94 protein-coding genes, 2 tRNA genes, 1 other RNA gene and 1 pseudogene (2 of these 98 only partly in view) are annotated in these 115,343 nt (G+C 59.0%); 38 read left to right on the top strand and 60 right to left on the bottom strand.

Annotated elements, in window-relative coordinates; all coding sequences use genetic code 11:
- On the top strand, positions 1-2,425 hold the 3' portion of the coding sequence (locus tag BLQ09_RS19735; protein ID WP_092358290.1) for a DUF748 domain-containing protein. 509 nt of this gene lie to the left of the window's left edge; the window shows 2,425 of its 2,934 coding nt (coding positions 510-2,934); the start codon falls outside the window, past its left edge; the stop codon is at positions 2,423-2,425.
- Between the two features lie 169 nt (positions 2,426-2,594).
- Here the strand turns inward: BLQ09_RS19735 and BLQ09_RS19730 are convergent, their stop codons facing one another.
- From BLQ09_RS19730 to rlmE, 16 genes are all read right to left on the bottom strand, one after another.
- Entirely contained in the window at positions 2,595-3,215 is a 621-nt protein-coding gene (locus BLQ09_RS19730) for a BON domain-containing protein (protein ID WP_027605372.1), read from the bottom strand.
- Between the two features lie 294 nt (positions 3,216-3,509).
- Positions 3,510-5,615 carry a polyribonucleotide nucleotidyltransferase gene (pnp, locus tag BLQ09_RS19725; protein WP_027605371.1) on the bottom strand — a complete coding sequence of 702 codons (2,106 nt, stop codon included), beginning with the start codon at positions 5,613-5,615 and terminating at the stop codon, positions 3,510-3,512.
- Between the two features lie 195 nt (positions 5,616-5,810).
- Positions 5,811-6,080, bottom strand: coding sequence for a 30S ribosomal protein S15 (gene rpsO, locus BLQ09_RS19720; RefSeq protein ID WP_003176135.1), 270 nt, complete (start codon positions 6,078-6,080; stop codon positions 5,811-5,813).
- A gap of 115 nt (positions 6,081-6,195) precedes the next feature.
- Positions 6,196-7,113, bottom strand: coding sequence for a tRNA pseudouridine(55) synthase TruB (gene truB, locus BLQ09_RS19715; RefSeq protein ID WP_027605370.1), 918 nt, complete (start codon positions 7,111-7,113; stop codon positions 6,196-6,198).
- A gap of 3 nt (positions 7,114-7,116) precedes the next feature.
- Positions 7,117-7,512, bottom strand: a complete 396-nt coding sequence (rbfA, locus tag BLQ09_RS19710) for a 30S ribosome-binding factor RbfA (protein WP_003176137.1) — start codon at positions 7,510-7,512, stop codon at positions 7,117-7,119.
- A 159-nt stretch (positions 7,513-7,671) separates the two neighbouring features.
- Entirely contained in the window at positions 7,672-10,197 is a 2,526-nt protein-coding gene (infB, locus tag BLQ09_RS19705) for a translation initiation factor IF-2 (RefSeq protein ID WP_027605369.1), read from the bottom strand.
- A gap of 27 nt (positions 10,198-10,224) precedes the next feature.
- Entirely contained in the window at positions 10,225-11,706 is a 1,482-nt protein-coding gene (nusA, locus tag BLQ09_RS19700) for a transcription termination factor NusA (protein WP_003212187.1), read from the bottom strand.
- Positions 11,707-11,753: 47 nt separating this feature from the next.
- Complete coding sequence (gene rimP, locus BLQ09_RS19695; RefSeq protein ID WP_003235029.1) at positions 11,754-12,212, bottom strand: ribosome maturation factor RimP; 459 nt, start codon at positions 12,210-12,212, stop codon at positions 11,754-11,756.
- 140 nt (positions 12,213-12,352) lie between these two features.
- A tRNA-Met gene (locus BLQ09_RS19690) sits at positions 12,353-12,429 on the bottom strand.
- A 96-nt stretch (positions 12,430-12,525) separates the two neighbouring features.
- Positions 12,526-12,611 (bottom strand) — tRNA-Leu (locus BLQ09_RS19685).
- A gap of 22 nt (positions 12,612-12,633) precedes the next feature.
- On the bottom strand, positions 12,634-13,017 hold the full coding sequence (gene secG, locus BLQ09_RS19680; protein WP_010206600.1) for a preprotein translocase subunit SecG: 384 nt from the start codon (positions 13,015-13,017) through the stop codon (positions 12,634-12,636).
- Between the two features lie 4 nt (positions 13,018-13,021).
- A complete protein-coding gene (tpiA, locus tag BLQ09_RS19675; RefSeq protein ID WP_015885920.1) occupies positions 13,022-13,777 on the bottom strand; it encodes a triose-phosphate isomerase in 756 nt (251 codons plus the stop codon).
- Positions 13,778-13,843: 66 nt separating this feature from the next.
- On the bottom strand, positions 13,844-15,181 hold the full coding sequence (glmM, locus tag BLQ09_RS19670) for a phosphoglucosamine mutase (protein ID WP_027605367.1): 1,338 nt from the start codon (positions 15,179-15,181) through the stop codon (positions 13,844-13,846).
- A 16-nt stretch (positions 15,182-15,197) separates the two neighbouring features.
- Complete coding sequence (folP, locus tag BLQ09_RS19665) at positions 15,198-16,049, bottom strand: dihydropteroate synthase (RefSeq protein WP_027605366.1); 852 nt, start codon at positions 16,047-16,049, stop codon at positions 15,198-15,200.
- 8 nt (positions 16,050-16,057) lie between these two features.
- Entirely contained in the window at positions 16,058-17,968 is a 1,911-nt protein-coding gene (ftsH, locus tag BLQ09_RS19660) for an ATP-dependent zinc metalloprotease FtsH (protein ID WP_027605365.1), read from the bottom strand.
- Positions 17,969-18,168: 200 nt separating this feature from the next.
- Positions 18,169-18,819 (bottom strand): 23S rRNA (uridine(2552)-2'-O)-methyltransferase RlmE, encoded by a 651-nt coding sequence (rlmE, locus tag BLQ09_RS19655; RefSeq protein WP_015885924.1) that lies wholly within the window; start codon positions 18,817-18,819, stop codon positions 18,169-18,171.
- Positions 18,820-18,924: 105 nt separating this feature from the next.
- Between rlmE and BLQ09_RS19650 the strand changes: the two genes are divergently transcribed.
- Positions 18,925-19,233: a YhbY family RNA-binding protein gene (locus BLQ09_RS19650; protein ID WP_092358288.1), complete on the top strand. Its 309-nt coding sequence runs from the start codon at positions 18,925-18,927 to the stop codon at positions 19,231-19,233.
- Between the two features lie 9 nt (positions 19,234-19,242).
- Here the strand turns inward: BLQ09_RS19650 and BLQ09_RS19645 are convergent, their stop codons facing one another.
- The 8 genes from BLQ09_RS19645 to grpE all read right to left on the bottom strand — a co-directional run bounded on the left by BLQ09_RS19645 (position 19,243) and on the right by grpE (position 29,704).
- Positions 19,243-19,647, bottom strand: coding sequence for a hypothetical protein (locus tag BLQ09_RS19645; protein WP_027605364.1), 405 nt, complete (start codon positions 19,645-19,647; stop codon positions 19,243-19,245).
- A 28-nt stretch (positions 19,648-19,675) separates the two neighbouring features.
- A complete protein-coding gene (gene greA, locus BLQ09_RS19640; protein WP_027605363.1) occupies positions 19,676-20,152 on the bottom strand; it encodes a transcription elongation factor GreA in 477 nt (158 codons plus the stop codon).
- A complete protein-coding gene (gene carB, locus BLQ09_RS19635) occupies positions 20,149-23,370 on the bottom strand; it encodes a carbamoyl-phosphate synthase large subunit (protein ID WP_027605362.1) in 3,222 nt (1,073 codons plus the stop codon). Before carB ends, greA begins: the two co-directional genes overlap by 4 nt.
- Positions 23,371-23,474: 104 nt before the next feature.
- Complete coding sequence (gene carA / locus BLQ09_RS19630; protein WP_027605361.1) at positions 23,475-24,611, bottom strand: glutamine-hydrolyzing carbamoyl-phosphate synthase small subunit; 1,137 nt, start codon at positions 24,609-24,611, stop codon at positions 23,475-23,477.
- Positions 24,612-24,870: 259 nt separating this feature from the next.
- Entirely contained in the window at positions 24,871-25,677 is an 807-nt protein-coding gene (gene dapB, locus BLQ09_RS19625; protein WP_027605360.1) for a 4-hydroxy-tetrahydrodipicolinate reductase, read from the bottom strand.
- Between the two features lie 10 nt (positions 25,678-25,687).
- On the bottom strand, positions 25,688-26,809 hold the full coding sequence (gene dnaJ / locus BLQ09_RS19620; RefSeq protein ID WP_027605359.1) for a molecular chaperone DnaJ: 1,122 nt from the start codon (positions 26,807-26,809) through the stop codon (positions 25,688-25,690).
- 318 nt (positions 26,810-27,127) lie between these two features.
- Complete coding sequence (gene dnaK / locus BLQ09_RS19615) at positions 27,128-29,041, bottom strand: molecular chaperone DnaK (RefSeq protein WP_027605358.1); 1,914 nt, start codon at positions 29,039-29,041, stop codon at positions 27,128-27,130.
- Between the two features lie 102 nt (positions 29,042-29,143).
- Positions 29,144-29,704, bottom strand: a complete 561-nt coding sequence (gene grpE, locus BLQ09_RS19610; protein WP_027605357.1) for a nucleotide exchange factor GrpE — start codon at positions 29,702-29,704, stop codon at positions 29,144-29,146.
- Between the two features lie 254 nt (positions 29,705-29,958).
- Here grpE and recN point away from each other — a divergent pair, with 254 nt between their 5' ends.
- A complete protein-coding gene (gene recN / locus BLQ09_RS19605; protein WP_027605356.1) occupies positions 29,959-31,632 on the top strand; it encodes a DNA repair protein RecN in 1,674 nt (557 codons plus the stop codon).
- 85 nt (positions 31,633-31,717) lie between these two features.
- On the opposite strand, the gene fur is transcribed toward recN, so the two are convergent.
- Positions 31,718-32,122 carry a ferric iron uptake transcriptional regulator gene (fur, locus tag BLQ09_RS19600; protein ID WP_010562662.1) on the bottom strand — a complete coding sequence of 135 codons (405 nt, stop codon included), beginning with the start codon at positions 32,120-32,122 and terminating at the stop codon, positions 31,718-31,720.
- Between the two features lie 98 nt (positions 32,123-32,220).
- Here fur and BLQ09_RS19595 point away from each other — a divergent pair, with 98 nt between their 5' ends.
- Complete coding sequence (locus BLQ09_RS19595; protein WP_027605355.1) at positions 32,221-32,748, top strand: outer membrane protein assembly factor BamE; 528 nt, start codon at positions 32,221-32,223, stop codon at positions 32,746-32,748.
- Between the two features lie 62 nt (positions 32,749-32,810).
- On the opposite strand, the gene BLQ09_RS19590 is transcribed toward BLQ09_RS19595, so the two are convergent.
- Positions 32,811-33,113: an RnfH family protein gene (locus BLQ09_RS19590; protein ID WP_027605354.1), complete on the bottom strand. Its 303-nt coding sequence runs from the start codon at positions 33,111-33,113 to the stop codon at positions 32,811-32,813.
- Positions 33,106-33,540, bottom strand: a complete 435-nt coding sequence (locus BLQ09_RS19585; protein WP_027605353.1) for a type II toxin-antitoxin system RatA family toxin — start codon at positions 33,538-33,540, stop codon at positions 33,106-33,108. Before BLQ09_RS19585 ends, BLQ09_RS19590 begins: the two co-directional genes overlap by 8 nt.
- 168 nt (positions 33,541-33,708) lie before the next feature.
- Between BLQ09_RS19585 and smpB the strand changes: the two genes are divergently transcribed.
- Positions 33,709-34,191, top strand: coding sequence for an SsrA-binding protein SmpB (gene smpB / locus BLQ09_RS19580; protein WP_014719962.1), 483 nt, complete (start codon positions 33,709-33,711; stop codon positions 34,189-34,191).
- Between the two features lie 35 nt (positions 34,192-34,226).
- Here smpB and BLQ09_RS19575 read toward each other — a convergent pair whose 3' ends face one another.
- Complete coding sequence (locus BLQ09_RS19575; RefSeq protein WP_027605352.1) at positions 34,227-34,994, bottom strand: FCD domain-containing protein; 768 nt, start codon at positions 34,992-34,994, stop codon at positions 34,227-34,229.
- A 261-nt stretch (positions 34,995-35,255) separates the two neighbouring features.
- Here BLQ09_RS19575 and BLQ09_RS19570 point away from each other — a divergent pair, with 261 nt between their 5' ends.
- The 11 genes from BLQ09_RS19570 to BLQ09_RS19525 all read left to right on the top strand — a co-directional run bounded on the left by BLQ09_RS19570 (position 35,256) and on the right by BLQ09_RS19525 (position 49,796).
- On the top strand, positions 35,256-36,950 hold the full coding sequence (locus BLQ09_RS19570) for a lactate permease LctP family transporter (protein WP_027605351.1): 1,695 nt from the start codon (positions 35,256-35,258) through the stop codon (positions 36,948-36,950).
- Positions 36,951-37,055: 105 nt separating this feature from the next.
- Positions 37,056-39,866 (top strand): FAD-binding and (Fe-S)-binding domain-containing protein, encoded by a 2,811-nt coding sequence (locus BLQ09_RS19565; protein ID WP_092358286.1) that lies wholly within the window; start codon positions 37,056-37,058, stop codon positions 39,864-39,866.
- Between the two features lie 138 nt (positions 39,867-40,004).
- The gene (locus tag BLQ09_RS19560; protein WP_027605349.1) at positions 40,005-40,283 is read left to right on the top strand and encodes a hypothetical protein; all 279 of its coding nucleotides are present in this window, start codon (positions 40,005-40,007) and stop codon (positions 40,281-40,283) included.
- A gap of 94 nt (positions 40,284-40,377) precedes the next feature.
- Positions 40,378-40,774: a transfer-messenger RNA gene (gene ssrA / locus BLQ09_RS19555) on the top strand.
- A gap of 187 nt (positions 40,775-40,961) precedes the next feature.
- A complete protein-coding gene (locus BLQ09_RS19550; protein WP_092358284.1) occupies positions 40,962-42,218 on the top strand; it encodes an integrase domain-containing protein in 1,257 nt (418 codons plus the stop codon).
- A gap of 906 nt (positions 42,219-43,124) precedes the next feature.
- Positions 43,125-44,492 (top strand): YfjI family protein, encoded by a 1,368-nt coding sequence (locus tag BLQ09_RS19545; RefSeq protein WP_092358282.1) that lies wholly within the window; start codon positions 43,125-43,127, stop codon positions 44,490-44,492.
- 196 nt (positions 44,493-44,688) lie between these two features.
- Entirely contained in the window at positions 44,689-44,835 is a 147-nt protein-coding gene (locus BLQ09_RS31335; RefSeq protein ID WP_175472324.1) for a hypothetical protein, read from the top strand.
- Entirely contained in the window at positions 44,813-45,793 is a 981-nt protein-coding gene (locus tag BLQ09_RS19540; protein WP_092358280.1) for an integrase domain-containing protein, read from the top strand. Before BLQ09_RS31335 ends, BLQ09_RS19540 begins: the two co-directional genes overlap by 23 nt.
- Entirely contained in the window at positions 45,790-46,065 is a 276-nt protein-coding gene (locus BLQ09_RS19535) for a hypothetical protein (protein WP_092358278.1), read from the top strand. Before BLQ09_RS19540 ends, BLQ09_RS19535 begins: the two co-directional genes overlap by 4 nt.
- Before the next feature lie 650 nt (positions 46,066-46,715).
- A complete protein-coding gene (locus BLQ09_RS19530) occupies positions 46,716-48,584 on the top strand; it encodes a DNA cytosine methyltransferase (protein WP_092358276.1) in 1,869 nt (622 codons plus the stop codon).
- A gap of 219 nt (positions 48,585-48,803) precedes the next feature.
- Positions 48,804-49,796, top strand: a complete 993-nt coding sequence (locus BLQ09_RS19525; protein ID WP_139202128.1) for an HNH endonuclease — start codon at positions 48,804-48,806, stop codon at positions 49,794-49,796.
- Between the two features lie 884 nt (positions 49,797-50,680).
- On the opposite strand, the gene BLQ09_RS19520 is transcribed toward BLQ09_RS19525, so the two are convergent.
- Positions 50,681-51,850, bottom strand: a complete 1,170-nt coding sequence (locus tag BLQ09_RS19520) for an MFS transporter (RefSeq protein WP_027605335.1) — start codon at positions 51,848-51,850, stop codon at positions 50,681-50,683.
- Positions 51,851-52,060: 210 nt separating this feature from the next.
- Between BLQ09_RS19520 and BLQ09_RS31950 the strand changes: the two are divergent.
- The 5 genes and pseudogenes from BLQ09_RS31950 to BLQ09_RS19495 form a co-directional block, all read left to right on the top strand.
- Positions 52,061-52,186 (top strand): annotated as a pseudogene (locus BLQ09_RS31950) (DUF6124 family protein); the annotation flags it as partial.
- A 352-nt stretch (positions 52,187-52,538) separates the two neighbouring features.
- Positions 52,539-53,471, top strand: a complete 933-nt coding sequence (locus tag BLQ09_RS19510) for a chemotaxis protein CheV (protein WP_027605334.1) — start codon at positions 52,539-52,541, stop codon at positions 53,469-53,471.
- Positions 53,472-53,546: 75 nt separating this feature from the next.
- A complete protein-coding gene (locus BLQ09_RS19505) occupies positions 53,547-54,662 on the top strand; it encodes a cyclic di-GMP phosphodiesterase (RefSeq protein WP_081744421.1) in 1,116 nt (371 codons plus the stop codon).
- A 132-nt stretch (positions 54,663-54,794) separates the two neighbouring features.
- Positions 54,795-56,957 carry a methyl-accepting chemotaxis protein gene (locus BLQ09_RS19500; RefSeq protein ID WP_027605332.1) on the top strand — a complete coding sequence of 721 codons (2,163 nt, stop codon included), beginning with the start codon at positions 54,795-54,797 and terminating at the stop codon, positions 56,955-56,957.
- Between the two features lie 150 nt (positions 56,958-57,107).
- Positions 57,108-58,547 carry an ArnT family glycosyltransferase gene (locus BLQ09_RS19495; protein WP_027605331.1) on the top strand — a complete coding sequence of 480 codons (1,440 nt, stop codon included), beginning with the start codon at positions 57,108-57,110 and terminating at the stop codon, positions 58,545-58,547.
- Positions 58,548-58,562: 15 nt separating this feature from the next.
- Here the strand turns inward: BLQ09_RS19495 and BLQ09_RS19490 are convergent, their stop codons facing one another.
- The gene (locus BLQ09_RS19490) at positions 58,563-59,051 is read right to left on the bottom strand and encodes a TIGR00645 family protein (protein WP_017253710.1); all 489 of its coding nucleotides are present in this window, start codon (positions 59,049-59,051) and stop codon (positions 58,563-58,565) included.
- 164 nt (positions 59,052-59,215) lie between these two features.
- Between BLQ09_RS19490 and BLQ09_RS19485 the strand changes: the two genes are divergently transcribed.
- Entirely contained in the window at positions 59,216-61,039 is a 1,824-nt protein-coding gene (locus BLQ09_RS19485) for a hypothetical protein (RefSeq protein WP_081744420.1), read from the top strand.
- A gap of 6 nt (positions 61,040-61,045) precedes the next feature.
- On the opposite strand, the gene BLQ09_RS19480 is transcribed toward BLQ09_RS19485, so the two are convergent.
- Together BLQ09_RS19480 and BLQ09_RS19475 are read right to left on the bottom strand one after the other, a co-directional pair.
- Positions 61,046-61,363, bottom strand: a complete 318-nt coding sequence (locus tag BLQ09_RS19480) for a PA4575 family protein (protein WP_027605329.1) — start codon at positions 61,361-61,363, stop codon at positions 61,046-61,048.
- Positions 61,364-61,661: 298 nt separating this feature from the next.
- On the bottom strand, positions 61,662-64,100 hold the full coding sequence (locus BLQ09_RS19475; RefSeq protein WP_027605328.1) for a Lon protease family protein: 2,439 nt from the start codon (positions 64,098-64,100) through the stop codon (positions 61,662-61,664).
- Positions 64,101-64,368: 268 nt separating this feature from the next.
- Between BLQ09_RS19475 and BLQ09_RS19470 the strand changes: the two genes are divergently transcribed.
- From BLQ09_RS19470 to BLQ09_RS19450, 5 genes are all read left to right on the top strand, one after another.
- Entirely contained in the window at positions 64,369-64,857 is a 489-nt protein-coding gene (locus BLQ09_RS19470) for a DUF3015 domain-containing protein (protein ID WP_027605327.1), read from the top strand.
- 91 nt (positions 64,858-64,948) lie between these two features.
- Positions 64,949-66,802: an Lnb N-terminal periplasmic domain-containing protein gene (locus BLQ09_RS19465; protein ID WP_027605326.1), complete on the top strand. Its 1,854-nt coding sequence runs from the start codon at positions 64,949-64,951 to the stop codon at positions 66,800-66,802.
- 48 nt (positions 66,803-66,850) lie between these two features.
- Entirely contained in the window at positions 66,851-67,156 is a 306-nt protein-coding gene (locus BLQ09_RS19460; RefSeq protein WP_092358274.1) for a chorismate mutase, read from the top strand.
- A 147-nt stretch (positions 67,157-67,303) separates the two neighbouring features.
- Positions 67,304-67,660 carry a hypothetical protein gene (locus BLQ09_RS19455; protein ID WP_065938304.1) on the top strand — a complete coding sequence of 119 codons (357 nt, stop codon included), beginning with the start codon at positions 67,304-67,306 and terminating at the stop codon, positions 67,658-67,660.
- Positions 67,661-67,730: 70 nt separating this feature from the next.
- Entirely contained in the window at positions 67,731-68,228 is a 498-nt protein-coding gene (locus BLQ09_RS19450; RefSeq protein WP_092358272.1) for a GreA/GreB family elongation factor, read from the top strand.
- Here the strand turns inward: BLQ09_RS19450 and gdhA are convergent.
- Positions 68,225-69,562, bottom strand: coding sequence for an NADP-specific glutamate dehydrogenase (gene gdhA, locus BLQ09_RS19445; RefSeq protein ID WP_092358270.1), 1,338 nt, complete (start codon positions 69,560-69,562; stop codon positions 68,225-68,227). The genes BLQ09_RS19450 and gdhA overlap by 4 nt on opposite strands.
- A gap of 298 nt (positions 69,563-69,860) precedes the next feature.
- Positions 69,861-71,525 carry an energy-dependent translational throttle protein EttA gene (gene ettA, locus BLQ09_RS19440; RefSeq protein ID WP_027605320.1) on the bottom strand — a complete coding sequence of 555 codons (1,665 nt, stop codon included), beginning with the start codon at positions 71,523-71,525 and terminating at the stop codon, positions 69,861-69,863.
- Between the two features lie 285 nt (positions 71,526-71,810).
- On the opposite strand from ettA, the gene BLQ09_RS19435 reads away from it, so the two are divergent.
- Both BLQ09_RS19435 and glyA read left to right on the top strand, forming a co-directional pair.
- Positions 71,811-75,662 (top strand): bifunctional diguanylate cyclase/phosphodiesterase, encoded by a 3,852-nt coding sequence (locus tag BLQ09_RS19435; protein WP_027605319.1) that lies wholly within the window; start codon positions 71,811-71,813, stop codon positions 75,660-75,662.
- A gap of 142 nt (positions 75,663-75,804) precedes the next feature.
- The gene (gene glyA / locus BLQ09_RS19430) at positions 75,805-77,058 is read left to right on the top strand and encodes a serine hydroxymethyltransferase (RefSeq protein ID WP_027605318.1); all 1,254 of its coding nucleotides are present in this window, start codon (positions 75,805-75,807) and stop codon (positions 77,056-77,058) included.
- Positions 77,059-77,243: 185 nt separating this feature from the next.
- Here glyA and yjiA read toward each other — a convergent pair whose 3' ends face one another.
- From yjiA to BLQ09_RS19415, 3 genes are all read right to left on the bottom strand, one after another.
- Positions 77,244-78,203, bottom strand: coding sequence for a GTPase (yjiA, locus tag BLQ09_RS19425; protein WP_027605317.1), 960 nt, complete (start codon positions 78,201-78,203; stop codon positions 77,244-77,246).
- Between the two features lie 136 nt (positions 78,204-78,339).
- Positions 78,340-78,537, bottom strand: coding sequence for a YbdD/YjiX family protein (locus tag BLQ09_RS19420; RefSeq protein ID WP_003176208.1), 198 nt, complete (start codon positions 78,535-78,537; stop codon positions 78,340-78,342).
- 15 nt (positions 78,538-78,552) lie between these two features.
- A complete protein-coding gene (locus BLQ09_RS19415) occupies positions 78,553-80,619 on the bottom strand; it encodes a carbon starvation CstA family protein (protein WP_027605316.1) in 2,067 nt (688 codons plus the stop codon).
- A 174-nt stretch (positions 80,620-80,793) separates the two neighbouring features.
- On the opposite strand from BLQ09_RS19415, the gene BLQ09_RS19410 reads away from it, so the two are divergent.
- Positions 80,794-81,162 (top strand): PilZ domain-containing protein, encoded by a 369-nt coding sequence (locus BLQ09_RS19410; protein WP_027605315.1) that lies wholly within the window; start codon positions 80,794-80,796, stop codon positions 81,160-81,162.
- A gap of 4 nt (positions 81,163-81,166) precedes the next feature.
- Here BLQ09_RS19410 and BLQ09_RS19405 read toward each other — a convergent pair whose 3' ends face one another.
- The 4 genes from BLQ09_RS19405 to katB are packed head-to-tail and all read right to left on the bottom strand — an operon-like array spanning position 81,167 to position 85,448.
- Positions 81,167-81,892, bottom strand: coding sequence for a hypothetical protein (locus tag BLQ09_RS19405; protein ID WP_027605314.1), 726 nt, complete (start codon positions 81,890-81,892; stop codon positions 81,167-81,169).
- 16 nt (positions 81,893-81,908) lie between these two features.
- Positions 81,909-83,276: a DNA repair protein RadA gene (gene radA, locus BLQ09_RS19400; RefSeq protein ID WP_024077502.1), complete on the bottom strand. Its 1,368-nt coding sequence runs from the start codon at positions 83,274-83,276 to the stop codon at positions 81,909-81,911.
- 35 nt (positions 83,277-83,311) lie between these two features.
- Positions 83,312-83,851: an ankyrin repeat domain-containing protein gene (locus tag BLQ09_RS19395; RefSeq protein WP_027605313.1), complete on the bottom strand. Its 540-nt coding sequence runs from the start codon at positions 83,849-83,851 to the stop codon at positions 83,312-83,314.
- 55 nt (positions 83,852-83,906) lie between these two features.
- A complete protein-coding gene (katB, locus tag BLQ09_RS19390; RefSeq protein WP_027605312.1) occupies positions 83,907-85,448 on the bottom strand; it encodes a catalase KatB in 1,542 nt (513 codons plus the stop codon).
- Between the two features lie 287 nt (positions 85,449-85,735).
- On the opposite strand from katB, the gene mscL reads away from it, so the two are divergent.
- Entirely contained in the window at positions 85,736-86,152 is a 417-nt protein-coding gene (mscL, locus tag BLQ09_RS19385) for a large-conductance mechanosensitive channel protein MscL (protein ID WP_053137928.1), read from the top strand.
- A gap of 46 nt (positions 86,153-86,198) precedes the next feature.
- Here the strand turns inward: mscL and BLQ09_RS19380 are convergent, their stop codons facing one another.
- Complete coding sequence (locus BLQ09_RS19380) at positions 86,199-86,975, bottom strand: ferredoxin--NADP reductase (RefSeq protein WP_027605310.1); 777 nt, start codon at positions 86,973-86,975, stop codon at positions 86,199-86,201.
- A gap of 379 nt (positions 86,976-87,354) precedes the next feature.
- Between BLQ09_RS19380 and BLQ09_RS19375 the strand changes: the two genes are divergently transcribed.
- Positions 87,355-88,065: a helix-turn-helix transcriptional regulator gene (locus BLQ09_RS19375; RefSeq protein WP_027605309.1), complete on the top strand. Its 711-nt coding sequence runs from the start codon at positions 87,355-87,357 to the stop codon at positions 88,063-88,065.
- Between the two features lie 161 nt (positions 88,066-88,226).
- Complete coding sequence (locus tag BLQ09_RS19370) at positions 88,227-89,351, top strand: methyltransferase (RefSeq protein ID WP_092358268.1); 1,125 nt, start codon at positions 88,227-88,229, stop codon at positions 89,349-89,351.
- A gap of 66 nt (positions 89,352-89,417) precedes the next feature.
- On the opposite strand, the gene BLQ09_RS19365 is transcribed toward BLQ09_RS19370, so the two are convergent.
- Genes BLQ09_RS19365 through BLQ09_RS19355 form a run of 3 tightly spaced genes read right to left on the bottom strand, consistent with a single transcriptional unit; the run spans position 89,418 to position 92,046 of the window.
- Complete coding sequence (locus tag BLQ09_RS19365) at positions 89,418-89,585, bottom strand: DUF2474 domain-containing protein (protein WP_010562540.1); 168 nt, start codon at positions 89,583-89,585, stop codon at positions 89,418-89,420.
- Positions 89,586-89,597: 12 nt separating this feature from the next.
- Positions 89,598-90,605, bottom strand: coding sequence for a cytochrome d ubiquinol oxidase subunit II (gene cydB, locus BLQ09_RS19360; protein ID WP_027605307.1), 1,008 nt, complete (start codon positions 90,603-90,605; stop codon positions 89,598-89,600).
- Position 90,606: 1 nt separating this feature from the next.
- Positions 90,607-92,046, bottom strand: a complete 1,440-nt coding sequence (locus BLQ09_RS19355) for a cytochrome ubiquinol oxidase subunit I (protein WP_027605306.1) — start codon at positions 92,044-92,046, stop codon at positions 90,607-90,609.
- A gap of 318 nt (positions 92,047-92,364) precedes the next feature.
- On the opposite strand from BLQ09_RS19355, the gene BLQ09_RS19350 reads away from it, so the two are divergent.
- Positions 92,365-93,612 (top strand): MFS transporter, encoded by a 1,248-nt coding sequence (locus BLQ09_RS19350; RefSeq protein ID WP_027605305.1) that lies wholly within the window; start codon positions 92,365-92,367, stop codon positions 93,610-93,612.
- Between the two features lie 62 nt (positions 93,613-93,674).
- Here the strand turns inward: BLQ09_RS19350 and BLQ09_RS19345 are convergent, their stop codons facing one another.
- From BLQ09_RS19345 to BLQ09_RS19330, 4 genes are all read right to left on the bottom strand, one after another.
- The gene (locus BLQ09_RS19345) at positions 93,675-95,858 is read right to left on the bottom strand and encodes a xanthine dehydrogenase family protein molybdopterin-binding subunit (RefSeq protein ID WP_027605304.1); all 2,184 of its coding nucleotides are present in this window, start codon (positions 95,856-95,858) and stop codon (positions 93,675-93,677) included.
- Entirely contained in the window at positions 95,855-96,844 is a 990-nt protein-coding gene (locus BLQ09_RS19340; RefSeq protein WP_092358266.1) for an FAD binding domain-containing protein, read from the bottom strand. The genes BLQ09_RS19345 and BLQ09_RS19340 overlap by 4 nt, the downstream gene beginning before the upstream one ends.
- A complete protein-coding gene (locus tag BLQ09_RS19335) occupies positions 96,841-97,365 on the bottom strand; it encodes a (2Fe-2S)-binding protein (protein WP_027605302.1) in 525 nt (174 codons plus the stop codon). The genes BLQ09_RS19340 and BLQ09_RS19335 overlap by 4 nt, the downstream gene beginning before the upstream one ends.
- Positions 97,366-97,461: 96 nt before the next feature.
- Positions 97,462-97,908: a DUF4879 domain-containing protein gene (locus tag BLQ09_RS19330; protein WP_027605301.1), complete on the bottom strand. Its 447-nt coding sequence runs from the start codon at positions 97,906-97,908 to the stop codon at positions 97,462-97,464.
- A gap of 188 nt (positions 97,909-98,096) precedes the next feature.
- Between BLQ09_RS19330 and BLQ09_RS19325 the strand changes: the two genes are divergently transcribed.
- Together BLQ09_RS19325 and trmA are read left to right on the top strand one after the other, a co-directional pair.
- Positions 98,097-99,392 carry an NCS2 family permease gene (locus BLQ09_RS19325; protein ID WP_027605300.1) on the top strand — a complete coding sequence of 432 codons (1,296 nt, stop codon included), beginning with the start codon at positions 98,097-98,099 and terminating at the stop codon, positions 99,390-99,392.
- On the top strand, positions 99,389-100,468 hold the full coding sequence (gene trmA / locus BLQ09_RS19320; RefSeq protein ID WP_027605299.1) for a tRNA (uridine(54)-C5)-methyltransferase TrmA: 1,080 nt from the start codon (positions 99,389-99,391) through the stop codon (positions 100,466-100,468). Before BLQ09_RS19325 ends, trmA begins: the two co-directional genes overlap by 4 nt.
- On the opposite strand, the gene BLQ09_RS19315 is transcribed toward trmA, so the two are convergent.
- From BLQ09_RS19315 to BLQ09_RS19275, 9 genes are all read right to left on the bottom strand, one after another.
- Positions 100,451-100,918, bottom strand: coding sequence for a DUF2442 domain-containing protein (locus BLQ09_RS19315; RefSeq protein WP_027605298.1), 468 nt, complete (start codon positions 100,916-100,918; stop codon positions 100,451-100,453). The genes trmA and BLQ09_RS19315 overlap by 18 nt on opposite strands.
- Positions 100,915-101,343, bottom strand: a complete 429-nt coding sequence (locus BLQ09_RS19310) for a DUF4160 domain-containing protein (protein WP_092358264.1) — start codon at positions 101,341-101,343, stop codon at positions 100,915-100,917. Before BLQ09_RS19310 ends, BLQ09_RS19315 begins: the two co-directional genes overlap by 4 nt.
- Positions 101,344-101,478: 135 nt before the next feature.
- On the bottom strand, positions 101,479-102,807 hold the full coding sequence (locus BLQ09_RS19305) for a TolC family outer membrane protein (RefSeq protein WP_027605297.1): 1,329 nt from the start codon (positions 102,805-102,807) through the stop codon (positions 101,479-101,481).
- Positions 102,804-104,129 (bottom strand): HlyD family type I secretion periplasmic adaptor subunit, encoded by a 1,326-nt coding sequence (locus BLQ09_RS19300; RefSeq protein ID WP_092358262.1) that lies wholly within the window; start codon positions 104,127-104,129, stop codon positions 102,804-102,806. Before BLQ09_RS19300 ends, BLQ09_RS19305 begins: the two co-directional genes overlap by 4 nt.
- Complete coding sequence (locus BLQ09_RS19295) at positions 104,126-105,862, bottom strand: type I secretion system permease/ATPase (protein WP_092358260.1); 1,737 nt, start codon at positions 105,860-105,862, stop codon at positions 104,126-104,128. The genes BLQ09_RS19300 and BLQ09_RS19295 overlap by 4 nt, the downstream gene beginning before the upstream one ends.
- 174 nt (positions 105,863-106,036) lie before the next feature.
- Entirely contained in the window at positions 106,037-106,657 is a 621-nt protein-coding gene (locus BLQ09_RS19290; RefSeq protein ID WP_027605294.1) for a heme acquisition protein HasA, read from the bottom strand.
- 103 nt (positions 106,658-106,760) lie between these two features.
- Positions 106,761-109,511, bottom strand: a complete 2,751-nt coding sequence (locus tag BLQ09_RS19285; RefSeq protein WP_092358258.1) for a TonB-dependent receptor — start codon at positions 109,509-109,511, stop codon at positions 106,761-106,763.
- A gap of 151 nt (positions 109,512-109,662) precedes the next feature.
- Positions 109,663-110,661, bottom strand: coding sequence for a FecR family protein (locus tag BLQ09_RS19280; RefSeq protein ID WP_027605292.1), 999 nt, complete (start codon positions 110,659-110,661; stop codon positions 109,663-109,665).
- A 63-nt stretch (positions 110,662-110,724) separates the two neighbouring features.
- On the bottom strand, positions 110,725-111,246 hold the full coding sequence (locus tag BLQ09_RS19275) for an RNA polymerase sigma factor (RefSeq protein WP_065925006.1): 522 nt from the start codon (positions 111,244-111,246) through the stop codon (positions 110,725-110,727).
- Between the two features lie 207 nt (positions 111,247-111,453).
- Between BLQ09_RS19275 and aroQ the strand changes: the two genes are divergently transcribed.
- Both aroQ and BLQ09_RS19265 read left to right on the top strand, forming a co-directional pair.
- Positions 111,454-111,903 carry a type II 3-dehydroquinate dehydratase gene (aroQ, locus tag BLQ09_RS19270; protein ID WP_010206717.1) on the top strand — a complete coding sequence of 150 codons (450 nt, stop codon included), beginning with the start codon at positions 111,454-111,456 and terminating at the stop codon, positions 111,901-111,903.
- Positions 111,900-112,748 (top strand): shikimate dehydrogenase, encoded by an 849-nt coding sequence (locus BLQ09_RS19265; protein WP_092358256.1) that lies wholly within the window; start codon positions 111,900-111,902, stop codon positions 112,746-112,748. Before aroQ ends, BLQ09_RS19265 begins: the two co-directional genes overlap by 4 nt.
- Positions 112,749-112,797: 49 nt before the next feature.
- Here the strand turns inward: BLQ09_RS19265 and BLQ09_RS19260 are convergent, their stop codons facing one another.
- Together BLQ09_RS19260 and quiC are read right to left on the bottom strand one after the other, a co-directional pair.
- Positions 112,798-113,463, bottom strand: coding sequence for a TetR/AcrR family transcriptional regulator (locus BLQ09_RS19260; protein ID WP_027605289.1), 666 nt, complete (start codon positions 113,461-113,463; stop codon positions 112,798-112,800).
- Between the two features lie 80 nt (positions 113,464-113,543).
- On the bottom strand, positions 113,544-115,343 hold the 3' portion of the coding sequence (gene quiC, locus BLQ09_RS19255) for a 3-dehydroshikimate dehydratase QuiC (RefSeq protein WP_027605288.1). It continues 102 nt past the right edge of the window; only the last 1,800 of its 1,902 coding nucleotides appear in the window; its start codon lies beyond the right edge, outside the window; its stop codon occupies positions 113,544-113,546.

Here is a 115,343-nt window from a genome sequence, read left to right as displayed (position 1 = left end):
TACCCTCGACTTCGAGCTGAAGAACCTCAGCACCCTGCCGGAAGACAATGCGGACATGACCTTGGTCGCCGCCGGCCCTGAAGGCGGACAGATCGACTGGAAAGGCAACTTCAGCCTGGTGCCGATCACGTCCGAAGGTACGCTCAAAGTCACCGGCGGCAAGATGAAAGCCTGGTGGCCGTATGTGCGTGACGCCTTACCCCTGGTACTTGAAGACGGCGTGCTCAACTTCAGTACCGAATACAGGTTCAGTCTGGCCAAAGAAACCGAGCTGAACCTGACCAATACCGCCGCCAGCATCGCACCGTTCGCCATCAAGGCCCCGGATGGCCGGCCGTTGGTGCGCCTGGAGCGTTTGGACGTCAGTGAGACCACGGTGGACCTGGCCAAACAGCAGGTGGTGGTGGGCAAGATCCGCAGCAATAAACTCGAGACCTGGGCGGCTCGTGAAGCGGATGGGCAACTGGACTGGCAAAAACTGTTCGCCGGCCAGCCAGGCAAACCGGCCAAGGCGCCGGAGCCTGCGACTGCACCCGCCACGGCCGACTCGCCAAAGCCTGCGCCCGTCGCCCCAAGCAAGCCCTGGCAAGTGCTGCTCAAGGATGTACAGCTGCGCAACTACCAGGTGCACTTGGCCGACCGCCAGGCCAAACCTGCGGTGGCGCTGGAGCTCGGCCCGTTGAACGTCGACGTGCAGAACTTCGACAGCCTCAACCAGAGCCCCTTCACCCTGAAGGTCGACACCGGCCTGGGCAAGCAGGGCAAGATCCAGGCAACCGGCACGGTCAACCTCAACCCGGTCAGCGCCAAGTTGAAGGTCAATACCAAGGACATCGACCTGCGGGTCGCCCAGTCCTATATCAGCCCGTTTATCCGCCTGGAACTGCGCAGTGGCATGCTTGGCAGCGACCTCGACGTGAACCTGAAAAGCACCGATCCCCTGGCGCTGCAGATCACCGGCCGCGCGCAGGTTGACCAATTGCATACCCTCGACACCCTCAAGACCCGCGACTTCCTCAAATGGCAGCGCCTGGTGCTCGAAGGCGTGAACTACCAACACGGCGACAGCCTGTCGATCGACAAGGTCAACCTGCTGCAGCCCTATGCGCGGTTCATGATCAACGATGACCGCACCACCAACGTCGACGACCTGCTGATCCCGCAGCCGGCCGACAGTGGCGCCAAATCGTCAGCCAAACCTGCCGCGAGCAAAGAAAAATCCCTGGGCATCCATATCGGGCAGATTGCGATCAACGACGGTTCGGCCAACTTCGCCGACTTCAGCCTCACCCCCAACTTCGCCACTGCGATCCAACAGCTCAACGGGCAGATCGGCACCATCGACAGTCGCCAGGCCAAACCGGCGAGCGTTGACATCAAGGGCAAGGTCGACCGTTATGCACCGGTGACCATCAAAGGCAGCGTGAACCCGTTTGACCCGATGGCGGCGCTGGACATCGCCACCAGCTTCAAACGTGTCGAGCTGACCACCCTGACGCCTTACTCGGGCAAGTTCGCCGGTTTCCGCATCCGCAAGGGCCGCCTCAACCTTGACCTGCATTACGTGATCACCAAGGGCCAGTTGAAGGCTGAGAACAAAGTGGTGGTCGAGCAATTGCAACTGGGCGAAAAAGTCGACAGCGCCGATGCCGTGGACTTGCCGATTCGTCTGGCAATCGCCTTGCTCAAGGACAGCGACGGCAAGATCTCCATCGAACTGCCCGTATCCGGTGACCTGAATAACCCGCAATTCAGCGTGATGCCCATTGTGTGGCAAACCCTGCGCAATCTGGTGGTGCGGGCGGCCACTGCGCCGTTCAAGTTTATTGGCGGATTGGTCACCGGAGGCGGAGCGGAGGACTTGGGTAGTGTGTCGTTCGCTGCAGGCTCCAGCGAGTTGAACAAAGACGCCGAAGGCGCTCTCAACACCTTGGCCAAAGCCTTGAAAGAACGCCCTGCCCTACGCCTGGAAATCGAAGGCACGGCCGCAGCCAGCAGCGACGGCCCATTCCTGGCGGCCCAGCGACTGGAGCGGGAATACCAATACAACTACTACAAAATGCTGCAGCGCCGTGGCGAGAAAGTCCCGGCCCAGGCGTCCTTGCTGGAAGTCCCTGAGAGCGAAAAAGCCCCCTTGCTCGAAGGTATTTACCGCACCCGCTTGAAACAGCAGCCTCCGGCTGAATGGAAGGACCTGAGCAGCAGTGACCGCACCGCCAGGTTGAAAGAGGGCGTGATCAAGTTCTGGAGTGGCAGTGACGTGCTGCTGCGCCAGTTGGGCCAGGACCGTGCGAGCACGATCAAGGACTACCTGGTGGATAAAGCCCAGCTGGAGGACGACCGGGTCTACTTCATTGACGCGCAACTGGGCCAGGCAGAAAAAGACGGTCGAGTGATAACGCCGATGCACTTGGACGCCGAGTAGGCGCCGCTGGCGCATTACTTTCCCGCCCCAATAGAACAGGCCCCGACACAGAAGTGCCGGGGCCTGTAATGACCACATCCGTGTGGTCGGTCGCATGAAACTTAGAGGTGCATTGAGTGGATATCTAACTCACGCGCCGCCGCCGCTAGTTCAGACGAATTCTTGAGCGTTACTCTGCTTTCAGGCCATCGGCCGATACAGCTTTAACGCCTTTGATTTTCTTGGTGATGTTCACCGCGGTCGTTTTCTGTGCCTCGGTCACAGCGACCGAAGAGGACAGGGAAACTACACCCTTGTTGGTTTCGACTTTGATGTCGGTGCCAGGAATGCCTTTCTCGGTGACCAGGTCAGCTTTGACTTTGGTGGTGATCCAGGTGTCGGAGGTTGCGCCTTTGGCGTCAGCCGCTGCACCTTTGGTTTTGTCGATGTTGTCTGCCTTGGTAGCGCCGCCAGCCAACAGGCCGTCAGCCGAAACTGCGGTTACACCTTTGATTTTCTTGGTGATCGCTACGGCAGTTTCTTTCTGCGCGTCCGAAATGGCTACGGTCGAAGACAGGGAAACCACACCTTTGTTGGTCTCAACCTTGATGTCCGAACCAGGGATGCCTTTTTCGGTCAGCAGATCGGATTTAACTTTGGTGGTGATCCAAGTATCCGAAACGCTTTCTTTTGCCTTGGTGGCTTCACCGGCCGCCAGGGTCATTGGAGCTTGGGAAGTCTGGGCAAAGGCCACGTTAGCACCCATGGCCAGGGTCAGAGCGGTAGCAGTAGCGAGAGCGAACTTCTTCATACGAGTAACTCCTGTTTTATTAAAAGTCTGCAGTGTGTGAACCTTGATGCTGCAGCGTTAACAGGGTTATTGCAGGCAGTGTGCCAAGTCGCCACAGAAGATTAAATCGTTAAAAATCATATACTTATAAAAACACTCGAATTTCGGAATCGTGCAACTTGCATGAACGCCATCATGCCTGCGTGCAAGTTGCGGCTTTTGCGATTTACTAAGCGTCTGATTTTTCGGCATTTTCCTTCAGGCGTAAAAAAAGGACTCCGAAGAGTCCTTTTTTTCAGCGTTAGCCTGGGGTAATTAAACGCCCGAAGCCTTGGCTGCTGCTACGTCCTTAATGGACAGCTTGATACGGCCGCGGTTGTCCACGTCCAGTACCAGCACTTCCACTTCCTGGCCTTCTTTCAGAATGTCGGTCACTTTCTCAACGCGAGCGTCGCTCAGCATGGAGATGTGAACCAGACCATCTTTGCCTGGCAGGATGTTGACGAATGCGCCGAAGTCGACGATGCGCTCAACCTTACCGACGTAGATCTTGCCGATCTCGGCTTCAGCGGTGATGCCGAGGACGCGTTGACGCGCAGCTTCTGCAGCTTCCTTGGTTTCGCCGAAGATCTTGATCGAGCCGTCGTCTTCGATGTCGATCGAAGCCTTGGTCTCTTCACAGATCGCACGAATGGTCGCGCCGCCTTTACCGATAACATCACGGATTTTGTCGGTGTCGATTTTCATCGCGATCATGGTCGGAGCATTTTCCGACAGTTCGGTACGGGACTGACCAATGATCTGGTTCATCTGACCGAGGATGTTCAGGCGCGCTTCCAGGGCTTGGCCCAGGGCGATTTCCATGATCTCTTCGGTGATGCCCTTGATCTTGATGTCCATCTGCAGCGCGGTAACACCTTTGGCGGTACCGGCTACTTTGAAGTCCATATCGCCCAGGTGGTCTTCGTCACCCAGGATGTCGGTCAGGATGGCGAACTTCTCGCCTTCTTTAACCAGGCCCATGGCGATACCGGCAACCGGCGCCTTCATCGGCACACCCGCGTCCATCAGCGCCAGGGAAGCACCGCAGACCGAAGCCATGGAGCTGGAGCCGTTGGACTCGGTGATTTCCGACACCACACGGATGGTGTACGGGAACACGTCAGCAGCAGGCAGCATGGCCTGGACCGAACGACGGGCCAGACGGCCGTGACCGATTTCGCGACGACCAGCACCGCCCATGCGACCACACTCGCCCACCGAGAACGGCGGGAAGTTGTAGTGCAGCATGAAGGGGTCTTTTTTCTCGCCTTCCAGGGTGTCCAGCAGCTGTGCGTCACGGGCAGTACCCAGGGTCGCAACGACCAGTGCCTGGGTTTCACCACGGGTGAACAGTGCCGAACCGTGAGTCTTCGGCAGAACACCGACTTCGATGTTCAGCGGACGAACGGTGCGGGTGTCGCGGCCGTCGATACGTGGCTTGCCGTTAACGATGTTTTCGCGAACGGTGCGGTATTCGATTTCACCAAAGGCTGCTTTGACTTCGCTGGAAGAAGGCTGGCCTTCTTCGCCGGACAGCTTTGCAACAACCTGGTCCTTCAGCTCACCCAGGCGAGCGTAACGGTCGGCCTTGACGGTGATGGTGTAGGCGTCGGAGATCGCAGTGCCGAACTCGGAGCGGATAGCGCCCAGCAGTTCGGTTGCTTCGGCTTGCGGAGCCCAGGCCCAGGTCGGCTTGGCAGCTTCGGCAGCCAGTTCTTTAACAGCGTTGATCACAACCTGGAACTCGTCGTGGGCAAATAGTACTGCGCCCAGCATCTGGTCTTCGGTCAGCTCTTTGGCTTCCGATTCAACCATCAATACGGCTTCCGACGTACCGGCAACGACCATGTCCAGGCTCGATGCTTTCAGTTGCTCGTAAGTCGGGTTCAGCAGGTAACCGGTGCTTTCGTGGAAAGCAACGCGGGCTGCGCCGATCGGGCCATCGAAAGGAATACCGGAGATGGCCAGGGCAGCCGAAGTACCGATCATCGCCGCGACGTCAGGATCGGTTTTCTTGCTGGTGGAAACGACGGTGCAGACAACCTGCACTTCGTTCATGAAGCCTTCTGGGAACAGCGGACGGATCGGACGGTCGATCAGTCGGGAAGTCAGGGTTTCTTTCTCGGAAGGACGGCCTTCGCGCTTGAAGAAACCGCCAGGGATCTTACCGGCAGCGTAAGTCTTTTCCTGGTAGTGAACGGAAAGAGGGAAGAAGCCTTTGCTTGGGTCGGCGTGCTTGGCGCCAACAACGGTCACCAATACGGTAACGTCGTCGTCAACGGTAACCAGCACTGCGCCGGAGGCTTGACGGGCGATACGGCCTGTCTCGAGGGTAACGGTCGACTGACCGAACTGGAATTTTTTGATAACCGGGTTCACGGTGTCCTACCTTCTTTGTGGCTCTTGGGGAACTTGTCTTCTTGCGAAATTCTTGGGCAATGTCGGGAATCGGCCCAACCCTTGTCCAGGGGTAAAACGTGTATCCAGATAAAACTTGAGGCTGGGAGCCTACCATGGGCCAGCGGGAATCCCACTGACACACGGCAGACAACCAACCTCTAGCGCAATCGCTGATTAGCGACGCAGACCCAGGCGACCGATCAGAGCCTGATAACGACCCAGATCCTTGCCTTTCAGGTAGTCCAGCAGCTTACGGCGCTGGTTTACCATGCGGATCAGACCACGACGGGAGTGGTGATCTTTACCGTTGGCCTTGAAGTGACCCTGCAGCTTGTTGATGTTGTGGGTCAGCAGTGCAACTTGCACTTCTGGCGAACCAGTGTCACCAACAGCTTGCTGGTAGTCAGCTACGATTTGTGCTTTTTCTTGAACGTCGAGAGCCATGAGGCAATCCTTTTTTCAGGAAACCACCCAAAGGGCAGTTTCAACAGGCCAGGGACAAATCCCTGTATCTAAAAATGAGTGTTGACCGTGCCTGTTAACAGCCACACTCGTTCGGTCATTCTGACCGAATCAGTCGACGTGGCGCGATGCGCCCGTCTTCGCTCACTTCACCGATACCGATAAAGCGACCGTTATGATCCTGTACCCGCACCATGCCGAACTTCGGGGCATCCGGGGCGCGTACCGGCTGGCCGTTAAGCCAGTAGAACGCGCTGTGTTCCGAAAAGTGCAGTAATGGCCAATCCAGCAAGCCACTGTCCGACGGCATCAGGAAGCGATCAACCGCTTCGTTGCCACCTTCGGCGTGTACCGCCTCCAACTCTTCCAGTGTGACCGTCTGGGCCAGGCTGAAAGGTCCGGCCTGGGTGCGTCGCAGTTCAGCTACATACGCGCCGCAACCGAGCTGCTCACCAATATCTTCCACCAGAGTACGGATATAAGTGCCTTTGCTGCAGTCCACGGCCAAGCGTGCGGTGTCACCTTCACAGGCGAGCAATTCCAAGCGCGCAATAGTAACAGAACGCGGTTCGCGCTCCACTACTTCGCCCGCACGTGCCAGCTTGTAAAGGGGCTGCCCATCACGCTTGAGCGCCGAGTACATCGGCGGTATCTGACTGATTTGCCCACGAAAAGCAGGTAAAGCAGCTTCGATATCAGCACGACCAACGGTCACGTCGCGAACCTGCAAAACATCACCTTCGGCGTCTGCCGTGGTGGTGGTCTTGCCCAGTTGCATCAGGGTTTCGTAACCCTTGTCGGAATCGAGCAGGTATTGCGAGAACTTGGTGGCCTCGCCAAAGCACAACGGCAGTACACCGGTGGCCAGGGGATCGAGGCTGCCGGTGTGTCCGGCCTTCTCGGCATTGAGCAACCAGCGGACCTTCTGCAACGCGGCATTGGAGGTAAAGCCAATCGGCTTGTCGAGCAGAATGATGCCGCTGACGTTGCGACGGATACGTTTGACCTGAGCCACCGCTTACTCCTTGGCGTCTTCAGGTGTGGATGGGTGCTGGCTGTCTTCAGCCACGGCGCGCTCGATCAGTGCCGACAGGTGCGCGCCACGCACAACGCTTTCGTCGTAGTGGAAGTGCAACTGGGGCACGCTGCGCAGCTTCATTTCACGGGCCAACTGCATGCGCAGGAAACCTGCGGCCGAGTTGAGTACCTTGATGCTTTGCGCGATTTCTTCGCTGTTGTCCTGCCCCATCACGGTGATGAAGATCTTCGCGTGACCCACGTCACGGCTCACTTCAACAGCGGTGATGGTGACCAGGCCAACGCGGGGGTCTTTGACTTCGCGACGGATCAGTTGGGCCAGCTCACGCTGCATCTGATCGCCGATACGCTGGGTACGGCTGTATTCTTTTGCCATGTCTTGTTACCTGTTACTGCCACACGGTGAAACCCATGGGGTCTGAAAGCGGCAAACGCCCGGCCTGACAAAAGCCAGACCGGGCGTTGCGTTTAGAGTCCTCACGCTGCGCGGGGCATTTGCATGCCCACACGCGGCGTGGCTCCTGAAGTGCGCGAGTTAGAGGCTGCGAGCAACCTGAACCTTCTCGTAGACTTCGATCTTGTCGCCAGCCTTGACGTCGTTGTAGCTCTTGACGCCGATACCGCATTCCATGCCGGCACGCACTTCGGAAGCGTCATCCTTGAAGCGGCGCAGGGATTCCAGCTCGCCTTCGAAGATAACGATGTCTTCACGCAGTACACGGATTGGACGATTACGGTACACGGTACCTTCGATAACCATGCAGCCGGCGATCGCACCGAATTTCGGCGAGCGGAACACGTCACGTACTTCGGCGACACCCAGGATGTTCTCCCGGACGTCACTGCCAAGCATACCGGTGAGGGCTTTCTTGACGTCTTCGATGATGTCGTAGATGACGTTGTAGTAACGCATGTCCAGGCCTTCCTGCTCGACGATCTTGCGAGCGCCAGCATCGGCACGCACGTTGAAGCCGAACAGTACAGCGTTGGAAGCCAGTGCCAGGTTGGCGTCGGACTCGGTAATACCACCGACACCGCCACCCACAACACGCACTTGCACTTCGTCGTTACCCAGGCCATTCAAGGCGCCGTTCAACGCTTCGAGGGAACCACGAACGTCAGACTTGAGGACGATGTTAAGCGTCTTCTTCTCGGCCTGGCCCATGTTCTCGAAGATGTTTTCCAGCTTGCCGGCATGCGCGCGAGCCAGTTTGACTTCACGGAACTTGCCTTGACGGAACAGAGCCACTTCACGGGCTTTCTTCTCGTCAGACAGCACGCTCATCTCGTCGCCAGCGTCCGGGGTACCGTCCAGGCCGAGGATCTCGACAGGGATGGAAGGACCGGCTTCCTTGATTGGCTTGCCGTTCTCGTCGAGCATGGCACGTACACGGCCATAGTTCGAACCGACCAGTACCATGTCGCCTTGACGCAGGGTACCGTCTTGAACCAGTACGGTTGCAACCGGGCCACGACCCTTGTCGAGACGCGACTCAACCACAACACCACGACCTGGGGCCGATGGGGTTGCTTTCAGTTCAAGTACTTCAGCTTGCAGCAGGACAGCTTCGAGCAGTTCGTCCACGCCAGTACCGACTTTCGCCGAAACCGAAACGAATGGCGTATCACCGCCCCACTCTTCAGACGTCACGCCATGAACCGACAGTTCGCTACGGATGCGATCGAGATCGGCGCCCGGCTTGTCGATCTTGTTCACGGCAACAACCAGAGGAACACCAGCGGCTTTAGCGTGCTGGACAGCTTCAATGGTCTGCGGCATCACGCCGTCGTCCGCTGCAACGACCAGGATCACGATGTCAGTCGCCTTGGCACCACGGGCACGCATTGCGGTAAACGCGGCGTGACCTGGGGTGTCGAGGAAGGTGACCATGCCGCGCTCGGTTTCAACGTGGTACGCACCGATGTGCTGGGTGATACCGCCGGCTTCGCCAGCAGCTACCTTGGCACGACGGATGTAGTCGAGCAGCGAAGTCTTACCATGGTCAACGTGGCCCATTACGGTCACGACTGGCGCACGGGAGAATGTCTCGCCTTCAAACTTCAGGGACTCAGCCAGGGAATCTTCCAGGGCGGTGTCGCTGACCAGGGTCACTTTGTGGCCCAGTTCTTCGGCTACCAGTTGAGCAGTTTCCTGATCAAGCACCTGGTTGATGGTCGCTGGAGTACCCAGTTTGAACATGAACTTGATGATTTCAGCAGCCTTGACCGACATCTGGTTGGCAAGATCGCCAACCGTGATGGTCTCGCCGATCTGCACATCACGCACGACAGGGCCGGTTGGGCTCTGGAAACCGTGGGCGTTGCGTTTCTTCAGCTTGGCCTTGCCGCGACCACCACGACGGAAGCCATCGCTTTCTTCGTCGGTAGTCCGTGGAGCAACGCGTGGAGCAGGCGCTTTCTCTTTGACCGAAGCACGATGCGGAGCGTTTTTGCGCTCGCCATCGCCACCACCACCGCGACGATTGTTATCGTCGGCACGTGGTTTATCCGGACGACGAGGTTCTTCGCGCTTGCGGGCATCGGCAGCAGGTGCTGGTGCAGCGGCAACCGGAGCGGCCTCACGCACAGCGTCTGCAGGAGCGCCAGGCGCGGCTACCGCTTCAGTGGAAGCCGTTTGCGCAGCAGCAGGCTGACGACGCGCTTCTTCTTCGGCGCGACGCTTGGCTTCTTCTTCAGCCTTCTGACGTGCAGCATTTTCTACTGCGCGACGTTCTTCCAGTTCGCGTTTGCGCTCGGCTTCGATTTCTTCCGGGCTGCGCTGTACGAAGACTTTCTTCTTGCGTACTTCAACGCTGATGCTCTTGCTACCCGCAACCCGCAGGGTGCTGGTGGTTTTGCGCTGCAATGTAATCTTGCGCGGTTCTTCCACTTTCGCCTTGTGGCTGCTCTTCAAGTGAGTCAGCAAAGACTGCTTCTCACTATCGCTCACACCTTCATCGGCGGCGGTGTGCGGCAGACCTGCCTCACGCATCTGCTGCAACAGGCGCTCTACCGGTGTTTTGACCTCATCGGCCAGTTGTTTCACCGTGACTTGCGTCATGCACTTCTCTCCTCAGGCCGCGCCTAATTACTCGAACCAATGGGCTCGGGCGGCCATGATCAACTTGCCGGCACGATCATCGTCAATGCCGTCGATGTCGAGCAGATCGTCAATAGACTGCTCGGCCAGGTCTTCGCGGGTAATTACGCCGCGCACCGCCAGTTCCATCGCCAAATCCTTGTCCATACCCTCAAGCGAGAGCAGGTCTTCGGCCGGATGGGCGTCTGCCAGCTTTTCCTCAGTAGCGATGGCTTTAGTCAACAAACGATCCTTGGCCCGAGCGCGAAGCTCGTTGACGGTGTCTTCGTCAAAGCCGTCGATGTTGAGCATTTCTTCCAACGGTACGTAGGCAATCTCTTCCAGGCTGGTGAAGCCTTCATCTACCAGCACCTGCGCCAGGTCTTCGTCGACTTCCAACTCGTCGATGAAGTTGCGCAGGATGTCACCGGTTTCAGCTTGCTGCTTAGCCTGGATGTCCGATTCGGTCATTACGTTCAGGGTCCAGCCGGTCAACTGGCTGGCCAGACGCACGTTCTGACCACCACGACCAATGGCCTGGGCCAGATTGTCTGCGCCAACGGCGATGTCCATTGCATGGGCATCTTCGTCAACGATAATTGCCGCCACTTCAGCCGGCGACATGGCATTGATCACGAACTGCGCCGGGTTATCGTCCCAGAGGACGATGTCCACACGCTCACCACCCAATTCGCCCGACACTGCCTGGACGCGCGAACCGCGCATACCGATGCAAGCGCCTTGCGGGTCGATGCGTTTGTCCTTGGAGCGGACCGCGATCTTGGCACGCGAACCCGGGTCGCGGGACGCAGCCATGACTTCGATCAGGCCTTCGGCAATTTCCGGCACCTCGATACGGAACAACTCAATCAGCATTTCCGGCGCAGTACGCGACAGAATCAACTGAGGGCCACGGTTCTCGGTGCGGATTTCCTTGAGCAGCGCACGCAAACGCACGCCAACACGGAAGGTTTCGCGAGAGATGATGTCTTCGCGGGCCAGCAACGCTTCAGCGTTGTTGCCCAGGTCGACGATCACATTGTCGCGGGTCACTTTTTTCACGGTGCCGGAGATGATTTCCCCCAGGCGCTCGCGATAGGCATCAACGACTTGAGCGCGCTCGGCTTCGCGAACCTTCTGCACGATGACCTGCTTGGCGGTCTGTGCAGCAATGCGGCCGAACTCGATGGACTCGATCTTTTCTTCAACGACATCACCGACCTGGGCGCCTGGGTGCGTTTCAGCAACCTTGCTTGGCCAGGTTTCGATGGCCGGATCATCAAGATCGGCCTCTTCGACGACCGTCCAGCGACGGAAAGTCTCATAGGCACCGGTGTGGCGGTTGATTTCCACACGCAGATCAACTTCGTCTTCAAAACGCTTTTTGGTAGCAGTGGCCAGGGCCAGCTCCAGCGCTTCAAAAATCACGTTTGCCGGTACGCCCTTTTCATTGGATACCGACTCAACAACCAGCAGTACTTCTTTGCTCATCGTACGCCTCGCCTTTCGCAAGCCATTGGATCCGCGGGATCCGCGTCTCAGTCAAAACTGGGAATAATGTTGGCCTTGTCGATCATATCGATCGGCAACAGGAACTCATGGTCTTCTACCTGCACCACGACATCCTGTTCTTCTACACCGCGCAGAAGGCCCTGAAAGTTGCGACGCCCTTCAAACGGGGATCGCAGCTTGATCTTCACTTGTTCACCGGCAAATTTTGCAAACTGATCAATAGTGAACAGTGGGCGTTCCATGCCTGGCGAGGAAACTTCGAGGGTGTACTCAACGGAGATAGGATCTTCAACATCCAGAACACCGCTGATCTGACGGCTGACAATGGCACAATCGTCCACCAGCACGCCGCCCTCTTTATCGATATAAACGCGCAACATTGAGTGGCGACCTTGAGCCGAAAACTCAATACCCCAGCATTCATAGCCTAGGGCCACGACCACCGGGGCCAACAAGGCCTGCAACTCTTCTAGCTTGCTCGACACCTGAACCCCCTCGTGCATGTATGTGCATGCTGTGCAAAATAAAAAAATGGGCGAAACGCCCATCCTTGAAACGCCGTCGAACAGCGGCGTTGAAAGTGTCCAGCTAACAAAAAGCCCCTTAAAAGGGGCTCCGCTAAAACTGGTTGCGGGGGCCGGATTTGAACCGACGACCTTCGGGTTATGAGCCCGACGAGCTACCAGACTGCTCCACCCCGCGACAAAGCTGGGGCGGAAGTATACGACCGATCCCTTACAGGGTCAATGTAACCTTCCACCTACAAGAAAGCCCGCAACAGCGGGCTCTCCTGATAATTGGTACCGAGAAGGGGACTCGAACCCCTACACCCTATGGGCACAACCACCTCAAGGTTGCGTGTCTACCAATTCCACCACCTCGGCAATACAGCGTTTACAACCCTTCTTACTTCTGCTCTTGAGCTGGAGGTACGTCAGTCGCTGGAGTAGCCGACTTTTGCTCTTGAAGCACCGGGACATCATCAGAAGCCGGTTTTGCTTTTGGAACTTCCAACACTGCTGGGTTTGGCAAACCTACCTGAGTCAGCACATGAGCCTTCTCTTTAGCAAAGTAACCTAACCCCAAGCTGGTTATGAAGAAACCGGCGGCAAGTATAGCAGTAAACTTACTAAGAAAGGTAGAGGAACCTTGGCTTCCGAACACAGTATTTGAAGCACCTGCACCGAAAGACGCACCAGCATCCGCACCTTTACCCTGTTGCAACAAAACCAGGGCAACTACGCCCAGGGCAGCCAACAGATGAAAAACGACTACGACTGTTTCCAGCATTTTTTCAGTTTCCCGCGGCGCGACAAATCGCACCGAACTCATCTGCATTCAGGGAAGCTCCACCAATGAGCCCCCCATCGATATCCGGCATGCCGAACAGTTCGACCGCATTGGCCGCCTTCACGCTGCCGCCGTATAGAAGCCGCACACCTTGTGCGACTTCAGAATTCTCTGCCGCCAACTGCGCGCGGATGGCTGCGTGCACATCCTGCGCCTGTTGCGGTGTAGCAGTCAGCCCGGTACCAATGGCCCAGACCGGCTCGTAAGCAATTACCGCCTTTGCGAACGCACCAACACCCAGCTCCTCGATGATGCTGCCAAGCTGACGCGAGACAACTTCAAGAGTCTTGCCCGATTCCCGCTGCTCAAGGGTCTCCCCAATACACAACACCGGAATCAAGCCACAAGCCTGCGCTGCTGCGAACTTGCGATTGAGTGTCCCATCACGCTCGCCCATCATCTGACGGCGCTCGGAGTGCCCGACAAGCACATAGGAACAACCCGCATCAACCAGCTGACTCGGTGCAATCTCACCGGTCAACGCACCTTGCATGGCTTCCACCGCAGAGTTCTGCGCGCCGACCTGAATCGACTTACCTTTCAAGCCATCCACCACTTGGGTGATATGCAAGCAAGGCGGGAACACCGCGATATCAACACCGCTAGGCAAGGCCAGGTGACGAAGGCCATTGATCAGCTCAGCGACACTGGCGCGGGTACCGTGCATCTTCCAGTTACCAGCTACCATAGTGCGACGCATGCTGTACCTCGTCGGTCAAAGTGGGCGCAGATGTTACCCAACCACATCATCACTGGCAAGCCGAATTCAGGCGCAAACTTCAGTTACCAGTTTTGCCAGGTCTTCGGCATGGCCGCGAACCTGTATTTCGTCGTCACCTTCGACCATGACGCGTACCAAAGGCTCTGTGCCGGACTTGCGTAGCAATACCCGTCCACGACCAGCCATTGCCAGGGTCGCGCGCTCACAAGCCTCTTTGACAGCAGGGTGCTCGATCGGGTTTTCCCCACCTGCGAAACGCACGTTCAGCAATACTTGCGGGCATTTGCGCAAAGCCTGACGCGCCTGGGCCAGGCTCTCTTCGCGGCGACGCAAAGCCAATAGCACCTGCAACGCCGCAATAATCGCGTCACCGGTGGTGGTGTGCTGGAAGCACACCACGTGCCCGGAGTTCTCACCACCTACCTGCCAGTTACGCTCCAGCAGCTCGGCGATCACATACCGGTCACCGACGTTGGCGCGAACAAAAGGAATACCCAGGTCTGCCAACGCCAACTCAAGCCCCAGGTTGCTCATCAGCGTACCGACGACACCGCCTTGCAGCTTGTTACGCTCATGCAGGTCGCGGGCAATGATGAACAACAGATCATCGCCGTCCACCACGGCACCCGTGTGGTCAACCATCAGCACGCGGTCGCCGTCACCGTCGAAGGCAATCCCGAGGTCGGCGTGCTCGGCCAGGACAGCGGCCTGCAACTGCTCCATATGGGTGGAGCCGCAGTTTTCGTTGATGTTCAATCCGTTGGGCTGAGCCGACAGCACTGTCACGTCTGCGCCAAGCTCCCTGAATACGCTTGGCGCGACTTTGTAGGTCGCACCATGGGCGCAGTCGACAACAACCTTCAGGCCGGCAAAATTGGTACTGGTAGGCACACTGCTCTTGCAGAACTCGATATAACGACCGGACGCGTCATTGATGCGCGACACCTTGCCCAGCTTGCTGGACTCGACCACGGTCATCGGCGCATCCAACAGTTCCTCGATCATAAGCTCAATCTCATCCGGCAACTTGGTGCCCTGACCGGAGAAGAACTTGATGCCGTTGTCGTCATGTGGATTGTGCGAAGCACTTATCACAATACCGGCCTCAGCGTGAAAGGTACGCGTCAGGTATGCAATCGCGGGCGTCGGCATTGGCCCCAGCAACATCACATCGGCGCCTGCGGCGGATAAGCCGGCCTCAAGCGCTGATTCAAACATGTATCCCGAAATCCGGGTGTCCTTGCCCACCAGGATGCGGCACGCCCCCATGCTGCGGAAAGCCATACCAGCCGCCCATCCAAGCTTGAGCATGAAATCAGGAGTAATCGGAAACTCGCCGACCCGACCACGGATACCGTCGGTGCCAAAGTATTTTTTAGTCATAAGTGCTCCATCATTCTTATTCGGCTGATTCCACAGCTGCAATCATGCGTACCACATCCACGGTCTCAGCAACGTCATGCACACGCAAGATGCGCGCACCCTTGGTCACCGCGAGCGCCGCCAGTGCAAGACCGCCGTACAACCGCTCACCCACCGGACGGCTCAATGCCAGCCCTATCATGCTCTTGCGCGAAACACCGACCAACAGGGGCCGACCAAGGGCATGCAAGGACTCCATGTGTTTGAACAAACTCAAATTGTGTTGCAGGGTCTTGGCGAAACCAAACCCCGGATCAAGGATGATCCTTTCCGGCGCAATACCTACCGCGACGCACTGGGCAACGCGCTCGGAGAGAAAACCACTCACTTCACCAACCAGGTCATCATAGTGCGGGCTGTCCTGCATATTGCCGGGCTCACCCAGCATATGCATCAAACACACCGGCAAACCGGTAGCTGCGGCTGCATCCAGGGCACCGTCGCGCCGCAGGGACCGCACATCGTTGATCAAGCCGGCACCTAATCGCGCAGTCTCACGCATCACGGCCGGGGTGGAGGTATCAACCGAAATGATCACATCCAACTCTCGAGCGATGCGCTCGACAATCGGCGCCACGCGCTCCAACTCCTCCAGAGGAGAAACTGCGCGAGCACCAGGCCGAGTCGATTCACCGCCCACATCAATCAAGGTCGCGCCGGCCGCCACCATGGCTTCTGCGTGACGCAATGCAGCATCAAGCTGGCTGAAGCGGCCACCATCGGAAAAGGAGTCAGGGGTTACATTAAGAATGCCCATGACATGCGTATGGGCCAAATCAAGAACCCGGTTGCCGCAAGGCAACCGGGGGGAGGACGGAGCAAAAGTCATTTCAAACCTTAATGATCAGCTGCCGGGCCACCGATTGGGGTTTCAGGGCGTTCGTTCTGAACCACAGGCGGGGTGCCCGAAGTACCCGAACCACCTTCCCAATCACGAGGCTCACGAGGTGCCCGACCGGCCATAATGTCGTCGATCTGGTCTGCGTCGATGGTCTCGTACTTCATCAGTGCATCAGCCATTGCATCAAGTTTGTCGCGATTATCCGTCAGGATCTGCTTGGCAGTGCCGTAGCACTGGTCAATGATACTGCGCACCTCAGAATCGATCAGCTTGGCTGTCTCACCGGAGAAACTGGCGTTTTGACCACCGCCGCCACGCCCCAGGAATACTTCACCTTCTTCTTCGGCATACATCAAAGGACCGAGTTTTTCCGACAAGCCCCACTTGGTCACCATGTTCCGCGCAATCTGGCTGGCGCGCATGATGTCGTTGGAAGCCCCAGTGGTCACGCCGTCGAAGCCCAAGGTCATTTCTTCAGCAATTCGACCGCCGTACAGCGAGCAGATCTGACTGATCAGCGCACGCTTGGAGAGGCTATAACGATCCTCCTCCGGCAGGAACATGGTGACACCCAACGCACGACCACGAGGAATAATCGACACTTTGTAGACCGGGTCATGCTCAGGCACGACGCGCCCCACAATGGCGTGGCCGGCTTCGTGATAAGCAGTGTTCTGCTTCTCTTTTTCGGACATGACCATGGATTTGCGCTCAGCGCCCATCATGATCTTGTCTTTCGCCAACTCGAACTCTTTCATTTCAACGATGCGCTTGCCGGTACGGGCTGCAAACAGCGAAGCCTCGTTCACCAGGTTGGCCAGGTCAGCACCCGAGAACCCCGGGGTACCACGGGCAATCACAGCCGGTGCAACGTCGTCGCCCATTGGCACTTTGCGCATGTGCACTTTCAGGATTTGTTCGCGCCCACGGATGTCCGGCAGGCCAACCACCACCTGGCGGTCAAAGCGGCCTGGACGCAGCAGCGCAGGATCCAACACGTCCGGACGGTTGGTTGCCGCGATGACGATGATGCCGTCATTCATCTCGAAACCATCCATCTCGACCAGCAACTGGTTGAGGGTTTGCTCACGCTCATCATGACCACCGCCCATGCCAGCACCACGATGGCGACCAACGGCGTCGATTTCATCGATGAAGATGATGCATGGCGCATGCTTCTTGGCCTGTTCGAACATGTCGCGAACGCGGCTCGCACCGACACCGACGAACATTTCAACGAAGTCAGAACCGGAAATGGTGAAGAACGGTACCTTGGCTTCGCCGGCAATGGCCTTGGCCAGCAAGGTTTTACCGGTACCTGGAGGGCCGACCATCAGCACGCCGCGAGGAATACGGCCACCCAGGCGCTGGAATTTGCCTGGATCGCGCAAGAACTCAACCAACTCGCCGACTTCTTCCTTGGCTTCGTCGCAACCCGCTACGTCCGCCAGGGTAGTCTTTACCTGATCTTCAGAGAGCAGGCGCGCCTTGCTCTTGCCGAAGCTCATCGGCCCGCCCTTGCCTCCCGCACCGCCTTGCATCTGGCGCATGAAGAACATGAACACGGCAATGATCACCAGGATCGGGAAGCTTGCCACCAGGAGTTGAGTCCAGATGCTCTGCTGCTCAGGCTGCTTGCCTTCGACAACCACGTGGTTATCCACCAGGTCGCCGATCAGACCGTTGTCCTGAATTGCCGGACGAATGGTCTTGAAGCTGTCGCCATCGTTGCGTTTGCCGGTGATCACGTAGCCATCAACCGCTACGCGCTCGACCTTGCCATCCTTAACTTGCTGGATGAAGTCGGAATAGTTGAGGGTCTGCGGCTCGTTAGGGCTGGAGAAGTTGTTCATCACCGTCACGAGGACAGCCGCGATGATCAACCACAGGATCAGATTCTTTGCCATATCGTTCAATTAACTACCCTCTGAAGCAAGCTCCGCTACTGGCGCGCGCTTCGCATGATATTCACCGGCCTAACTTACTACATTACCTACAACTCTGGCAGGCGCCGTCTGTAACCCTTTGTGAAACTTTGACTACACAATATTCGTAAAGCTTCGTGACGAAAGCGATATAAAAAAACCTATCGCCCTCCTCGAATTCCTCAAAAACGCTCTTCACTCGCCGCGCCTTCGACGCCACGGAAGCCGCGGCACAGCAGGTATTGCTCCCTGGACCGGTCCCGGGAAGAGTCTGGTTTACGCGTCTGCACCTTGTCGAACAATTTGCGGATGTTCTTGTGGTACTCGTCGAAACCCTCTCCCTGGAACACCTTCACCAGGAAATCGCCACCGGGACGCAACACCCGACCCGCCAAATCCAGCGCCAATTCGCAAAGGAACATGGCCCGCGGCATATCAACGGCCGGTAATCCACTCATATTGGGGGCCATGTCGGAAATCACAAGGTCTACCTGCGAATTTCCCACAGCCTCAAGGATCTGGGCGAGCACTGTGTCCTGGGTAAAGTCTCCATGAACAAAGGTCACATCCGGGATGCTGTCCATTTCCAGGATGTCGGAAGCAATCAGGCGACCTTGACCACCAATCAGACGACTGGTCACCTGGGACCAGCCACCGGGAGCCGCGCCAAGATCGATGACGCTCATGCCTGGACGAATCAACTTGTCCTTGTCCTGGATCTCCAACAGCTTGTAGCTGGCCCGGGAACGATAGCCATCCTTTTGCGCCTTTTTGACGTAAGGATCGTTGAAATGCTCTTGCAGCCACTTAAGGCTAGTTTTGGAACGGGCCACGGGCCACCTCGAAAATAAAACGGGTCGTGATTAACTGGGCGGTCCCGGACTCGCTCGGGTAAACTGGCCGCCGCTTTTTACAAGATCAGACGCAGGGGTCAGATTATGCCGCTCACTCAAGAGCAGAAGAAACAGTACAAATCCATTGGCCACCATCTGAAACCAGTTCTGATTGTGGCAGACAACGGTTTGACTGAAGGTGTGTTAGCCGAACTTGAACGCGCATTGGGCGATCACGAACTGATCAAGATCAAGGTCAACATCCTTGACCGCGAGGCGCGCCTGGCCGCCATTGCAGAACTGTGCAAGTTTGGCAAGGCGGACCTGGTTCAGGTCATCGGCAAGATGGCGCTGCTGTATCGCAAGAACTTCAGCGTCAACAAGCAACTGTCGAACGTACACCGCTTCAAGTAATACAAAGGGTCACGGGCGTGCTTCGCGCGCCCCGCCACTCCATCCCGGAGCAGGCTGTATAACCAGCACCAGGCCGGAGAACCCTAGCACAAGATAGCTGAATAGCTGCCAGCGCAACGCTTCCGGCAGCCAGACATGCACAATGCAATACATTGCACACGCATACAGCGCCATCAACAGCAGTTGGCCGCGAATATCCCGCCACAGACTCTCCAAGCCTTCAGCCTTGACCAGCACCAACGCCTGAAGCGCTACGCACGCCGCCGCGAAACCCACCAGCAGCGCACTCAGTAATCCATCGATTTCATCGATCAGCAACGGAGCCAGGCCAATCACGCCCAGCACCGGCAATACACCAAGATGTAACAACCATAGGCCGCCCACCCAAAGCATCTGGGCAAGCTGCCAAAGCATGGCGCCCGCACGAAGCGGGCGCCGCCTTTCAGATGTGACGAACTTCAACAATCTCGTACTCGATCACACCGCCTGGCGTTTTGACAGACACCACATCACCCTCTTCCTTGGCGATCAAGGCACGGGCCAGTGGTGAGCCGACGGAGATCTTGCCGAGCTTGAAGTCAGCCTCGTCCTCTCCCACGATGTGGTAGACCACGCTCTCGTCAGTCTCAACGTTGGCGATCTCCACGGTGGTACCGAAAATCACCTTGCCAGTGTGGGGAATAGTCGTGACGTCGATGATCACCGCATTCTGCAAACGGCCTTCGATATCACGGATCCGCGCTTCGACCATACCCTGCTGCTCACGAGCAGCGTGGTATTCGGCGTTTTCCTTCAGGTCACCCAGCTCGCGGGCCGTACCAATGTCCTGACTCAGCTTTGGACGTACGACCTTGGTCAGATGGGCGTGCTCCTCTTCCAGGGCCTTGGCACCCTGGACGGTCATTGGGTATTTGATCATGCCTTCAATCCTGCATGTAGATCCTGCAAGCGACGCACGGTCTTTTCCGGACCGAACTTGAGCGCTTCGCAGATAGCTTCGCCAGCAGCAATAGTGGTGGTGCAGTAGATCTTGTGCTGCAAGGCATTACGGCGAATGGAGTAGGAATCCGCGATCGACTGGCGACCTTCGGTGGTGTTGATGATCAGCGTGACTTCATCATTCTTGATCATGTCGACCACATGCGGACGGCCTTCCGTCACCTTGTTCACGCGGCGCACTTTCAAGCCGGCCGCTTCGATCAGCTTGGCGGTCCCGGCAGTTGCCACGATTTCAAAGCCCAAGTTGATCAGATCACGGGCCACGCCTGCAACCAGCGGCTTGTCATCATCACGCACGCTGATAAACGCAGTACCGCCGGTCGGCAGCACTTCGCTGGCGCCCATCTGGGCCTTGGCGAATGCTTCACCGAAGGTGTCGCCCACGCCCATCACTTCACCGGTGGACTTCATCTCCGGACCGAGGATCGGGTCCACACCAGGGAATTTGGCAAATGGGAACACTGCCTCTTTCACACTGTAGAAGTTCGGAATGATTTCCTTGGTGAAGCCAATTTCCTTCAGGGTCTTACCCGCCATCACACGCGCAGCGATCATGGCCAGGGACACGCCGATGCACTTGGAAACGAACGGCACGGTACGCGAAGCACGCGGGTTGACTTCAATGACGTAGATGTCTTCGCCCTGCAGCGCCAACTGTACGTTCATCAGGCCGACAACACCCAACTCCAAGGCCATTTTCTTGACCTGCTCGCGCATCTCGTCCTGGATATGTGCAGGCAACGAATACGGCGGCAGCGAGCACGCGGAGTCACCGGAGTGAACGCCCGCCTGCTCGATGTGCTGCATGATCGCGCCGATGACCACGTCGGTACCGTCGCAAACTGCATCCACGTCCATTTCGATGGCGCAGTTGAGGAAGTGGTCCAGCAGCACCGGGCTGTCGTTGGACACTTTTACCGCATCACGCAGGTAACGCTTGAGCTCTTCTTCTTCGTAGACGATTTCCATCGCCCGGCCGCCCAGCACGTAGGATGGACGCACCACCAGCGGGTAGCCGATCTTGCTGGCTGCACGGATGGCCTCGTCTTCGCTGCGCACGGTAGCGTTTGGCGGCTGGCGCAGGTTCAGGCGCTCAACCATTTGCTGGAAGCGCTCACGATCTTCGGCACGGTCGATGGCGTCAGGGCTCGTGCCGATGATTGGCACGCCGGCGGCCTCAAGGGCACGCGCCAGTTTCAGCGGGGTTTGGCCGCCGTACTGGACGATCACGCCTTTGGGCTTCTCGACGCGACAGATTTCCAACACGTCTTCCAACGTTACCGGCTCGAAGTACAGGCGGTCGGAAGTGTCGTAGTCAGTGGAAACAGTTTCCGGGTTGCAGTTGACCATGATGGTCTCGTACCCGTCTTCGCGCAGCGCGAGGGCGGCATGTACGCAGCAATAGTCGAATTCGATGCCTTGGCCGATACGGTTCGGACCACCACCCAGGATGATAATCTTGTCGCGGCCCGACGGCGCGGCCTCGCACTCTTCCTCGTAGGTGGAGTACAGGTACGCAGTGTCGGTGGCGAACTCGGCAGCACAGGTGTCAACGCGCTTGTAGACCGGGAAGATCTCCAGCTTGTGGCGATGCGTGCGCAGGTTTTTCTCGGTCACACCCAGCAGCTTGGCCAGGCGCTGGTCGGAGAAGCCTTTGCGCTTGAGGCGGAACATCATGTCGCGATCGATGCTGGCCAGACCCAGGGTCTTGACCTTCTCCTCTTCCTTGATCAGATCTTCGATCTGCACCAGGAACCACGGATCGATCATGTTCATGCCGAAGATGTCTTCGACAGTCATGCCGGCGCGGAAGGCGTCAGCCACATACCAGATACGCTCGGCGCCCGGCACGGTCAGCTCGCGCTTGAGGATGCTCATGCTTTCCGGATTGCTCAGGTCGAGCTTCTCGTCCAGGCCGCAAACGCCCACTTCCAGGCCACGCAGGGCTTTCTGCAGGGACTCCTGGAAGGTTCGGCCGATGGCCATGACTTCACCCACCGACTTCATCTGGGTGGTCAGGCGCGCGTCGGCTTTGGCGAACTTCTCGAAGGCAAAGCGTGGCAGCTTGGTCACGACATAGTCGATGGACGGTTCGAAGGACGCCGGCGTAGCGCCGCCCGTGATTTCGTTTTGCAGTTCGTCCAGGGTGTAACCGATAGCCAGCTTGGCGGCGATACGCGCAATCGGGAAGCCGGTCGCTTTCGATGCCAGCGCCGAAGAACGCGATACACGCGGGTTCATCTCGATCACGACCATGCGGCCGGTGTCCGGGCAGATACCGAACTGAACGTTGGAGCCACCGGTTTCAACGCCGATCTCACGCAATACCGCCAACGAGGCGTTACGCATGATCTGGTATTCCTTGTCCGTCAGGGTCTGCGCCGGAGCAACGGTGATCGAGTCACCGGTGTGCACACCCATCGGGTCGAAGTTTTCGATGGAGCAGACGATGATGCAATTGTCCTTTTTGTCACGGACAACCTCCATCTCATACTCTTTCCAGCCAATCAGGGATTCGTCGATCAGCAGCTCTTTGGTCGGAGACAGGTCCAGGCCACGGGCGCAGATTTCTTCGAACTCTTCACGGTTGTAGGCAATGCCACCACCGGTGCCGCCCATGGTGAAGGACGGACGGATAATGCACGGGAAGCCGAGCTTTTCGAGAACTGCGTTAGCCTCCTCCATGCTGTGGGCGATACCGGAGCGCGGGCAGTCAAGGCCGATGGACTTCATGGCCTTGTCGAAGCGCGAACGGTCTTCAGCCTTGTCGATGGTGTCGGCATTGGCGCCGATCATCTCTACGCCGAATTTTTCCAGGACGCCTTCGCGCTCCAGATCCAGGGCGCAGTTCAATGCAGTCTGGCCGCCCATGGTCGGCAGCAGTGCGTCCGGACGCTCTTTCTCGATGATCTTGGCAACCGTCTGCCACTTGATCGGCTCGATGTAGGTAGCGTCGGCCATGTCCGGATCGGTCATGATGGTGGCCGGGTTGGAGTTCACCAGGATGACGCGGTAACCCTCTTCGCGCAGGGCTTTGCAGGCCTGGGCGCCGGAGTAGTCGAATTCGCAGGCCTGGCCGATAACGATCGGGCCAGCGCCGAGAATCAGGATGCTTTTTATGTCTGTACGTTTTGGCATGGGTTTGTCACTCAAATCCGCAGGTCAGTCGGCAAGCCGTCTTGAACAATCTTCGAAGAGCCTGCAGGGGCCGCCAAGGTAGGGGCCGCCCGCAGGCCGCTCAGTCAGCGTCGCTTGGCCATCTCATTGATGAAACGGTCGAACAGCGGTGCTACGTCGTTCGGGCCCGGGCTTGCTTCAGGGTGGCCCTGGAAGCTGAACGCGCTCTTGTCAGTACGCTCGATACCCTGCAGGGAACCGTCGAACAACGACTTGTGAATCGCGCGGACATTGCTCGGCAAGGTCGCTTCATCCACCGCAAAACCGTGGTTCTGGCTGGTGATCATCACAACGCCGGTGTCCAGGTCCTGCACAGGGTGGTTGGCGCCGTGATGGCCATGACCCATTTTCAGGGTCTTGGCGCCGGAGGCCAGCGCCAGCAGTTGGTGACCGAGGCAGATACCAAATACCGGAATCTCGGTTTCCAGCACTTCCTTGATGGCCTGGATGGCGTAGTCACAAGGCTCAGGATCACCCGGGCCGTTGGACAGGAACACGCCGTCAGGTTGCAGGGCCAGCACGTCGCTGGCAGGCGTTTGCGCCGGCACCACGGTCACGCGGCACCCACGCTCGACCAGCATACGCAGGATGTTGTACTTGACGCCGTAGTCGTATGCGACCACGTGATACGGCAGGTCAGCCGCTTCGATAGTCTCGTGGCTGTCGGTCTTCAAGTCCCAGACAGTGGAGCGCCACTCGTACTGCTCCTTGGTGCTGACGACTTTCGCCAGGTCCATGCCTTTCAGGCCTGGGAAGCCTTGCGCTGCAGCAATCGCCGCTGCTTCGGAAATATTGTCACCGACCATGATGCAGCCATTCTGCGAGCCCTTTTCACGCAGGATGCGCGTCAGGCGGCGCGTATCGATACCGGCGATCGCCACAACGTTGTTGGCTTTCAGGTAATCGGACAGCGACATCGTGTTACGCCAGTTGCTCGCAACCAGTGGCAGATCACGAATGACCAGACCTGCCGACCAGACACGATCAGACTCAACGTCTTCCGGCGTAGTACCGGTGTTGCCGATGTGCGGATAGGTCAGGGTAACGATCTGTTGGGCGTAGGAAGGATCGGTAAGGATTTCCTGATAGCCGGTCATGGCGGTGTTAAACACCACCTCTCCAACGGTTTGACCGTCGGCTCCAATGGCTTCGCCGCGAAAAATGCTGCCATCAGCAAGGGCGAGTATGGCTGGCTTAGTCAAGAAGACCTCCCGTAAATAAAGCCTGAAAGGGCGATCGCAGGTTGTAAAAAAGCGGAGTGACGTATGGACACGTCACCCCGCTTCTTCACTGAATTATTCTGCGCGCTTTTAGTGGACACACTAAAGCTGTAGCTTACAGAAAAAGGCTTTTTTGGTCCACCGCTAATGAGCCTTAAAGGCAGGAGAATGCGACAGGACGTCGCTTAGCGGGTAAAAACGGGGCCTTAGGATAATCCCGAGGCCCGGTTTTAGCTACTGCTTAGTGCAGATCCAACACATCGCGCATGTCGTACAGACCAGCCTCGCGACCTTCCAACCAGAGCGCGGCACGCACCGCGCCCTTGGCGAATGTCATGCGGCTCGAAGCCTTGTGGGTAATTTCCAGGCGCTCACCCTCGGTAGCAAACAAGACCGTGTGGTCGCCTACGACATCACCGCCACGGACGGTCGCAAAACCAATGGTGTCACGCGCACGCGCACCGGTATGCCCTTCGCGACCGTAAACCGCCACTTTGGACAGATCACGCCCCAGCGCATCGGCAATAGCCTCCCCCATGCGCAGCGCGGTACCCGACGGCGCATCGATCTTGTGACGGTGATGCGTCTCGATAATCTCGATATCCGCCTCATCCCCCAGCACCCGCGCCGCCATGTCCAGCAACTTGAGCGACAGATTCACGCCGACACTGAAGTTGGCTGCGAAGACGACGGGAATATCCTTACCCGCCTCCTCCAACAACTGCTTCTGCTGCGCAGTCAAACCCGTGGTACCAATCACCATCGCCTTGCCCGCCTTGCGGCAGAACGCGAGGTTTTTCAGCATCACTTCCGGCAGGGTGAAGTCGATCAGCACATCGAATTCGTCAGCCACCTGCTCCAGGCTGCCTGACAATGAGACACCGATACGCCCCAGCGAAGCCAACTCACCCGCATCCGCACCGATCAACGTGCTACCGGGACGAACAATCGCCGCGGTCAGCCCAGAGGCCGGGGAGCGCTGCTGCACCGCCTCGACCAGCGTCTTGCCCATGCGCCCGGCAGCGCCCATTACGGCTATACGTCGCATACTCACTTCCTTACAGGTCGCCGAAGAAGCGCTTCACGCCTTCGAAAAAGCCAGTGGTTTTCGGCGAATGCGTGTCATCGCCCTCCAGCGAACTGCGGAATTCCTCAAGCAATTCACGCTGACGGCGCCCCAGATTGACCGGAGTCTCCACGGCCACACGACACATCAAGTCGCCAGCACCGCCACCGCGCACCGGCGCTACGCCCTTGCCACGAATACGGAACTGCTTGCCGGTCTGCGTACCTTCAGGGATCTTGAGCTTGACCCGACCGTCCAGGGTCGGGATCTCCAATTCGCCACCCAGGGCTGCATCGACAAAGCTGATCGGCACTTCACAGAACAAGTGCTTGCCGTCGCGCTGGAAGATCGAGTGCTCGCGCACATTGATCACCACGTACAGGTCGCCCGTAGGACCGCCCTGGGTACCGGCCTCACCCTCACCCGACAGACGAATACGGTCTCCGGTATCGACTCCCGCCGGCACTTTCACCGCCAGGGTCTTGTACTCTTCGACGCGGCCTTCGCCGTGGCAGGAATCGCACGGATCGGAAATGATCTTGCCCTGCCCATGGCAACGCGGACAGGTCTGCTGCACCGAGAAGAAACCCTGCTGCATACGCACCTGGCCGATACCGCCGCATGTCGGGCAAGTAATCGGCGCGGAACCTTTCTTGGCACCCGAACCATCACACGGCTTGCAGTTAACCAGCGTCGGTACGCGAATATTGACGCTGGTGCCGCGTACAGCTTCTTCCAGGTTCAGCTCCAGGGTGTAACGCAAGTCGCTGCCACGCTGGGCACCGCCACGCTGACCACCCCGGCCACCACCAAAGAAGTCACTGAATACATCACCGAAAATATCGGAGAAGTTCTGACCGCCAAAACCGGCACCGCCGCCCATGCTCGGGTCGACACCGGCATGTCCATACTGGTCGTAGGCCGCACGCTTGTTGGGATCAGACAAACATTCGTAAGCCTCGTTGGCCTCTTTGAACATGTCTTCGGATTCTTTGCTATCCGGATTACGGTCCGGGTGGTGCTTCATTGCCAGGCGACGGTAAGCCTTTTTCAGGTCCGCCTCGCTGGAGCCGCGCTCCACACCCAACACTTCGTAATAGTCACGCTTTGCCATAAGTCTTTGCACTCTTAAGGACGTCCAGCCAGACCCTCCTGAGCCTGGCTAAACTCGTTGAGCCCCAATACAGGCCCGGACCCAACTCACGTCAATTCAACGATCCTGGTCGTTACTACTTTTTAGCCAGGGACCCGGCCAAAAACGCGGTATTCATTGCTCGGAAAGCAGGAGCATCCCCGATCACACCGCCAACATCCGAACACAGTCGCATGCTGTAAAAATTCGCATACCCCAGACACGCCAACGCGGGAGCAAGCTCCCGCGCGGCGACATCCTACCAGTCACCGCTTGATAGCGGTCAACCGGACGACCAACTTACTTCTTGTCGGTAACTTCTTCGAACTCGGCATCGACAACATCGTCTTTAGCTTCTGGCTCTGCCTGTTGAGCAGCACCGTCAGCCGGCTGAGCCTGTTCGGCGTACATTTTCTGAGCCACTGGCGCGGAAACTTTCGACAACTCTTCAACCTTGGCTTCAATGGCAGCCTTGTCGTCGCCTTTGACAGCGGCTTCCAGGGCAACTACAGCAGCTTCGATCGCGGCCTTCTCTTCAGCGGTCACTTTCTCGCCAGCATCAGCGATCATTTTGCGTGTCGAGTGAACCAGTGCGTCGCCCTGGTTACGGGCACCTGCCAACTCTTCGAACTTCTTGTCAGCTTCAGCATTGGTTTCAGCATCACGGATCATCTGTTGAATTTCTTCATCAGAAAGACCGGAGTTGGCCTTGATGGTGATCTTCTGCTCTTTGCCGGTAGCCTTGTCTTTCGCACCTACGTGCAGAATGCCGTTGGCGTCGATGTCGAAGGTCACTTCGATCTGTGGCACGCCACGTGGTGCTGGTGGAATCTCAGCCAGGTCGAACTTGCCCAGGGACTTGTTCTGAGCAGCCTGCTTACGCTCACCTTGCAGCACGTGAATGGTCACAGCACCCTGGTTGTCATCAGCCGTCGAGAACACCTGGGATTTCTTGGTAGGAATCGTGGTGTTTTTCTCGATCAGCGCAGTCATCACGCCACCCATGGTTTCGATACCCAGGGTCAGCGGGCTTACGTCCAGCAGCAACACGTCTTTCACGTCACCGGCCAATACCGCGCCCTGGATGGCAGCACCCATGGCAACCGCTTCGTCCGGGTTCACATCTTTACGTGCTTCTTTGCCGAAGAACTCGGTAACCAACTTCTGAACCAGTGGCATACGGGTCTGACCGCCTACCAGGATCACGTCGTTGATCGCACCAACATCAATACCGGAGTCTTTCAGCGCAATGCGGCATGGCTCGATAGTGCGTTGAACCAGGTCTTCGACCAGCGCTTCCAACTTGGCGCGAGAAATCTTCACGTTCAAGTGCTTAGGACCGGTGGCGTCTGCGGTGATGTACGGCAGGTTAACGTCGGTCGACTGAGCAGAAGACAGCTCGATCTTGGCTTTTTCAGCAGCCTCTTTCAGGCGCTGCATCGCCAGCGGGTCACCCTTGAGGTTCATGCCGCTTTCTTTCTTGAATTCGTCAACGAGGTAGTCGATCAGACGAATGTCAAAGTCCTCACCACCCAGGAAGGTGTCGCCGTTGGTGGCCAACACTTCGAACTGGTGCTCGCCGTCTACTTCAGCGATCTCGATCACGGAAACGTCGAACGTACCGCCACCCAGGTCATAAACGATCACGGTGTGATCGCCCTTGGCCTTGTCCATACCGTAAGCCAGAGCAGCTGCGGTCGGTTCGTTGATGATACGTTTTACATCCAGGCCCGCGATGCGGCCGGCGTCTTTGGTCGCCTGGCGCTGGCTGTCGTTGAAATAGGCTGGAACGGTGATCACCGCCTCAGTCACTGTCTCACCCAAGTAATCTTCGGCAGTCTTCTTCATCTTCTTCAAGATTTCAGCCGAGATTTGCGGTGGCGACATTTTCTGGCCATTTACTTCAACCCAGGCGTCACCGTTGTCAGCCTTGGCGATCTTGTAAGGGACCATTTTGATGTCTTTTTGTACGACTTCTTCGTCGAACTTACGACCGATCAGGCGCTTCACCGCGTACAGGGTGTTATGCGGGTTGGTCACAGCCTGGCGCTTGGCCGACTGGCCAACGAGGATTTCACCATCGTTGGCGTAAGCGATGATCGACGGCGTGGTACGCGCGCCTTCGGCGTTTTCGATTACTTTTGCAACGCCGTTTTCCAACACGGAGACGCAGGAGTTGGTGGTCCCCAGGTCAATACCGATAATTTTGCCCATGATTTACTCTCCCGAAACTTGAATTTGGTTGCCGCAGCAGTGGTGGCTAACTGCGGTAGCACTTAAACGCTTGACTTATAAATGGGGGCCTTGCGGCGGATTTCAAGCCTGCTCATCAATAGAAGGTGCAACGGGTGCAGGAGCCTTGCTCACCACCACCATTGCAGGGCGCAACAGGCGACCGTTGAGCTGATAGCCCTTCTGGAACACTTTCAACACACTATTGGGCTCGAGGTCGTGGCTTTCTTGCATGGCCATGGCCTGGTGAAGCTCAGCGCTGAACGGTTCGCCGCCTTGCGGATCAATGGCTTCCAGCTGATAACGCTTCAGGGTGTCCTGAAACATTTTCAGGGTCAGTTCGATCCCTTCGCGCATCGGGCGGATGTTTTCGTCATCCGGGTTGGACAACTCGAGGCCACGCTCCAGACTGTCAATAATTGGCAGCAAGTCGCCCGCGAACTTCTCCAGCCCGAACTTGTGAGCTTTTTCTACGTCCTGCTCGGCACGGCGGCGGACGTTCTGCAGATCGGCGGCAACACGCAAAGACTGATCCTGCGCAGCGGCCAACTGCTCTTCGAGCACTTGCACACGAGTTGCCAGTTCATCACCGACAGCCGAATTGGCGTCCGGAGTTTGCGTATCCTGCGTCTGTTCGTCAGCCATAGATTTCTCCTTTCAAAATCATGCGCGAACTCAACTCGCGCTTCTGTTCCGGTATATGGGGCCACAATTTCCAGGTTCAAGGGTGCAGGCTCTACCAAAAGTCTTTCGCCTGCCCCAGATCAACTTCGGCCCGATCATTCTCCTTTGCACTAAAAAAGCTGAACGACCGAGCAAATTGAGCTAAGCATCAGGATTGTCAGCCCAGAACAAAACACTGTATAAATAACCAGACCTAAAGCCTGGGAGCGGCCGTCATGCTCGTGCACCTGTCTGTACACAACTACGCCATCGTTGAACATCTGGATCTCGAACTGGATCGCGGGATGAGCGTAATCACAGGCGAAACCGGCGCCGGCAAGTCGATCATGCTCGACGCCCTGGGCCTGACCCTGGGCGACCGCGCCGACAGTGGCGTGGTGCGCCCGGGCGCGGACAAGGCCGACATTCTGGCCACCTTCGACCTCGCGGACATCCCCGAAGCCGAAGCCTGGCTGGTCGAGCGCGACCTTAATAACGACGGCCCGTGCATCCTGCGCCGAGTCATCACCGCCGAGGGGCGCTCGCGCGGCTACATCAATGGAACCCCCTGCCCCCTTGGCGACCTGAAGGCCCTGGGTGAACTGCTGATTGACATCCATAGCCAGCATGAACACCAATCCCTGCTCAAAACCGACACCCATCGCCGCCTGCTTGACGAGTACGCTGGCGCCACCGACCTTGCCCGGCAGGTACAACTGGCTGCCCAGCGCTGGCGCCAGACCCGACAGGAGCTGGAGCGACTGTCCAATTCCGGTGACGAGCAACGCGCTCGCCATCAATTGCTCAGCTATCAGCTTGAAGAGCTGGAAAGCCTGGGTCTGGGCGAAACCGAGCTGGAACAACTGGAACAGGAACACAAGAACCTCACCAACGCCGAAACCCTGCTGTCTATCTGCCGCCAGGTGGTGGAGCAATGCAGCGAGAGCGATTCCGGCAATGTGCTCAACGCACTCACCGCCAGCCTCAACCGACTGTCCAGCGTTAACAGCGCTTCGGGCTCACTGAGTGAAGCCACCACCCTGCTGACCAGTGCGCAAATCCAGGTAGAAGAAGCCGTCGGCGAACTCAATCGCTTTCTCGATCATTTCGACGCCGACCCGGCGCGACTGCAGGAAATAGAAGAGCGCCTGGACACCATCTATACGCTGGCGCGCAAACATCGAATCCAGCCCACCGAAGTGGCAACCATGCAGCAGAAACTGCTGGATGAAATCGAGACCCTGAACGCGAATGACGAATCCATTGAGCGACTGGGCGAAGAGCTCGGCTCTTTTGCCCGCCACTATCAGGAGAAAGCCCGCGAACTGAGCGATCTGCGCAAACAGGCTGCGACCAGCCTCGCTGGCGCCGTCGAGCAGGAAATTCAGCGCCTGGGCATGCCGGGCGGGCGCTTTACCATCGAGTTGCGCACCAACGCCAGCAATGAGCTGCAGCCCTACGGCCTGGAGCAGGTAGAACTACTGGTCAGCGCCAACCCGGGGCAACCGCTCAAGGCACTGGCAAAAGTGGCGTCTGGTGGCGAGCTCTCGCGAATCAGCCTGGCGATCCAAGTGATTACCGCGCAAACCTCACGGGTACCGACACTGGTGTTCGATGAAGTAGACGTAGGTATCGGTGGCCCCACGGCGGAAATTGTGGGTCAGTTACTGCGCCGCCTGGGGGATCGCGGCCAGGTGCTGACCGTCACTCACTTGCCGCAAGTCGCGGCCCAAGGGCATCAACACTTGTTTGTGCACAAGGTCAGAGGCAGCGAAGCGACACACACGGCAGTATCCAAACTGAACAAGTCGGAGCGCGTGGAAGAAGTGGCACGGATGCTCGGCGGGATCGACCTGACCAAAGAGTCTTTGGCACACGCGAAGAAAATGGTCGTAGCCACCAAGGCCTGAGCCGAGCTTTTCCTTATTATAGAAAGCACGAAGGCGACCCTAGGGTCGCCTTCGATCGTTTCGCAGAGCAATTCTGCGTCGCTTTTTACTTTTTCTTACGGATGTACAACACAAGATTGTGGTCGACCAAATCGAAACCATGCTCCTCAGCAATTTCGTGCTGGAGCTTTTCGATTGCCGGGCTGGTGAACTCGATAACCTCATTGGTATCCAGGTCAACCATGTGGTCGTGATGACCACCGTCAGCCAATTCGAACACAGCATGACCGCCGTCGAAATTATGACGAACCACCAGCCCTGCGGCTTCAAACTGGGTCAGTACACGGTAAACCGTGGCCAGGCCGACGTCCTCGTTAGACTCCATCAGCGCCTTGTAAACATCCTCGGCACTCATGTGGCGCTGCTCAGCAGAATCGAGCATTTGTAGAATCTTGACTCGTGGCAGAGTCACTTTAAGACCGGCTTTGCGTAGTTCGCTATTTTCAACCATGGTTAGCTTTCTCGCGGATGCTGCTTCGCAGCTTCTCTTAATACGGGTATGATCGGCGTTTACGTTGTCCCAGCCAAGATAGTGGAAGTCGCCCACCGATGCAAAACACCAAGCTCTTGCTAACCAGTTTCACCTTTGTGGGACTGCTCGCACTCGCCGGTTGTTCATTCCCCGGGGTTTACAAAATCGACATCCAGCAGGGCAATGTCGTCACGCAGGACATGATAGACCAGTTACGCCCGGGAATGACCCGACGGCAAGTACGGTTTATCATGGGCAACCCCCTGCTGACCGACACTTTCCACGCCGATCGCTGGGATTATCTCTACAGCCTGCAGCCTGGTGGCGGTGAACGCCAACAGGAGCGTGTCAGCGTCATTTTCAATGGCAATGACCAGCTTGTCAGCCTGTCGGGTGACTTCATGCCAGGCGTAAGCCGTGATCAAGCGCTGCTCGGCAACGATAACGGCACAAACGTGACTGCACCTGTGCAGGAAAGCGAGAAGCCGAAGTCCGAAGTACCGGCCAAGCCAGGCTCCTTGCTCGACAAGATCCAGAAAGACGTCGACGGGGTCGAAACGGTCCCGGTCCCGACGCCTCAGCCTCTGGACACCAGCCCGCAGTAACATTGCGGCGCATATAAAAAGCCCGGCATGCCGGGCTTTTTGCTGCCTGTCATTCAGCCAGCCTATGGATGCTGCCGCTTCGCCAACGCCGCCTTGGCAGCACGCAGCCTGCGCACTTCTTTAGGGTCCACAAGCAAGGGCCGATAGATTTCAATGCGATCGCCCGATTGTGCGGGGCGCACCTCCGCATCCGTGACGACCTTACCGAATACCCCCAAGGGGCAAGCAGCCAGATCCAGCTCAGGAAACTGCATAGCCATCCCTGACAATTGCACGGCTGCACGCAGACTGGTTCCCGAAGCCACCGTCAGCGCCAGCAGAACCTGGCGATCCTCGGCGGCATAAACCACCTCGACCTCAACCATGCAATTGCTTGGCTCGCTGACAGAATGCATCCACCAGGGTATTGGCCGCCTGATTGAACAACGGCCCCAATGTGGCCCGCACAATCGGCCCAGCGTAATCAAACGACAAATCCAGGCTGATCTTGCAGGCCTTGTCGGTAAGCGCCTTGAAAACCCATACACCATGCAGCTGGGTAAACGGCCCTTCCTGCAAATTCATTTCAATGGACTTGCCCGGCACCAGCGCATTCCGCGTAACAAAGTGCTGACTGAGCCCGCCTTTCGCCACCCCAACACTGGCAACCATATGTTCATCACTGCTTTCCAGCACCTCGGCAGTTGAGCACCAAGGCAGGAATTCCGGGTAACGCGCCACGTCGTTGACCAGGTCATAGAGCGCCTGCGCCGGATAGGGCAACAGGGCCGAACGTTGAATATGCGTCGTCATGTGTGCGTGATTTCCACAGCTGAGCGGCAAACATCGCGAAACAACAGTCCGATCCGCGAAAGAAAAAAACCAAAGAACTGCCGGTATTGTCCGGGATTCGACCAACACGCTCAAGCACGCAGGTTGACCGTAGCCGACACGCTCGCAACTCCCTATAATGCCGCCCCTATGGCTAAACAAAAGAAACACCCCACAGGGACCATCGCGCAAAATAAAAAAGCGCGACACGATTACTTCATCGAACATCGGTTCGAGGCTGGTCTGGTCCTGGCCGGCTGGGAAGTAAAGAGTCTGCGTGCCAGCAAGTTGCAACTGGTCGACAGCTACGTATTGCTCAAGGATGGCGAGGCATGGCTGCTTGGCAGTCATATCACCCCGCTGACAACCGCGAGCACCCACGTGATTGCCGACCCGGTGCGCACGCGCAAACTATTGCTCAATGCCCGCGAACTGGAAAAGCTCGCCGCAGCCGTACAGCAGAAAGGCTATGCCTGTGTCTGCCTGTCCTGGTATTGGAGCAAGCACCTGGTCAAGTGCGAGATCGCACTGGGCAAGGGCAAGAAGGAATACGATAAGCGTGATACTGAGCGCGAACGCGATTCCAACCGCGAACTGCATCGCGCGGTGCGCAACAAAGGCAAGGAAGAATAATCCTTGTAACGATGTAGCCTCGGGACTTCCCCCGGCTACATCCCCTTGCGCCGCTCCGCCCGCGCCACGCGCTGAACCTCCTGACGTACTTCCTCCAACACTTCCTGCACGTACTCCAGGTGACGTGTCGAGACTTCTCGCGCGTGTTCTGCCCGGCCCTCGATAATCGCCATGTACAGCTCTCGGTGCTGACTGATCAGCATGTCGCGCGTCTCCGTACGTTGCTGATACATGCCGCCAATATTGGTCACCACGTTACGCTTGAGCAGGTCGAACAAGCCGCGAATGGTGTGCAGCAACACCGCGTTATGGCTGGCCTCCGCAATGGCCAGGTGAAACTGTGCATCCGCAGCCCCCTCCTCGACCCGGCTCACGTCATCAACGCGGGCATAGCAATCCTGCAACGTCTCGAATGCAGCGGTCAGCCGCTCACGGTCGACCTCAGTCGCTCGCAATGCTGCGTAATAAGCACAGGACGCTTCAAGGGTCTGGCGAAACTCCAGCAGGTCACGCTGGGCCTCAGGATTGTTTTCCAGCAGATGCAGCAGCGGATCGCTGAACGTCGAGCCCAGTGACTCGGCAACATAATTGCCCCCTCCCTGACGGCTCACCAACAAGCCCTTGGCCGCCAGCTTCTGAATCGCCTCCCGCAACGACGGACGCGACACACCAAACTGTTCAGCCAAAGCGCGCTCGGCCGGCAAGCGTTCACCCGACTTCAACGTGCCCTCAAGGATCATCCCCTCAAGCTGCTCGACAATATCGTCAGACAAACGGCGCTGACGCACCTGATCAAACCCCATAACTCACTCTCCACCATCCCGACCACTCGCCGGGCCCTCTATTCTGGCCTATCGCCGCCCTTCCAGCACCTATCAGAACCGCTTCGATTCACCCGATCAAACCACCTCGCCTGCCGGGCTACGACCAAAGTTTCGCAAGCGGCAAATTGACACATACCCCGAAGACTTTTAACCTAGCCTCCGGCGATTGTAAATTGGTATTACCAATTATCCAAATCGACTATGAAGTGCCTGACCAACAACAATTAGGGGCCACCCCATATGCAAACCTGGCAACAGCTCTACAGCCCGCTCGGCAGCCTCGGCCTGTCCGCACTGGCCGCCGTTATTCCGATCGTGTTCTTCTTCCTGGCTCTGGCCGTGTTTCGCCTCAAAGGCCACGTGGCCGGCAGCATCACGCTGGCGTTGTCGATACTGGTAGCGATCTTTGCCTTCCACATGCCAGTGGACATGGCGCTGGCCGCCGCCGGTTACGGTTTTGCCTATGGCCTGTGGCCTATTGCCTGGATCATTGTCGCGGCGGTGTTTCTCTACAAACTCACCGTCAAGAGCGGCCAATTCGAGATCATCCGCAGCTCTGTCCTGTCGATCACCGATGACCAGCGTCTGCAGGTGCTGTTGATCGGCTTCTGCTTCGGCGCATTCCTGGAAGGTGCTGCCGGTTTCGGCGCCCCCGTGGCGATTACCGCCGCACTGCTGGTAGGCCTGGGCTTCAACCCTCTGTACGCGGCCGGCCTGTGCCTGATTGCCAACACCGCACCCGTCGCCTTTGGCGCCCTGGGAATTCCGATCATCGTTGCCGGGCAAGTGACCGGAATCGATGCATTCAAGATCGGCGCCATGACTGGCCGCCAACTGCCGCTGCTGTCGCTGTTCGTGCCGTTCTGGCTGGTCTTCATGATGGATGGCCTGCGCGGCGTTCGCGAAACCTGGCCAGCTGCGCTGGTCGCGGGCCTGAGCTTTGCCATTACGCAGTACTTCACGTCCAACTTCATCGGCCCGGAACTGCCGGACATCACCTCGGCCCTGGCCAGCCTGATCTCTCTGACCCTGTTCCTGAAAGTCTGGCAACCCAAACGCACTGCGGGCGCGCAGATTGCCGGCGCCACTTCCGACGCAGCGATTACCGCCAGCGCCGGCGGCTTCGGCCTGCCGCGCAGCACCGTCGCCTCACCTTACAGCCTGGGGCAGATCTTCAAGGCCTGGTCACCTTTCCTGATCCTCACCGTGCTGGTCACCATCTGGACCCTCAAACCGTTCAAGGCGATGTTCGCCGCAGGCGGTTCGATGTACAGCTGGGTATTCAACTTCGCGATCCCGCACCTGGATCAAATGGTGGTCAAGGTCGCACCCATCGTGACCAACCCGACTGCGATCCCAGCGATATTCAAGCTGGACCCGATTTCAGCGACCGGTACCGCGATTTTCTTCTCCGCACTGATCTCGATGCTGGTTCTGAAGATCAACATCAAGATTGGTCTTACCACTTTAAAAGAGACGTTCTACGAGTTGCGTTGGCCGATCCTGTCTATCGGCATGGTGCTGGCCTTCGCCTTTGTCACCAATTACTCCGGCATGTCTTCGACCATGGCGCTGGTATTGGCCGGCACCGGCGCAGCCTTCCCGTTCTTCTCGCCTTTCCTAGGCTGGCTGGGGGTTTTCCTGACAGGCTCCGACACATCGTCCAACGCCCTGTTCAGCTCGTTGCAAGCCACCACGGCGCACCAGATCGGCGTCAACGACACGCTTCTGGTCGCTGCCAACACCAGCGGCGGCGTGACCGGCAAAATGATTTCGCCGCAATCGATCGCCGTGGCCTGCGCCGCTACCGGACTGGTGGGTAAAGAATCCGACCTGTTCCGCTTCACCCTCAAGCACAGCCTGTTCTTCGCCACGATCGTCGGGCTGATCACCCTGGCCCAGGCTTACTGGTTTACCGGCATGCTGGTGCACTAAAGCCGTAGCAATAGGGTCATAACCGACGCCGGGCTATAACTTCGGCGTCGGCTTTGCGCAATCGTGTCAATACGGCGCCCAGGGGGTGCTGATCCTGGAGGACCAATGAGTCTGCCTGCCGCTTTCCTTGCTGACGTCGCACAGCTGATCCCACAAGATCGACGTTTCGACGATCCACTTTCCACCCTCGCATTCGGCACCGACGCCAGTTTTTACCGATTGATCCCACAACTGGTGATCCGCGTCGAATCGGAAGACGAAGTGGTGGCGCTGCTGCAACTGGCCCAGTGTGAACGTGTGCCGGTAACCTTCCGCGCAGCCGGCACCAGCCTGTCCGGACAAGCGATAAGCGACTCGGTACTGATCGTACTGGGGGACAATTGGAACGGCCGTGAGATTCGTGGGCAAGGCACTCAGATCCGCCTGCAACCCGGCGTCATCGGCGCACAGGCCAACGCCTGGCTGGCGCCATTCGGGCGCAAGATCGGCCCAGACCCGGCGTCGATCAATGCCTGCAAGATCGGCGGAATCGTCGCCAACAACGCCAGTGGCATGTGCTGCGGTACGGCGCAGAACACCTATCACACCCTGGCCGGAATTCGTCTGGTCCTGGCCGATGGCAGCCGCCTCGATACAGAAGACGCAAGCAGCGTTACGGCGTTTCGTGAACAGCACGGCGCACTGCTCGAGCGCCTGGCCACACTCGGCCGTGAAACGCGGGCAAACGCTGAATTGGCAGCAAAAATCCGCCACAAATACCGTCTGAAAAATACCACCGGCCTGTCACTCAACGCCCTGGTGGATTTTGATGAACCACTGGATATCCTCAGCCATTTATTGGTGGGCTCCGAGGGAACCCTAGGGTTTATCAGCGCAGTCACCTACGACACCGTGATCGACCACCCGAACAAGGCGTCGGCGTTGATCGTGTTTCCGGATGTGGAGACCTGCTGCAACGCAGTCACCGTCCTGAAGACCCAACCGGTGTCGGCCGTCGAGCTGCTGGACCGACGCAGCATGCGCTCGGTGCAGAACAAACCGGGCATGCCCGCATTCGTACAGCACTTGTCAGAAAGTGCCTGCGCCCTGCTGATTGAATCCCGCGCCGCATCGCCGTCATTGCTGCATGAACAATTGGCGCTGATCATGGCGTCGCTGGCCGGTTTCCCGGTGGAGAAACAGGTCGACTTCACCGAAGACCCTGTGGAAAACGCCCGCCTGTGGGCCATCCGCAAGGACACCTTCCCCGCCGTAGGAGCCGTACGCAAAACCGGCACCACGGTGATCATCGAAGACGTCACCTTCCCGGTCGAGCAACTGGCCATTGGCGTGAACCGTTTGATCGAACTGTTCGACAAGCATCACTACGACGAAGCCATCCTTTTCGGACATGCCCTGGAAGGCAATCTGCACTTTGTGTTCACCCAAGGCTTCAACAGCGCGGATGAAGTCACACGCTATCAAGCGTTCATGGATGACGTCGCGCAATTGGTGGCCGTGGAGTTCGGCGGTTCGCTGAAAGCCGAACACGGTACCGGCCGCAATATGGCACCCTTCGTGGAGCTGGAATGGGGCAGCGACGCCTATCAATTGATGTGGCAACTCAAACGCCTGCTCGACCCCAACGGCATCCTCAACCCGGACGTGGTGCTCAGCCAAGACCCGCAGATTCACCTCAAGCACCTCAAGCCGCTGCCTGCGGCCGACGAGCTTGTGGATAAGTGCATTGAGTGCGGTTTCTGTGAACCGGTGTGCCCATCGAAAGGCCTGACGTTGAGCCCGCGCCAGCGCATCGTGATCTGGCGAGATATACAGGCGAAAAAACGCGCCGGCGTCGACACCACCGAATTGGAGGCGGCCTACCACTACCAGGGCATCGACACGTGCGCCGCCACCGGCCTATGCGCCCAGCGCTGTCCGGTAGGAATCAATACCGGCGACCTGGTGAAAAAACTGCGAAGCCGTGATGCCGACCGTACGAAAACCGCCGAATGGCTGGCCACCCATTTCGCCACGGCACTGCAAGGTGCGCGCTTTACCCTGCATGTAGCCAATGGTGCACGCATGCTGCTGGGGGCGCCTCGCCTGGCGAAGCTGTCGGCCACCATGACCAAGTTGTCCAAGGGGCAGATCCCGCAGTGGACCAACGCCATGCCACAACCGGAAAAAGCCATTCGCTTCAGCCCGGCAGTGACGGATGAGCGGCCACGGGTGGTCTACCTGGCGGCCTGCGTCTCACGCGCCATGGGCCCGGCGGCAGGTGATAAAGAGCAGATGTCGTTGTACGAAAAAACCCAGGGCCTGCTGGAAAAAGCCGGTTACCAGGTCGTGTTTCCCGACAACCAGGACAACCTGTGCTGCGGCCAACCTTTCGCGTCCAAAGGCTACGCCGAACAGGCAGAACACAAACGCCAGGAACTGATCGGCGCCCTGCTCCATGCCAGCCGCGGCGGCCTGGACCCGATCTATTGCGACACCAGCCCCTGCACCCTGCGCCTGGTGCAAGACCTTGGCGAAACGCGCCTGGACCTTTACGACCCCGTACGTTTCATCCGCACGCACCTGATGGACCGTCTCGACTTCACACCGCAGGAGGCGCCGATCGCCGTACACGTCACCTGCAGCACCCAACACCTGGGAGAAAGCCAGGCGCTGATCGACCTGGCCCGCCGTTGTGCCAAGACCGTGGTGATCCCGGAAGGCATTCACTGCTGCGGGTTTGCCGGCGACAAAGGTTTCACCACGCCGGAACTCAACGCCCACTCGCTGCGCTCCCTCAAGGATGCAGTGCAGTACTGCAGTGAAGGCATCTCCACCAGCCGCACCTGCGAGATCGGCCTGAGCCAGCATGGCGGCATCGACTATCACGGATTGGTGTACCTCGTGGATCGCGTGACCCAGGCCCGCGCCCATTGATCCCGCAAAAAAAACAGAACCCCTGCGCGCTGGCGTAGTCATCTGCATAGGCCTCGACGCACGAGGCCCATCAGTGATGTCGCTGGCAGCCCATGAACGCCAGCAGCGTCGAGCCTTTTTTGCGCAAGGAGATACCCTATGAAGCGTTCCGCTCTTGCTGGCTTGTTCATTACCGCTGCGATGTTGGCCTCCCCTGCTTTCGCTGCTGGCGAGCCCGACCTGTGCAAGATCAACCTGGACAAAATCAACAACGGTAAAGCGCTGCTCGCCACTGACACCAGTGGCAAAAGCGGCGAAATCGACACAGCCGTCTCCCAAGCCAAGGCCGCCCACGCCGCTGGTGATGACAAGAAGTGCATCGAAATCACCTCCAAGGCCCTGCAAGACCTGCAGAACCTCGACAAAGGCGGCCAGTAAACGAGAGGGTCAACCTTCGGGTTGGCCTTCCGTGACCGTTTGGCGTACACTGCACAGGCTTGTCACTCACTATGAAACAACGAGTTACAAGCACGGGGCCGTTTAGGATTCGACGCCGGTCGCGAAACTTTAGGTGCATGCCGAGTTGGTAACAGAACTCGTAAATCCACTGTTGCAACTACTTATAGTTGCCAATGACGAAAACTACGGCCAGGAATTCGCTATCGCTGCGTAAGCAGCCTTAGACCTGAGCTTCTGGTACCTTCGGGTCCAGCAATCACCAGGGGATGTCTGTAAACCCAAAGTGATTGTCATATAGAACAGAATCGCCGTGCAGTACGTTGTGGACGAAGCGGCTAAAACTTACACAACTCGCCCAAAGCACCCTGCCCTTCGGGTCGCTGAGGGTTAACTTAATAGAAACGGCTACGCATGTAGTACCGACAGCGGAGTACTGGCGGACGGGGGTTCAAATCCCCCCGGCTCCACCACTTCATCATCTAAAGACGTCCACGGACGTCTTTTTTTGTGCCTGAAACCCAGTAAAATCAAGGGTTTCAGGGCCATTGGCTTCCGTAGACGAATTTTGAGTTCCGCTCGTTTTGGTATTCCAAGTGGTATTCCAAGCTTTCTGGTGCTAATTTTTGGAATACCAAAACGGTGTCAGAGGTAGCTCTCATGCCTGCGCAAGCCCATCGCCTATCCGACCGCCAGCTCAAGACGGTCAAGGCAAAAGATAAAGATTACGTCCTCAGCGATGGTGAGGGCCTCCAGCTCCGCGTCAGGAGCAATGGCTCGATGCTGTGGAACTTCAACTACCGCGACCCGGTAACCAAAAACCGCATCAACATGGGGCTGGGCACATACCCAGAACTCTCGCTGGCGAACGCCAGGAAAAGGGTGATCGAAGCGCGCGAACTGCTGGCACAAGGCATTGATCCCAAAGTGCAGCGCAAGGCAGATAACGAAGCCAAGCGAGCGCAGACCGAACACACGCTAGAGAATGTGGCTACCGCCTGGTTCGAGTTGAAAAAACACGCCGTCACCACGGCCTACGCCGAAGACATCTGGCGCTCGCTCACCCTACATGTCTTCCCCAGCCTGAAAAACATTCCGCTCACAGACATCACCGCGCCAATGATCATCAAGCTCCTTCGCCCCATCGAGGCCAAAGGCAGCCTGGAGACGGTCAAGCGACTTTCCCAACGTCTCAACGAAATCATGGCCTACGGCGTCAACTGCGGGCTGATCTTTGCGAACCCGCTCAGTGGCATTCGGGCAGCCTTCAAGAAACCGCAAAAACAAAACATGGCGGCACTTCCTCCCGAAGAACTACCCGACCTGATGCTGGCGATTGCCAACGCCAGCATCAAACGCATCACCCGCTGCCTGATCGAATGGCAACTGCACACAATGACCCGCCCTGCCGAGGCTGCTGGGACGACCTGGGCAGAAATAGATTTCGAGAAACGCATCTGGACCATTCCAAAGGAGCGCATGAAAAAACGCCGTGCGCACCCCATCCCCCTAAGCGACCAGACGCTCGCGCTGCTAGAGACACTCAAGCCCTACAGCGGCCACCGGGAACATGTATTTCCGGCCGACCGAAATCCGCGTACACACGCAAACAGCCAGACCGCGAACATGGCATTAAAGCGTATGGGCTTCCAGGATCGGTTGGTCAGCCACGGCCTGCGATCAATGGCCAGCACCATCCTCAACGAACATGGATGGGACCCGGAGTTGATTGAAGTCGCACTGGCCCATGTCGACAAAGACGAAGTCCGAAGCGCGTACAACCGAGCGGACTACATCGAGCGAAGACGCCCGATGATGACTTGGTGGAGCGACTACATTCAAAAAGCCGCCACCGGCAATTTGTCGGTGACGGCCATTCATGAAAACAAAAACGGGAACGTCATCCCATTTCGTTAATCGGTTCCTACTGGCGACAGCGGCGACACTGGCGACAACCCAGTTATTTAGCGGTCCTGCGCATGGCGACAAAGCGGCGACCGTCGCCACCATCTGCATCGCCCACAAGCTTTTAAGGCCCAGCCCCTGAGGGCAGGAAGGCTTTGCCTTCCCGTCCTCAGGGGCTCACTTTAAAAACCGACGAACGGCCCACTGTCCATTCAAAGCCACCGTATTCCATACACATCCATCGCCTAAAAACCCCACCCCATACACGGTTGACCACCCTTCGAGCACGCGCTACACCAGAGCCGTAGAGCGCTGTCATCGACAGCATTGCCCAGGTAGCCAGGGATCTTTAAGGCTACGCCCTACAGTGGTGGTCCCAGCCCATGCGCGCTCGCTTCCAATTAGGCGCGCAGTCACGCCCAACGTGATCGAAGCCAACTTATCCACAGTGCAAATGCGGCAGCCCACGCCCGTCTCTTTCTCCAGGAAAGAGACGGGCGCCGAAACCACTGCCGCAGCCTTTGCCGGGCAACACATTGCAGCGTTTGTCCCTGTGACAATCGGCGTGACAAACCCCGATGTCACCCGCAGCAGCAATGCAGATGATAGTGCCGCAGCCCACGGAATGGACTGCACCTGACTGACAGTCAGGCACGCCCTGGTCATCGCATTACTGCCTGCAACTGACTCAGGATCTCGCGGCGCTGGTCTCGTCAGCCAGCGCAGCCTCCACCCGCCCACCGTTATCGGTGCTCAGGAGGCCAGATCATGAGATGCCCAAGCTCCCGGTCGTAAAGAGCCGCCCGTCCCGCGTAAGTGGACAACCCTCACAGGCTGCAGGGGCCTTGATCCCTGATAACACTCAACAACCGTGGCGGGGAGAGTGAGGGAGAAATTCGAAGCACCAGGAGAATGACGATGCAATTGTGCGAAGCGTTTGACCTGCCACAGCCGCTGCTGGAATACCGGCCCGAGCCGCTGGCGTATCCGGTCGATGCGTTGGGACAGATATTAGGACCAGCCGTCGAACGCATGGCCGAGGTTATCGGCGTGCCCTGCGCCATGGCTGCGCAATCGGTGTTGGCCACTGCCGCCCTGGTGACCCAGTCGCACGCCAATGTGCAGCTCGATGGCCGTGTTTATCCGTTGTCCCTGTACATGCTGACGGTGGCATCGTCGGGTGATCGGAAAAGCGCAGTGGATCATCTGGCGCTGGCGGCTGCGCGTGAGTGGGAGCGGCGGCAGTGGATGTTGTACTTGGAGCAACTGAAAGCCAATCGCGCCGCCATTCGAGGAAAGCACGACGCTCGTGAGTTATCCGACCCCATACCGCCCAGGTTGATCATCGCCGAGCCCACCATTGAGGCGCTGATCAAAAACCTATGCCAGGGCTTGCCCAGCATGGGGTTATTCAACGATGAGGGCGGCCAGTTTTTGGGCGGCAGCACCATGAGCAAAGAGAACCAACTCAAGGCCATCACCACCCTGTCAGCACTCTGGGACGGCAGCCCCATCGACCGGGCGCGCTCCATGCCTGGCGAAAGCCTGCGAGCTTATGATCGTCGCCTCAGTCTGCATCTGATGCTGCAGCCTTACCTGGCCAACCAGCTACTCACAGACCGGATGATCAATGGCCAAGGTATCCTTGGCCGCTGCCTGATCAGTTGGCCCGAACGCCTGGTGGGGCGGCGCTTGTACAAGGCAGTCGACCTCACGCGAGATGCCAGGATCCAGCGCTACCAAGCGCGCATTACCGCTCTACTGGATAAGCCGCTGTCGCTACACAAAGACGGCTCACTTAACCCCGACAGGCTGGAACTGACAGCCAGCGCTCGCACTGCCTGGATCGATATTCACGACACCATCGAATGCCAATCTGGTGAGTTTGGCGAGCTGGCCGGCATTCAATCTGTAGCCGGGAAAGCAGCCGCCAATGTACTGCGTATCGCCGGGGTATTGGCGGTGATTGAAGACGCGCACGTAGTGGACGAGCCCCATATCCTGCGCGCCTCGACGCTGATGGATTACTACCTCGCCGAGATCCAGCGCCTGACGGAGCAAGAGCCCGTCAACGCGTTACGCGAGGAATCGGATCGACTGCTGCGCTGGCTAACGCAAAAAGGCTGGACCCAATTCACCGTCCGCGACCTCAACCGCAATGGCCCCCGCTTTGCCCGCAAGAGCAGTCGTCACGCAATTACGCTGCTGGTCGAATTGATCTCACATAGCTGGCTGGACTCTCCTGACGGAAAGACCTTCGAGGTGCGCCATGTTCCGCCTCAATGACGCGGTTCGCCGTTACCAGGCACAGCATCAGACTCGACCTGCATTGCGAAGTGTCGCCACTTCCGTCGCCGCCTTGTCGCCAAGCTTCAGAGCAGCGACTACAAGGGTTGTCGCCACTGTCGCCGTTGTCGCCACCCCCGTCTTAGGGCCTGTCGACATCGGCCAACTAATCCACCAACTGCGCGAAGAGGGAGCAATGCTCCGGCATCAGCAAAACGCCCTGATTATTCGTCCCACACATTGGCACCAGATGGACAAGATCAGCGCCCACTGGAAAGCGGTGCTGCGCTTTCTGCAAGACACGGAAAACGGTGAAGCCGATGGCACTGGTCGGCCGGCGTGATGGCCGCAACTTTGGCTATGGCCGTCAGCTCAGCTATGCCGGCCCACAAGCGCTGAAAGATATGTTCGCCGGTGGCCACTTCGCTACGGTCAAAGCACACAGTGATCGCTGGCAGGCTTTTGTGAAGTGGTGTCGGTCAGCGGACGGCCCCGGTTACAACGATGCCCGCCAGATAGATCGCAGTACCTTGCACAGCTACGCCGCGCACTTGCGCAAGCAGATCCAACAAGGTGAAATCTGCATCGCCACCGCGCAGAACCGCCTGAGTAGCGTAAACCGTACCCTCGCAGCACTACGAGGTGATCAGTACGTGAAAATCGCCAGCCCGAGTAAGGCACTCGGCATGCAGCGATCAAGCGTGCGCATCCGAGCACCGGATGGCCAAGACCACCAACAACTGAGTCGAGTGATTGAAGCGCTTCGCGAACAGCAACACCACCGCGTCGCTGCGATTGTCTGCTTGGCCCGCGCAACCGGCATGCGCTTGCGCGAAACGATCTTGGCTGACCTGCCACGTTTGCAACGTGAGGCTAAACACTTAGGCCGCATCAATATTCAGGATGGGACCAAAGGCGGCCGGGGTGGCGCTTCAGCACCGCGATGGATCATCGCAAATAACGAGGTTAAAGCAGCCTTGCAGATAGCTCGTCACGCCTCGCCACCCCACAGCCGCAATTTGCTGGCCGAAGGTGAAAGCTACGCCAAGTTCCAGCAACAGACGGTGAGGCCAGCCCGTGAATTGCTTCAGAAGCTGGGACTGAAGGGGGTTCATGAATTTCGAGCGGCTTATGCGTGCGAGCGTTACGCGCAACTCACTGGACACGCGGCGCCCGTCAATGGCGGTCAATGTTATCGCATCGATCGCGCTCTGGACCAAAAGGCGCGACGGCTGATCAGTCTTGAGCTTGGGCATAACCGAATCGAAGTGGTTTCGGCCTACATTGGGGCTAGAGCGTGAACGCGCCTTTCGATATGGCACTTTTCCTGAGCGGCGTGCTGACCGGCTCGGGGGTCACGCAGCAGCGCCACCTGCGGCAAGCCCGAATCATGCAAGCGGCCATTCAACAAAGATGGCAACGCGATAATCCCTGGACCTGGCAGCTCAAGCATGTGCGCTGGTTTCTAACTCAGTATCTGAAAGACCATTCCGATGCCACCCGGTACTACTATCGACTCACCACTCTATTGATCTGGAAGCGATTAGAGAACAACCGAAAATTTGCGATCTAACGCTCGACTAGCCGTAGATAGGCATCTCAACATATTCACTCTTACTCACATCTAATCTATCTCAGCCGAGAAAGCCCTAGCGGCGCTATAAGATAGCGCATCGTTCAAGGCTAAGCATAAATAGAATGTCTCAGCACTGACAATCACTAGTTGACGGAAACACTTCGACTGGATGAATAGGAGCCAACCCGCGCCAAGTTAAAATCGCCTGTAGACTACTGCAGTGACTACGGGAAAAGTGCCGCCCCAACCTCACCAGCTCTGATCGCACCCCACTACGATAAAGGCGTGCAGTAAGCGTTTGCAAGCTACCACCCCAAACAATTAGTATTTAGATCTGCGTCAAATTTAAAAACATCTCGACTAAAAACTCGAGTCCACAAGCAACATAAAGACCACGCTAATACTTATAAACATCCATACCGAGAGAAACTCAGCCGAAGACACTTAAACCACAACAATACACATAAATTACACCAGCATACAGACCAAACTTTAACCCAAATACAACCCATCTAAAACAGTCAAATCCCGCCACTCATCCAACACAATTAAAGAATTCTCGCCCAAACCAAAAAATTGTTATAAAATGAACATAAGTAATCGCGCAATTTTTTGGTTGCGCCTGTAGGAAATCAAGAGGCAAATTAATGGGCAGCATCAAAACATTAAGTTTATTTTCCGGCGCAGGAGGGCTTGATGTAGGCTTCCACATGGCGGGATTTGATATTGTTGCTTGTGTCGAGTTAGAAACGAAGTATTGCAACTCGCTCGAAGCTAATAAAAAGAAGGGCAATTTTTTTAGCCCCACTACGAACATTCACAATATAGACATTAGAAATTTCGACCCTCACCTTTACAAAAATTCAGGAATTGAATGCATTATCGGTGGCCCACCTTGTCAAACCTTTTCAGCAGCAGGAAGACGCTCGGGTGGAGTTATTGGAATTCAAGACTTGAGAGGGCAGCTCTACGAAGAGTACTGCAACATTTTGGATGTTATAAAACCAAAAGTTTTTGTATTTGAAAACGTCTATGGGCTTCCGGGCGCGAGTAACGGTGAACCTTGGCGTCAAATAATCAAAGCGTTCTCTGAACATGGGTATGAGCTACACGCTGAAGTTATAGATGCTGCAGATTACGGAGTTCCTCAGCACAGAGAAAGGCTTGTGATGGTCGGAGTTAAAAATGGGAGCTATCAATTCCCTATGCCAACCCACGGTCCTGATTCTTTGAATGGCCCCTCTCTCGTATCCGTTGAAGAAGCCATTTTTGATCTCCAGATTCCAGGAGAGTTAAAGACCAAGGGTCTGGGTGGCCTGTATGGACACTTACTTCCAGAGGTCCCTGAAGGGTTGAACTATGCATTTTTCACAGCTGAAATGGGACATCCGGAGCCTGTTTTTGCATGGCGTTCGAAATTCCATGACTTGCTATATAAAGCAAATAGAAAAGAGCCATCGCGAACCCTTAAGGCAAGCCCAGGAAAATTCACAGGTCCGTTCCACTGGAACAATAGACACTTTACAATTGAAGAGTTGAAGAGACTCCAGTCTTTCCCGGACAAATATGAGATTGTTGGTTCATATGGGCAATGTGTTGAGCAAATTGGCAACTCGGTACCGCCAAGACTTGCATTTTGCATAGCTTCCAGCGTCAAAGAGCAAATTTTCTCTCACTCGAAAGAAAAATTTAAATTCGAATTGCGACCAGCGCCCTTCAAATCGACTTTTAGACAGCGACAGAGGGAAAGAAGTCAAAAATTTAAGGATATAGCTGCGCAAGCCATTAAAGAAAAATATGGCAGCCTCACAAAATATATCGACCCTGAAGCTATTTCACCTAAAACTGAAAAATTTTACATTTCAAGACCTAACAAATTTACAAGACAGGTCTCAGACAAAAAAGGGAAAGCCGGAGTTAATTTTAGTCAAATAGTGCTAACAGAAACTGCAGCCCATATCCGCATCGACATGGACGAGCAACCTGTAACTTTAAGCTCCTCAATACACTTAGAGCTAAAAGTTAGTGGCCTAAAAAAATATCTACCTAGATTCGACACGCTTACATTGTCAGCGAATATAAACAGCACTGAAGAAATTTTCTATTGCTGGAAGGAAATAGAGGCTGCATTAGTTGAACGATCAAAATTTTTCACGCTGATTGATATATACGGCCATTACGCCAACAGAGGAGACGTGGTAAATATTGAGACAAACTTAACAAATCCAACACAAACCAAGCTTATTAAAGCGATAGAGTTTTTTAGTCAAACTACAAATTGCGGTGAATTCATACCTGAAGAGCGTATGCTCGAGGTGTTGGCTATTTCTTCCTCTGAGCTTGAAGAGATCGTAGAAACCATGAGAGCGCTACGCTATGATATTCGGACTTGGCTCAGCCATCCAATAATAGGCAAGGGTAAAATTATTTGTACTTACCCATTCCCACTGCTATCACCAAAAGCTCTTGTGGAAAGCAAAGTAAAATTCACAAATACAGAAGAATACAGTATTTAGTTTTTGAATGGGCACCATCAAAGAATAACTTAGCATAGATTAATTTTTTATATTTAGCCCCCCTCTTTATAAATGAGAGGAGGGCTATTTTCGAGCAGATTGACCTTCACCTTTTCATTTAAAAATATGGCTCAAAACGTTCCCACCAAAACCCCAAACCATTATTATTAACTAATACAAACTAAAAATATAAAACTTAGAAACTAAGGAAGAATCTGAATGACTCCAAGAGCAAGGAAGTTTATTTCGGTAGTTCACGAAATCCCCGAAATAATTGCGGACTCTGTAGCGGAAAATGATGGATGGCCAGGAGTCGTTGCTATTCCATTGGAAGGTGCGCCTCAAATCATCGCTCTACACGTAGCAAATGTTTCCCCGCACGCTCGTAAACCTCACGAGATGCGCTTTCAAAACCCCGCAAAAAATAATCGCCCCCCTGTTTCCAATATAGGTGGTACTGCTCTACCTATTCTGTTAGGCGTCGACAACACAGCAGAATCGACGGTATTTATTGCTGTAAATGGAAGCAGCAGACTTGGAAGCACAAAGCGTTTTTCAATTCTATTCAATAAATCAATTATTTCCAGAGCCCGTAGCGATGGACTTTCCGTATATCAATCTAGCAAGGGCGAGCGCATTTATGCCTTTACTCCAAGTATATTCAACATAATCATCACACACATACTTAACAAAGAAGCTCTTAGCAACGACGAGCTATTAAAGATAATAATTTCTTCAGGCGCCTTGGCAGATGATATAACCAAGGAAAAAGAGGTCGAGGCTGTAGCAAGAGCCTCGAGACTAATTCGCGCCCTTGCGCGAAAATCTGGTGCAGGACTTAAAATACGTACAGCTTACGAACACAAATGTGCAATGTGCGGCATAGGTTCAAACCTTTTACAAGGCGCTCATATTTATCCCGTGGAGGCTCCCGGCTCCACAGATGAAGTATGGAACGGTCTTAGCCTTTGTCACAACCATCACGGAGCATTCGACTTACATTTAATATGGATAAACCCCTTGGATAAGAGTATCCATTTACATCCATCACTACATGAAGAAGCACGGACAAACTCAGGCACTCGCCATTTCGTTGAGTCAACCCATATCAAGCTAACTCTTCCCGTAGCCAATGCCACTACACCAAGAGACTCAATGTTTACACAACGTTATGCTTATTTCATTGATCGTTACGACTGGGCAGCCTTATAGATTATTAATACATATAAAACAAGGCACTCCAAATGAGTGCCTCACAAAAAACCATATCGTTACATTTGACAACATCAATCACTCACATCAAACACAAGCCGCCACAACTAAAAAACATATTAATACAAACAGAAACTTATTACCCACAACTCAAGATAACTGCCTAACACCCCCCTTAACGACAAACATACAAGCAACAAGTACCGGCTGTCTCGCCCCTAAAAAAACAGAACTTTTACCAGATACAAATACACTTTATTATCTTTAAACGCCTCAATTTTTTATGACACAAGCGTAACCCTCTACCGATTTGTAAAACATCGAAAAATATCCTCTTAAAATCCGTAATAAGCCAAGAAAGGCCAACGAGGGAAAACTCCAACGATGTGTTCAACGTTATGGTTCTACTATCAGGACTTGGGAACGTTGCTGGCCGTGCCCTGATAGATGCAACCTTTGAGACTTCGGAGCGTGCTGTTCAAAGCAAATACACCTGGATCTTAGAGAAAATCTGAGCAGAGCGATTCTCAGCTAAAGTGTATTCCAATCGGTATTCCAACGATAAAACGAAATGCATTTTTTTCATATTAATCATTGAAGTACAGCACCCGTTCAACTTACCCCGGCCCACCACTTGATCAACTAAAGACGTCCACGGACGTCTTTTTTTGTGCCTGAAACCCAGCAAACACAAGGTTTTGATGACCGCTTTGCGCTTTCTAGCGCTTTTTGAGTTCCAGACGCTTTGGTATTCCATTGGTATTCACGGCTGCCCAGCACCAGTCTTGGGAAAGCCCCCCTGCCCTTGTGAAGACGACGTTCTCCGAATTTATCTCCAGCAGAGGCCCAACCGGCATACAGCGCTAAAAAGGTACAGACGCAATTCACTCTGATGCAGGAACTCTACGCAACATCAACATTGCAATGAAAACCGCACCGACTGTCCCCACCGAGATCATCAGCCCATGCTCGCTGACATAGGACACTGTGGCGCCCGTGGCAATGGGACCCAATACGCTACCCAAGGTGTAGAACATCGCAATCGCCGTCATGGCGGTGGACACTTGATGTTCGCCCACCCGGTCTCCCGCCTCGATCACTGCCAGGGTGTTCATGCCGCCAATGGCGCCCCCCCAGAGGAACACGGTAATCGTCGCCAACCAAGGGAGCGGCTGGCTGAACGGAATAGCGAGGGTGCCCAGCAACAGTATCAAGCCGCAGATTAATTGACCGACCTTGTAGGAACTGCGGTCGGCCATCCAGCCGATCGGCAGTTGCAGGACGGTGCCTCCAATGCCGAACACCGATATCAGCAGGGTGGCGGCGGTCAATAGATAACCGGCCGAGAGGCTGTAGCCGGCAAGGAACGATACGGATGAGGTTTCCGAAAAGCCTGCGATAAACGCACCACACAGCGCCGTGGGGATGACGCTGAATAACTTGCCATGGCGTTTTTCCGCCGGGGTTTGCGGTCGCGTATCGTAGCCCTTGAGGGTTAAGGCCAGCGCGCCGGATAACAACACGATCACGGCACAGGCGTAGTAAGGCGCGGTACTCCCGACGCCGAATACCACCAACAGCAGCGGGCCAACGGCAATACCCAGGCCCATCAAGGTCTCATGTACGCCGATCGTCCGGCCGCGCTCGTCTTTCGAGGCGACCGCGAGGATCCACGTATCGCAGGCAATCCAGCGCAGGATCAAGCCAATACCGAGTACGAAGTTCAGCGAAAAAATCAGTACCAAATGGGTAGTCAAGGTCATACCGATCAGCGCGGCAATCGTCAGCGCTGCGCTGAGGATATTCGTCCTGACGAGCCCCAAATGGGCCAGCAAGCGCGGAACCCATTTGTAGAGCAGCAGGATCGCCAACCACGAGGCACTGACAATCACCCCGATCTTTGCCGGCTCGACCCCATGCTGATCCAGCGAAAGCGACAGCAGCGGAGTGACGGTACCTATCTGCACGATCTGTGACAGGGCCGAGAGCGTGTTTATCTTGGTGAGCGCAAACCAGCGTTGTTTGTCGGTGTACTCAATACCGGTATTTTCCATTCGTGACCGACCTTGGCTAGACAGCGCTAAAGTGTTCGAACAACCACGGGCAGAGCTCACCTTCGGGCTTGTGGAACAGCGCACTGATGGTGCCCAGAGGCGTCCAGTCGGCCTGGATGCCTTAGAGACTTTCGAGGAAGGGTAGAGCAATTTCCAGCACCCGACGATGATCCATCTGTTCCGGCTCGACTATCCCGCGGTGAAGCATGTATTACGCACCGGTCCCCCGAGCCCCTGCTGATTCAAGCAAGCGAAACCCTCGCCTCACTCAACGCCATGACCACCGACCAGGCCTTCGGGTTCGAAGGTGCCAACCGTCACAAGCTACTGGCCACCTAACAATTGATCGTGCCAGGTGAACTGATGGTCGAACGAGTGCTGGTACTCACCCAAGACGCGCGCGCATTCCAGTAACAAGAAAGGCCGAGTCGCATTCAGCGTCTCGGCCTTTTGTTGTCATACATCCACCCTGCTATTTTCCAATCTTAATCATTATCAACTCCCAAACCAGCAAGTTAGCCAACTAACTATTTTCAAACATCCGCCTGAATAGCTAATCATCCGCGTCGCTGTTGCTTTAACGATAAACCCCTCGATTATTTTTATTTCACATATATTTTACATTCCCCCACATATGCTAATGTCATTACGACATCAACGCTGTTCCAACCAGAATCAAGGGGTGTGTATGGCAGGTGTAATGGCATCCGTTAACAGCCGTACACAACTGGTCGGTCAGAACAGGCTGGAATTATTGCTATTCCGCTTCAACGACCAACAGCTGTACGGAATCAACGTCTTTAAAGTTCGGGAAGTTATCCGCTGCCCCAAGTTATCTCTACTACCAAAGTCTAATAACAACATTTGTGGCGTTGCCAATATACGCGGCGCTTGCATTCCTATTCTAGACCTCGCGATGGCAACGGGGCTGCCCGGGATCACGGATAAAGAAAGCGCCTTTATTATACTTACGGAGTACAACAACCGCGTTCAGGGCTTCCTGGTGTATGCGGTTGAACACATCGTCAATTTGAACTGGGAAGATATTCATCCGCCCCCCAAGGGCAGCGGCGACAACAATTACCTGACGGCCGTTACCCGTACCGATGATCGTCTGGTCGAAATCATCGACGTGGAAAAGGTGCTGACGGAAATCTCGCCCTCGTCCGAGGAAATATCCGTCGGCGTGGTGGATGACGCGGTCACTCAACAGGCCAGGCATCTGCGTGTGTTGACCGTGGACGACTCGATGGTGGCGCGTAAACAGGTGACCCGCTGCCTGGAGACGGTAGGCGTCGAGGTGGTCGCCTTGAACGATGGGCGCCAGGCGCTGGATTACCTTCGGGCCATGCTCGACGAGGGGCGCAACCCGCATGAGGAATTCCTGATGATGATTTCGGACATCGAAATGCCGGAAATGGACGGTTATACCCTGACCGCCGAAATCCGCGGTGACCCGCGCATGGCCAAGTTGCATATCGTGCTGCACACCTCCCTGTCGGGCGGTTTCAACCAGGCCATGGTCAAGAAAGTCGGAGCCGATGACTTCCTGGCGAAGTTTCGCCCGGATGACCTGGCAGGCCGCGTAGTCGCGCGTATCAAAGCCGCGAGCCCGATCTGAAAGGTAAGACAACACTGCTCAAGCCAGGGAGGCTGATGAGATACATATAAGAAGAACATCAACAGAGGGCATACCATGTTGAAGTGCAATGAACTTAATCTGCAGTCGCCTGACGGCGAGGCAAAGCCCTTCTGGCGGGGCGGTGCACCTTCAGAGGGGCCGTGCGCCCTGGGCTGCGGCGCTCCGCCAGCCACCCAGCCCCCAACAGCTGCTCCGGTCATCGCCGTCGTCCCCACCTCCATGCAGGACGAGTTGGTCGCCGCACAGGAAATCTGTAGCCGCGCCAAGACCGCCGTTGTCGAAATGTTCGGCCATGCCCGCATGGGCCGGGCCCTGGAGCTTGAAGACGTCAGTGCACTGGTGGACGACATTTCGAGCTCGATCGCCCGCCATCCCAATGCCTTTATCAGCCTGGCACGCCTTAAAAGCATCGACGACTACACCTACATGCATTCGGTCGCCGTGTGTGCGTTGATGATTGCCCTGGGCAATCAATTGGGCCTGTCCTCCGCACTGATTCGTCGGGTCGGGATGGCCGGGTTGCTGCACGACATCGGCAAAATGGCCATACCAGGTGCCGTCCTCAACAAGCCTGGCCGGTTGAGCAGTGACGAATTGCAGTTGGTGCGCACCCATCCACTGGAGGGGGAGAAAACCCTGCTGGCGGCCTCGCAGATGTGCGAAATGGTCGTGGATGTGTGCCTGCATCACCACGAAAAAGTCGACGGTACCGGCTACCCCCATCAGTTGGCGGGTGACCAGATCAGCCTGGTGGCCCGGATGGCGGCGGTATGCGATGTCTACGATGCAATCACCTCGGACCGTTCCTACAACCAGGGCTGGGACCCCGCCGTCGCCATCCAGCAGATGTCCACATGGGACGGACACTTTGATGACGAGGTATTTCGTGCGTTTTTAAAGTCCGTGGGTATTTACCCGATCGGTTCTATCGTTCAATTGAAAAGTGGCAGTATCGGCGTAGTCATAGAACAACATCCTGATTCTTTATTGACGCCAAAAATAAAAGTGTTTTTCCTGCCCGTTCTGAATATCTATGTAACGCCGAAAATAATAGACCTGAGTGATCCCGCACAACCCGACCGGATTGTCGCGAGGGTGCCGCACCAGCGTTACGGTTTTAAAAACACCGACCGTTTATGGCTCGATGAAGAGACGCCCAAAGAGCACTAAGCAACACCCAGCGCTGTACCGCATGTATATGCCTAAGCAGCCAATGATAAAACACTATGCCTTGTGCAAAGAAAGTACCGGAATGTCGACATTCGATGATGTTGGCGACTATTAGCATGGGCAGGAAATATCATGAAATTCAACTCACTGCAGACTCGAATTTGCTTCACCGCCGGACTCTGCCTGTTTATCTCCTGTGCGAGCCTGGTGCTGTATGGCCTCTATTCCTCGAACGCCAACCAGGCCTATGTAGGTGCTGAAGTTTCAACCCTGATTGAAAGCGCCACTATCCGCGAAGTGCAAAACCTGGCTGAGGCGCGTGCCAATGCCATCCAGGCAAAACTGCAAAACGCCTTGGATTCGGCCCGCACAATGGCCAATACCCTGGGAGCGAGTAAAAGTGCCCAGAGCCCGCTGAGCCTGGGCCGCGAGCAGATCAATGCGATGCTGCTCAGCGTGCTCAAGGACAACCCTGACTTCAACGGCACGTATTCATGTTGGGAGCCCGATGCGCTGGACGGCCAGGATCAAGCCTTTCGTATCAATGAGGGCGGTAACAACCCGCTGACGGGCCGCTTCACGCCTTACTGGACACGCAGTTCAGACGGCCATATCGCCGTGCAACCGCTGGTTGAGTACGATTCCGATGCCCGCCACCCCAACGGTGTGTTGAAGGGCGGCTGGTATTCCGGCCCGCGGGACACCCAGAAAGAAAGCGTGCTCGACCCGCTTCCCTACGTGGTGCAGGGCAAAAATGTATGGCTGACCACGCTGTCGGTACCGATCATCGCCAATGGCAAGTTCTACGGCGTGGTCGGTGCAGACTTCGACATTTCGTTTATCCAGAAACTCAGCGAACAAATGTCCGCCGACCTGTATGGCGGCAAAGGCTCGGTGTCGATCCTGAGCAATCAAGGGTTGGTGGTGGCCGATAGTAAACGCCCGGAGCTCATCGGCCAGTCGCTGAAAGCCTTGCTGCCCGGCACATGGGAAAAAGTGTTGGCCAATGTACAGAAGGGCCAGGGAGACAGTCGGCTCAACCCGGACTCACAGGAAATCGAAGTGCAGATGCCGATCAACCTGGGCCGCACCGGCAAGCCCTGGGCGATCGTGATCCATCTGCCCAAGGCGGTGGTCATGAGCCAGGCCATTGCCCTGGAGCAGGAACTGCAGTCACGCGGCGTCAAGAGCAGCATCTGGCAGGTCTCGGTCGGCGTGGGTATCTCCTTGCTGGCATTGCTGGCGCTGTGGTTCGCCACGGCGAAAATCGTCGGTCCGATTCGTGAAGCCGCAGCCCTGGCCGCCAACATCAGCCTGGGGGATTTCTCGCGCCGGCTGGTGCAAAAATCTGAAGATGAAGTGGGCCAGTTGTCCTTTGCCTTGAACGATATGTCGGAAAGCCTGCAACGCCAGGTGCGCGTAGCCGAGCGAATTTCCGAAGGGGACCTGGATCTGGAAGTGCGCCTGTCCTCGCCCAATGACACCCTGGGCAAGTCGTTGGAAAAAATGGTCGGCAACCTGAACACCTTGATTTCCCAGGTGCAGGCCAGCGCCACGCAAATCACCGGCAGTTCCGCGCAGGTCACCGAGTTGAGCCAGTCGCTGTCCGACGGCGCGTCCAATTCTGCCTCGTCCATCACGGAAATCAGTGCGGTGATGACCCAGATGGCAGCGCAAACCACCGACAACGCCGCCAATGCGAAGAAGGCCGACGAGCAATCCCAGGCTTCCCGCGCCGACGCCGGGGAAAGTGACAAGTTGATGAGTGAATTGATCGCCGCCATGGCGGAAATCGACAACTCGGGCAAAGACATCACGGCCATTATCACCACCATCGACAACATCGCCGCTCAAACCAATCTGCTGGCGCTGAACGCGGCCATCGAGGCCGCCCGTGCCGGCGAACTGGGCCGTGGCTTTGCGGTGGTCGCCGATGAGGTCAGGAGCCTCGCCGCCCGCAGCGCCGAAGCCGCCCAGCAAACCGCCGCGCTGATTGCCGACTCCTCGACCAAGACCCAGCGCGGCATGATCATCGCCGGCCGCACAGCCGACTCGTTGAGAAATATCGTCAGCGGCACCAGCACGGTGTCCAGCCTGGTGTCGTTGATCTACCAAGCCTCCAGTGAACAGGCTTCCGGCCTGCAGCAGGCGAGCATCGGCCTGGAGCAGATCGATGAAGTCACCCAGCAGAATCAGGTCAACTCCCAACAATGCGCGGTGGCGGCCAAGAACCTGTCGGAACGGGCCAGTTCCATGCAACAGGGCCTGAGCCGCTTCAAAGTCAAAGCCTCGTAATGCCTCACGCGAAGCCAGGGGGGGACATCAACCTCCTGGCCCAGCGCTATAAACCCACTCCCATTCATGAAATATTAAGAATCGCCTCCCTATACTCACCGATTGCGAGCCGTTCTCCCGAACGGCCTTCTGCCTCGGTAGCCAGACTCCATGACGCGCCCCGCTCCCCTGCTGCTCCTGCTTGCTGCTCTGTTGTTCTTCTTTGCCCTGGGAAACCACGAACTGCAAGGCTCCACCGAGGCCCGCGTCGCGGGGATCGCCATGGCCATGCACCTGGACAATGACTGGGTCGTGCCGCAACTGTTTCGTGAACCCTTCCTGGAAAAACCACCCCTGAGCCTGTGGCTGGACGCCGGAGCGATTCGCCTGTTCGGCGGAACGCCTGGGGCGGTCCGCCTGGCGTCGGCATTTGCCGGTCTGTTCAGCGTGATGCTGTTCTATGGAATGCTGCGCCGGTTCGGGCGCCCGAAAACATTGGCCTTCAGTGCGGCGCTGATCCTGGCGACCATGGCCAGCTACTGGAGCAATGTGCGCGGCGTGGGGGAAGACTCACTGCTCAGCCTCGGCGTGACCACCGCGCTGCTGGCGTTCTACCAGGCGATGCGGCCTGAGTCCGAGCGCCAAAGCTCGACGACCTGGGCCTGGGCGCTGTTTACCGCCGGCATGGTGATCGCCACCTTGAGCAAAGGCGTACTGGGCCTGGCGATGCCGGGCATCGTGATTTTCGTGTACCTGGCCAGCACCAGCCTGATGGACAGGCGCCTGCGCCTCGCCGACTGGCTCAAGCCGGCGCTGTTCACCCTGCTGGCATTGGTGCCGCTGATGATCTGGTTGTGCTTCCTGTTCCAGCGCGGCGGGATGCAGGCCGTGGGCGAAGTGCTGTGGACCAACAGCGTCGGGCGCTTCAGCGGCTCGTTCGTGGAGGCCGGGCATTACGAGCCGTTCTACTACTACATCGCCAAGCTGCCCGAGGCCTTCCTGCCGTGGAATATCCTGGTGTACCTGGGCCTGTGGCACTTCCGGAAAAGCCTGGTGCGTAACCGCTACCGCCTGTTTTTCAGCGTATGGCTGGTGGCGCAATTCACCCTGCTGACGCTGGCCTCAAGCAAGCGCACGGTTTACCTGATGGCCCTGACACCGGCCGCCGCTGTACTGGCTGCGGAATATGTGCGGGTGCTGCTGAAATGGCTGAAGGATCACAAGCCGGCGTTGTACGCCTATCACCGCCGCGTGATTGGCGGCGTTTTTACCCTGGCAGTGGCGTGCTACCTGATCGCTGCTTTCTGGTTCGCGCCCAAAGCCGACGTGCGCCAGTCGTTCGTGCCGTTGATCAGTCAGATCCAGGCACTGCAAGCCGAAGGCAAGGAGGTGGTGTTGTTTCAGCCCAATGAGCGGATCGCCGGCGCCAGCGTGTTCTACACCCAGGCCTACCTACCGATCCTGCAGACCGAAGCCGAGCTTCAGCGCTTTTTGACCGCCAAGCCCGGCAACGTCGCGCTGCTGGACCATACCAACGACTTGACCACCAAGGTCACGGTGATCAAGGAGATAGCCATCAACCGCCAGCCCTACTACTTCATCGAGCAGTAAGGCCAGCGCGGGGCATCAGTGCTTGGTGACCTTGTCCAGGTAACCCATGGCGAAGGCCGAGATCACGAAGGTCATGTGAATGATCACGTACCACATCAGGTGTTGCGGATCGACGTTCTTGGCGTCCATGAAGATGCGCAGCAAATGGATGGAGGAAATCGCCACGATGGAGGCCGCCACTTTCATCTTCAGCGACGAAGAGTCCATGGTGCCCAGCCAGTTGAGCTTTTCCTTGTTTTCATCGATGTCCAGCTGCGAGACGAAGTTCTCGTAGCCGGAAATCATCACCATCACCAGCAAGCCGCCGACCAGGGCCATGTCGATCAACGACAGCAGCACCAGGATCAGCTCGGACTCGGCCATCGAGAACACGCTCGGCAGCAAGTGAATCACTTCCTGGAAGAATTTCAGCGCCAGCGCCAGCAACCCGAGGGACAGGCCGAAATAGATAGGCGCCAGCAGCCAGCGCGAGGCGTACATAGCATTTTCGATAAAGCGTTCCATTGGATCTCACACAGCATGGCTAGAAATGGCGGCGAGTATACCAGCCGCTATAAGACACCTGTAACCACGAGAAAACTGACCTGGGCGGCATCTGTAAGAGAATTTTTCTGCTAGTGTCGAGCCCAATAACTCGGCTCGATGACGTCGGACAGGAAAAAACTCAGATGATGGATGTGCGATCCCCTTTGGCCAGCGTTGGCCTGTGCGCCGCCTTGTTGCTGGCCGGCGGCTGTTCCCCAAGCGATGAGCAGAAACAGGCCACCCTCGAAGAGAAAACCGCGAAGTTCGAGCAGTCCCTCGACAGCATCCAGGATCCGAAACTGCGCGACGCCATTGCCGACCTCGGCGGCTCGCTGCTGCTGCTGGAACGGGCGCGGGTCAAGCTCGCCACCAAGCCCATCGAGGCCGAATACGGCGAGGACACCCTCGCGCTGCTCAAGCACTACCCCACGCCGCAAGGGCTGGTGGACACCTACATCAATGGCTTGTTCGTACTGCGCAAAGCCTCACATTCCGACTACCTGACCGATCTGCAGCCGGTCTTCCCGTTCAACTTCAATGTGCCGGACCAGTTCCCCTTCCCCCACGGCCTGGAATGGCAGTCCGTCACCTTAAGCAACAACAAGGTCGTGCCGTTCCAGCCGGAATGGTCGGAAACCGATCCCGGCATCCAGTTGAGCCCCAGCAGCTCCAACCTGACCAACCCGGATGACCTGACGGTCACCTACCCGTTTATCGATGGCATCGAGACGGAAAACAAAAGCCAGCCGCAACCCGTTCGCCTCAAAGGCGCAGTGGAAGTGATCGCACCGGGCAAAGTGCTGACCTTCGACTTGTCGAAAAAGGACGTCGGCCACAAACGCACCGAAGGCAATATCACCGTCAACCTGCTGCTCCTGGAAAAGAACTACGCCGAAATCGAACTGACCAACAGCCAACCACTGGCCCCCGAAGTGGGTGACGAATCGCCCAACCCCTTGCTGGTACAGGCACGGGACGGCACCGGACAATTCCTCACACGCTCGGGTTCGATCAACGAAAGCAGCGCGCAAGTCGAGTTCTACCAGAAACAGTTGGCCGAGATGCAAAAACAGAAGGCCTGGTCCGATGGGTTTGAAAAGCAACTGGTCGATGAGCAGAAAGCCTTCGAACACAAGCAGAGCAGCCATTACGCCAAGGTCTATTTCAATGGCCTGATCGACACCCTGCAGATCAATGTGCTGGATTTCTCCACGGCCACGGTCACGCGCAAGGACCTCGACCTGCCGGTCCTGCGCTTCGACAAGAACAGCCTGGAAAAAACCGTACAAGCCTTGCCCATGCCGGTCACCGTGTACGACGACGGCGCCGCCAGCTGGCTCAAGGACGCCTCGTTGACCGAGGAACAACTGAAGAACAGCGTCACCATCAGCCAGTCCGTCGAAGACGCCAGCGCCGCCCATATCGTGTTCGACCACCCATTCACCTTCAATGACGACCTGGTGGGCAGCGAGCGCAACAGCAGCGAATCACCGGTGACGTTTTTCACTGCCGATGAGAAAGGTGAACGCGGCGAGCCCATCGAGTTACCGACCGAGGCGTATGAATTGAACCCGGCCCGCGGCACCCTCACCTACGACCTCAACCTGTTCCCGGAAAACCCGGCGTTTGTGGTGGGTTCGATCCCGCTGTTCCTGGCGACTATCGAGAAAGGTGACATCGATGCGGCCAAGCTGCCCAAGGGTTTATCACTCAAGGACAACGCACTGATCGTCGACCAAAAGGAGTTCCCGGCCGACAGCTGGCGCTTCTATGCCAAGGACGCCAGCGGCAACTACCTCAAGGAAATCCTCGGCGTCAGCCACCGCGCCGAGGAATACGGCACGGCCTTGTTTGACGTGCATTACTTCTACGGCCAGCCGACCGCACTGGAAAGCTACCAGCGCACCGACCTCAGTACCGTGCAATACGGCTTTGAGGTCAAGCTGGACAAACCCGAGAGCAAATAACCGCGCCTACAGCGCCAGTTGCTCATGGCTGCCATTGAGCTGCCGCAGATGGGCCTGCATGTGCAGGCACCAGATCTGCGGGTCACCCGCCAGCTCATAGCCGTGCAGGGTCAGGCTGTCGACGATCGATTGCAGCATGCTTTCTGCCACGAAGGGCCCATGAAACGGGCCCTGGGACTTGATTGTGGAAGGCTGTTCACCCGTCATTCCGGCGGCAAACAACAAGGTCCACATCCCGTTATCCCCCGCGAGCGGGCGAACGGAACATTCGATTCGGGTAACCAGGCCGAAGCACTGGCGGGTAAGGCAAAGGTTGCGCGGCATGGCGGCGACCCTCGGTAGATCGGTGTTCAGCCTCAACCTATGGCGAGGCTGTTTCTATCCAGCGACTCCTGTGGATATCCCTAAGGCTCAGAATAGAATAAAAACATGACAAACCAAGGCTGTAGGGACCAACGGGCGTTGGCCCTCAGAAGGACGTCAATTTAGTGACGCAACCAGATCCAAATGTGGGAGGGGGCTTGCTCCCGATGCAGTGTGTCAGTCGACATCTACATGACTGACCCATCGCAATCGGGAGCAAGCCCCCTCCCACATGTTTGATCCGGCCTGGCCTCAGAACTCAGGTGGGCTTGGCTTCGGCCAGCGCCTGCTGCGCCAGTTCCTTCTCCGCGTCCTTCAGGTCTTCCTCGCTGATCATCTCGGCAATCGCGCGCAAGCGCTCGACCACGCGGGCATTGACCGTGCCTTCCGGGAACTGCCCCTCGGCGTCCGGCTCACCGGCATCCTCGCCCACCAGCAGGCTCAATGCCTCGTCGGCCTGACGCACCGCATAGATGTGGAATTGCCCGGCGCGCACGGCCTGCAACACCTTTTCATCCAGCATCAACGTGGCCACGTTCGCCTGGGGAATGATCGCCCCTTGCTCGCCGGTCAAACCGCGGGCTTCGCACAGGCGGAAGAAGCCTTCGATCTTCTCGTTGACCCCGCCCACGGCCTGCACTTCACCAAACTGGTTGATCGAACCGGTGATCGCAAAGCACTGCTTGAGCGGCGTCTTCGACAAGGCCGAGATCAACGTGCAGGCCTCGCCCAGGGACGCGCTGTCACCGTCCACGTAACCGTAGGACTGCTCCAGCGCGATACTCGCCGAGATCGCCAGCGGAAATTCCTGGGCATAGCGGCTGCCCAGGTAACCGGTGAGGATCATCACGCCCTTGGAGTGGATCGGCTGCCCGAGGTTAACTTCACGCTCGATGTCGACGATGCCGCTGCCGCCCGGGTACACCGTGGCGGAAATCCGCGCCGGCACACCGAACGCCGAGTCACCGACCTCCAGCACCGTCAGCCCATTGCACTTGCCGACCGCCGCGCCGGCGGTGTCGATCAGGATCACCCCGGCGAGCATATCGTCGAGAATCCGCGCCGACACCCGCCCGGTACGCGTGGCCTTGGCCTTCAGCGCGCGCTCGATATGGCCCGCATCGGTCATCTCATCGCCCGCCAGGTGCCGGATAAAGTCCGCTTCGCTGACCAGCTGGAACAAATCCCCAATACGTGCCGACAAACGGCCCTGGTGCTCCGCCAGCCGTGCGCTGTAGGTGGCCAGGCGCGCCACCGCGTCCGAAGTCAGCGGCGCCATGCCTTCTTCCGAAGTGCGGGTCTTGAGCAACTGGGCGAACTGCTCCAGGCTCTCGTCCACCATCGGGATGTCTTCGTCGAAATCCACCAGCACCCGGAACATCTCCTGGAAGTCCGGATCGGCGTCCTGCAGCGCGTAATACAACTGGCGCGAACCGATGATGATGACCTTGACCTGCAACGGGATCATCTGCGGGTTAAGGGTCACGGTGGCCAGGCGGCCCAGTTCGCCCAGGGGCGATTCCATCTTCAGCTTGCGCGACTGCAGGGAACGCTTGAGGGCGTCCCACACAAACGGCTCGCTGAGCATCTTCTCGGCTTCAAGAATCAGAAACCCGCCGTTGGCACGGTGCAACGCACCTGGGCGTAACTGCCGATAGGTGGTGTACAGCGCGCCCTGGTCGGTGCTGTATTCGATACGGCCGAACAGGTTGTCGTAGGTCGGGTGCGGTTCAAACACCACCGGCGCGCCACCGTTGACCGCATGGCCCACCACCAGGCTCGGGCAGTATTGCTCTTCGAGCAGCTTGCGGGCCTGGGCGTCGGTCTTGGCGTCGTCCACCAGTTGCTCGACCACGGTTTTCAGCAGGTACACCTGCATGGCCTGCAGATAACCGCAGACACCGGCGTTCTCCGCGTACTTTTCCGACAGCGGTGCGAGCAAAGGCTGCAAGGCCAGGGTGATGGTTTCTTCGTTGAACTGACGCAGTTGGTTGTTGGACTCGCGCTTCCACTGGGGCAGGCTGGCCAACTCCTCGTTGAGGCGTTCTTCCAGCTCGGAAATATCCGTGTGGAAACGCTCGCGATCCACTTCCGGCAGCTGCGAGAACTCGGCCTCATCCAGGGCCTTGCCGTCGAGCATCGGGGTGAAGGCGATATTTGAGCTGTCGCGGTACAGCGCCACGTCCTTTTCCAGGGCCAGGCGCTCGATCACGTCCAGGGCCTTGTCATAGCGCTGGTTGAAGGCACGGTCGATGGCACTCTTGCGCTGTTGATAAGTCGGGTGTTCGAACACCGCCGGGAAGGTCGCGACGAGGTTGTCGACCAGGCCATTGATATCGGCAATGAACGCGGCCGCACCGCCGCCTGGCAATTCCAGGGCGCGGGGTTCGCGAGGCTCGTCAAAATTGTTCACATAGACCCAGTCCGCCGGGGTCTGCAGGCGCTTGCCCTCGGCTTTCAGGTAGCGTTTGACGAACGAAAAGCGGCCGGTGCCCGGCTCGCCCATGACAAATACGTTGTAACCGGGGCGCGGCATGGCCACACCGAACTGCAACGCTTCAACCGCACGTTCCTGGCCAAGCACACCGCGAAAGGGCTCCAAATCATTGGTGGTCGAGAAGCTGAACTGTTCAGCGGAGAAAGGGCGAGTCAGCGCTTCGGGCGCTAGACGCAAGCTGGCAGCAACAGGATCAGGCATCGGGCTTCCTTACATCAGGCGGGGCAGATGACGGCATTCTGGCTCCCTGTTGCGCGCTCTGGCAAGGCGCGCCGTTGGGAAACCCTGGACACGGGAGGCGCCCTGCAAAAAAAATCGCGACATTGCTGATTGTTTTATAAAAACACACGGAACCCTTGGAACGTGCCTAAACTCCAAACTGCGCGGGTTGGACTAATAACCGATCCCTAGGGCGCTATGAAGTGCCTGAACCCTTGTCCATTGGTTTGCACACAAAGAGAACAAAGCTATGAAACGGATCCTTCTCGGTACTCTCTTCACCGTCGTCTCCCTCAATGCAATGGCTGAAGCACCAGGTGGCCCGAACTGCGGTTGGGGCAACATGTTGTTCGAAGGCCAGCGCGGTACTCCAGCTCACTTCCTGGCTTCCACCACCAACGGTACTTCGGGTAACGCCACCTTCGGCATGACCTCGGGCACCAACGGTTGCAGCACCAACAGCGCGCTGACCTACGGCGGCAAGTCCTGGATTGCCATGAATGGCATGATGAACGAGCTGTCCGAAGACATGGCCAAGGGTAATGGCGAAGCACTGACCACCTACGCCGTGGTACTGGGTGTTGCTCCGGAAGATCGCGAGCACTTCGCTGCCGTGGCTCACGAACACTTCCAGCAAATCTTCAGCAAGGCCGATGTGACCGCTGAAGACGTGCACAACAACACCCTGGCTGTACTGAAAGGCGATGCCCGTCTGGCGAAATACGCTACCCAGGCTTAAGCTCGTCCTGCCCGCGCCTACCCAGGCGCGGGTTTTATTTTTGGACCCGCCTCTCCTTGGGTCTCTCTAATTTCCGACTTAAGTTGCCCCTATGCTCAAACGCTTTGCCTGGATGGCACTCTTTGCCTGCGCCCCGCTGTACGCGGCACCGCATCTTGATGATCAACGTTTGCAGCAACTGGCCAATGATCCGTTCTGGCTTTCTCTGGGCCATTACGAAGCCGGCAAAGTCAGTGGCTGGCGCAGCTATGTCAGTGAAAAGAAATTCTTCCTCGCCGCCGATGGCGCCCACCACCCGGATGCAGAACTCAAGGCCACCGTTGAAGCGCTTTACGCTCCGGCCAGCCTGGGTGAAAAACACGCCCAATGCGTTTACCCCGCACGTACCCGCTGGCTCAAGGATCAGTTGCACCTCACTGACCTGCCCGCCGTGGACTGCAAGGAATTCAAGCAATGGTTCAAGGACGTCGCCCCCCATAGCGCGGTGATGATCTTCCCGGCGGCCTACCTCAACAGCCCGTCGTCGATGTTCGGTCACACCCTGCTGCGTATCGACCAGGCCGACGTGCAGAGCAACAAGACCGCACTGCTCAGCTACGCGATCAACTTCGGCGCCTATATCGAAGGCTCGGACAACAGCATCCTGTACGCCTGGAAAGGCCTGATGGGCGGCTACCCCGGCCTGTTCGCCCTGGTGCCCTACCAGGAAAAACTCTCCGAATACCGCAGCCTCGAAAACCGCGACCTGTGGGAATACCGCCTCAACCTCACCCAGGTCGAGACCGAGCGCATGGTCGAGCACGTGTGGGAGCTCAAGCAGATCCAGTTCGACTACTTCTTCTTCGATGAAAACTGCTCCTATCGCCTGCTGGAACTGCTGCAAGTGGCGCGCCCCGGCCTACGCCTGACCGAGCAATTCCCGCTCACCGCGATCCCCACCGACACGGTCAAGGCCGTGAAGGACGCGGGACTGGTGGAAAAGATCGACTACCGTCCCTCCCGCGAGCGCGAGTTGCTGGAGCGTGCCAAGCCGCTCGACAGCGACGAACAGCAATGGGTGCTGAAAGTCAGCGACGACCAGCAGCAATTGCAGGCGCCAGCCTTCAAAGCATTGCCTCGCGACCGCCAGGCGCTGATCATCGACGCCGCCTACCGCCTGGGCCGCTACCGTGCCAATGGCCTCGAGCGCGACACCGCGCGCTCCCAACGCAGCTTCGAACTGCTGCGCGCGATCAACCAGAACCCCGCGCCCGACCTGACGATCACGCCCCCCGGCCTGCCCGAAAACGGCCATGAATCGCGCACCTGGCAAGCCGGCATCGGCACCCGTGGCGACAAGGCCTTCGGCGAATACGGCCTGCGCATGGCCTACCACGACCTCAACGACAACGCCGAAGGCTTCCCTCTTGGCGCCCAGATCGAAATCCTGCAGATGAAACTGCGCCAGTACGAAGGCAACCACTGGCAACTGCAGCAACTGGACCTGGCCACCATCCGCTCCCTGACCCCGCGCAACGCCTTGCTGCAGCCGTGGTCCTGGCAAGTTACCGGCGGCCTGGAGCGGGTGCCCGGTAAACACGACGACGAAACCCTGGTCGCCCACGTCAACGGCGGCGCCGGCGGCACCTGGCAACTGCGCGACGATATGCTCGGCTTCGCCCTCGGCACCGTGCGCGTGGAACACAACAACGACTTCAACGAAGCCATCTCTCCCGCGGCCGGGTTCAATACCGGCGTGCTGTGGAAAAACCCGCTGGGCAATTTGAGCCTGGAAGCGAAAGGGGATTTCTTCACCAATGGTGAAGTGCGGCGCAGCATCAGCCTGAACCAGCAGTGGGAACTGTCCCGTAACCTGGGCCTGCGCCTGAGTGCACAGCGCGAGTACAGCCACTTGTCGACGCCGGTGAATGAAGTGATGCTTGAGGTGAAGTGGTATCACTACTGACTAACACCTTTTGTCAGCATTGCCCGCACCATCAGGAGTTCATTCGACATGGCCGTTACCTGCACCACCCTTGAAGAAGTTCGAAACAACATCGACCGCCTCGACCAGCAAATCGTCACCCTGCTGGCCGAACGCGGCCACTACGTCTCCCAGGCGGCACGCTTCAAAAAAGACACCGATGGCGTCAAGGCCCCGCAGCGGGTCGAGCAGGTGATCGCCAAGGTGCGGGATCTGGCGCAGACCGTGGGCGCCAACCCCGAGGTGACCGAGCAGGTCTATCGCGCAATGATCGCGGCGTTTATCCAGCAGGAATTGGCGGATCATGCGGCTCTGGCGACCAACCAGGCAACCTAGGCCCTTGTGGGGAGGGCGCCAACGGCTTCGGTGCCCACCGCCCGACCTCATCGTGCTCCACACCTTTCTCACACCCCTTTCACACCTCCCCGACAAATCCCTATCTAGACTTCTCCTATCAGCCGTGAAACGGCCAGGGAGCAAGCAATGTGGCGGTATGCAGTAATGCTGTGTGCGGTGGTGTGGCTATCGGGTTGCCAGTCAACCCATCAGGAATTGCTGGCTCGGGGCTATCCGCCCGCCTTTGCCGATGGTTTTGACGATGGGTGCAGCAGCGGCCGCCAGGCGGCGGGGGTGATCACTGGGGTGTTTCGCAAAAACGTGCCGCGTTACCTGAAAGACCGGGTCTACGCCGAAGGCTGGGAGGATGGCTTTCGCCAGTGCAAGGCCATGCGCGAGAACGAGGAGCTGCGCGACTACAAGGACAATCACTGGGATGACCGTGAACGCGCCTGGCAACAGGAGAAGAACCGGGATGCTGCGCGGGCCTATCGCTCGCAATAGGTCGCTTTCAGACATTCATCGAAACTAAAGTGCGGCGAACATGGCCCAAGCTCCATAGAGGGAGAACGTCATGAGCCGAGCTTTTGTAAATGAGGACAACGCCGCCGCCCAGGCCGATCAGCCGGTGGAGCGCCAGGTCAGTGAGCAGCCCAATCGCCTGACCGCCCAGGGGTTGGCGCAATTGCAGGCCAAGGTTGCGCAGCTACAGGCCGCCCACAGCGCCGAGTCCGCCAAGGGCGAACAGGCCGATAAGCAGCGCCAGGCCGACCTTGAGCGGGATTTGCGCTACTTCAACCAGCGCGTGCAGAGCGCCCAGGTGGTGGCGCCCGCTACGTCTACCGACAAGGTGCAGATCGGCAGCTGGGTGACGTTCGCCAATGAGCATGACGAACAGCAGCGCATTCAATTGGTCGGGGAAGACCAGGCCGACGCCAGCGCCGGCCTGATCAACTGGGGCTCGCCCCTGGGCCGTGCCTTGCTGGGCGCCCAGGAGGGTGACGAGGTGCTGTGGAAGCGCCCCGTCGGCGATCAGTTGATCGAAGTGCTGCGCATCGAGGCCGAGGCCTAGACGATGCCTTGGGCCAGCATCGCGTCGGCAACCTTGACGAAGCCCGCAATGTTCGCGCCCTTCACGTAGTTGATCCGACCGTTCTCTTCACCGTAGTGCACACAGGCATGGTGGATCGACTGCATGATGTTGTGCAGCTTGCTGTCCACTTCACCGGCGGTCCACAACAGGCGCATGGCGTTCTGCGACATCTCCAGGCCGCTCACGGCGACGCCGCCGGCATTCGATGCCTTGCCCGGCGCAAACAGGATGCCCGCCTCGATAAAGATATCCACAGCCTCAAGGGTGGTCGGCATGTTGGCGCCTTCGGCCACGCAGATGCAGCCGTTGCGCAGCAGCGTGCGGGCCGCTTCGGCGTTGAGTTCGTTCTGGGTAGCGCATGGCAGGGCAATGTCGCAGGCCAGTTCCCAAGGGGTTTTGCCGGCGCGGAATTCCAGGCCGTAACGGCCGGCCAGTTCGCTGATGCGCCCGCGCTGCACGTTTTTCAGCTCCAGCAGCGCCGCCCATTGTTCCTCGGTCAAGCCGCTTTCGGCGTAGAGCGTGCCTTCGGAGTCGGACAGGGAAATCACCTTGCCGCCCAGGTCCATGACCTTGCGCGCCGCGTATTGGGCGACGTTGCCGGAGCCGGAGACCGCCACGCGCTTGCCTTCCACCCGCTGGCCGTCGCGCTTGAGCATTTCTTCGGCGAAGTACACACACCCGAACCCAGTGGCTTCCGGGCGGATCAGGCTGCCGCCGTAGGTCATGCCCTTGCCGGTGAGCACGGAGGTGAATTGGTTGCTCAGGCGCTTGTACTGGCCGAACAGGAAGCCAATCTCACGGGCGCCCACGCCGATGTCGCCGGCCGGCACATCCACGTCTGCGCCAATATGGCGGTACAGCTCGCTCATGAACGCCTGGCAGAAACGCATGACTTCGGCATCGCTCTTGCCTTTGGGATCAAAATCCGAGCCGCCCTTGCCGCCGCCCATGGGCAGCGAGGTCAGGGAATTCTTGAAGGTCTGCTCGAAGGCGAGGAACTTCAGCACCCCCAGGTTTACCGACGGATGGAAACGCAAGCCGCCCTTGTAGGGGCCGATGGCGCTGTTCATCTGGATACGAAAGCCGCGGTTGACCTGGACCTTGCCGTGATCATCCACCCACGACACCCGAAAGGTAATCGCACGCTCCGGCTCGCAGATGCGCTCCAGGATGCCCGAGGCCAGGTAATGGGGATTGGCTTCAAGAAACGGCCACAGGCTGCGTAGGACTTCTTCTACGGCCTGGTGGAATTCCGGCTGGTCGGGGTCGCGTTTTTTCAGGCGGGCGAGGAAGGATTCGACGGATTCGATCATGAAAAGTCTCGGCAAATTGATTGTTTTTAAATGAGATTGAGCCGGACTTTATCAATTCATGTCGCACCGCGACAGGGCAAAATGTCGCTTTTGTGAATTTAAATGGTGCATTAGATATAAATAAACCCAGGAAACAGGGATTTATCGCACTTAAAAGGGGATTGCCAAGGCAGGTTATGCACCAGCAGGGAAAAAGCTATCGGGGGCAAGCCCCCTCCCACATTTGATCGGTGTGGGTCAGGAAGAATGTACAAAAAAAACGGAGCCCGAGGGCTCCGCTTTTTTCACACCAGCCGGATCAGGCCAGTTTTTTGTGGCGCACACGGTGCGGCTGGGCAGCCGCTTCGCCCAGGCGTTTTTTACGGTCCGCTTCGTACTCGGTGTAGTTGCCTTCGAAGAACACCGCTTGCGAGTCGTCTTCGTACGCCAGGATGTGGGTCGCGACCCGGTCAAGGAACCACCGATCGTGAGAGATCACAATGGCGGCGCCCGGGAAGTCCAGCAGGGCTTCTTCCAGGGAACGCAGGGTTTCAACGTCGAGGTCGTTGGACGGTTCGTCGAGCAGCAGGACGTTGCCGCCCTCTTTCAGGGTCAGGGCCAGGTGCAAGCGACCGCGCTCACCACCGGACAGGTCCTTGACGAACTTCTGCTGGTCGCCGCCCTTGAAGTTGAAACGGCCGACGTAGGTGCGCGACGGGATTTCATAGTTGCCGATGCGGATCTGGTCGGAACCGTCGGAAATTTGCTGGAACACAGTCTTGCTGCCATCCAGGTCTTCGCGGCTCTGGTCCACGCAGGCCAGTTGCACGGTTTCGCCGATTTCGATGCTGCCCGAATCCGGCGTTTCCTTGCCCATCAGCATGCGGAACAGGGTGGATTTACCCGCACCGTTACCACCAATTACGCCGACGATCGCGCCTTTTGGCATGGAGAACGACAGGTTGTCGATCAGCACGCGGTCGCCATAGCCTTTGCACACGTTCTTGAACTCGATGACCTTGTCACCCAGGCGCGGGCCGGCCGGGATGTAGATCTCGTTGGTTTCGCTGCGCTTCTGGAATTCCTGCGACTGCATTTCTTCGAAGCGTTGCAGACGTGCCTTGGATTTGGACTGGCGGGCCTTGGCGCCTTTGCGCACCCATTCCAGTTCTTCCTTCATGGCTTTTTCGTGGGCCGATTGCTGCTTGGATTCGGCGGCCAGACGGTCGGACTTGGCTTCCAGCCAACCGGAGTAGTTGCCCTCGTAAGGGATACCGGCGCCACGGTCGAGTTCGAGGATCCAGCCGGCAACGTTGTCGAGGAAGTAGCGGTCGTGCGTGATCGCAACCACGGTGCCCGGGAAATCGTGCAGGAAGTGCTCCAGCCAGGCGACGGAGTCGGCGTCCAGGTGGTTGGTCGGTTCGTCGAGCAGCAGCATGTCGGGCGCCGACAGCAGCAGGCGGCACAAGGCCACGCGACGTTTTTCACCACCGGACAGATGTTCGACCTTGGCGTCCCACGCCGGCAGGCGCAGTGCATCGGCGGCGACTTCCAGCTGGCGCTCCAGGTTGTGACCGTCGCCGGCCTGCAGGATGGCTTCGAGCTTGGCTTGTTCAGCGGCCAGCTTGTCGAAGTCGGCGTCCGGTTCGGCGTAGGCGGCGTAGACCTCGTCCAGGCGGGCCTGGGCGTCCTTGATCACGCTGACGGCTTCTTCGACCACTTCACGCACGGTCTTGGTCGGGTCCAGGATCGGCTCCTGGGGCAGGTAACCGATGTTCAGTTCCGGCATCGGGCGGGCTTCGCCTTCGAACTCGGTGTCGACGCCGGCCATGATTTTCAGCAGCGTGGACTTACCCGAACCGTTGAGGCCGAGCACGCCGATCTTGGCGCCGGGGAAGAAGGACAGCGAAATATTTTTCAGGATTTCCCGCTTCGGAGGGACAACTTTTCCCAGCCGATGCATGGTGAAGACGTATTGAGCCATGGTGAACCTAGCGTCAGTGACTGATGAATTAAGCGGGCGAAGCCCGTGCCAGGCCATGCGCCGCGCGGGCCGTTGACTATCATCAATGCCAGCGAGCGGAAAAAGCCTGAATGTCTGGGGCTGGAACGCCCCCGCGTAACCGGCAAAGCTACCTGAATGCGCTTGGTCAGTCCAGCCAAGCGGGGCTGGCACTTTGCCACAAGTCAAGGCATGCTAGCCGCCCTTCGGGCGTCCGGCTTATAGTGCACGTCGCGCGCCAGTCCAGCCAAACCGCAGGATCACAGCTTGTCCAAAGTCACGCCGCCAACGCCCTTGCGCGCCGCTCATGTAGCGCCGGGAACGCCCCTGCACGGCACCCTCAAAGGCGCATTGGCGACGCTTGTCCTCCTGCTGCTCGCATTATTGTTCTGGCAACTGCTGGACCAGTTGCAGCAAAACCAGAAAAACCAACAGCAATACACCATCGACTACAGTGCCGACCTGGCTGAACAGATCAGCCTGAACATGGCCCTGAGCGCAAAAATTGCCCTGAACCTGCTACCGATGGTCGAGCCGCCGCGCGACATCGAACAGCAGCAGGCCTTGACACGCACGTTGCAGCGCTCGCTGCCGGAACTGCGCAGTATCGCCCTGCTGGCGCCCAGCGGCGCGATGATCAGCGACAGCGCCAATGACAGCCAGGACAGCGCCTGGCTGGAAGAATTGGTGCAGCGCAGCCACGGCCAACCCTACTACCTGAGCAATAACAACGACGGCACCCTCATCTATCTGCTGCTGCACCAGCCCAGCGGCGGCTCAAGGATGTACTGGGCGCTGCGCCTGGCACCCGAGTACCTGGTCAACCTGACCCGCCAGGACAGCCAGGTCCAACGGCCGATGTGGGCCATCGAGAACCGCCTGAACCACCGGGTGGTCAGCCGTGACAGCGGCATGCCGGCGCAATGGGGCGACGCCCTGACCCCGGATGACCTGAATAAAAGCGTGCTGGTCACGCCCCTGAGCAAAAGCGACTGGCAATTGCGTGGGATGTTCGACCGCGCAGCCGTGCTGGAACAACTGCTGCCGGCGTTTATCGGTAAATGCCTGCTGGGCCTGGCCTTCTCGCTGATCCCCGTGATCGTGCTGCTGAATATGCGTCGCCGCCAGCGCCAGGTGCATGAAGGCCGGCGTCGGTATCAGGATATTTTCGAAGGCACCGGCGTCGCCCTGTGCGTACTTGACCTGTCGGGCCTGAATGCATTTTTTGGCAAGGTGCACTTGCAGACCCGCGAGCAACTGCACGCCTGGCTGCAAACCTCCCCCGAGGAATGCCGGCAGTTGCTCACCGAACTGCGCATCACCGAGATCAACCAGGTGGCGGTGAGCCTGCTCAGAGTGGGCTCCTGCGAGGAAGCGTGGGAGCGGCTGATCGATGATTGCCCGCGCAATACCACGTCCATCGGGCATCAGATACTCGAAGCGGTCCTGACCCAACAGAATCAGCTTGAGTTGGAAATCCAGCTCAAGGATGTGGCCGGCAACGAACAGTACCTTTGGATGGTGATGCGCCTGCCGGAGCAGCAGGACGACTTCAAGGCGGTGATCCTCAGCATCAGCGACATCACCAGCCGCAAGCTGATCGAACTGTCGCTGGTGGAACGCGAAAGCTTCTGGTCGGACGTGGTGCGTACCGTGCCCGACCACTTGTATGTGCAGGACGTGATCAGCCAGCGCATGATCTTCAGCAACCACCATCTGGGCCACACCCTCGGCTATACCAAGGCCGAACTGCAGCAAATGGGCGAGTATTTCTGGGAAATCCTGCTGCACCCCGAAGACGCCGAGCATTACCACGATTTGCGCCAACAGCAACGCCAGGCCGGCTACGCGACGCAGTTGCACTGCCAGTTGCGCTTTCGCCATCGCAACAATCAATGGCGGCGCTTTGATATCCGCGAGCAGGCCCTGGCGCGGGACAAATCGGCGCAAGTCACGCGTATCATCGGTGTGGCCAAGGACATCACCGACCAGATCGAAGCCAGCGAGTCCCTGCGCGACAGCGAAAAGCGCTACCGCATGCTGGCCGAAAGCATCAGCGACGTGATCTGCTCCACCGACAGCCAACTGGCCCTCAACTACATCAGCCCGTCGGTCAACGCCGTGCTGGGTTACGACGTGGACTGGGTATTCAAGAACGGCTGGCAGTCGATCATCGCCAACCCCCAGCAACTGACCGGCATCTATAGCTTGCTGGAACAGGTCAGCCGGGCGCTGGGCGATCCCGACGCGCTGAACAGACTCCGTGATCAAGTGCAGACCCAATTGTTCCTGTTCGACTGCCTGCGCGCCGACGGCCGCAAGGTGCCGATCGAGCTGCGCCTGGTGCTGGTGTGGGATGAGCACGGCGCCTTCGAAGGCGTCCTCGGCGTGGGCCGCGATATCAGCCAGCAACGCCGCGCGGAAAAAGACCTGCGCATGGCCGCCACCGTATTCGAACACTCCACGTCGGCGATCCTGATCACCGACCCGGCCGGTTATATCGTGCAGGCCAACGAGGCGTTCAGCCGGGTCAGCGGTTATGCAGTGAGTGACGTACTCGACCAGTTGCCGAACATGCTCACCGTCGACGAACAACAGGAAGCCCACCTGCGCTATGTGCTCAAGCAATTGCACCAGCACAGCACCTGGGAAGGCGAAGTGTGGCTCAAGCGCCGTAACGGCGAGCACTACCCGGCCTGGGTCGGCATTACGGCGGTGTTCGACGACGAAGGCGACCTGGCCAGTTATGTGTGTTTCTTCAGTGATATCAGCGAACGCAAGGCCAGCGAACAGCGCATCCACCGCCTGGCCTACTACGACGCCCTGACCCACCTGCCCAACCGCACGCTGTTCCAGGACCGCCTGCACACCGCGCTGCAATCAGCCGAACGGCAGAAGTCGTGGGTGGTGCTGATGTTCCTCGACCTCGACCGCTTCAAGCCGATCAACGACTCCCTGGGCCACGCGGCCGGCGACCGCATGCTCAAGGAAATGGCGACCCGCCTGCTCGGCTGCGTGGCCGAAGACGACACCGTGGCACGCATGGGCGGCGACGAGTTCACGTTGCTGCTGCAACCGCGGGTCAACCGCGAGATGGCGCTGAACCGCGCGATCCATGTGGCCGAGCAGATCCTCGCCAGCCTGGTGAAGCCCTTCGTGCTGGAAGGTCGCGAGTTCTTTGTGACCGCCAGTATCGGCATCGCACTCAGCCCCCAGGACGGCAACGAGCTGAGCCAGTTGATGAAAAACGCCGACACCGCGATGTATCACGCCAAGGAACGCGGCAAGAACAACTTCCAGTTCTACCAGGCCGATATGAACGCCAGCGCCCTGGAACGCCTGGAACTGGAGAGCGACCTGCGCCACGCCCTGGAGCAGGACGAATTCGTGCTCTATTACCAGCCGCAGTTCAGCGGCGACGGCAAACGCCTGACCGGTGCCGAGGCGCTGCTGCGCTGGCGCCACCCACGCCGTGGACTGGTGCCGCCGGGGGACTTCATTCCGGTGCTCGAAGAGCTGGGCCTGGTGGTGGACGTGGGCGACTGGGTGATCAGCGAAGCCTGTCGCCAGCTCAAGACCTGGCACCAGAACAAGGTGCGGGTGCCGAAAGTCTCGGTGAACATCTCTGCGCGGCAGTTCTCCGACGGCCAACTGGGCACGCGCATCGCCACCATCCTCAAGGACACCGGCCTGCCGCCGGCGTGCCTGGAACTGGAGCTGACCGAAAGTATCCTGATGCGCGAAGTCAACGAAGCCATGCACATCCTCGACAGCCTGAAAAACCTGGGCCTGAGCATCGCGGTGGACGACTTCGGTACCGGTTATTCGTCCCTCAACTATCTCAAGCAATTCCCCATCGACGTGCTGAAAATCGACCGCACCTTCGTCGATGGCCTGCCCTCCGGCGAACAGGATGCGCAAATCGCCCGCGCCATTATCGCCATGGCCCACAGCCTCAACCTGGCGGTGATTGCCGAAGGTGTGGAAACCCATGAGCAGCTGGACTTCCTGCGCGAGCATGGTTGCGACGAGGTGCAGGGGTATCTGTTCGGGCGGCCGATGCCGGCGAATCGGTTCGAGGCGCAGTTCAGCAATGATGCGCTGTTCATGTTCGATTGAGCGGTGTGATGAGGCCGGCACAGTCACCGCCCATCCCGAGATGAGCCCCGCTTGTCCGCGACATGATGTCCTTTCATATGCCATCTAAAACCCATTGGGTTAGAATGCCCTCCTTTTCTGCCCCCGATCCTTGAGGACCGCCATGTTCAGCCGTGATTTGACTATTGCCAAGTACGACGCCGATCTCTTCGCCGCCATGGAGCAAGAAGCCGTGCGCCAGGAAGAGCACATTGAGCTGATCGCTTCGGAAAACTACACCAGCCCTGCGGTGATGGAGGCTCAAGGTTCGGTTCTGACCAACAAGTACGCCGAAGGCTACCCAGGCAAGCGCTACTACGGTGGCTGCGAGTACGTCGACGTGGTTGAGCAACTGGCCATCGACCGTGCAAAAGAACTGTTCGGCGCCGATTACGCCAACGTCCAGCCGCACGCCGGCTCCCAAGCCAACAGCGCCGTGTACCTGGCCCTGCTGCAGGGCGGCGACACCATCCTGGGCATGAGCCTGGCCCACGGTGGTCACCTGACCCACGGCGCCAGCGTTTCCTCCTCCGGCAAGCTGTACAACGCCGTTCAGTACGGTATCGATGCCAACGGCCTGATCGACTACGACGAAGTCGAGCGCCTGGCGGTCGAGCACAAGCCAAAAATGATCGTGGCCGGTTTCTCTGCCTACTCGCAGATCCTCGACTTCCCACGCTTCCGCGCCATCGCCGACAAGGTGGGCGCCTACCTGTTCGTCGACATGGCTCACGTAGCCGGTCTGGTCGCCGCTGGCGTCTACCCGAACCCTGTGCCTTTCGCTGACGTGGTGACCACCACCACCCACAAGACCCTGCGCGGTCCACGTGGCGGCCTGATCCTGGCGCGCGCCAACGCCGAGATCGAGAAAAAGCTGAACTCCGCCGTATTCCCGGGCGCCCAGGGCGGCCCACTGGAGCACGTGATCGCCGCCAAGGCGATCTGCTTCAAGGAAGCCCTGCAACCTGAGTTCAAGACCTACCAGCAACAAGTGGTGAAAAACGCCCAGGCCATGGCCGGCGTGTTCATCGAGCGCGGTTTTGACGTGGTGTCCGGCGGTACTGAAAACCACCTGTTCCTGCTGTCCCTGATCAAGCAGGACATTTCCGGTAAAGATGCTGACGCTGCCCTGGGCAAAGCCTTCATCACCGTGAACAAAAACTCCGTGCCGAACGACCCACGTTCGCCGTTCGTGACTTCCGGCCTGCGCTTCGGCACCCCGGCTGTGACCACTCGTGGCTTCAAGGAAGCAGAGTGCAAGGAACTGGCCGGCTGGATCTGCGACATCCTGGCGGACCTGAACAACGAAGCCGTGATCGACGCGGTACGTGAGAAGGTCAAGGCCATCTGCAAGAAGCTGCCGGTATACGGCGCTTGATTGCAGTTGCTTGACTAAGAAGCCCGGCTCTTGAGCCGGGCTTTTTTATGCCTGGTCTCCAACTTGAAATGAGATCAACTGTGGGAGGGGGCTTGCCCCCGATAGCAGTGTGTCAGTCACATATAGGTTTACTGACCCACCGCCATCGGGGGCAAGCCCCCTCCCACATTTGACTGCATTACACGTCAAGGTTGGTAGACCTTGGCAAAGCCTTCGCGGATTTTGTCTTCGGGCAATTCATCGGCAATAAACACGATCACACTCTCCCGCGCCTCACCCTCGGCCCATTCGGTATCCCAGTCGAAACCATAGAGCTTGAGCACGCCCTGGAACACCATGCGACGGTCTTCGCCGGCAATATTGAGTACGCCCTTGTAGCGCAGCAGCTGCTTGCCATGGTCTTCCAGCAGTTCGTTCATGAACTCACTGAGACGGTCGATATCCAGCGGCTGGTCGGTGCGCAGCACCAGGCTGGAAATACGGTCGATGGACGGCGCCTTGCTCACCGGGCGCAGACTCATGCCCGCATTAAGGTTGAAGCCGCGCACATCGAGCAGTTCGGCCAGATCAATCTTGCCGTGCTCGACCACGCGAATCGGCGCGCGGCGGTTGATGCGTGTGAGGCGTTCACTGAGTGCCTCGAAGGCAGCATCGTCCACCAGGTCACGCTTGCTCACCAGCAGCCGGTCGGCGAAACCGATCTGCGCCTGGGCGATGGTCTGGGTCAGGTGATGCTCGGCGTGGGCGGCGTCCACCAGGGTGATGATGCCGTCGAGGATGTAGCGTTCGCGCAGTTCCTCATCGATGAAAAAGGTCTGGGCCACCGGCGCCGGGTCGGCCAGGCCGGTGCACTCGATCACCAGGCGGTCGAAGGCGATCTCGCCGCTGTCCAGGCGCTCCAGCAACAGATACAGGGCTTTGGTGAGGTCGGTGTGGATGGTGCAGCACACACAGCCGTTGGACAGGGTCATGACTTGCACCGGTTCTTCGCCCAGCAATTGGGTGTCGATACCGGCGTCGCTGAATTCGTTTTCGATCACGGCAATTTTCAAGCCGTGCTCGGCTTTGAGCAGATGGCGCAGCAAGGTGGTCTTGCCCGCGCCGAGAAAGCCGCTGAGGACGGTGACTGGAATGGGAGAGGACAAAAGAAATTCTCCTTAAAGGAACACAGAAACAAATGTGGGAGGGGGCTTGCCCCCGATAGCAGTGTGTCAGGCACTGATCTGTCACTGACACACCGCTATCGGGGGCAAGCCCCCTCCCACAGGGCGTTGCGTTAAATCAACAGCACTTGGGCCCACCCTTGCCGCCGTAACGGGCCTCCTGGCGCTCCCGGAAGAACGCCTTGTAGTCCATCATCGGCTTGTCCGGGTGCTTGGTTTGCATATGCTCGACGTACGTGTCGTAGTCGGGCATGCCGACCATCAGGCGCGCGGCCTGACCGAGGTATTTACCGAGGCGACTGATGTCATTGAACATGCTTGCAATCCTCGGTTAGGCGTCCGGTACTGCCTGGAACGGGGCTTCTTTATCCGTACGCTCTTTGTTGCCCCAGGCGGCGACACCGACCTTGAGCGCATAGAACAGGATGCTGAACACCACGAACAGGAACAGCACAGTCAGCGTTGCGTTGGTGTAGGCATTCCAGATCACGTGCTGCATCTGGTCCACGCTCTTGGCCGGGGCCAGGATCTGGCCGTTTGCCAGGGCATCACTGTACTTCTTCGCCAGCGACAGGAAACCGATCGCCGGGTTGGCGTCGAACAGCTTGATGAAGCCCGCGGTGGTGGTGCAGATCAGCAGCCAGACCGCCGGTAGCATGGTCACCCAGATGTAGCGCTGGCGCTTCATTTTGATCAGCACAACGGTGGCGAGCATCAGCGCGATACCGGCCAGCATCTGGTTGGAGATACCGAACAGCGGCCACAAGGTGTTGATGCCGCCCAGCGGGTCGATCACGCCCTGGTACAGCAGGTAACCCCACATGGCGACGCAACCGGCGGTCGCGATCAGGTTGGCGGTCCAGGACTCGGTGCGCTTGAGCGCCGGTACGAAGGAGCCAAGCAAGTCCTGAAGCATGAAGCGACCGGCACGGGTGCCCGCATCGACGGCAGTCAGGATAAACAGCGCTTCGAACAGGATCGCAAAGTGGTACCAGAACGCCATGGTGTTTTCACCCGGCAGCACACTGTGCAGGATCTGCGCGATACCCACCGCCAACGTCGGCGCACCACCGGCACGCGCGAGGATGGTGGTTTCACCGATGTCATGGGCCACCGCCGACAGCGCCTCGGGGGTAATTGCAAAACCCCAGCTGCTGACGGTTTGTGCCACGGTCACCACGTCGGTGCCGACGATTGCCGCCGGGCTGTTCATGGCGAAGTACACGCCTGGCTCGATCACCGAAGCGGCAACCATCGCCATGATCGCCACGAAGGACTCCATCAGCATGCCGCCGTAACCGATGTAACGGGCGTGGCTTTCATTGGCCAGCAGCTTGGGCGTGGTGCCCGAGGAAATCAGCGCGTGGAAGCCCGAGACCGCGCCACAGGCAATGGTGATGAACAGGAACGGGAACAGGCCGCCCTTCCATACCGGGCCGGTACCGTCGATGAACTGGGTCAGCGCCGGCATTTTCAGGTCGGGCATGGTCACCAGGATGCCGATCGCCAGGGCGATGATGGTGCCGATCTTCAAGAAGGTAGAAAGGTAGTCACGTGGCGCGAGGATCAGCCACACCGGCAGTACCGCCGCCACGAAACCGTAGCCGATCAGCATCCAGGTGATCTGGATCCCGGTGAAGGTGAAGGCCTTGGCCCAGACCGGATCAGCGGCGATCTGCCCGCCCAGCCAGATCGAACCGAGCAGCAACAGCACGCCGATGATGGAGATTTCACCGATACGGCCCGGGCGGATGTAGCGCATGTAGATGCCCATGAACATCGCAATCGGGATGGTCGCCATCACCGTGAAGATGCCCCATGGGCTCTCGGCCAGGGCCTTGACCACGATCAGCGCCAGCACCGCGAGGATGATGATCATGATCAGGAAGCAGCCGAACAGCGCGATGGTCCCCGGGATACGCCCCATCTCTTCGCGAACCATGTCGCCCAGGGAACGGCCATTACGACGGGTGGACAGGAACAGGACCATGAAGTCCTGCACCGCACCGGCCAGCACCACGCCGGCAATCAGCCAGAGCGTGCCGGGCAGGTAGCCCATTTGCGCCGCCAGTACCGGGCCGACCAGGGGACCTGCACCGGCAATCGCCGCAAAGTGGTGACCGAAAAGGATGTGTTTGTTGGTCGGCACATAGTCCAGACCGTCATTGTTGAGCACTGCGGGGGTGGCCCGCCGTGGATCGAGTTGCATCACATTATTAGCGATGAACAGGCTGTAGTAGCGATAAGCAACCAGATAGATGGCCACGGCAGCGACCACGATCCACAAGGCGTTGATCGCCTCGCCTCGGCGCAAGGCTACTACGCCCAGGGCGCACGCTCCTACGATTGCCAGCACCAGCCAGGGTAGGTGGCGTAGCAGGCTATTATTATTTTTCATTTTTATATTCCAGCCAGGGTGGACAGAAAGGACAGCCATCCGGAGTTTAGCGCTACTGGCCTTAAAGGCCACCCCCCTACGTTGGTCTAGAGCCTTGCAGAGGCAAAAAAAGCAGAAAAAACCACCCGATGATGGCGCAGGGCTACAATCCTTTTATCCACAGAGGGTTTCACCATGACCGAGCAAGCGTCTGATCGCCGTCGTTTTCGCCGGATCGCCTTTGATGCCAAGACCGAACTTCGGCAAAACGGCAACGAATGGCCGGTGCAATTGGTGGATTTGTCGCTCAAGGGCCTGTTGGTGCAACGGCCTGAAGAGTGGAAGGGAAATAAGGCGCTGCCCTTTGACGTCGATATTCGTCTGGATCCAAAGGCCCATATAAAGATGCAGGTGAAGCTGACCCACGAGGATCCTGGCCAGTTGGGTTTCGTATGCCAATACATCGACCTGGACTCGATCAGCCACTTGCGGCGGCTGATCGAGCTGAACCTAGGCGATCAGGAAGAACTGGATCGGGAGCTGGCGGCGTTGCTGGAAGTGTGATGGCTCAGGGGAACGCGGTACGTGCGGGAAATTCGCTTTCCGTGTCCCAGTAGCCCTTCTTCTGACTTGAGGCGCTGTGCCACTGCCCGTCGACAAACCGATAAGTCTGATAACGGGTGGCAAAGTCATCCTCACCGTCGCCGTCCATAAATGACGACACCTGCAGCAGTTCATCCGCGCCGCCACTGACTGGCGTTGCGATCGTCCACGCAGCCTTGCCGGTATGAGCCAGGGTCAGCACCTGGACTTTGCCGTCGGCGCCCTGGTAACCCAGCGGTTTGAGTTGCTGCTTGCCAGGCAGCAACAGCTGCGTGGCAGGCCCGCTGTAGCTGCCCATGGGGGCGGTCTGGTCGATGGTCAAAAAATACACAGGTTCGGGCAGCCCTTTGAGCGGGGCTTTCTTGACTTCGGCCAACGGGTAGCCGAGGTCTTCGTGGGCTATCACCTCGCCCGAGGCCGATACCCACCGCACCTGGGCTTCGAGCAGCGGGTTGTCGACCAAATCGCCGGGCTCGTCGAACGAGTCTTCATCCAGCCCACTGCCCCAACTGTCCTTGTGCAGTTGGGGGCTGATGCGCTGGTCTTCGAGCACCTGCAGCACACTGCCGTCTGGCGTCACCAGCGTTTGCGCCAGGCGATAGCCCGTTGGCAGCTCAGCCCAGGCCATGGCGGGCAAGCCGGCCAAGGCGACAAACAGGGCGACTACACCCCAGCGATTCGATCGTTGCATGGCGTCCATCCCTGAGTTATTCGAAAAGTGCATCCAACGCCTGTTCCAGGCGCGTGACCCCAATTACCTGCAATCCTGGCGGCATTTCCTTCGGCGCATTGCCCTTGGGCACGATCGCGCGTTTGAAGCCGTGCTTGGCCGCCTCCTTCAAGCGTTCCTGACCGCTCGGCACCGGGCGCACTTCGCCGGACAGCCCCACTTCACCGAATACCAGCAGGTCGTGGGGCAATGGCCGGTTACGCAGGCTGGACATCACCGCCGCCATCAACGCCAGGTCGGACGCGGTTTCCAGCACCTTGACCCCGCCGACCACGTTGAGGAACACGTCCTGGTCGTGGGTCGGGATCCCCCCATGACGGTGCAGCACCGCCAACAGCATCGCCAGGCGGTTTTGATCCAGGCCCAGCGTGACGCGGCGTGGGTTGGCCAGATGGCTGTCATCCACCAGCGCCTGGACTTCCACCAGCATCGGCCGGGTGCCTTCCCACGTCGCCATGACCACGCTGCCCGGGACTTCTTCCTGGGCACGGGTCAGGAAAATCGCCGAGGGATTGGAGACTTCCTTCAGCCCCCGGTCGGTCATGGCGAACACACCCAGTTCGTTCACCGCGCCGAAGCGGTTCTTCACCGCCCGCAGCAAACGCAAGCGGCCATCGGACTCGCCTTCGAAATACAGCACGGTATCGACCATATGTTCCAGCACCCGTGGCCCGGCCAGCGCGCCTTCTTTGGTCACATGGCCGACCAGGAAGATCGCCGTGCCGCTCTGCTTGGCGTAGCGCACCAGCAACGCGGCACTTTCGCGCACCTGGGACACGCCGCCCGGCGCCGATTGCAGCTGCTCGGTGAAAATCGTCTGGATCGAGTCGATCACCATGACCTTGGGTTTTTCGATCCGGGCCGTGGCGATGATGCTTTCGATGCAGGTTTCGGTCATGACCCGCAGTTGGTCCTGGGGCAGGCCCAGGCGGCGGGCGCGCATGGCCACCTGTTGCTGGGATTCTTCGCCGGTGACGTACAGCGCCGGCATGCGGCTGGCGATGCTGCACAGGGTTTGCAGCAGGATCGTCGACTTGCCGATGCCGGGGTCGCCGCCGATCAACACCACCGAACCATCCACCAGGCCGCCTCCCAGGACCCGATCCAGCTCACCGGAGGCCGTCGAGAAACGCGGGATCTCTTCAACACTGACTTCCGCCAGGGTCTTGATCTGCGCCTGCTGCCCGGTCCAGCCGGCGCGGCCGGTGGGGGCCGAGGCGCCGCCACTTTCGATCATGGTTTCAGTCAGGGTATTCCACGCACCACACTCGGTGCATTGGCCGGCCCACTTGGGAAAGGTCGCGCCGCACTCCGTGCAGCCGTACATGCGCTTGGCCTTTGCCATTTGAGAACCTCCAACCGAAAAACCGCGATGATAGCTCAGCGCGACGCCGGGGTCCGGATTTCACCGCTGGCCAATCGTGAAGCACTGTTGCCGACCGGGTCTTGGGCGTTGAGATCGGCGCCCTTGGCCTTGAGTTCGTCGAGCAACTCGAGGCGCTTGAACAGGCCGGCGTACATGGCGGCCGTCTGACCGGCGCCATTACGTTGGTCGGGGTTGCAGTCGGTGGCCAGCAGGCGCTGGGCAATGTTCAACTCACCCTTGAAGATCGCGCCCATCAACGCGGTGTTGCCGCGTTTGTCCTGCACACAGGCGTCGGCACCGGCGGCGAGCAAACGCTCCACATAAGCGCTTTCGCCGTGGTAGGCGGCGAGGATCAGCGCGGTGTAGCCCTTGTCGTCCTGGGTGTTGAGGGGGAAGCCGGCGTCGATGAAGGTGTTGAGCATGTCGAGGTCGCCACGGCGGGCGGCGTCGAAGTAATAGTCCTGGAGCTGCGCCTTGAGCGCTACCGGGTCGGGCGACTCGGCATGGGCGACAAAGGCCAGCATGGTCATCAGTAAACCGATAGAAATACGCATGGGTGCTCTCCTGCCAGAGGTCGACGCCCGGGAGGGGCGTCGACCGAAACCAACGTCAGTCAGTGAGTTTTTCGGCCAGCGCCTTCACGCGTGCCAGATCACCCTTGGCGACCTTGGCCACGCCGGTGCCGTATTCCGGATCGGCCTTGTAGAGGAACGACAGGATGATGTGCTTGCTCTCGTCATCGGTAGTGGCCAGGGAGCCGCCGAAATTGTCGATCAAGTCCTGGCGTTCTTTCGGGCTGTAGGAGCGATACAGATCACCGGCCTGCTTGAAGTTCTGCTCACGCTGGATCTTCGCCTGCTGGGTACTGCCCGACAGCGCCGTCTGGCTATAGCGCGCGGTTTGCGGCTCTTCACGGTTTTCCAGGCGGCTTGGCTGGTAGTTCACGCCGCTGGTGGTCTTGCCGAAGTTCAGCGCGCCGTCCTGGTTACCGTTGTTGACGGTGACCCGAGGGGCGTTGATCGGCAGTTGCAGGGCATTGGCGCCCAGGCGATACATCTGCGTGTCGGCATACGAGAACACCCGGCCTTGCAGCAGGCGGTCTTCCGACGGCTCGATGCCCGGTACCAGGTTGGCCGGAGCCATGGCCACTTGTTCGGTTTCCTGGAAGACATTCGCCGGGTTGCGGTTCAGTACCATCTGCCCGACTTTGCGTTCGGGCACATTCGGCCAGATCTTGGTGGCGTCCAGCGGGTCGAAATCAAACTTGGCCAAGTCTTCCGGCTTGAGTACCTGCACATACAGGTCCCACTTGGGGAAGTCGCCCTTGTTGATATGGGTGACCAAGTCATTGGTCATATGGCTGTAGTCACGCCCCTGCACTTCGGTAACTTGCTTGGGATCGAGATTCTTGATGCCTTGCAGACTCTTCCAGTGGAACTTGACGTAATGCACTTCACCCTTGGCGTTGATCAACTTGTAGGCATGTACGCCATTGCCGTCCATTTCCCGATAACTGGCCGGAGTACCGGAGTCGGAATACAACTCGGTAAGTGTGCGAGTGGCCTCGGGAACATGGGAGAAGAAGTCGAAGCGACGGGAGTCATCATCCAGGTTGGTGCGCGGGTCCGGCTTGAAGGCGTGGACCATGTCGGGGAACTTGATGGCATCGCGGATAAAGAACGTCGGGAAGTTGTTACCCACCAGGTCCCAGTTGCCATCGGCGGTATAGAACTTGGTGGCGAAGCCGCGCGGGTCACGCAGGGTTTCAGGGGAATGATTGCCGTGCACCACGGCCGAGAAGCGCACGAACACCGGGGTCGTTTCGCCAGCAGCGAAGACCTTGGCCTTGGTCAGGTCACTGAGGTTATCGGTGACGGTGAAGGTGCCATGGGCGCCGGTACCGCGGGCATGCACCACGCGCTCAGGGATGCGTTCACGGTCGAAGCGCTGCAGTTTCTGGATCAGTTGCACGTCCTGCAGCAGCACCGGGCCGTTGGCGCCGGCGGTTTGCGAGTTCTGGTTGTCGCCGACGGCGGCACCGTTGTCACGGGTCAGGTTGGCGGCTTGTACGGAGAGGGAAAGCAGGCTGGCGGTCGCCAGTACCAGCACATGACGCGCCAATACCGGGCCGCGATTCATTGGATTCTTCATCAAGGTTTCCTCTGGTTTTTTTAATGCACATTCAGTTGTGCTTGCCAGAGGCTAGTGACCCACGAGTCAGAAGATAAATAGAAAAACACCACCAGGTCGATTAAGAAAATAATGTGGTAAGCCGCTGAAATAGCGGGTATTTCGCGCGCGATTGGTGGCACTTTGCAAACTATTTGCGATTTAATGTGTCGATAAAAACTGACAGTGTTAACGGTTGTGTCGGGCATGCCCGCTGCGACTGATTTACACTGAGCGGCACCCTTCTCATCTGTAACAAGGAATAACCTATGGGCGTGATCAGTGAGTTCAAGGCCTTCGCGGTCAAAGGTAATGTGGTCGACATGGCCGTCGGTATCATCATCGGCGCCGCCTTCGGCAAAATTGTTTCCTCGTTTGTAGGCGACGTAGTGATGCCGCCCATTGGTCTATTGATCGGTGGCGTGGACTTTGGTGACCTGGCGATTACGCTCAAGGCGGCACAGGGCGATGTGCCTGCCGTGGTGCTGGCGTACGGCAAGTTCATCCAGAGCGTGATCGACTTTGTGATCGTCGCGTTTGCGATCTTCATGGGCGTCAAGGCCATCAACCGCCTCAAGCGCGAAGAAGCCGTGGCGCCTAGCCTGCCACCGACACCGAGCAAGGAAGAAGTGCTGCTGGGCGAGATTCGCGACCTGCTCAAGGCACAGAACGACAAGCCGCTTTAACCCGTACCGGCTTGGAAAAAAGGCGCCTCCTTGAGGCGCCTTTTCATTACCAGTAGTTTTCCACTGCCACCTGCCCTGGCCGGCGGCTAAGGCTCAGTTGCATGTCGCGCTGCTTGAGCAACTGGCGAGTGTCATCCACCATCTGCGGGTTGCCGCAAATCAGCACACGGGAATGTTCCGGGGTCAGATCGACGCCGGCAGCACGCTCCAATTCTCCGTTTTCGATCGAGGTGGTAATACGCCCACTCAACGCCCCCGGATAATCCTCTCGGGTCACGATGGGGATGTAGGTCAGTTTGTGCGCATATTCTGCCAGGTACTCCCGCTCGCCCAACCCCTTGATCAGCGACTGGTACGCCAGCTCCCGGGCTTCCCGCGCGCTGTACACCAGGATGATGCGCTCGAATTTCTCCCAGACTTCGAAGTCCTGCAGGATCGACAAAAACGGTGCCACCCCGGTGCCGGTGCCTAACATCCACAAGTCCCGGCCATCGACGAAACGGTTCAGGGTCAGGAACCCGGTAGCCTGGCGCTCCACCATCAAGGTATCGCCCACCCTCAGGCGGCTGAGTTCACTGGTGAATTCGCCGCCTGGGACAACAATCGAGAAGAAGTCCAAGTATTCATCAAACGGCGAGGACACCACGGAATACGCGCGCCATACCGTGCTGCCATCCGCCTTGCTGACCCCCAGGCGCACGAACTGGCCGGCGGTAAACCGGAACCCTGGGTCACGGGTGGTTCGCAGGGTAAACAGGCTGGGGGTCAGGGATTGCACATCGAGCAAGGTTTGGCGGGTAAATTTCTCAGCACTGGCCGTCATGGGGGACTCCGTTCTACAGGTGCCCTAGTGTCCCTCAAACTCGAGCCCGGAAACACCTCTGGTTGGTAGTGGCATTATATAGGCACAAAATAATGGCAACCTAATATCAACTCTGATCAATTTGCTATTAGCCCCTTTATCCGCGCTACAAGCGCGCTCTAAGTTGAGCTGCTACAGGTGCTTCAACTGACTAAAAAATCGAAAAAACAACTAAGCCCCTTAGCTAAGCCCGCCGCGACCTTAGAGAAAGTTTCTTAAACGCTGCCCTGCAAGAGCGAAAATTTCATCTCGCGATGTAGCTCATGTCCTACACTAATTTCCGTGCAGTGGGAGTTCAGGACGTATCCCATGTCATGCGGAAACCCATGGAGAGTTACCAATGGTCAACTGGCGCAATACCCGACTTCCCAAACTGGAAGGCGAGAGCGAGGTTACGACTCTTTTCGAGATGGCTGTTAACCACACCTACGCACTCGGCTTCCAATACTGTTCTTTCACGATGAGCTCTCAACTACCTAACAACCAAACGAAACCTGTTCGCCTCAACAACTATCCAGATGAATGGAACAAACTGTATAACCAGGCCCACTTCTTTGACGCTGACCCCGTGGTGGAACATTGCAAACGTTGTGTACTGCCCCTTGTCTGGGAAGAAAAAATCTTTAAAGACTCACCCAACCTGTGGTCTTTAGCCCGATCCTTTGGTGTGCATTTGGGATGGACCCAAGCCGTGCATGATTTCCAGGGTGTGTTCAGCATGCTGACCCTGGGTCGCAGTGCGGGTGAAGTGACCCCGCAGGAGCTTTATGAAAAAGCCGGCCAGGTCCTGTGGCTGTGCCATGCGATGCATGCGGTAGTCGCGAAGACTTACGCACACAAGCCCAGCATTAACCCTGCAAACAAATTGACCCCGCGCGAAACCGAAATCCTCAAGTGGTCAGCCATGGGCAAGACCGCTGCGGACATTGCCGCCATCCTGTGCCTGTCCGAGCGTACGGTGGGCTTTCATATCTGCAGTTGCTTCAAAAAGCTGGGAGTCAACAACAAGATCGCCGCCGTGCTCTGCGCCTCGAAAGCGGGGTTGTTTTAATCAGCGTTGAAACACCGCATGTAATCCCTCAGGAAAAAAAGTAACATTTACGACCCATTCTGAGTGCTGGGCTGTTCCCACGGGGTGCCGCCCGCTGTTCACTCAGACGGTTCCGCAGCCGACTGCCGAACACCCATCGATGACCCAGAGCCTCCCTCGCCATGCCCCTGCTCGACAGCCCCTTCGCCCAGCTCGATCTGATCCGCCAGCCAGAGCAACATAACGATCCGCTGCAAGCCTTCGACGCCGCCGACGAGTACCTGCTCAGCTACCTGGCTGAACAGCAACCGAGCGCTGCGACCCGCGTGCTGGTGCTCAATGACAGCTTCGGCGCCCTGGCTGCGAGCCTGGAAGGCCGGGTGCAGGTGAACTCCAGCGGCGACTCGTTCCTGGCCGCCCTGGGCCTGGATAAAAACCTGGTGCGCAATGGCAAGGCCTTTGACGCCGTGCCGTTCATCCCCGCCAGCGAGGTGCCCAGCGGGCCGTTCGACCGGGTGCTGATCCGCGTCCCCAAGACCCTGGCATTGCTGGAAGAACAACTGATCCGCCTGCAAGGCCAACTGGCGCCGGGCGCCGAAGTGATTGCCGCAGCGATGGTCAAGCACCTGCCCCGGGCGGCCGGTGAGTTGCTGGAGCGCTATATCGGGCCGATGCACGCCTCCCTGGCGGTGAAGAAGGCGCGGTTGCTGATCGCGACACTGGCCGACCGCCCCACGGCGGTCTCGCCCTACCCGACGCGCTACACCCTGGACGCGCCGGCTATCGAACTGCTCAACCATGCCAACGTGTTCTGCCGTGAAGGCCTGGACATCGGCACCCGCGCCTTCCTGCCGCACCTGCCCAATAACCTGGGCAGTGCCCGCGTGGCGGACCTGGGTTGCGGCAACGGCGTATTGGCGATTGCCAGCGCACTGCAAAACCCCGACGCCCGGTACACCTTGGTGGACGAGTCCTATATGGCCGTGCAATCGGCCCTTGAGAACTGGCAAGCCGCCCTCGGTGATCGGGAGGTGACAGTACGCGCCGGGGACGGCCTCGCAGGCCAGGAGCCGGACTCCCTCGACGTGGTGCTGTGCAACCCGCCGTTCCACCAGCAGCAGGTGGTCGGCGACTTCCTGGCCTGGCGTATGTTCCAGCAGGCGCGGGAGGCGTTGGTGGTCGGCGGCGCGCTGTATATCGTCGGCAACCGTCACCTGGGTTATCACAGCAAGTTGGCGCGCTTGTTCCGTGGCGTAGAGCAGGTCGCTGCCACGCCCAAGTTCGTGATTCTCAAAGCACGCAAATAAAAAAAGCCCTGCCCTTCCAGAAGAAGAGCAGGGCTGAAAACCGGGCGCGAAGCCCGGATCGGGATGTCAGTGGGTGGTCAGGCCGGCCGCATTCATGAACATGCGCATCAGGCTGGCCACCACGAACAGGGCCAGCACACTGCCGGTCCAGATCATCGCCAGCCAGCCGAGGCGCCGCCACAGCGGCTGTTTCTCGGCCTGTTCGATCTCGTGCAACGTAGGTTTGCCGGACATGCAACGACCCTCCTAGTGATAGCCGTCTTCGTGGGTGACCTTGCCGCGGAACACGTAGTAGCTCCAGAAGGTGTAGCCCAGGATGAACGGGATGATGAACAAGGTGCCCACCAGCATGAAGCCCTGGCTCTGGGGCGGCGCAGCGGCATCCCAGATCGACACGGATGGCGGGATGATGTTCGGCCACAGGCTGATCCCCAGGCCGCTGTAGCCGAGGAAGATCAGCACCAGCGTCAGCAGGAACGGTGTGTAGTGGGCATTCCGCGCCACGGCGCGGATCAACCCGTACATGGTCACCAGCACCAGGATCGGTACCGGCAGGAACCAGAACAGGTTCGGCAGGGTGAACCAGCGCGAGGCGATTTCCGGGTGCGACAGTGGCGTCCAGAGACTCACGATGCCGATCACGGCCAGCACCACGAAGGCCAATGGCCGCGCCAGGTTGTGCATTTTCTCCTGCAACGGGCCTTCGGTTTTCATGATCAGCCAGGTGCAGCCGAGCAATGCATAGGCCACGATCAGCGCCACGCCGCAGAACATCGTGAACGGCGTGAGCCAGTCCAGCGAGCCGCCGGCAAACTGGCGATTGACCACCGGGATCCCGTCGATAAACGCCCCCAGCGCGACGCCCTGGAAGAACGTGGCCGCCAGCGAACCGCCGATAAACGCCTTGTCCCACAGGTGACGCTTGTGGTCCTTGGCCTTGAAGCGGAACTCGAAGGCCACGCCACGAAAGATCAGCCCCACCAGCATCAGGATCAACGGCAGGTACAGTGCCGACAACACCACCGAATAGGCCAGCGGGAACGCGCCGAACAACGCCGCGCCGCCCAGCACCAGCCAGGTTTCGTTACCGTCCCAGACCGGGGCCACGGTGTTCATCATCACGTCACGGTCGGTCTTGCCCGGGATAAACGGGAAGAGGATGCCGATGCCCAGGTCGAAGCCGTCCATGACCACGTACATCATGATGCCGAAGATGATGATCACGGCCCAGATCAGCGGAAGATCAATACCCATCTCAATTCCCCTTGTGCTGGATGTGGGCGTGGTCGTCATCGCTGCCATCATCGGCGGCGGACAACGGACGGGCCGGTGTGCGTTTCTGGCCAGGGCCACCGTGGGTCGGTTCCGTGCCTTCGTGGGTCACCGGGCCTTTGCGCACCAGGCGCATCATGTAGCCCAGGCCGGCGCCGAACAGCGCGAAGTACACCACCACGAACAACACCAGGGTGATCGTCATCTGCGCCAGGCTATGCCCGGAAGAAGCATCCGCAGTGCGCATCAACCCGTAGACCACCCACGGCTGGCGGCCGATCTCGGTGGTGAACCAACCGGCGAGAATCGCGATCAGGCCGGACGGCCCCATCCACAGCGCCAGGTACAGGAACGGCCTGGACGTGTACATCTTGTCGCCCCGGCGCAGCCAGAGGCTGAACAGGCCGGTGAAGATCATCAAGAACCCCAGGCCGACCATGACCCGGAACGACCAGAATACGATGGTCGAATTCGGCCGGTCTTCCGGCGGGAATTCCTTGAGCGCCGGCACCTGTTTGTCCAGGGAGTGGGTCAGGATCAGGCTGCCCAGGTACGGAATCTCCACGGCGTATTTGGTTTTTTCCGCTTTCATGTCCGGCCAGCCAAACAGGATCAGCGGCGTTGGCTCATTGCCTTTGTTTTCCCAGTGGCCTTCAATCGCGGCGATTTTCGCCGGCTGGTGCTCGAGGGTGTTGAGGCCATGGAAGTCCCCGATCACCGCCTGGATAGGCGCCACGATCAGGGCCATCCACATCGCCATCGACAACATCTTGCGGATCGCCGGGTTGTCCTTGCCGCGCAGCAAGTGCCAGGCCGCCGAGGAACCGACGAAGAACGCGGTGGCCACGAACGCCGCCGTCGCCATGTGCATCAGGCGGTAAGGGAACGACGGGTTGAAGATCACCGCCAGCCAATCGGTAGGAATCACGCGGCCGTCGATGATTTCAAAGCCTTGCGGCGTCTGCATCCAGCTGTTGGACGCCAGGATCCAGAAGGTCGAGATCAGCGTACCGACGGCCACCATCACGGTGGAGAAGAAGTGCAGCTTGCGCCCCACCTTGTTCCAGCCGAACAGCATCACGCCGAGGAAACCGGCTTCGAGGAAGAAGGCCGTAAGCACTTCGTACGTCAGGAGCGGCCCGGTCACGGCGCCGGCGAAGTCCGAGAAGCGGCTCCAGTTGGTGCCGAACTGGTAGGCCATGACCAGACCGGAGACCACGCCCATGCCGAAGTTGACGGCAAAGATCTTCGACCAGAAATGGTAGAGGTCACGGTAGGTATCGTTATGGGTCTTGAGCCACAAGCCTTCCAGCACCGCGAGGTAACTGGCCAGGCCGATGGTGATCGCCGGGAACAGGATGTGGAATGAGATGGTGAACGCGAACTGAATTCGGGCGAGATCTAGCGCCTCCAAACCGAACATAAGTCTTCCTCTGTCAGGTAATACCGGCTGCTGGCGGGAGCCTGCACCCACTGCCCCCACGGATATGGAGTCTGGCGAATTTCAATTCGTTTCTTTTTTTAACCAGCCACGCAGGGAATCGGGCCTTGCGGCCACCAGAACAAATTCTGAAATGACTTTGATCTGGGTCAATCACAGTGAAAAGAGTAGTCCCATTTTCGCGGCTGGCCTGTGTGGTCTTTTGCCGCGTGACAGCTTGCCTCAGCCTTCTTCTCGCAACTAATTGTTACAGCTTGATGCTAATCTGCCCCTTCCCTCCGGCCTTGACCTGAATTTCCGATGCCCAGTGAACCCACGTTGCTGTTACGTCACCACCGCCCTTTCATCGCGTTCTGGCTGGCACGGATCTTCACCGCCAGCGGCTTCCAGATGCTTACCGTGGCCATTGGCTGGAACCTCTACCAACTCACCGGCAACGTGCTCGACCTGGGGCTGGTCGGCCTGGTGGAGTTCGTGCCGCGCGTGCTGTTCATGCTGCACACCGGGCACGTGGCCGACCGCTATGACCGACGCAAAGTCGCGGCCATCTGCCAGACCGTGCAGGCGCTGATTGCCCTTTCCCTGGCCATTGGCGGCCTCACCGGCAACGTGACCCGCGAGATGATCTTTATCCTCGCCTTCCTGCTCGGCGCCGCGCGCTCGTTTGAAATGCCCACCACCCAGGCCCTGCTGCCAAGCATCGTGCCCAGTGCGCTGTTCCCGCGTGCGGTGGCCTCGTCGCAGTCGGCCCAGCAACTGGCAACCATCGTCGCCCCGGCGCTCGGTGGTTTGCTATACGCCTTCGGCAGCGTCTGGGTGTATGGGCCCACGGTGGCGCTGTACCTGATTGCCTGTGTACTGACCCTCAACCTGCCCGCCCGCCAGACCCCGCTCAACAAAGGCAAGGCCACCCTCGATTCACTGCTGGCCGGCATCCGCTTTATCCGCAGCCGCCCGGACATCCTCGGGGCGATTTCCCTCGACCTGTTCGCCGTGCTGCTGGGCGGCGCCACCGCGTTGCTGCCGGTATTCGCCAAGGACATCCTGCTGACCGGCGCATGGGGCCTGGGCCTGTTGCGCTCGGCGCCGGCGGTGGGCGCGCTGTTGATGTCGTTGTGGCTGGCGCGCTTTTCGGTAGATCGGCAGGTGGGCCGGGTGATGTTCACCGCCGTCGGCGTATTCGGCGTAGCGACCATCGCCTTCGGCCTGTCCACCTCGTTCTGGTTTTCCCTGGCGGTGCTGGTGGTGCTGGGCGCGGCGGACATGATCAGCATGGTGATCCGTGCGTCCTTCGTGCAGTTGGAGACGCCGGATGAAATGCGCGGGCGGGTCAGTGCGGTCAATGGTCTGTTTATCGGCGCCTCCAACCAATTGGGCGAGTTCGAATCGGGGATTACCGCCCATTGGTTCGGCACCGTGCCGGCCGTGGTGATGGGCGGCATCGGTACGCTGGTGGTGACCGGGGTGTGGATCAAACTGTTCCCGACCCTGGCGAATCGGGATCGTATGCATGTGCCGATAGATGAAAGCATCAAGCCCGCGGCATGATCCAATGTGGGAGGAGGCTTGTTCCCTCCCACATTTGGACCTTCAGTGTTTGCTGGACCGCGTCAGAGCACCTTATCCAGGGTGATCGGAAACTCTCGCACCCGCTTGCCGGTGGCATGGTAGACCGCATTCGCCACCGCCGCCGCCACCCCGACAATGCCGATCTCTCCCACGCCCTTGGACCCAAGGGCGTTGACGATCTCGTCATGTTCCTCGACAAACACCACGTCAATCTCGCCGATATCGGCATTTACCGGGATGTGGTACTCGGCCAGGCTGTGGTTCATGTAGCGGCCCAACTGATGGTCGATCTGGGTCTCTTCATGCAGGGCCATGCCGATGCCCCACACCACCCCGCCGAGGATCTGGCTGCGGGCCATCTTCGGGTTGACCACCCGCCCGGCCGCAATGGCGCTGACCACGCGGCTGACCTTGATCGTGCCCAAGTCTTCATCCACCCGCACTTCGACGAACACCGCCGAATGGGTGGCGGTGGCGTAACCCTCGCGTTTCTTGTCCGGCTCGCTGTCGACCTGGACTTCCACGCTCTCTTCACCGCTGTCCTTGACCAGTTGTGCCAACGACACACTCACATCGCCGGTGTGCAGTTGGCCGTCTTCAAAACGCACGGACTCGGCATCCTTGAACACCGGGTAAGTCTGCCGGGCGATGGTCAGCAGCCTCGCGCTCAACGCTTCGCAGGCTTGCTGCACGGCGGTGCCGACGGACGACACGGTGAACGAGCCGCCTTGCAGCGGCGCGGTGGGCAATGAAGAGTCGCCGAGCAGGAACACCACGTCCTCAACCGCCACGCCACTGGCCTGCGCCGCGATCTGGGTCATCACCGTGTAGGTGCCGGTGCCGATGTCCGTGGTCGCACTGCTGACGGTCAGCTTGCCCTCGGCGTCGATGCGCGCCTTGGCGCTGGCCTTCATCTGCATGGCCTCCCACACGCCACCGGCCATGCCCCAGCCGATCAACTGGCAGCCGTCGCGCATGCTGCGCGGTTCCGGGTTGCGCTGGCTCCAGCCGAAGCGCTCGGCACCTTCGCTGTAACACTCGCGCAGGGCCTTGCTCGACCAGGGCTTGTCTTCGTTCTGGTTGCGCTCGGCGTAGTTGACCAGGCGCAGTTGCACCGGGTCCATGCCCAAGGCGCTGGCCAACTCGTCCATGGCGCACTCCAGGCCGATCACGCCCAAGGCAGCGCCGGGCGCGCGCATGTCCAGGGGCGTGAATACATCCAGCGGCACCAGTTTGTAGGTCAGTTGCACGTTGTCGCAGTGATAGAGCATGCCGCTCCACTCCACCACGTGCTCGCTGAAGTCTTCGAAGCGCGAGGTCTGGCCAATCGCCGTATGCCCCAATGCCAGCAGGCGACCATTGGCGGCGGCGCCCATCTGCAAACGCTGCAAGGTGCGCGGGCGGTAGCCGAAGGTGAACATCTGCTGGCGGGTCAGGGTGACGCGCACCGAGCGCTTGAGCGCCAGGGACGCCATCACCGCCAGCGGCAATTGATACTGCGGGCGCAAGCCCGAGCCGAACGCACCACCGACGAACGCGGCGAAGATCCGCACCTGGCTTTTATCCAGGCCGAACACGTCTTGCACATAGGCCTGGCAGTTCTGCGGGCCCTGGGTCTTGTCATGGATATGCAGGGTGCCATCCGGCTGATACAGCACGGTGCTGGCGTGGGGTTCCATGGGGTTGTGGTGTTCGATGGGGGTGCTGTAGTGCAGGTCGAGGCTGACGGCGGCAGCGGCCCACTCGGCCTGGAAGTTGCCACGCGGCTTGGGCGGCGCCTGCGGTGAAGCATGGGCCTGTTCCTGCTGGGCGAGCAGGTCGGTCTCGAAGTCTTCCCGTGCGTAGTCGATCGCTACCAGCGAGCCGGCATGCCGCGCCAGTTCCAGGTTGTCGGCGATCACCAGGGCCAGGGGTTGGCCGCTGTACAGCACCCGGTCGTTATACAGCGGGCGAAACGGTGAGCCGTCCGCCGCATCGTCATCCTGGAAGGCATCGTCGTAACGGGCGATTTTCGGCCGGTTGAGGTGATGGATAACCGCCACCACGCCCGGCAGGGCCAGTGCCCTGGACGCATCGATCGCCAGCACACGGCCCTTGGCGATGGTGCTGGACACCACACTGCCGTGGAGCAGGCCGTCCTCGGGAAACTCACCGGCATAACGCGCCTGGCCGGTGACCTTGAGCAGACCGTCGACACGGTCCAGGGGTTTGCCAATAGCGGTCATGGGCGATCTCCTGCGACGGCGGCGTCGCTCAGGGCACGGATGATTGCGCGGCGCGCCAGCTTGATCTTGAAGCCGTTGTGTTCCAGCGGCTCGGCGTCTTGCAGCACCGCGTCGGCGGCATTGCTGAAGGTTTCGCGGCTGACCGCCTGGCCGATCAGCGAGGCTTCCACCGCACGGTCGCGCCAGGGTTTATGGGCCACGCCGCCGAGGACCAGGCGCGCGTCGACGATTCGATCGCCGTCCAACTCGAGAGCGGCGGCCACCGACACCAAGGCAAACGCATAAGACGCGCGGTCGCGGATTTTCAGGTAATGGCTGTGACGGGCCAGGTGGTCAGCGGGCAATTCGATGGCGGTGATCAGCTCATCGTCGGCCAGCTGGTTGTCGCGTTGCGGCGCATAACCGGGCAGGCGGTGGAAGTCGGCAAATTCGATAACCCGCGCGCCGCCACGCCCCTGCACATGCACCCGCGCCTCCAGCGCCGCCAGGGCCACGCACATGTCCGAAGGGTGAGTGGCCACGCACTGTTCGCTGGCGCCGAGGATCGCATGGATACGGTTCAACCCAGTGCGCGCCGGGCAGCCGCTGCCGGGTTCACGCTTATTGCAGGGCACGCTGGCGTCATAGAAGTAGTAGCACCGGGTGCGTTGCAACAGGTTGCCGCCGGTGCTGGCCATATTGCGCAGTTGCGGCGAAGCACCGGCAAGGATCGCCTGGGACAGCAACGGGTAACGCTGTTCGATCAGCGGGTGCCAGGCCAGGTCGGCATTGCTCACCAGCGCGCCGATGCGCAGGCCGCCCTCGGCGGTTTGTTCAATCTCATTGAGCGGCAGGCCGGTGATATCGATCAGGTGCTCGGGGCGGCTGATGTTTTCTTTCATCAAGTCCAGCAGGTTGGTGCCCCCGGCAATAAAGCGCGACGCGGCGCTGCTCAGGTGCACGGCTGCGTGGACATCCGCCGGTTTGCTGTACTGGAAGGGATTCATCGCTCACCTCCCTGGGCCCGGCACGCCGGCAAAGCCTCTTCGATGGCATCGCGGATATTGCTGTAGGCGCCGCAGCGGCACAGGTTGCCGCTCATCAGCTCCTGGATCTGTGCACTGTCGTGGGCACGGCCTTCATTGACCAGGCCAACGGCGGAGCAAATCTGACCCGGCGTGCAGTAACCGCACTGGAAGGCATCGTGCTTGATAAAGGCTTGCTGCATCGGGTGCAGTTGGTCACCGTCGGCCAGGCCTTCGATGGTGGTCAGTTCGGCGCCGTCGCACATCACCGCCAGGGTCAGGCAGGCGTTGATGCGTTTACCGTCGCGCAATACTGTGCACGCACCGCATTGGCCGTGGTCGCAGCCTTTTTTGCTGCCGACCAGGTCCAGTTGCTCGCGCAGCAAATCCAGCAACGTGGTCCAGGGCAATACGTCGAGTTGACGGTCCTGACCATTGAGGGTCAAGCGTATGGAGTGGGCGACGAACGGTTGGGCCGCCGCGCCATTGGGGATCGCGCTCATAAACACCTCACGGGTTGGTGTACATCCGCGGCGTTCAGGAAAGTCGCCGTCTCAGGGGTACGACTTCCCGGGGTATTGAGCGTTCAAGGTGATTGATCAGCGGATATTGAGGAGGGTCTTCAAGGTGTTCCGCGGGCCGTTGATCGACGAGTTGCTGTATTCGAACCAGCCTTGGGCCTGGACATTCAGGTCAAATACATAGATGTAGCCCATCAGCGTGCCTGCCCCGCTGCAGGCCTCGCTGACGCTGCCGACCTGGCACACGGGCGTGCGTTGCCCGCTCAGTTCGGCACCATTGAAGCGCCCCATCGGGTTGTTACCCAGGCCGACTTCCATCACCGACACTTGGGTGGGCCCACGGTGCGTGCACATCTGGGTGCTTTGCGCGCGTTCCGGGATGGTTTCCGTGCAGTGCGCCGATTCGACCTTGAATACGCGCACCTCGCTCAAGGGCGGTGCAGTCGCGCCCCACACCGGTGCCGCGCCCAACCACAGGCCGAGACAGGGGATCAGGGCTAGACTCCACGCGTTGGCTTTTTTCATGCTGTCGATGACCTGCTGTTGAACGTCGCCGCAGTATGCCTCAAGGCCATGCGCCACACAGCCTCGGCTGCTGGTATGATGCGCCGCTTTTTCCGATCCTCTCTGGAACCACAGGCGCTTGGCGCAGTTTGTGCTTTGACTTAGAGGTCAACAAATAACGACGCAACATAGCGTCACAGGGAGCAGGCATGCTGGAAAAGCTGTTTCAACTCAAGGCACACAACACCAACGTGCGCACCGAGATCCTCGCGGGCATCACGACATTCCTGGCCATGGCCTACATCCTGTTCGTGAACCCGAGCATCCTCGGCGAGACCGGCATGGACAAGGGCGCGGTATTTGTCGCGACCTGCCTGGCGGCGGCCATCGGTTCGACCGTGATGGGCCTGATCGCCAACTACCCGATCGCGCTGGCACCGGGCATGGGCCTCAACGCCTTCTTTACCTACACCGTGGTGTTGCACATGGGCCACACCTGGCAGGTTGCGCTGGGTGCGGTATTCATTTCGGCGGTGCTGTTCTTCCTGCTGTCGATCTTCCGTATCCGTGAGTGGATCATCAACAGCATTCCCCTGCCCCTGCGTTCGGCGATTGCCGCCGGTATCGGCCTGTTCCTGGCACTGATCGCCCTGCACAACGCCGGGATCGTGGTCGGCAACCCCAACACCCTGGTGGGCATGGGCGACCTGACCAAGCCGGCGCCTATCCTGGCCATCCTCGGCTTCATGCTGATCGTTGCGCTGGAAGCCCTGGCCGTACGCGGCGCGGTGCTGATCGGCATCCTGGCGGTGACCATCGTCTCCATTCTGCTGGGCGTCACCGCGTTTGGCGGCTTGATGTCGATGCCGCCGTCCCTGGCCCCGACCTTCCTGCAGCTGGATATCAAGGGCGCGCTGGACATCGGCCTGGTCAGCGTGATCTTCGCCTTCCTGTTCGTCGACCTGTTCGACAACTCCGGCACCCTGATCGGCGTGGCCAAGCGCGCCGGGCTGATGGGCAAGGACGGCCACATGCCGAAAATGGGCCGTGCGCTGATCGCCGACAGTACCGCCGCCATGGCCGGTTCGCTGCTGGGTACGTCGACCACCACCAGCTACATCGAATCCGCTGCGGGCGTGAGCGCCGGTGGCCGTACCGGCTTGACCGCCATCGTGGTGGCGATCCTGTTCCTGCTGGCACTGTTCTTCTCGCCGCTGGCCGCCAGCGTACCGGCCTTTGCTACCGCGCCGGCGCTGCTGTTCGTCGCCGTATTGATGACCTCAGGCCTGGCCGAAATCGACTGGGATGACATTACCGTTGCAGCGCCGGTGGTGATCACCGCCCTGGCGATGCCCTTCACTTACTCCATCGCCAACGGCATTGCCTTCGGTTTCATCGCCTGGACCGCCATCAAGCTGCTTTCGGGCCGCTACCGTGAGCTCAACCCGGCACTGGTGATTCTGTCGATTCTGTTTGTGATCAAGCTGGGCTGGTTCAACGCATGACTTTTGACGCCACACGCTACACCGCTCAACTGCAAGACAAGGTCACGCGCTTGCGTGACCTGTTGGCACCGTTCGACGCACCCGAGCCGCAGGTCTTCGAGTCGCCGCTGCAGAACTTCCGCCTGCGGGCGGAGTTCCGCCTGTGGCGCGAAGGCGGTGAACGCCACTACGCGATGTTTTCCCAGGACGACAAGCGCACGCCGATCCTGATCGAAGCGTTCCCCATCGCCAGCCAGCGCATCAACCAGTTGATGCCCCAGCTCAAGGCCGCCTGGCAAGCCAGCGCTGCCCTGAGCCACAAGCTGTTCCAGGTGGAGTTCCTCACCACCCTGGCCGGCGACGCGATGATCACCCTGTGTTATCACCGCCCGCTGGACGAGCACTGGCACACGGCGGCGAATAAGCTGGCGACTGAATTGAATGTGAGCATCATCGGCCGCTCCAAGGGCAAGCGCGATGTGATCGGCCACGACTACGTGGTGGAAAAACTCGACGTCGGCGGCCGCACTTTCAGTTACCGCCAACCCGAAGGCGCCTTTACCCAGCCCAACGGCACGGTGAACCAGAAGATGCTCAACTGGGCATACGAAGCCTTGGGCGATCGCCCGGATGACTTGCTGGAGCTGTATTGCGGCAACGGCAACTTCACCCTGCCCCTGGCCACCCGTGTGCGTAAAGTGCTCGCTACCGAGATCAGCAAGACCTCGGTGAATGCGGCCCTGAGCAACCTCGATGAAAACGCGGTGGGTAACGTCACCCTGGTGCGCCTCTCCGCCGAAGAGCTCACCGAAGCGCTGAATGAAGTACGCCCTTTCCGCCGCCTGCACGGCATCGACCTGAAGAGCTATGAATTCGGTAGCGTATTCGTCGACCCGCCCCGCGCCGGCATGGACCCGGACACCTGCGAACTGACCCGACGCTTCGACAATATCCTGTACATCTCCTGCAACCCGGAGACGCTGGCGGCGAACATTGCGCAACTGCATGACAGCCACCGCATTACCCGGTGTGCGATGTTTGACCAGTTCCCCTGGACGCACCATATGGAATCCGGGGTGTTATTGACCCGGCGGTAATTCAGCGTCCTCAGGCTCCTTCTTGCGTGGCCGGCCGCCCTTCTTGCCATTGGCTCGGGCGGCGGCGGATTTGGCGGCGCTGCTCTTGCGACCGTTGCGTGACGCTACCAGGCTGGTGGCCAGGTCCATCAGCGGCTGGCTTGTGGCGATCAGGCCCGTGATCGAAACATCCAGATCCCGGGCCTCACAGCTAATAGCCTTGCCACCGAAACTGACTTCCAACTGCTGGAAATCTTCCTCTGAAAACCCTTCGAACTCCGGCAGCCCTGCCACCGGCAGCATGACGCGACTGCCGTCGCTGAAACCGATGGAAATGCAGTCGTCTACATAACGCACATTGCTGGCGTTGGCGTACAGGCGCTTTAGCCTACGGCCACGGGCGATTGCCTTGTCGATGTCGGCGTCAGTGAGAGGTACATAAGGTATGACTTTGGCTTTTACGATTTTCATAAATTAATCCCCACGCAATCTGGCGCTCTTACCAGATTCAAAATAGTCCGTTGCGCTACAGCGTCGTGCCAGGCGCTTGCGATGACGTAGACACCACGTCGAATGACTAACCCTGGAACCAATTCACTGGTGTCCCAGTTCCATGAATGGTTCTCCAGGCAAACCGTTTGCAGTTTTTCCCACCAAATCCTGCGTGCCCGTGCCAGATAATGTCGCTGCATGATTACCTCGCGTATTTCCTTCAGAACCGCCGTGGGTGGCCGCCTCCGTTCAGGCTCTACGTCCCACAATTCAACGTCCCCATCCAAAAAACTGAAACGAAACCGCGCATCCCATTCCCTGCCCCTGACATGTACATGAGGCGGACAATGCTCGTCCCTGATAAACACCGAGATGACATATCCCTTATAAACACCTACTTTCATCGTAACCCATCCGTTAGGTTATTTTCCGCCAGGTAACAATTTCCCTCTGCCACCCGACAACCGGCTCCCTATTCCCGAAGCTGTTTCACAGATTAGTAACCACAAAAAACCCGACGAATGCCGGGTTGTAACCACTCATGCCGAAGGCTGGAAGTACCCCGCCAACGCCCGCAAGTCCTGCTCGCTCAGCAACCCCGCGTAATACTTCAACTGAATCCTGGCCAGCAGATACGCATGCCGCGCATTGGCCAGGTCGCGGCGGGCGGTGAAGAGTTGTTGTTCGGCGTCGAGTACGTCGAGGTTGACCCGCTCACCGCCGCTGACGCTCTTTCTGGTCGCAGTAACCAGTGCGGTGGCTGAGCTGACGGCCATCTCGTAGGCACGCACTTTCGCCGCACCACTGGTGTTGAGGTTGAACTGCTTGCGCAGCTCCACCAGCGTCGCCGAGGTGTGTGCGTCCAGCTCGTATTGGGCCTGGGACAGTTGATTGGCCGCCTGGCGCGTAGAGGCCGACACCGAGCCGCCGGCAAACAACGGCAGGCTGACCTGGATGCCGACGCTGTTGGTGTCGTACTTCTGGTTGTAGCTGCTTTCCGAATCGGAGCTGGTCTGGCGGCTGCTGGCGTACAGGCTGACCTTGGGCATGTGCCCGGCGCGTTTGCGCTCCACTTCGTAGGACGCCACGTCCAGCGCGTGGTGCTGGGACTTGAGTTCGGGGTTGTTGGCCATGGCCAGTTCGCGCCAGGTTTCGAAGCGGTTGGGCTCCAGGGGCGGGATGTCGAATGGGCGGGCCAGGGGTGCCAGCGCTTCGATCTGCAACGGTTGGCCGACAATCGCTTCCAGCTCGCGCAAGGCGCTGTCCTGGGCGTCCAGCGACTCGATTTCCTCCGCCTGGGCCAAGCTCAAGCGTGCCTGGGTTTCGAGTACATCGGTGCGCGTGCCTTCGCCACCTTTGAGCAGGCGATCATTGAGTTGCAGGCGTTCGGCATACGCACGTTTCTGCGCACGGCTCAACTCGATGCGTTCCTGCGCCAGCAGCGCCTGGCTGTAGGCACTGAGCACGCGCACGGCCAACTCCTGACTCTTACTGCGAAAACGCTCATCGGCCATAAGCGCCTGGGCGGTGCCTTGGCGAAAGCGCGCGTAGGCTTCGTAGTCCAGCAACGGTTGCTGCAAAGTCAGGGTCGAGGCATAGCTGCGGTAATCACGGTCGCTGGTGACATCGCCGACGGCGGTGCTTTGGGTAACTTCGGATTCGTTGCGCGAGTTGTTATAGCTCCAGGACAGGTTCGGCAATAACGCCGCTCGGCCGATCACGCGGTTCTCTTCACCGGCCTCGCGCTCCTGGATGGCGGCCTGGAAGGTCGGGTCATTGCGCAGGGCGAGGTCGTAGGCGTCGAGCAAACCCAAGGCATGTGCCGCCGGTGTAACGCTCAGGCACAGGGTCAAAAACAGCGCCTTCATTCTTCCACCAGGGCCATGTGGGTACGGTCCAGCAAGGGTTTGAACAGGTAGTTGAGCATCGAACGCTCACCGGTCTTGATGAAGGTTTCCACCGGCATGCCCGGACGAATCCGCACGCCGTCCAGTTGTTGCATGCCCCCCGCACTGACCTGGGCGCGCACGGTGTAATAAGGCTCATCGGTGCGCTCATCGACCTGGCGGTCGGCGGAGACCAGCGTCACCTCACCGGCCACCCGTGGGGTGGTGGCCTGGTTGAACGCCGAGAACAGCAACTCCACCGGTAGGCCCGGATGCACCTTGTCGATCATTTGCACCGGCACCCGCGCTTCCACCCACAGCGGTTCGCCCTGGGGCACGATGTCCATCAGGGCCTGGCCGGGCTTGATCACGCCGCCTTCGGTGTACACCTCCAACCCGACCACCACCCCCGAGGCCGGCGCCCGCACCAGGCTGTTGGCCAGTTCGAACTCGGCCGACGCCAGGCGGTTACGCAGGTCATCGCTGCGGGTACGGGTCTCGGCCAACTGGCCGCGCAGGTCTTTCTGGAACTCTTCGCCGAGCTGGCGGATGCGCAGGCGCAGTTCCACAACCTGGCGCTGCAACTGGCCGATGCGTCCGTAGTCTTCGGCAATCGCGCCGTCGACCTGGGCGTACAGGCGCTCGCTGTCGAGCAGGCGATTGCGCGGGATATAGCCATCGCGCGCCAACTCGCGCAGCCCTTGCAGTTGCTCGTTCAATGCCGCGTGTTGCTGCAGCTTGCTCGCCTGGGAATCCTGCGTGCCGCGCAACTGCGCCTCAGCACCGGCGATGGTTTCGCGCAGGCCTTGCTGCTCGGTGGCCAGCGCCTGGGCGCGGCTGGTGAACAGTTGCCGTTGCAGGTTCAGGGTGTTGGCCGCCTCCGGCTCGTTGAGCAATTCAGGACCGAAGGTGATGGCGGGCAGCCCTTCGCTTTCCGCACTCAAGCGCGCCTCACTGGCCAGGGACGCCAGGTACTGGCTGCGCAGCGACTGCATCTGCCCGCGCAAGGGCGTCTCCTTCAAGCGCAACAGCACCTGGCCGGCGTTGACCACATCACCGTCACGCACCTCGATACGCTCGACGATGCCCCCGGCAGGATGCTGCACGGTCTTGCGATGGCCAGAGACCATGACCTTGCCCGACACCGCCACGCCCTTGTCCAGCGGCGCCAACGCGGCCCAGCCGATAAATCCGGCAAAGCCGCCAAGCACCAACAACCAGCCCAGGCGCGAATATTTTTTGTCATCCAGCGCCAACACCGTGTGAGGGCGGTCGCTGACCAGCACCGGCTTACTCATGCTCATGCCTGTTTTCCTTCGCCGAGGCGGTAGCTCATGCTCAGGGTCGACACCGGTTTGGAGGCTGCCGGTTTCTGCCGTGCCTCCAGCACCCGCGCCGTCGGACCAAAGGCCTGCAACTGGCCGTCCTTGAGGATCAGCAACTGGTCGGTCAGGCTCAGTACATTGGCTTTGTGGGTAATCAGGATCACCGTGCGGCGCTGCTGCTTAAGCTGGGTGATGGCCTGGAGCAGCGCCTGCTCGCCCACTTCGTCGAGGTTGGCGTTGGGCTCATCCAGCACGATCAACGCCGGCAGGCCGTACAGCGCACGGGCCAGGGCCACGCGTTGTTTCTGGCCACCGGACAACCCCGCACCGCCCTCCCCCAATTGCGTGTCATAGCCTTGGGGCAGTTGCAGGATCAGTTCATGTACGCCGGCCATTTTCGCGGCGGCCAGGACGTTGTCGCTATCCAGTTCGGCAAACCGTGCGATGTTGTCGGCGATGCTGCCGGCGAACAATTGAATGTCCTGGGGCAGGTAGCCGATGTGCGGGCCGAGTTGCTGTTTGTCCCACTGGGCCAGGTCGGCGCCGTCCAGCCGCACCTTGCCGGCCAGCGGTGCCCAGGCGCCCACCAGCACCCGCGCCAGGGTGGATTTGCCGCAGCCGGAAGGTCCGATCACGCCGAGCACGTCCCCCGCTGGCAGGTTGAACCCCAGATTGGCCAGCGCCGGTCGACGGCTGCCGGGGGCGCAGGCGCTGATGTGCTCGACGCTCAACTGGCCCTTGGGCACCGGCAGGCTCATGCGCGGCGGTCGCGCCGGGTTGGCCGCCAGCAGTTGCGACAAGCGCTCGTAGGCCAGGCGCGCCGAGCCCCATTGTTTCCAGACGCCGATCAGTTGGTCGATGGGGCTCAGCACCCGCCCCATCAGGATCGAGCCGGCAATCATCATCCCCGGCGTGATATCGCCCTGCACCGCCAGCAACGCGCCCAGGCCGAGTACCAGCGATTGCAAGGCCAGGCGTACGCCCTTGGACCAGGCGGTGACGGCGGCGGTCTTTTCACTGGCCAGGTTTTGCTGGGCGAGGAACGCCTGGTGCTGATTGAACCAACGCCCGCGCAAGGTGGCGAGCATGCCCATGGCCTCGATGCTGTCGGCATTGCGCAGGTTGGCCGTGGCCTGCTGGCTGGCGTGGATGGACAGTTGGCTGGCCTGGGCCATCGGCGCCTGGCTGACATGGTGGTTGATCCACGCCAACGCGATCAATATCGCCGCGCCGCCCAGCGCCAGCAGGCCAAGCCAGGGGTGGAACAGGAAGATCACCAGCAGGTACACCGGAAACCACGGCGCGTCGAAAAACGCGAACAGCGCCTGGCCGGTGGCGAACTGGCGCAAGGTGGTCAGGTCATGCAACGCCTGGCCCGCCGCCTGGGTGCCGCCCTTGAGTTGCGCTTCGAACGCGGCGTCGTAGACCCGTTGGTTCAGGCCCATGTCCATCTGCGTGCCGAGGCGGATCACCACCTGGCTGCGCACCCACTCCAACGCCCCCATCAGGCCGAACAGGCCGAGGATCATCAGCGTCAGCATCAACAGGGTCATCTGATTGCCCGAGGCCAGCACCCGGTCATATACCTGCAGCATGTACAGCGCCGGAGCCAGCATCAGCAGGTTGATCACCGCCGAGAACAGGCCGATGTTGAAGAAGCCACTTTTATAGGCCGTGAGGGCGGCCAGGGTTTCGTTGCCGACGTGGCGCATCTGGGGATTCTCGTGGGGTTGAACGTGCAGCGTCGCCGCGTTGACAGCCGATACGGCGCTGCGCAGAATTCGGCACCGCCGTCGCCGGAAGAGTTAGAAGGCTTGGGCGACGGCGGTGTAGTACGGCGAATGGGAGAGCGATCTTCCATTCGCTTTTTTCAGGCGGCAGCAGGTTCAGGCAGCGAGTGCCCAGTCCTGTGCCACGTCCTGCACGCCCACCAGGGCAACGTCGGTGGACACTGCGCTGGCGTGTGCCGCCAGGCCCGCAGACACTTCGTCGAAGGTGCTGGCAGTGGACAGGCCAAAGTCGTCGAGCAGGTTGTTGAGCACGGTTTCCAGCGCGGCGGTGTTGCCCTGCATCAAACCGTAGATAACGCTTTGTACGTCGTTGCCAGCCCGGCCGGCGCCCTCGGCGGCGCTCAGGTCGAGGCCGTTGAACGCGACCTTGAAGTCGCTCAGGGAGAAGTCGCTGCCATTGCCGCCGCCCAGGCCTGTGCCCAGTTGCACGTTATCCAGGTCGCCCCACAGGTAGTGGTTCAGGTTGCTGCTGGCGGGCAACGACGGGTTGAACACATAGTGCAGGCCATTGCTGGTGTCGCTGTCGGCAATGAACGCGTACTCGGAGTTGTTGGCGCCGTGGGTCGAATACTGGTCGCCGCTGAGGGTGCCGTTGCTGAAGCCGCCGGTGTTGCTGGTGCCGTGCCCTGCAGTGTTGAACCCCACTGCCCAGGAGCTCAGGTAGTCCGATACCGACAGAGAACCCAGGCCCGAATCGTAGCTAACAGAAATAGTCATCGCTAAACCTCGTTAAACAACGTTGTTGATGAGCACGCCGGTGCGGCGCGCCTTTTTGCCCACCCATGGGCAAAACCGTTGATCAAGTGCCTGCGCACGCTGATCAGAATTTGTATTCCAACATGCCGCTCAGGGTTCGCCCGCGCGCCAGGCTGAGGTTGTTGGCGTCGCCCATGGCGACGAAATAGGCTTCATCGGTGGCGTTTTCCAACGCCAGTGCAATGTTCAGTTGATCCGTCATCCAGTAACTGGCGTACAGGTCATAGAGCGTGTACTTGGGCCACATCGCCTGATCAATCAACTCGTAGCCCTGCTGATTGAGGTTTTCGCCGTTGCCCGAGCTGTAGCGCACACGCACACCCGTATCCAGGCGTTTTTCCAGGAAGCGTGCACCCAGGGTCAGCGAGCCGCGATCGGCTGGCATGTACGTGGCGTTCCCCATGATTCGCCCGCAGCTTTCCTTGTTGTTGGCGACGTCGTCATCCAACACCTCATAGGTGGTGACCGGCCGTATTCCGATGCGCCCATCCGGCAGGGTGAAACGCTCCAGGCGGGTGGTCCTTGGCCCGGTGGTCTTGGCGCCGCCCATGTAATAGTTCTTCGAGCAGAACTCATTGCTGCCGATCATGTGGGTGTAGCTGAGGTTGGCGTACGCGCGGCCCATGTCGTAATTGAGCTGGTATTCGACCCCGCGAAAACGCGTCGGGTTGGTGTTATTGACGTAAGCCATGGTCCCGAGGAATCCACCCACCTGGGTTTCCGGCAAGCTGACGCTGGTGTTGAGGAAAGAGAAGTTTTCGATCCGGGTATCGAAGTACGCCACTTTCATGCCGAGGCGATCGTCACTGAAAAACAAGCCTTCCTTGAAGACATTCATGCCCACTTCCCAATCCCGTGATTCTTCAGGCTTGAGGTAGGGGTTGGGAAATACGCGTTCTCCCGAACCGCCACCGTGGGGCCGGCCAGTCATGAAGGTTTCGGTCACCGCCGGTGGCCGCCAGCCCTTGCCCCACCGGGTATAGAGCTGCAGCCAGTCCACGCCCGGTTTCACCGCGAGACCGAAGGTGGGGGAAAACTGGCCTTCTTCACGGTCGACCTCCATCACTTCCGAGACACGCCTGGCACCGACAAGGCTGTTGTAGAAGCGATCACGCCGGTACAGGGTCATGCCGGTTTCGCCTTCGAGCCGATAGCGGTCATAACGCAAGCCCGCATCCAGGGTCAGCCAGCCGCCATATTCGTACTGCGCGTTGTTGAACAGGCTGGCGATGGTGCGTTTGCCCCCTGGCGTGCCGCCCTCTGCGTAAGGCAACAAGCCCAGGTTGTTGGTGGCTTCAACTTTGTTGGTGCGGGGCTTGAACTCGTCCTGGTACAGCTCCACCCCGTAGTTCCAGGCGACATGCCCCTGTTCGCCAAAATCGAACCGCGAGCTGTTGTCACCCTGCAGGCCCCAGGTGTCGGTCTGGAAGTGATCGGTGTAGGCGCCGACGTAGTTACCGGTACCTGGCGACGACAGGTTGGGGGCGTTGCTGCGATCCATCTGGGTGGTGACGTAATAGAGCTTGGCCTTGAGATCGATCAACGGGTTGTCCGGGCTGTAGCTGTAGTCCAGCGCGACGTTTTTGGCGTTGAGATTGTTTTTGCTGGTGCGTACGTAGTAGGTGCTCTGAAGGTCGTTGGCGATATAGCCCCAGGCATCGTTACTGTCGGTGTCGGTTTCCAGGTAGCTCAACTGCACGCGCTGGTCGTTGGGCAGGTTCAGGCCGAACTTGACGATCTGCGAGCGGGTCACGCTGCCGGTGTCGCCGACTTCGCTGTTCAACCAGTCGTCGAAGGCCGCAGGGGCAGATGACCTGGCGCGCAGGTTGGTGCCCAGGTTGTCGTCGTTGTGCCGGCCGGCGCGGTAGTTACCGAAATGCCGCTCGCTGTAGCCCAGCACGACATCGCCGCGCTCATCACCAAAGGCGAACACGCCGCTGCCGTTGAAGTCGGTGCCGTTACCCAGTTCACCGATGCCGCTGCCGGCGCGAAGGCGGCCGCCGTAGTCCTTGCCGTCCGTGAGGAACTCACTGGCATCCAGGGTCTTGAACGAAGCAATGCCGCCCAGCACGGCCGCACCGCCCTGCCCCGACTGGCTGCCTTTGTCGATCTCGATGCTGGAGATGAACTCCGGGTCGATCAGCATGGTGCCGTTGCGCTGCTGGTGGCCGTTGACATTGAAGTTCTGGCGCATGCCGTCGATGTTCATGTTCACCCGGCCATAGTCCTGCACACCGCGAATATTCACCGACAGGCCAGGGTCGCGCTGGTTGACGGCGGTGTAGACGCCGGCGGTTTCTTCGAGCATGTCGGCGGCGTGACGGGGCGGACGTTTATCGATCATGTCGCGGCTGATCACCGCCACGGACTTTGGGGTCTGGTACACCCAGTCGCTGGCCTGGCCGTTGGTGTTGCCGGTGATGGTGGTGGTGCCCACGGTCATGGCGCCGTCGGGGTCGTCACTGACACGGTTGAGGGTGACCTGGCGCTCACCGGTAAAGCGATATTCCACCGGCGTGGCACCGAGCAAACGGCCAAGCCCTTCCTGCACGCTGAAGCTGCCTTTGAGCGCGGTGCTGCGCAAGCCTTGCAGGCGCGGGCTGTCGAACAGCACCTGCAGACCGGCCTGGTCGGCAAAGGCCAATACGGCACTGCCCAAGGATTGCGCCGGGACATCGAACACCCGCACCGCCGACTGGGCAGCGTCCGCCTGAGGTTGCACCGCATACACGGGAGCGGCCGCGGCGAACAGACCCAAGTGGATGGCCAGGGCTAACCGGCTACCGGTGATACGCCCCTTGGTGAGTGCTGACATTTCTGGTTTCCCTGCGCTGATCGTATGTTTGTTTATGCGAATGCTTCTCACCTAGCAAGACGTACGAGGCACAGGAAGTCAGTAAGGTTTTTTAAAAAGTTTTTGCGAAGGGGGGTTTTAAGCGGGTGAGAGCAGGCCTCCCACCGGGTCATCAATAGATCAGGCTGAGGCCTGCCAGGTCCAAGCGTTGCACTTGAAGTTCCTGGGTGAGCGTTCCGAGGGCGCTGTCGAGCATGTCGAGACGGAAGACGCCGCTGACTTCGCGCTCGCCCAAATCGGAATGGGTCAACACCACCCGCCCCGGACGGTAGCGATTGAGCTGCTCAATGACCTTGGCCAGGGGCTGGCGGTCAAAGATCAGTACGCCGCGTCGCCAACTGGTGGCACGGTCTACATCGAACTGATCCAGGGGCACCACCCCCTCCTGGGCGTTGTAGCGCGCAGCCTGGCCCTCCTGGAGCACCCGATCGCTCGGGCCTTTTTTCGGCGAGGCGTGCAAAGACACTTCGACGCTGTGCTGCAACACGCCCACCCAAGCACGGCGGTCGGCCTCGCGCTCCACCACAAACCGCGTGCCCAACGCCCGCGTCTGCCCGCCGGCGCTCTGCACCACGAACGGACGGGTCTCCTGACCCGCCATCGGCGCCACATCAAAAATCGCCGAGCCCTGGATCAGGCTGATACGCCGCTGCACGCCGTCGTAATCCAGGCGGATGGCACTGGCGGAATCCAGCTCCACCGTGCTGCCATCGGCCAAGTGCACGGTGCGTACCTCGCCCTTTTGGGTGACATAGTCGGCCTGCATGCGCAGCCAGGCGTCCGGCCCGCGCAGCCAGCCGACGCCGGCCACCACCACGACCAGCGCGACCGCCGCCGCACGTTGCCATGGCCTGCGCCGCAGGGAGCGACGCACGGGCAGCGCTGCAGTCGCGGGGCGCTGGCGGTGAACGCTCTCGTCCTTATGCACCTCGCCCAACGCCGCCCAGGTCTGTTCGGCAAAGCGCAGCGCCGCTTCGTGGCGGCTGTCGCAGGCGATCCACTGGCGCAGCTCGGCCTGCTCCTGGTCGGTCAGGGCACCGGCGTGCAGGCGCACCGCCCACTCGGCGGCCTCCTCGGTAATGCTGTGCTGTTGCGGACCCTGGCTATTCACGTGTGAATCTCGAATTTTTCGTTATATGACGCTGTGACGTCTGAGCTGAGGTTTTTCCGTAATTCATTCGTCGGCTGGCTCCACCTCGCCGTCCTGCAAGCGCTGCATCACATACGCCAGCGCCTTGGCCAGGTGCTTTTGCACGGAGCTGTCGGAGATATCCAAATGCCGGGCGACCTGGGCGTGGGTCATGCCCTCTATACGGTTCAGACGGAAGATCTGCTGGGTGCGTTCCGGCAATTCCGCCAACGCCTGCTTCAATGCCTGTCGCTGTTGCTGCGCCATTGCCTGAGCCTCCAACCCGGCCACTTCATCTTCAATCTCGGCCAGCGCCTCATGGGGCACGGAGTCTGTCTTGCGCCGCGCTTCCTGGCGAATATGGTCGATCAGCAGATTGCTCGCCGTTCGATAGAGATAGCCCTGGGAGTTGTCGATACGCTCGCCGGCAGGTTTTTCCGCCAGGCGCAGGAAGCTCTCCTGCACCAGGTCGGCCGCCAACTGCGGGTCCCGTACCTTGCGCGCCAGATACCCGCGCAGGGTATCGGCGTGCTTGAGAAACAGGCCTTTGAGATCCACGTCCGACAAACCGACTCCCTGGAATGTAAAGGAAACAGGCGGGCATCTTAAGCGTTGTCGAGAATGATTTTCAATTGATATCTAATCTGATTCGAGCGCCGGACACATCTGATTAACGGTTCGGTAATCGAACACATCTGCCGTCATCAATTGACCAAATTAACTAACCAGTACATTTTATCCCCACAACCAACAAGAACTGTGGAGATCCCCCGTATGCCGCCCATCGTGCTGGTGCTCAACGGCCCCAACCTCAACCTGCTCGGCACCCGCGAACCCGCGACTTACGGCCATGAAACCCTCGCCGACGTCGCTGCCCTGTGCGGCCGCAGCGCCGAACAACTGGGGCTTAAAATCGAATTCCGCCAGACCAACCACGAAGGCGAACTGCTCGACTGGATCCACGGCGCCCGCGCCCGCTGCGCCGGTATCGTGATCAACCCGGCAGCCTGGACCCACACCTCGGTGGCGATTCGCGACGCCTTGGTGGCCAGTGAAGTGCCGGTGATCGAGGTGCACTTATCCAATGTGCATGCGCGCGAGGCGTTTCGGCATCACTCGTTTGTGTCACCCATCGCCAAGGCGGTGCTCGCGGGCTTTGGCAGCCATGGCTACCACTTGGCCCTGGAACATTTCAGCCAGTTGTTGAAGGGGTCGGCCCGATGAAACCGCGCATCCTCGCCGGCCTGATCGGCGCCGGCATCCAGGCTTCCCGCACCCCCGCGTTGCATGAGCAGGAAGGCGACGCCCAAGGCTTGCGCTACCTGTATCGCCTGATCGACCTCGAGCCCCTGCACCTGGACATCAACGCCCTGCCCGACCTGCTGGAGGCTGCCGAGTTGATGCACTTCACCGGGTTGAACATTACCTACCCGTGCAAGCAGGCAATCCTGCCGTTGCTCGATGATTTGTCCGACGAGGCCCGAGGCATCGGAGCGGTCAACACCGTGGTCTTCAAGGACGGCAAGCGTATCGGCCATAACACCGACTGCCTGGGGTTCGCCGAGGGCTTTCGCCGCAACCTCAACGATGTGCCGCGCCAACGCGTGGTGCAGATGGGCGCGGGTGGCGCCGGTGCCGCGGTGGCGCATGCACTGCTGGCCGAAGGTGTGGAACAGTTGAGCGTTTTCGACGTGGACCCCAGTCGCGCCCGCGACCTTGTGGATAACCTCGCCCAGCGTTTCGGCGCCGGTCGCGCCCAGGTCGGCACCCACCTGGAGAACGCCATGGCCGAGGCGGATGGCCTGGTCAACACCACGCCCATGGGCATGGCCAAGCTGCCCGGCACACCGGTGCCCGCGGCCCTGCTGAGAGCCGAACTGTGGGTGGCTGAAATTGTGTATTTCCCGCTGGAAACCGAACTGCTGCGCGATGCCCGCGCCTTGGGCTGCCGCACCCTGGATGGCGGCAACATGGCAGTGTTCCAGGCGGTGAAGGCGTTTGAGTTGTTCAGTGGCGAGGTGCCGGATGCGCAGCGGATGCTCGCGCACTTCAAGAGCATGAACATCTGAAAGTTGGGAGGGAGCCAAGCGCCCTCCCACATGGGGTCAGGCGGTGTACTCAGGCCTGCAGGTAGCGCAGCACCGATTCGCAAATCATCTCGCGATGCCGTTGTTTAACCGCCTCATCCGACAGGTCGATCTGAAAGATCTCACTGAACGTATGGCGGTTGGACACCCGGTAAAAGCTGAATGAGTTGATCAGCAGGTGCACGTCCAACGGTTCCAGCCCTTCGCGAAACAGCCCCATCTCGGCGCCCCGGCGCAACGTCACCCCTAGCCCCTCGAGGATTTTGCTGTTCATCGCCTTGATGGTTTCGGTGCGCTTCACGTACTCGGCATTGTGGATATTTTCGATGCTGACAATACGCACGAAATCGACGTTCTGATCGTGGTGATCGAAGGTGAACTCCACCAGCCGCCGGATCGCCTCACGCGGTTCCAGGGCGGTGAGGTTCATCCGCGTTTCGGTGTTGCGAATATCGCCGTAGAGCTTCTCCAGCACCTCGACGTACAACTGCTCCTTGCTGCCGAAGTAGTAATAGATCATGCGTTTGGAGGTATGGATGCGCTCGGCGATGGCATCCACGCGAGCGCCGGACAGGCCCTGCTGAACAAACTCGACGATGGCTTCCTGGAGAATGTTCTCGCGGGTCTTTTCCGGGTTGTTCTTACGACTCTTGCGCGGTGCGTCTGACACCGCGGGGAGTTCGGGACTTGAGGTCATGGTGCGCTCACGGCCATTTTTGTTGTGCAGGCCGCGATTATGGGCCGAGGCGTCCTACGAAGGAAGCACCAGGCCCACCGTTATAAACGCGCCTGGCGCACCGCGCCGCTGCGGGATTTGGCCATCGCCGCCAAGCGCACCGCCACGTTGGCTGCGCCGTAGCCGGCGTAACCGTTCTTGCGTTGGATGATCTCGAAGAAAAACCGTCCCTCGAAGGGCTCGGTGTACACATGAAACAACTCACCGCCCTGGGCGTCACGGTCGTACAACACGTTGTAGTACGCCAGTTCGCTGAGGAACTCATCATCGAAATCAAAGCGCGCGGCCAGGTCATCGTAGTAGTTGAGCGGAATATCCAGCAGCGGCACCCCGGCCTCCTTGGCACGGCGCACTTCGGCAAAAATATCCGCGCAGTCAAAGGCAATGTGATGCACACCCGAGCCGCGATAGCTCGACAGCGCGTGGGAAATCGCGGTGTTGCGGTTCTCGGAAATATTCAGCGGCAAGCGAATCGAGCTGCAACGGCTGCGCAGCGCACGGCTTTTCACCAGGCCGTAGGGGTCAGGCAGTACCACTTCGTCATCGGCTTCGAAATCCAGCAGGCTCTTGTAGAACAGCACCCAGCTGTCGAGGCTGTCGGCCGGCAAGGCCATGGCCATGTGGTCGATGCGCAGCAAACCACCGCCGGCCGCGCTGGACGCTTGCAGATTGAAATCGGTGTCGTAGATCCCGCCCTCACTCTGATCAACCAGGTAAATCAGGCTGCCGTCCGGCGCACGCACCGCCGCCAGCTCCAGCTCGTTGGGCCCGACCAGGCCGCGGTAGGGCTGGCCTTTGTAGGCCACCGCCCGTTCCAGGGCCTTGGCGCTGTCCTTGACCCGAATCGCCGTGGCGCACAACGATGGCCCATGGGCCTCGAAAAAGTTATGCGCAAAGGAATAGGGTTCGCAGTTGAGGATCAGGTTGATGTCGCCCTGGCGCAGCAGGCTCACGCTCTTGGAGCGGTGTTGGCCGGCCTTGACGAAACCCAGGCGTTCCAGCCAATGGGTGAGCTTGGCGCCGAGGTTTTCATCCACGGCGAATTCGAGGAACTCGATACCGTCGTATTCGCTGGCCGCCGGGGTATCAAACAGAATCTCGACAGGTTGCGCGGGCGCCTCCTGTTGCAGGCGCTCGCGGGTTTTCTCTTCCAGGTACAGCAGGGAGCGCAGGCCATCCGCCGCATTCGCGCGGGTTGGCGCGGCGCGGAAGCCATCGTTGAAAATTTCCAGGGACAACGGCCCGGTGTAGCCGCTCTTGATGATCGGCGCGAGGAACCCCGCCAGGTCGAATTCACCCTGGCCGGGGAAGCAGCGAAAATGCCGGCTCCACTCCAGCACATCCATGGCCAGGATCGGCGCGTCGGCCATCTGCACGAAGAAGATCTTGTCGCCGGGGATCTGCGCGATGGCGCTCGGGTCGCCCTTGAGCGACAGCGTGTGGAAGCTGTCGAGCAACACCCCAAGGCTCGGGTGATCGACCTGGCGCACCAGGTTCCACACCTGCTGCCAGGTGTTTACATGCTTGCCCCAGGCCAACGCTTCATAACCAATGCGCAGGCCGCGACGGCCGGCGTGTTCGGCCAACAGGCCGAGGTCGTCGAGCAGGATGCGTTCATCCCCGACGCAATCGGCCGAGGCATTGCTGCACACCAGCACCAGGTCGGTGCCCAGTTCCTGCATCAGGTCGAACTTGCGCTCGGCGCGCTCCAGGTTGCGCGCCAGGCGATCGCGGCGGCAGCCTTCAAAGTCGCGAAACGGCTGGAACAAGGTGATGGCGATGCCGAGGTCGGCGCACATCTGCCTGACCTCACGGGGGCTGCCGTCGTAATACAACAAGTC

Source organism: Pseudomonas sp. NFACC25 (assembly GCF_900100935.1).
GTDB classification, from domain to species: Bacteria; Pseudomonadota; Gammaproteobacteria; order Pseudomonadales; family Pseudomonadaceae; genus Aquipseudomonas; species Aquipseudomonas marginalis.
This window is presented reverse-complemented; position numbering and strand designations above follow the sequence as displayed.

Bases quoted from the DNA above. Each gene is read 5' to 3' on its own strand.
- BLQ09_RS19730 (WP_027605372.1), bottom strand. From the start codon at position 3,215: ATGAAGAAGTTCGCTCTCGCTACTGCTACCGCTCTGACCCTGGCCATG.
- rpsO (WP_003176135.1), bottom strand. From the start codon at position 6,080: ATGGCTCTCGACGTTCAAGAAAAAGCACAAATCGTAGCTGACTACCAG.
- rbfA (WP_003176137.1), bottom strand. From the start codon at position 7,512: ATGGCAAAAGAATACAGCCGTACCCAGCGTATCGGCGATCAGATGCAG.
- infB (WP_027605369.1), bottom strand. From the start codon at position 10,197: ATGACGCAAGTCACGGTGAAACAACTGGCCGATGAGGTCAAAACACCG.
- nusA (WP_003212187.1), bottom strand. From the start codon at position 11,706: ATGAGCAAAGAAGTACTGCTGGTTGTTGAGTCGGTATCCAATGAAAAG.
- secG (WP_010206600.1), bottom strand. From the start codon at position 13,017: ATGCTGGAAACAGTCGTAGTCGTTTTTCATCTGTTGGCTGCCCTGGGC.
- tpiA (WP_015885920.1), bottom strand. From the start codon at position 13,777: ATGCGTCGCACTATGGTAGCTGGTAACTGGAAGATGCACGGTACCCGC.
- glmM (WP_027605367.1), bottom strand. From the start codon at position 15,181: ATGACTAAAAAATACTTTGGCACCGACGGTATCCGTGGTCGGGTCGGC.
- folP (WP_027605366.1), bottom strand. From the start codon at position 16,049: ATGACTTTTGCTCCGTCCTCCCCCCGGTTGCCTTGCGGCAACCGGGTT.
- ftsH (WP_027605365.1), bottom strand. From the start codon at position 17,968: ATGGCAAAGAATCTGATCCTGTGGTTGATCATCGCGGCTGTCCTCGTG.
- BLQ09_RS19650 (WP_092358288.1), top strand. From the start codon at position 18,925: ATGCCGCTCACTCAAGAGCAGAAGAAACAGTACAAATCCATTGGCCAC.
- BLQ09_RS19645 (WP_027605364.1), bottom strand. From the start codon at position 19,647: ATGCTTTGGCAGCTTGCCCAGATGCTTTGGGTGGGCGGCCTATGGTTG.
- greA (WP_027605363.1), bottom strand. From the start codon at position 20,152: ATGATCAAATACCCAATGACCGTCCAGGGTGCCAAGGCCCTGGAAGAG.
- carB (WP_027605362.1), bottom strand. From the start codon at position 23,370: ATGCCAAAACGTACAGACATAAAAAGCATCCTGATTCTCGGCGCTGGC.
- dapB (WP_027605360.1), bottom strand. From the start codon at position 25,677: ATGCGACGTATAGCCGTAATGGGCGCTGCCGGGCGCATGGGCAAGACG.
- dnaJ (WP_027605359.1), bottom strand. From the start codon at position 26,809: ATGGCAAAGCGTGACTATTACGAAGTGTTGGGTGTGGAGCGCGGCTCC.
- dnaK (WP_027605358.1), bottom strand. From the start codon at position 29,041: ATGGGCAAAATTATCGGTATTGACCTGGGGACCACCAACTCCTGCGTC.
- grpE (WP_027605357.1), bottom strand. From the start codon at position 29,704: ATGGCTGACGAACAGACGCAGGATACGCAAACTCCGGACGCCAATTCG.
- recN (WP_027605356.1), top strand. From the start codon at position 29,959: ATGCTCGTGCACCTGTCTGTACACAACTACGCCATCGTTGAACATCTG.
- fur (WP_010562662.1), bottom strand. From the start codon at position 32,122: ATGGTTGAAAATAGCGAACTACGCAAAGCCGGTCTTAAAGTGACTCTG.
- BLQ09_RS19595 (WP_027605355.1), top strand. From the start codon at position 32,221: ATGCAAAACACCAAGCTCTTGCTAACCAGTTTCACCTTTGTGGGACTG.
- BLQ09_RS19590 (WP_027605354.1), bottom strand. From the start codon at position 33,113: ATGGTTGAGGTCGAGGTGGTTTATGCCGCCGAGGATCGCCAGGTTCTG.
- BLQ09_RS19585 (WP_027605353.1), bottom strand. From the start codon at position 33,540: ATGACGACGCATATTCAACGTTCGGCCCTGTTGCCCTATCCGGCGCAG.
- smpB (WP_014719962.1), top strand. From the start codon at position 33,709: ATGGCTAAACAAAAGAAACACCCCACAGGGACCATCGCGCAAAATAAA.
- BLQ09_RS19575 (WP_027605352.1), bottom strand. From the start codon at position 34,994: ATGGGGTTTGATCAGGTGCGTCAGCGCCGTTTGTCTGACGATATTGTC.
- BLQ09_RS19570 (WP_027605351.1), top strand. From the start codon at position 35,256: ATGCAAACCTGGCAACAGCTCTACAGCCCGCTCGGCAGCCTCGGCCTG.
- BLQ09_RS19565 (WP_092358286.1), top strand. From the start codon at position 37,056: ATGAGTCTGCCTGCCGCTTTCCTTGCTGACGTCGCACAGCTGATCCCA.
- BLQ09_RS19560 (WP_027605349.1), top strand. From the start codon at position 40,005: ATGAAGCGTTCCGCTCTTGCTGGCTTGTTCATTACCGCTGCGATGTTG.
- BLQ09_RS19550 (WP_092358284.1), top strand. From the start codon at position 40,962: ATGCCTGCGCAAGCCCATCGCCTATCCGACCGCCAGCTCAAGACGGTC.
- BLQ09_RS19545 (WP_092358282.1), top strand. From the start codon at position 43,125: ATGCAATTGTGCGAAGCGTTTGACCTGCCACAGCCGCTGCTGGAATAC.
- BLQ09_RS31335 (WP_175472324.1), top strand. From the start codon at position 44,689: ATGCTCCGGCATCAGCAAAACGCCCTGATTATTCGTCCCACACATTGG.
- BLQ09_RS19540 (WP_092358280.1), top strand. From the start codon at position 44,813: ATGGCACTGGTCGGCCGGCGTGATGGCCGCAACTTTGGCTATGGCCGT.
- BLQ09_RS19530 (WP_092358276.1), top strand. From the start codon at position 46,716: ATGGGCAGCATCAAAACATTAAGTTTATTTTCCGGCGCAGGAGGGCTT.
- BLQ09_RS19525 (WP_139202128.1), top strand. From the start codon at position 48,804: ATGACTCCAAGAGCAAGGAAGTTTATTTCGGTAGTTCACGAAATCCCC.
- BLQ09_RS19520 (WP_027605335.1), bottom strand. From the start codon at position 51,850: ATGGAAAATACCGGTATTGAGTACACCGACAAACAACGCTGGTTTGCG.
- BLQ09_RS19510 (WP_027605334.1), top strand. From the start codon at position 52,539: ATGGCAGGTGTAATGGCATCCGTTAACAGCCGTACACAACTGGTCGGT.
- BLQ09_RS19505 (WP_081744421.1), top strand. From the start codon at position 53,547: ATGTTGAAGTGCAATGAACTTAATCTGCAGTCGCCTGACGGCGAGGCA.
- BLQ09_RS19500 (WP_027605332.1), top strand. From the start codon at position 54,795: ATGAAATTCAACTCACTGCAGACTCGAATTTGCTTCACCGCCGGACTC.
- BLQ09_RS19495 (WP_027605331.1), top strand. From the start codon at position 57,108: ATGACGCGCCCCGCTCCCCTGCTGCTCCTGCTTGCTGCTCTGTTGTTC.
- BLQ09_RS19490 (WP_017253710.1), bottom strand. From the start codon at position 59,051: ATGGAACGCTTTATCGAAAATGCTATGTACGCCTCGCGCTGGCTGCTG.
- BLQ09_RS19485 (WP_081744420.1), top strand. From the start codon at position 59,216: ATGATGGATGTGCGATCCCCTTTGGCCAGCGTTGGCCTGTGCGCCGCC.
- BLQ09_RS19480 (WP_027605329.1), bottom strand. From the start codon at position 61,363: ATGCCGCGCAACCTTTGCCTTACCCGCCAGTGCTTCGGCCTGGTTACC.
- BLQ09_RS19475 (WP_027605328.1), bottom strand. From the start codon at position 64,100: ATGCCTGATCCTGTTGCTGCCAGCTTGCGTCTAGCGCCCGAAGCGCTG.
- BLQ09_RS19470 (WP_027605327.1), top strand. From the start codon at position 64,369: ATGAAACGGATCCTTCTCGGTACTCTCTTCACCGTCGTCTCCCTCAAT.
- BLQ09_RS19465 (WP_027605326.1), top strand. From the start codon at position 64,949: ATGCTCAAACGCTTTGCCTGGATGGCACTCTTTGCCTGCGCCCCGCTG.
- BLQ09_RS19460 (WP_092358274.1), top strand. From the start codon at position 66,851: ATGGCCGTTACCTGCACCACCCTTGAAGAAGTTCGAAACAACATCGAC.
- BLQ09_RS19455 (WP_065938304.1), top strand. From the start codon at position 67,304: ATGTGGCGGTATGCAGTAATGCTGTGTGCGGTGGTGTGGCTATCGGGT.
- BLQ09_RS19450 (WP_092358272.1), top strand. From the start codon at position 67,731: ATGAGCCGAGCTTTTGTAAATGAGGACAACGCCGCCGCCCAGGCCGAT.
- gdhA (WP_092358270.1), bottom strand. From the start codon at position 69,562: ATGATCGAATCCGTCGAATCCTTCCTCGCCCGCCTGAAAAAACGCGAC.
- ettA (WP_027605320.1), bottom strand. From the start codon at position 71,525: ATGGCTCAATACGTCTTCACCATGCATCGGCTGGGAAAAGTTGTCCCT.
- glyA (WP_027605318.1), top strand. From the start codon at position 75,805: ATGTTCAGCCGTGATTTGACTATTGCCAAGTACGACGCCGATCTCTTC.
- BLQ09_RS19420 (WP_003176208.1), bottom strand. From the start codon at position 78,537: ATGTTCAATGACATCAGTCGCCTCGGTAAATACCTCGGTCAGGCCGCG.
- BLQ09_RS19415 (WP_027605316.1), bottom strand. From the start codon at position 80,619: ATGAAAAATAATAATAGCCTGCTACGCCACCTACCCTGGCTGGTGCTG.
- BLQ09_RS19410 (WP_027605315.1), top strand. From the start codon at position 80,794: ATGACCGAGCAAGCGTCTGATCGCCGTCGTTTTCGCCGGATCGCCTTT.
- BLQ09_RS19405 (WP_027605314.1), bottom strand. From the start codon at position 81,892: ATGCAACGATCGAATCGCTGGGGTGTAGTCGCCCTGTTTGTCGCCTTG.
- radA (WP_024077502.1), bottom strand. From the start codon at position 83,276: ATGGCAAAGGCCAAGCGCATGTACGGCTGCACGGAGTGCGGCGCGACC.
- BLQ09_RS19395 (WP_027605313.1), bottom strand. From the start codon at position 83,851: ATGCGTATTTCTATCGGTTTACTGATGACCATGCTGGCCTTTGTCGCC.
- katB (WP_027605312.1), bottom strand. From the start codon at position 85,448: ATGAAGAATCCAATGAATCGCGGCCCGGTATTGGCGCGTCATGTGCTG.
- mscL (WP_053137928.1), top strand. From the start codon at position 85,736: ATGGGCGTGATCAGTGAGTTCAAGGCCTTCGCGGTCAAAGGTAATGTG.
- BLQ09_RS19380 (WP_027605310.1), bottom strand. From the start codon at position 86,975: ATGACGGCCAGTGCTGAGAAATTTACCCGCCAAACCTTGCTCGATGTG.
- BLQ09_RS19375 (WP_027605309.1), top strand. From the start codon at position 87,355: ATGGTCAACTGGCGCAATACCCGACTTCCCAAACTGGAAGGCGAGAGC.
- BLQ09_RS19370 (WP_092358268.1), top strand. From the start codon at position 88,227: ATGCCCCTGCTCGACAGCCCCTTCGCCCAGCTCGATCTGATCCGCCAG.
- BLQ09_RS19365 (WP_010562540.1), bottom strand. From the start codon at position 89,585: ATGTCCGGCAAACCTACGTTGCACGAGATCGAACAGGCCGAGAAACAG.
- cydB (WP_027605307.1), bottom strand. From the start codon at position 90,605: ATGGGTATTGATCTTCCGCTGATCTGGGCCGTGATCATCATCTTCGGC.
- BLQ09_RS19355 (WP_027605306.1), bottom strand. From the start codon at position 92,046: ATGTTCGGTTTGGAGGCGCTAGATCTCGCCCGAATTCAGTTCGCGTTC.
- BLQ09_RS19350 (WP_027605305.1), top strand. From the start codon at position 92,365: ATGCCCAGTGAACCCACGTTGCTGTTACGTCACCACCGCCCTTTCATC.
- BLQ09_RS19345 (WP_027605304.1), bottom strand. From the start codon at position 95,858: ATGACCGCTATTGGCAAACCCCTGGACCGTGTCGACGGTCTGCTCAAG.
- BLQ09_RS19340 (WP_092358266.1), bottom strand. From the start codon at position 96,844: ATGAATCCCTTCCAGTACAGCAAACCGGCGGATGTCCACGCAGCCGTG.
- BLQ09_RS19335 (WP_027605302.1), bottom strand. From the start codon at position 97,365: ATGAGCGCGATCCCCAATGGCGCGGCGGCCCAACCGTTCGTCGCCCAC.
- BLQ09_RS19330 (WP_027605301.1), bottom strand. From the start codon at position 97,908: ATGAAAAAAGCCAACGCGTGGAGTCTAGCCCTGATCCCCTGTCTCGGC.
- BLQ09_RS19325 (WP_027605300.1), top strand. From the start codon at position 98,097: ATGCTGGAAAAGCTGTTTCAACTCAAGGCACACAACACCAACGTGCGC.
- trmA (WP_027605299.1), top strand. From the start codon at position 99,389: ATGACTTTTGACGCCACACGCTACACCGCTCAACTGCAAGACAAGGTC.
- BLQ09_RS19315 (WP_027605298.1), bottom strand. From the start codon at position 100,918: ATGAAAATCGTAAAAGCCAAAGTCATACCTTATGTACCTCTCACTGAC.
- BLQ09_RS19310 (WP_092358264.1), bottom strand. From the start codon at position 101,343: ATGAAAGTAGGTGTTTATAAGGGATATGTCATCTCGGTGTTTATCAGG.
- BLQ09_RS19305 (WP_027605297.1), bottom strand. From the start codon at position 102,807: ATGAAGGCGCTGTTTTTGACCCTGTGCCTGAGCGTTACACCGGCGGCA.
- BLQ09_RS19300 (WP_092358262.1), bottom strand. From the start codon at position 104,129: ATGAGCATGAGTAAGCCGGTGCTGGTCAGCGACCGCCCTCACACGGTG.
- BLQ09_RS19295 (WP_092358260.1), bottom strand. From the start codon at position 105,862: ATGCGCCACGTCGGCAACGAAACCCTGGCCGCCCTCACGGCCTATAAA.
- BLQ09_RS19290 (WP_027605294.1), bottom strand. From the start codon at position 106,657: ATGACTATTTCTGTTAGCTACGATTCGGGCCTGGGTTCTCTGTCGGTA.
- BLQ09_RS19285 (WP_092358258.1), bottom strand. From the start codon at position 109,511: ATGTCAGCACTCACCAAGGGGCGTATCACCGGTAGCCGGTTAGCCCTG.
- aroQ (WP_010206717.1), top strand. From the start codon at position 111,454: ATGCCGCCCATCGTGCTGGTGCTCAACGGCCCCAACCTCAACCTGCTC.
- BLQ09_RS19265 (WP_092358256.1), top strand. From the start codon at position 111,900: ATGAAACCGCGCATCCTCGCCGGCCTGATCGGCGCCGGCATCCAGGCT.
- BLQ09_RS19260 (WP_027605289.1), bottom strand. From the start codon at position 113,463: ATGACCTCAAGTCCCGAACTCCCCGCGGTGTCAGACGCACCGCGCAAG.